This is a genomic window from Robiginitalea sp. SC105, assembly GCF_014243345.1.
Lineage (GTDB): Bacteria > Bacteroidota > Bacteroidia > Flavobacteriales > Flavobacteriaceae > Robiginitalea.
Genome location: NZ_JACLZF010000002.1, coordinates 1,316,243 through 1,431,265, shown reverse-complemented (window position 1 = coordinate 1,431,265; position 115,023 = coordinate 1,316,243). Strand labels below are relative to the sequence as shown.

The window sequence follows — 115,023 nt, the reverse complement described above, 5'->3', positions numbered from 1 at the left end:
CTTTGATGAAATTATTGCCGAGGGGGAGGAACTCACTGAATTGCACGAGCAGATCGTCGTCAAGGTGCCCATGATCCGCGATGGCGTAAAGGCGTTAAAATATTTTTCTGACAAGGGGATCCGGACCAACTGCACGCTTGTCTTTTCGGCAGGCCAGGCCCTTCTGGCTGCCAAAGCCGGGGCCACTTATGTTTCCCCCTTTATCGGGCGGCTGGACGACATTTCCACAGACGGGTTGCACCTCATCGCGGAAATCCGCGAAATCTATGACAACTACGGGTATAGTACGGAAATCCTGGCGGCCTCCATCCGGCATACCATGCATGTCATCGATTGTGCCAAGATCGGTGCGGATGTAATGACCGGCCCGCTTTCTGCAATCGAAGGCCTGCTCAAGCACCCGCTGACCGATATCGGCCTGGAAAAATTCCTTGCCGATTACCGCAAGGGCAACTCATAAAGGGGAAGGCTACTAATGAAGCGGAAGGGTACTAAAACCGAATAGCACCTAAAGAACTCCTGAACAGATTCTTTGAAGTTGGGGTTCAGAGGATCCCCTGTATCCCCCCAAGAAATCCTTTGAATAGGTACTTTAGAAGGAGGTATTCAGGTTGGCGAAACCATCAATGATGATACCATCTTTGGCTATAACGCTCTTATACGGGTTGTAGACGACCAGAGCGTGCGCAAATTGTTCGTAATCCGGCGCCAGGAACTGGTCGCCTGGATCCAGACTGTAGGAGGCCATCAGGCTTTTCCACTGATCCATGTCCGTGCGCATGCAGATTCCCACGTAGCGGTATTCGGGGTGGTGTTCCTGCAATTGACGAACCCTTTGGGTAATATTTTTTAAATGACGCTGCTCGGGCCCTGACCAGAAATAAAAGACGATTTGCTGACCTTCCCTGGGGATGTCCCGCAACCAGTGCTGTTCGCCTTGTACATCCACAACCTGCAGCGGGGGCAGGGGGTTGTTGGGTCTCAGGTTCCGGATATCCTGGCCCAGGCGGGCTATTTCCGGCAGGTGTCGGTTGTTGGCGGAACGCTGGTGGAAATCCTCCATAAAGACCTCAAAATTCTCCTCTGAATCATGCTTGAGCAGGTATTCGATGGCAACTGTTCGGAAAAGGTTGTCCCTGAGGGTTTCCTGATGCACCAGGCTGTCTATCAGCTGCAGCTGGTGCCGGTTGAAGTGCAACTGGTTGGTGACCCTGGTGACTTTTTCCCCGCAAGCCTCCTTGCACCCCATAAAGGCCAGGTTCCCGATATGGAATTTCATAAAATCGTAATAGGGGCGCAGGTAGGTCAACTGCGGGTCGCTGTAGGAAACCTGGTCCCGGTACGCATAAAAATCATCGGGGAGACTGTGGAGGGTTTTATCGTCAGAAGCCCGGCGGTGCCAGAATGGGTATCCCTCCTTGAAGGTCCAGTATTTGTAGCGGATACTGGCATAGGCCAGATCGTAGGCTGCTTTTGAAAAACCTTCTTCCTCCTGCAACTCGTTGAGCTGTGCTACCTTCCGGTCGCTGAGGGAATCCAGTTTGGCACTGAATGACTGGGGTTCCAATTGAAAAAAGGCCTCGCGGATCACCTGTTCCTCTTTTTCAGTATCCAGGAAAACCTCCAATTGGAAGTTGTTGATCACCTCGCCCCGGCCCGAAAAGATCAGGGACTCGTCAAACGCCACCGTGTTGAGCCGGATTTGCAGGCTGTCGCCCTGCTCCAGGTAAACGTATTGCATTTCCGGTTTGTGCAGGAAATAATACAGGCCATCCTCCAGCGAATCCACGCGGATTTCAAAACGGTTATTTTCGTCGAGAAAGGCCGAATCCACCGCCGTTTCCCCTTTGAAAAGCACCACGTTGTTGGCCGTTGGGTTGACAATTTCACCCCCAATAAAAACGGCTGAAGATTGCGGATCTGAATCCCCACAGGAACACACCAGTACGAGAAGAAAGACAAAAATGTATTTTTTCAGCATAGATCGCATCTGCAAATTCCTAAACAAAACTACTGAAACACCCATGGTCCGCCTGTTAATGGCTAGTTAAAAATGGAGTATCAGGCATTTGCGGGTCCTGATTTTAACAAGTTGTTTTCATGGGTGTTCGGTGGATTATTGATTACTTTTGCCAAAATTTTAAACAGCAGCCTATGCTATCGGTTTCGAACTTGTCGGTCCAATTTGGGAAACGCGTGCTCTTCGATGAGGTAAACGCCACCTTCAACCCTGGGAATTGCTACGGTGTTATCGGGGCTAACGGGGCCGGTAAGTCCACTTTCCTACGGATCCTTTCCGGCGATGTGGACCCCACGTCGGGACACGTCCACCTGGAACCGGGAAAACGCATGTCCGTGCTGGAGCAGAACCACAATGCCCATGACGGGCACGGCGTCCTGGAAACGGTCCTCATGGGGAACAAACCCCTTTTTGAGATCAAGACCGAAATGGATGCACTCTACGCGGATTACGACGATGCCAATGCAGAGCGGATCGGGGAGTTGCAGGTGGCCTTTGAGGAGATGAACGGATGGAACGCCGAAAGCGATGCAGCGGCCCTGCTCTCCAACCTCGGGATCCGGGAAGACCTGCATTATTCCACCATGTCAGAAATGGAGGCAAAGCTCAAGGTGCGTGTGCTGCTGGCCCAGGCACTTTTTGGCAACCCGGATGTGCTGGTGATGGATGAGCCTACAAACGACCTGGATTACGATACCATCCAATGGCTGGAGAACTTCCTGGCCGATTACGAGAACCTGGTGATCGTGGTTTCCCACGACCGTCATTTCCTGGATGCGGTCTGTACGCATATTGCGGATATCGACTTTGGGAAAATGAACCTGTATAGCGGAAATTACACCTTCTGGTATGAAAGCAGTCAGTTGGCTGCCCGTCAGCGGGCCCAGCAAAACCGCAAGGCAGAGGAAAAAGCCAAGGAACTGCAGGAATTTATCCAGCGGTTCAGTGCCAACGTGGCCAAGAGCAAACAGGCCACCTCCCGGAAAAAAATGCTCGAAAAACTTCGCGTGGAGGATATCCGGCCTTCGAGCCGGAGGTATCCCGCCATTATTTTTGAACGCGAACGGGAGGCCGGGGACCAGATTCTCCATGTCGAAAACCTAGGCGCCCGCAGCGAGGAGGGAGAATGGCTTTTCCAGAAGGGCGAATTAAACCTGGCTAAGGGTGACAAGGTAGCCCTCATCTCCAGGGATTCCAGGGCAACCACCGCTTTCTATGAAATTATTGCCGGAAATCGCAAACCGGATACGGGTACGTTTTCCTGGGGGGTGACAACGTCCACCTCGTACCTGCCGGCCGATAACAGCGCCTTTTTCGACCAGGACCTCAACCTGGTAGACTGGTTGCGCCAATGGGCCAAGACCCAGGAGGAAAAAGAAGAGGTCTTCCTGCGGGGTTTCCTGGGCAAAATGCTTTTCAGCGGGGAGGAAGCACTGAAAAAATGCACCGTCCTTTCAGGGGGCGAAAAAGTGCGTTGCATGCTCAGCCGGATGATGATGCAGCGGGCGAACGTACTCCTGCTGGACGAACCGACCAACCACCTGGACCTTGAGAGTATCACGGCTTTTAACAACTCCCTGAAGCAATTCAAGGGCACAGTGTTGTTCACCACCCATGACCACCAGTTTGCGCAGACCGTTGCCAATCGGATTGTGGAACTCACCCCTACGTATACTATTGACCGCTATTTGACGTTTGATGATTATATGTCGGACACTGCGATTCGGGAACAACGCCAGAAGTTATACGGCGTCCCGGCCTGAAACGGCCCCGTCATATTAATTCAATGACAAATGAAAGCCTACCTGCCGTTACTACTGGCGGGACTATGGCTGGTGGGGAGCTGTACAACGCCTGATTCATCCGGGGGAGAGACGCCTGAAAGCGTTTTGCGTCCTGCCGATTACACCGTTCTGACTGGTTCCGGGGGAACGCTCGGAACCGCTCTTCTCAGTTCGGATTCCGAAGGAATTGAACTTTCAGGGGGCAGTGAAGTCTATTCGGGGGAATCGCTTCCCGAATTGTTTTACCGAAACCCCGGGGGACTGAGTTTTGTTACCGGGCAGTCACCCTGCGATGGCCGTGCCGGCCTTTACCGGTACCCGGAACAAATCCTCCTCACCGGGGAAGTGCTCGCCGGATTCGATCCGTGCAAATCCGATTTGTTGTCCATTGCGCATGCGGGCACCACACTTTTCCTGGCCATCCGCAATACAGAGAATGGCGAAAAACCCCCTGCCTACATCTTGCGTAAATTCCCCCTGGAAGGGGGTGCGCCCGCCGACCTGATCCTTGAAGGACAGCCTGTAGACCTTGAAACGGACGGAAATCGTATTTACGTACTGGTCACGAACGAACTGACAGAAGGTAATTCCAGCAGGCTGGTGGTTGTGCATGCCGGGAACATGGAAATCCTGGAGGACCTGGCCCTGGAACCCGGGGCGCGGTCACTGACCCGTGTCGGACAAAGCAGCCTGCTCATCGGTTACCCCGACCTGCACCAGCTCCTGGACATGGATTCCCTGACCAATCTGGAAAAGATTCGCTACCAGGATTCCTTCCGGCCCGGGTTCTGTAACCAGAATCCGTTTTCAGATGCAACTGGCGAACGCCTGTTCTATACCTACCCGGTTACTGAAGGTCCCTGGGCAGGAGTCTCGGCGGCAGCCGTATATGACTTCCCGGGGCGTACCCTGAGGATTTATTATTTCGACAACTTCCTGACCCCCGGACAACTGGGGAATGAACTCGATATTGGTACGGCCAGCGCTGTGGGCTACGACCGCCTCAACGGACTGCTGCTGGTGGGTTACCGCAGGGCCTCGGACCCCGGAAGGGGCGGAATGCTCCGCCTCCAAATCGACGGGGAATTCCGGTATCTGGACCACATTGAATTACCCGCTGCACCGTTTGTCATCCTCGGGCAGTGATTCCTGTATTCAGGCGTTGAAATATTTACTGTTCCAGATGGCCGGATTAAAGTTTTTTCCCAGTGCAAAACCGTAAAAAATAACCACTGCAGCCAGGGATTTGAACATAAAGAAGAAAATTATCCAGAATTCCGCCGCGCTGTCGTTTTTTGAAAACAACCCGCCGGGCACCATCAGAGAGAGCAGGTAACTGGCCAACAGGACCACCAGGGTCAGATTGACGATATTCCGGAAGGGCCAAACCAGTAAACGCCGCAGTGGATGCAGGTCGTCCCCCCATTTGTGCACCAGGTAAAAGTAATCGTTGCCAAGGGGAACAAAGAGCAACGGGTCGTCCCGGTCCTCCAGCTTGAACAGGCGCGAAGGAGCGATGATCTTTAGCCCTTCCAGGCGCGTATCGTGGTGTGCTTCAAGTGCCGTTATGGCCACTTTGGCACTTTGGGGAAGCCGGGGTTTGAAATATTTCAAATCCAGGAACCGCAACCTGTAATCGATACATATGGAACGTATCTGGTCCAGGCGGTAGATCCGGCCGGACTCCAACAGGTCAAAGTCAAAGGAATTTGCAGCCCGGATTTCCGGGCTACCTGTACCCGCCTCCTGAGAGGGGATAGGGGGTGCCTCTATTTGCAGGGCTTCCAGTAAGTTGGTCAGCTGGGAATCACGCAGATCCCGTTCCCGGAGCGCCTGCAGCTGGGTCTCGATATTAGTCCGCTTCAACATGAATTTTCTTTTAGCAATCTCTCAAAAATACATAATGGGACCGTGGGAGTCAAATGCGCCGGTACCCGGTTAAAGGTTAAAGAAATGTTAAATGCAGATTGGAGGGGAACGGGTATTGGGCCAAACCATCAATTTATGTATATTGTCGAAGAAACCCTACCGTTCATCGAGAAGGCGTTTCAACCCCGAAATCTAGCTTTGCATGTTTAACCGCTTTGGACTTTTGCTGCTGGCAGCATCACTCTCCTTCGCCCCAATGGGATGGTCCCAGGAGCCCCCGCCGGAACCGGTGGTTCGGGCATCCTTACCGGGACTTGCGTCCGAGCAGTTTCCCACCCTGCTGGCCGCCGTGGAAGCGGCTGACCTGATGGAAGTGCTCAAGGCCGGGGGGTTCACCATTTTCGCACCTTCTGACGAGGCATTTCACAAACTGGACCCTTCCCGCGTCCGGGAGTGGCTGGACCCTGAAAACAAACGAGATCTTAAGGCTTTGGTGGCGTATCATATCGTAGCAGGGGAACTGACAGCCTCCAGGATACTAAAGGCATTGAGCCGGGGCAAGGGGACCACGCGGTTCACAACGGTTCAGGGCGAAGAATTGATTGCTACCCTGGAAGGATCCGACATTTACCTCACAGATTGTTCCGGGAACCGGGCACGTATTGTATGTGCGGACAATATCAATACCCGCCTGGTCTTCCACGAAATTGACACGGTCGTGCTTCCCAGGCCGCTGTGAGCCTACCCGCGCAATTCCGCGCCCAGTTCCTTTTCAAAAACCCGCTGAAGGCCGTTCATCACCGAATCGATTTGCTTGTCCGCCAGCGTTTTTTTCGGGTCCTGCAACACAAAGCTGAGGGCATAGGACTTCTTGCCTTCCGGCAATTTATCCCCGGTATACACATCGAATAACTGGACGTCCCTGAGGAGCTTCTTGCCGTTTTTAAAGGCTAATTCGTGCAACTGCCGGAAGGACACTGAGGCATCCAGCAACAGGGCAAGGTCGCGGCGGACTTCCGGAAATTTCGGAATTTCCTCATAGGCAATATCCACCTGGGGCACATGGCTTACCAGTGTTTCCCAGTCGAGATCCGCATAGAGCACCTCCTGACGGATTTCAAAGGCCTTCAGCAAACCCGGATGTACCGTGCCGAGACGGGCGATGGTTTTACCCCCCGATGTTATCTCCAGACATTCCGTGAAACGCGGATCGGCAACGGGTAGCTCCTGCCGAGAGGCTACCCCCAGGCTCTCGGTAATATGGGCCACCACTGCTTTCAGGTCAAAGAAGCCCTGCGGGCGTCCGGGGGCCCCCCAGTGATCCCGGTGGGTATCGCCTGTAAGCAATACGGAGAGGCGTTCATTTTCCTGCCAATGGCCATCCGACCGGTGGTAGGTATTCCCAAATTCAAAAAGCCTCAGGTCCTGCTGGCGGCGGTTGAGGTTATGGGCAATTGCGCTGAGCCCCGTAAAGAGCATGTCCTGCCTCAGGGCAGACAATTCCTTGCTCAGGGGGTTCAACAGGGTTATTTCGGAAGTCGGGGGGAGTCCCAGGAGGGCGTTGCTGGAGGGGTTGCAAAGGCTGTTCCCCAGGATTTCGTCAAAACCAAGCGCCGCCAGGCGCCCGCTGATCCGATCCTGCAGCCGATGGGGAGCGCGTGGTGGCTGGGGCAGGATGGAGGCCGTAAACTTTGTTTTGTCCGGGACATTGTTATAACCGTATACCCGGAGGATCTCCTCGATCACATCCACTTCCCTCCGCACATCCACCCGGTAAAACGGGATTACCAGTCCCAGTCCGGATTCCGTCACGCTCTTGACCTGTATATCCAGGGATGCCAGGATGGAAATCACTGTATCCCTCGGGATTTCAGTTCCCACGAGTTGATGGATTTTCTCATAGGTGAGAAAGACGTTGTGGTCCGGCATCTTTTTGGGGTAGAGGTCCACCGCATCGGAACTGATTTCCCCCCCGGCAATATCGCGGATCAATATGGCCGCCCGTAGTAGCGCGTATTCCACGTTGTTGATATCGATACCCCTTTCAAAACGGAAGGATGCATCGGTATTCAACGCATGCCTTTTTGCCGTTTTACGGATCGATACCGGGTCAAAATAGGCGCTCTCCAGGAAGATGTTCCGGGTGTCCGCAGTAACCCCTGTATTGATGCCCCCGAAAACCCCGGCAATACACATGGGTTTTTCCGCATCACAGATCATCAGGTCCTCCTCGTGCAGGATCCGCTCTTCCCCGTCCAGTGTCATAAACCGCGTCCCTGCCTCGGTGGTTTTCACCACGATTTTTTTACCGTAGATGCGGTCGGCATCGAAGGCGTGAAGGGGTTGTCCCAGTTCGTGCAACACGTAGTTGGTGACATCCACCACATTGTTGATCGGGCTCAGGCCAATGGAGCGAAGCCGGTTGCGGAGCCAGTCAGGGGATTCCTGTACTATCAGGTTGCTGATGGTTACCCCGCAGTAGCGCGGGGCGAGGTCCGGGTTTTCGACCTGAACCTCAATCCGGCGGGAACGGTTGTCTACATGGAAATTGCTCACCGATGGGGTGATCAGTTCCCGGGAGAGCTTTTGCTGCTTGAGCCCGGCCCTGAGGTCGCGGGCCACCCCGTAATGGCTCATCGCATCTGCACGGTTCGGCGTCAGCCCGATTTCCAGGACCTGGTCCGATTCCATCTCAAAGAGTTCGCTGCATGGGGTGCCGGCTGGCGTATCGGTATCGAGCACCAGGATGCCGTCATGGCTGTCGCCCAGGCCAATCTCGTCTTCGGCGCAGATCATGCCATGGCTTTCTTCCCCGCGTATTTTCCCCTTTTTTATTTTCCAGGGATTCCCGTCTGCATCCAGCAGGGTGGTGCCAATGGTGGCCACCGGCACTTTTTGCCCTTTTGCCACATTGGGTGCCCCGCAAACGATCTGTACGGGCTTCTCGCCGCCGACATCCACCTGGCAGAGCGACAGCTTATCGGCATTGGGGTGCTTCTTGCAGCTGAGTACATCCCCCACCACAATGCCCTTTAATCCGCCCGGGATGGACTCGAAAGGGGTAATGCCCTCCACCTCCAACCCCAGATCGGTCAGGAGTTCTGCGGTTTTTTCGACCGGCCAGTCAATTTCGATAAACTGCCGCAACCAGTTGTAGGAGATTTTCATTCCGCTGCTTTAAGCCACCAAAGATAAAACAATGTCGCAATATTCCACCTTGCGCCGGGGCATGCGCAAAAAGAAAACCCCCTCAGCCGTGTACGGTGGGGGGGTGGTTTTTACAGGTAGGCAGCCGTCAGATGATCGTGGATTTGCCCAGGCCGATATTCTCCTGGTTCAGTCCCTTGAAATCGTCCGAATCGCTGATGTGCCCTGCGATAAAATGACCTACATCGTCTGTTCCGTATTTGCTCTGCGGGTCCAGGTCCGGGGTTACCATCCCTTTTTTCAGGGCTTTGTTTACCGAACTTACCACCGCTGCAGCTTCCTCGTCGAGGCCAAAATGATCCAACAGCATGGCAGCAGAGAGGATGGAAGCGATCGGGTTGGCAATGTTCTTCCCGGTGGCCTGCGGGTAGGAACCGTGGATGGGCTCAAACATGGCGCTGGTTTCCCCTACGGATGCAGACGGCAGGAGTCCGATGGAACCGCCAATCACACTGCCTTCATCCGAAAGGATATCCCCGAACATATTTTCTGTCAGGATCACGTCAAACTGGCTGGGGTTCAAGATCATCTGCATGGCCGCATTGTCCACGAAGAGGTAGTGCAGTTCCACTTCCGGGTAGCTCTCGCCGATGCGGGTTACCACGCGCCTCCACAAACGGGAGGATTCCAGCACGTTGGCTTTGTCCACCAGGGTGAGTTTGTTGCGGCGGGTTTTGGCCGCCTTGAAGGCCAGGTGGGCAATCCGGCTGATTTCCTCTTCACTGTAGATACACAGGTCGGAGGCCGTGTTGCCGTCCTCGCTCAGGAATTTTTCCCCGAAGTAGATCCCCCCGGTAAGTTCCCGGTAGATCACAAAATCCGTATTGGCAATCCGCTCTTTCCGAAGGGGCGACTTATCGATCAGCGTGGGGAAGACCTTTACCGGGCGGATGTTGCTGAAGAGCCCGAGTTCCTTCCTGAGGCGCAGCAGTCCCTGTTCAGGGCGGACCTTGGCTGCCGGGTCGTTGTCGTATTTCGGGTCTCCGATGGCCCCGAACAGCACGGCGTCCGAAGCCTTGCACAGGTCCAGGGTAGCTTCCGGCAGGGGGTCCCCTGTTTGGTCGATGGCAATGGCCCCGACCGGCGCCTCGGTAAATTCAAACTGATGCCCGAAGGTTTCTTCGACTGCCTGCAGGCAGGCTACTGCCTGCGCGGCTACCTCGGGACCGATCCCGTCACCCGGGAGCAATGCGATTTTCAATTTCATCAAGCGATACTTTCAATATTAACACCGGATGCCTCCACGATCTTGTGGATGTCGGCATCTTCGATTTCTTTCTTGCGGTCGGCAAATTCCAGGAATTGTTCGTAGACCTTGTCCAGCTGGACCTTGGTGAGTTCATAACCCACTTTTTTGGCCCGGTAGGCCAGGGCGGCCCGCCCGCTCCGCGCGGTCAGCACGATGGAGGATTCGGTTACCCCCACATCCACCGGGTCGATGATCTCATAGGTCTCCCGTTTCTTGATCACCCCGTCCTGGTGGATACCGGAACTGTGTGCAAAGGCGTTGGAGCCCACAATGGCCTTGTTGGGCTGTACGGGCATTCCCATTTTCTGGGATACCATTTGGCTGGTATCGTAAAGCAGTTTGCTGTTGATACCGGTGTCCAGGTTCAGGTGGGGATGCTGGCGTAGGATCATCACGACCTCTTCCAGGGAGGTGTTCCCCGCGCGTTCCCCAATCCCGTTGATGGTGCACTCGATCTGCCGGGCCCCGTTGATCACCCCGGCGATGGAATTGGCGGTGGCCAGGCCCAGGTCGTTGTGGCAGTGGCAGGAAAGGATCGCTTTGTCGATCCCCTTGACGTTTTCCTTCAGGTATTTCATTTTGGCCCCGTATTCCTCCGGCAGGCAGTAACCCGTGGTATCCGGAATATTCAGTACCGTGGCCCCGGCTTCAATGACCGCCTCGCAAATGCGTGCGAGGTATTCATTGTCCGTGCGCCCGGCGTCCTCGGCATAGAATTCCACATCCTCCACAAAGGTTTTTGCGTACCGCACGGCTTCGACGGCGCGGCGCATCACTTCATCCTGGGTGGAATTGAATTTAAATTTGATATGTGACTCGGAGGTGCCGATCCCGGTATGGATCCGTGGCCTGCGGGCATGCTTGATGGCTTCAGCAGCCACCTCGATATCTTTTTTAACTGCCCGGGTAAGACCGCAAACAGTGGCATTTTTAACCAGGCGGGAAATTTCGGATACCGATTTAAAGTCGCCGGGGCTCGAGATAGGGAACCCCGCCTCAATCACATCTACCCCCAGTTGGTCCAGGCGTTCGGCGATTATCAGTTTCTGCTCCGTATCCAGTTTGCAACCCGGGACCTGTTCGCCATCCCGAAGGGTTGTGTCAAAAATCTGTACTCTATCTTTGCTCATTATATTTACATACATTTAATCACCAAACAACGAATATAGTGGGACCGGGGCGGAAAATCGGGAATCCGGGTGCCCATTTACAACGTTAAGGACCAATTGGACTATTGTATTACGCTCTATTTCAATTGGTTAATATATATTTTTTACGATGACGAATGCCCATAAAGATGCCCTGTTCGTTTTGGTCAAATCCCTGTCCAAATCGGAAAAGCGCCAGTTCAAGCTGTACGTGGGGCGGCTGGGGGTGAATGCGGATGCAAAATTCCTTGCCCTGTTCAACCTGCTGGACAAGCTGAAGGCATATGATGAAGACGCCATCCTGGACAGCGGGATTGTCAAGAAATCCCAGCTTTCGAACCTGAAGGCGCACCTCTACAAACAGATACTGATCAGCCTGCGGCTGAACCCGGTCAACCAGAGCATCCGGGTCCAGATCCGGGAGCAACTCGATTTTGCCACCATCCTATACCAGAAGGGCCTCTACAAGCAAAGCCTCAAAATCCTCGAAAAAGTAAAGTCCACCGCGATTGAGCACGAGGAGAAGAACATCGCCTTCGAAATCGTGGAACTGGAGAAAATCATAGAAACCCAGTACATTACCCGGAGCATCCCGGACCGGGCCAGGGAACTCACCTCGGAAGCGGAACACCTCGCGGAACTGAACAATATCACCAGCAAGTTGTCCAACCTTTCCCTGCAACTCTACGGAATGATGCTGCAGGTAGGCTATGTGCGCAACGATGAAGACTACCGGAAGGTAACGGAATACTTTGACCAGCACCTGCCGGAATACCGGCTGGACCAGCTCGGTTTTCGGGAAAAGCTGTGGCTTTACAAGGCACACCTTTGGTACAGTTTCCTGATACAGGATTTCCTCTCGGCCTATCGCTATGCCAATAAGTGGGTGACCCTATTCAACGATAACCCGGAACAAATCTGCCTGAACCCCGTTTTTTACCTCAAGGGCAACAATTACCTGCTGGAATCCCTCTTCTTTGTCCGTTACAGCAGCCAGTTCCGAAGCACCCTGGAACATATGGAGGCCGTGATCTCCGGCAAGGATTTTCCCAGGAACGACAACGTCGCTTCATTGAGTTTCCTCTATGTGAACGCCAACAAACTGAACCTGCATTTCCTCGAAGGGACTTTTAAGAAGGGGTTGCAGTTGGTTCGGATCGTGGAGTACGGCATCGCCAAGCACCGCCAGCGACTGGACCAACACCATGTCATGCTGTTTTACTACAAGATCGCCTGCCTGTATTTTGGCAATGGGGACAACAAATCCTGTATCCAGTACCTCAAGCGGATCATCCAGAACAAGAGCATGAAAGTCCGGGAGGACCTGATGTGTTTTGCGCGTGTCCTAAGCCTGGTGGCACATTACGAGGCCGGTATGGACTACCACCTGGAGGTGCAGCTGAAGAGCACCTACAAGTTCCTGCTCAAAATGAACGAGTTGCATGAGGTGCAGCGGGAAATGATCAAGTTCCTCCGGAAAATGGGGTCCATTTACCCTCATGAGCTGAAAGATGCCTTCCAGGAACTCCACGACCGCCTCAAAGTATATGAGGACCACCCCTACGAAAAGCGCGCTTTCCTGTACCTGGATATCCTCTCCTGGCTGGAGAGCCATCTGCAGGGAAGGCCGGTGGCCGACATCATCCGGGAGAAGGCGCTGGCCATGGCGCGTTAAAGGGTATTCCGGGTCAGGCGCCCTTACAGGCATCCCACAGGGGGTCCCCGGTGGGATCGCAGACGATCGTCACGAGTTCCTTCCGGACCGGGTGGATGAATTCCAGGCGGCGCGCGTGCAGGTGGATCCCCCCATCCGGGTTGCTCCTGGGAAAACCGTATTTCAGGTCGCCTTTGATGGGGCAGCCGATGGCTGCCAGTTGTGCCCGGATCTGGTGGTGACGTCCGGTTTCAAGGTCGATCTCCAACAGGTAATACCTATCCAGGCTGCGCAGTATCCGGTAGTTTAGCACCGCTTTTTTGGCCTCGGGCGTTGCCTGTTCCCGGGCATAGGATTTATTCTGTTTGCGGTTGCGCACCAGCCAGTGTTCCAGGCGGCCTGTGGCTTCCGGTGGCGGGTTGGCAACAAGGGCCCAATAGGTTTTGTGTGTTTCCCGGGATGCGAACAGGCGGTTCATCCGGCTGAGCGCCTTGGAGGTACGGGCAAAGACTACGATACCCGTGGTTGGCCGGTCCAGGCGGTGGATAACGCCCAGGAAAACTGCCCCGGGCTTTTCGTATTTTTCCCTGAGGTATTCCTTGATTACTTCGGGCAGGGGGGTGTCTCCTGTTTTGTCACCCTGGACAATATCCCCCACGCGTTTGTCAACGGCGATCAGGTGGTTGTCTTCGAAAAGGACACGCAGGTTCCCGGGCTCGGTGGCTGGGCCGTTCATGCTTTCAGTACTGTTCTTCCGGATTCGGAAAACTCCGGGATTTCACATCGCCCACATACTGGCCGATGGCTTTGCCCATCTCGTCGTAGAGGTTCATGTACCGCCTCAGGAACCGCGGGTTGAACTCATGGGTCATCCCGAGCAGATCGTGGATGACCAGTACCTGGCCGTCCGCATGTACCCCGGCGCCTATGCCGATGGTGGGGATGGTCAGTTTCTCGGAGACCTTTTTGGTCAGGGCAGCCGGTATTTTTTCGAGGACCACTGCAAAACAACCCAGGCGCTCCAGCAGTTTGGCGTCTTCCACCAGTTTCCGGGCCTCGGCCTCCTCCTTGGCCCGCACGGTATACGTCCCGAATTTATAAATGCTCTGGGGGGTGAGCCCCAGGTGGCCCATCACCGGGATACCGGCATTGAGGATGCGCTTGACGGAATCCTTGATTTCCTCCCCGCCTTCCACTTTGACCGCGTGCGCCCCGCTCTCCTTCATGATCCGGATGGCCGAGCGCAGGGCTTCCTTGGGGTCGCTCTGATAGGAACCAAAGGGGATGTCCACAACCACCAGCGCCCTTTTTACGGCGCGAATCACCGAACTGGCGTGGTAGATCATCTGGTCCAGGGTAATGGGGAGGGTGGTTTCGTGCCCGGCCATGACATTGCTGGCCGAGTCGCCCACCAGGATCACATCCACATTGGCAGCATCCACGATTTTGGCCATGGAATAATCGTAGGCCGTGAGCATGGAAATCTTTTCGCCCTGTTGTTTCATCTCCACCAGGGAGCGGACGGTTACCCTTTTGTATTCTTTTTTGGAAACGGACATAGTTTGGCGGTTTTGCGGCTTAAAAGTACGCATTTTTAGCGTCCCGCCTCAGGCGTGCCAAACGGGTGCATTTTCCGAAATAGCTTACATTTGACCCTTAAACCCGCGTTTATGAAAAGGCTCCTTTGCTTTGGATTTTTGATTTTTCAGGTCGCCCTTCCGGCCCAGCAAGACAGGGAAGGGGAGATCCGTTCCAGTATCGACCGTTTTTTTGAGGGGTTCCATGCCCGGGACACCAACAGGATCAAAACGGTGCTATTCGATACCGTACTGCTTCAAACCATCGGCAGGGGCCCGGACGGAAAAGCAGCCCTCAGGACCGAGCCCATGGGCAATTTCCTGAAATCCATAGCTGGCATCCCGGATTCCGTGGCTATAGAGGAACGCCTGCTCGACTACAAGATCCGTATTGATGGGAATATGGCGCATGCATGGACGCCTTACGAGTTCTACCTCCGGGGGGAATTCAGCCATTGCGGGGTGAATTCCTTCCAGCTGTTCCGGGGTGAATCGGGTTGGAAGATCATCTACATCGTCGATACCAGGCGGCGGGAAGGCTGTAACTAAGCGTTCCGGGGACGCTTCAGCAATCGCTGAGGTTTACCCCCACTGCCAGGCCGCCCTCCGAGGTTTCCTTGTATTTGGAATTCATATCCCTCGCCGTTTCCCACATGGTCTGCACCACCTTGTCAAACGGGACTTTGGCGCTGGCCGCATCCGAATCAAAGGCAAGTTCCGCCGCGTTGATGGCCTTAATGGCCCCCATGGAATTGCGTTCGATGCAGGGGATTTGCACCAACCCCCCGATCGGGTCGCAGGTCAGCCCCAGGTGGTGTTCCATGGCGATTTCGGCTGCCATCAGAACCTGGGCAGGACTCCCGCCGAGTAGTTCGGTGAGCGCCCCGGCCGCCATGGCCGAGGAAACCCCGATCTCCGCCTGGCATCCCCCCATGGCTGCCGAAATGGTGGCCCCCTTTTTGAACAGGCTGCCGATTTCCCCGGCCACGAGGAGGAAACGTTTGATCTCCGGGAAGCCCGCCCGGTGGTTTTCAATTACCAGATAGTACATGAGGACGGCCGGAATAACCCCGGCGCTCCCGTTGGTGGGAGCCGTCACAATCCGGCCCAGGCTCGCATTCACCTCGTTGACGCTGAGGGCAAAACAACTTACCCATTTGAGGATCTGCCGGAACTGTACCCGGGTATTCCGGATGGCCTCCGGCCAGTTGGCCGGGCCGTCATAGGGGTAATCCCCCCTGAGGTTTTTGTAGATCTCGGCAGCGCGCCGTTTTACATTCAAACCGCCCGGCAGTTCCCCGGGGGTATGGCATCCTTCGTACATGGACGCCAGCATGGTTTCCCAAATCCGCCGGAGCCCGGCATCGATTTCCTCATCTGAACGGAGGGAGCGCTCGTTTTCGAGGACGATTTCAGAAATGCTGGTACCTGCACTATGGCAGTGTTCCAGTAATTCAGCCCCGGTGCTGGAGGGAAAGGGAAACTGGTTGAACGCCTCCTTTTTCCTCCTGGCATTCTCCTGTTCTCTTTTGACGACGAAGCCGCCCCCGATGGAGTAGTAGGTCTCCGACCATTTTTTGCCGTTGCGCAGGCTCGCTTCGTAGGTCAGGCCATTGGCGTGGAAGGGCAGGAATTTCTTTTGGAAGGTAATATCTGAATCCGGATCGAAAGGGATGGAGTGGCTGCCGCCCAGGTTTAATTCGCCCCGCTCGCGAATGCCGGCGATGGTGGGTTGTACGGAATCGATGGGAACGGTCTCGGGCTGGGCCCCGGTAAGCCCCATTTGTACGGCCACATCGGTGGCGTGGCCCCGACCTGTCAGGGACAGGGAACCGTACAGCATGACCCGCACCCGGGTCACCTGTGCCAGTTTTTCGGTCCGCCGCAATTCTTCCAGGAACCGAAGGCCGGCCTTCCAGGGGCCCAGGGTATGGGAACTCGACGGTCCGATGCCTACCTTCAGCATATCAAAGACACTGATGCACTCCACTTTAATTGGTTTTCGGGTTACCTGCGAAAATACGAAGCCCGGGAAGAGTTCCCCCGGATTATTCAGGAAAAATATACAGGTGGCCCCTAGACCCTGGCACCCCGGCAAAACGGCCTTCCGGCGCCACGAGTGACAGTATGTCAGTTTTTGAGCAATGGCATATTGTTTGACACCTGGTAAACGACCGGAAAGCAATACATTAATTATAAAATTATAGGAATGAGCAAGATTATCGGAATAGATTTAGGTACCACAAACTCCTGCGTCTCCGTTATGGAGGGAAATGAGCCGGTGGTAATCCCGAACGCCGAGGGCAAGCGCACAACGCCTTCTGTTATCGCATTTGTCGAAGGCGGCGAGATCAAGGTAGGGGACCCGGCCAAACGGCAGGCGGTTACCAACCCGAACAAAACGATATACTCCATCAAGCGCTTTATGGGGAACAAGTACTCGGAATCCCAGAAGGAGGCAGAACGGGTACCTTATAAAGTGGTCAAGGGAGACAACAATACCCCAAGGGTGGATGTGGACGGACGCCTGTATACCCCCCAGGAGCTCTCCGCCATGATCCTCCAGAAAATGAAAAAGACAGCCGAGGATTACCTCGGGCAAACCGTCAACCGTGCAGTGATCACCGTCCCGGCCTATTTCAACGACTCCCAGCGCCAGGCGACCAAGGAAGCCGGGGAAATTGCCGGCCTGAAAGTGGAGCGGATCATCAACGAGCCGACCGCGGCCTCCCTCGCTTACGGACTGGATAAAAAAGACCAGGACCAGAAAATCGTGGTTTTTGACTTTGGCGGCGGTACCCATGACGTTTCCATCCTCGAACTTGGGGACGGCGTGTTTGAGGTGCTTTCCACAGACGGGGACACCCACCTGGGCGGGGACGACGTGGACCAGAAAATTATCGACTGGCTGGCCGATGAGTTCAAAAAAGAGGAAAGCATGGACCTGCGGGAGGACGCCATGGCGTTGCAGCGCCTTCGGGAAGCAGCCGAAAAGGCCAAGATCGAATTGTCATCGTCTTCCCAGACTGAAATCAACCTGCCGTATATCACCGCGACCTCTTCCGGGCCCAAACACCTGGTGCGTACGCTGTCCCGCGCAAAATTCGAGCAGTTGATCGAAGACCTGGTAAAGCGCACCATCGCGCCCTGTGAATCGGCACTGAAGACTGCCGGACTGTCCAAGAGCGATATCGACGAGATCATCCTCGTGGGAGGTTCCACCCGGATCCCCGCCGTACAGGAGGCTGTCGAGAAATTTTTCGGCAAAAAGCCCTCCAAGGGAGTAAACCCGGATGAGGTGGTTGCCATTGGTGCTGCCATCCAGGGAGGCGTGCTGACCGGGGATGTAAAGGATGTACTGCTTTTGGATGTAACCCCCCTGTCCCTCGGAATCGAGACCATGGGCGGCGTGAATACGAAACTGATCGAGGCGAACACCACCATCCCGACCAAGAAGTCACAGGTGTTCTCCACGGCCGCAGACAACCAGCCGTCTGTGGAAATCCACGTGCTGCAGGGAGAGCGTCCGATGGCCAAGGACAACAAGACCATCGGGCGGTTCCACCTGGATGGGATCCCGCCTGCACCCCGGGGCACACCCCAGATCGAGGTGACCTTTGACATCGATGCCAACGGGATTATCAAGGTGTCTGCGACGGATAAGGCAACCGGGAAATCCCAGGATATCCGAATCGAAGCTTCTTCCGGACTGACCGAAGAGGAAATCCAAAGGATGAAGTCAGAGGCGGAAGCCAATGCCGAAGCGGATAAGAAAGCCAAGGAGAAAGTAGACAAGCTCAACGAGGCGGACCAGATGATTTTCCAGACTGAGAAACAGCTCAGCGAATTCGGTGATAAATTGTCTGCCGACAAGAAGCAGGAGATCGAATCTGCCCTTGAAGCGCTCAAGAAGGCCTACGAAAGCAAGGACACGGATGTCATCCAGCCCGCCCTTGACAAGATCAACGAAGCCTGGAAGGCAGCTTCCGAAGAAATGTATAAGGCGCAGGCCGACGCCCAGCAGACAGGTGCAGACGCCGGAGCGGATACCGCTTCTTCCGCGGAGGATGCCAAGGAAGGCGACAATGTGGAAGACGTGGATTTCGAGGAAGTGAAATAAGAAACGCGGTTTTAAGGCGTTAGCATAAAGGGCGGAAAAATTTCCGCCCTTTTTTATTTTTGGGTCCGGGAGTCCGCCTTTGACCCGGAAGCAGTAATTTTACCCTATGATTCCAAACTACGCTTCAAAATTCGCACTGATCACCACCCTGTTCTCCCTGCTGGCACAGGCCCAGGTACCCGAGACCTTCACCCGAGCCGATTTTAGTTTGGTGGGCCCGGTTAAATCCTGTGTGGTCAAAGCGAATTACGGGGAGGAAACCTTCGAATTTGACAGGGTTGGAAAACTGATCAAATCGGAGACGCGCTACAGCGACACGGACTACGACATCACATATTACCGCTACCGGGACAGCCTGCTCAAAGAGCGCAGGGACGAGGTATACCGGGACCGGGTGTTTGATGAGCAGACCTCCATTGCCCACTTTTACCAGCGGGATACCACCGGACCACCCAGGCTGATGGAACGCATCGTTTCCTACGACCGGACGTTCCAGGAGCAGGTGGTTTATTACTTTGGGGATGCCGGTCGGTTGTCGCGGATCGTCCGCAGCGATGCGGAGGGGGTGGACGAGACCACAGTGGAATACACGGTTTTCAAGGAGGAGGAAACGGCCAGTTATTATCAGAACGGAGACCTGAAAAAATCAGTGCGGACCTCCCGGCGGCAGGGACCCGCAGGCGTGCAGACCACGGAACTGACCAAGGAATTTGTGCAGGGTGAACCTGTAAAGGCGGTAGAGCGGACAATGGATGCCGGAAACCGGCTCATCCGGGAGGTCACCTTTGCCTTTGACCGGGACAAGGGCTCCTTTGTGCCATCCAGGACCATTGATTTTACCTATAACCCGCAGAATTTCACCGAATCCGAGACCATTGTAACGCATTCGGCGAACAAAGGGGATGCTGCCACTGCCAAAAAGGAAACCCGGAACTTTGTTTACCAGATGGATGGCCACAAACCGGGCAACTGGATCCGGCAGATCATCACGCCCCAGAATACCATGGTCGTCCGGCAGATCGAGTACTACCAACCCCAGCCGGAAAAGGCGGCAAAGGACAGCCTGCCCGATTAACCCGTTTTAGCCTGCCCGGTTACCCAAACTGGCCTGTTCGGCTGTCTGCCCATTCCTCCCGGAGCAGCCCGTACACGCAGGTATTCCTCTTAAATCCATCGGACAAATAAACATTGGAGCGAAGGATGCCTTCGAGGCGGGCACCCAGTTTTTCAACTGCTTTCCTGGAGCGCAGGTTGCGTTCATCGATCCGGAATTCCACCCGTTCATACCCCATCTGGCCGAAGGCTTCCGCAAGCAGCAACTCCTTGACCGCCCCGTTCAGGCCGGTCCCCCAAAAGGATTTGGCGATCCAAGTGGCACCGATTTCGAGTACCTGGTTGGCCGGGTCCATCCGCATGAAGCGGGTGGAACCCGCATATTGGCCGGTTTTGCGGTCGAGGATCAGGAATACAAGGCTTATTCCCTGTCGCATCTCCGCCAGGGCTTTCCCGAAATACGCCTCAAAACCTTCCTGGGTATGGAGGATACCCGGGGAATAGCGGATAAGTTCCGGATCCCGCGCAACTTCCCGTAAAAGCCGGTAATTGGCTCCCGCGAGCGGGACCAGGTGTGCCCGGGCATTCTGCAGCTCTTTTATTCCCGAATCCATTGCCGTTGCAATTCGTGTCCCCCCGCATAGGAAATCGGTTTAAGGCGGGACCCGAAGACATCCCGTGCATGGCCTATCAACCGGGAGCGATCCCATTTATCGGCAAGGGGATCGGAATCCCCGTATAGCAATTCTACCCGGCAGGTATCCGGCAGGTGGTCAAAATCCCGGGGGGAAACATCGTCCGGGACTTTTCCGGCATACAAGACGATGCGGTCACAGCTGATTTTACGCTGCGCCACCCACCGGCATACGATGGACACCCCCTGAGAGTATCCAAAAAACACCAGGCGCCCGGCAGTGGACAGGGCTTCACTTTCAGCTATTTGGTCCAGGTACCCCAACAGGTTCTCCATCTGCATGGCCGTATGCTTCCGCGTCAGCCAGCAGGCGCCTACGCGGTCGTAGGATTCCGTCTGGTAATAGAGGGAGGGGGCCTGGGGTGCCACGAGGTAATGGCGATCGGGGTCCAGATGCTCAAAGTGCTTCAGGAAATGGGGGGCAAGGTACCCGATCCCATGGAAAACCATCCAGGTGGATTGCGTGTCGGCCGAACGCCTGCCCCTGGTAAAATAGGGCTGGCTGGCGGTATAGGAAACCGCTTTCTGGGTGCTGGAAGGCGTATCGGGCTCGGACATCTTTCTTACGGGAATGTTTACCTTTGCAAAAATGTAAAATGCATGGAGCAATACAAAGAAAAAATCCTCGGGGTTTGCAACGGAATCTGCAAAAATACGCTGATGGAGACCCTTGGCATTGAATTTACGGATGTGGGTGAAAACTACCTGACCGCCCGCATGCCGGTTACCCCCCGGGTACACCAGCCGGATGGCATCCTGCACGGAGGTGCGACCGTGGCCCTGGCCGAAAGCGTTGCAAGTGCTGCTTCCTATGTATTCCTGGATGCCCAGAAGTTTTTTGTCCGGGGGATTGAAATTTCCGCAAACCACCTGCGGAGCATCTCCGAGGGCTTTGTTTATGCACGTGCCTCCATGCTGCACCACGGCAGGACCACCCAGTTGTGGGAGATCCGGGTTACCGGTCCCGAAGATGAGCTGATTTCCCTTTGTAAACTTACCACCATTGCCCTCCCCAAAGAAAATTAAGTTATCCCGCCTCCAGCCTTTGTTGGAGGAGCAATTGCAGGCGTCGCTTCCGCTGGTCGTCTACCGGGAACCCGGTGGGCGCGAACTCCTTACCCTGTTACAGGACGACTCCCGCCTGTCTATAATGGAGGGGATGGACCGCCCCGGTTTCGTATTTGCCCCTTTCCATTTTATTTCACGGCAGGCAGTGCTTTTGCAGGCCGATACCTATTATCGAACCCCTTACAAACCGGGACCCCCTTGTGAGCAAACCGTTTCACCGCGGCCGGACCCCGAGGGTCGCGAAATCCACAAGGAACTTGTTGCAGAAGCGATCCGGGCCATCCGGGGCAGTGAACTCGAAAAAGTAGTCCTGGCGAGGCGGTTTTCCGTCCCCTTTTCCGGTTCTGCCACGGAGCTGTTTTTCCACTTGTGCGATACCTACCCGGAGGCCCTTTGCTACCTGTGGCACCATCCGGAAACCGGTACCTGGCTGGGGGCCAGCCCGGAACAATTGATGGCCTTTGACGGGGAGAAGGGCTGTACGGATGCCCTGGCCGGGACCCTGCCGGCAAAAGGAACCGCAGCACCGGACTGGACTGGGAAGGAATACCGGGAGCAGCAAATGGTTGCGCAGTACATCCGGGAAAAACTCCGGGAGGCCGGGCTGGAGGCCGAGGTAGGCCCCACCAGGAACGAACGGGCCGGTTCCCTCTGGCACCTCAAGACCCGGATTGGTTTCCGGGCAGGGACGGCACAGGCTGCAAAATTGGTCACCTCCCTGCATCCCACCCCTGCCGTTTGCGGCCTCCCGGCCGGACCGGCCAGGGAATACATCCTGAAACATGAAAACTTCGACCGGGAATTCTATGCCGGTTACCTCGGGGAAGTAGGGCTTCAGGCACCGGGTTCCTTCCGCCTGTACGTCAACCTGAGGTGCATGCAGCTTCGCTCCGGTAACGCCCATGTTTATGTGGGCGGGGGCATTACAGCCGAATCGGATCCCGGACTGGAATGGGAGGAAATTCAGCACAAGAGCCTGACGGTGCTCCGGGTACTCGAGAATTCGTCCCAAAGGCTGGGATAGCAGGGGGGCGCTTCGTATTTTTGCAGCGTTTATGAGATATACCGACATCCCTGCCGCCCATACCCTGGTAACCTACTGCAAAGCCTGGGGAATCCGACAAGTGGTTTTGTCTCCCGGGTCGCGTAACGCCCCGTTGGTCCTGGGGTTTACTTCGGACCCCTTCTTTGAGTGCTTCAGCGTGGTAGACGAGCGGAGCGCGGCCTTTTTTGCATTGGGACTCAGCCAGCAGTCCGGTATCCCCACCGCCCTGGTATGTACATCGGGAAGCGCCATGCTGAATTACTATCCGGCCGTGGCCGAGGCCTATTACAGCAGGGTCCCCCTCCTGGTCCTCTCGGCAGACCGCCCGGCATACAAGATAGACATCGGCGACGGGCAGACGATCCGACAGGAAGGCGTTTACGACAAACATATCGGGTTCCAGGCCAGCCTCCTACAGGATGTGACCCATGCAACCGGCAGAATCCGTTGGATGAACGGGACAGCACCCGGGTCGGAAGAGGCCCTCACCCGGATGCAGGCGGGCATTCAGCGGGAAAACGAAGGGATGATTCAAACGGCCTTGAGTCTGGCCCTGGAGGAGCACCTGCCTGTACACCTGAACATCCCCCTGGAGGAACCCCTCTACGGAACACGCTCGTATCCGCCGCTTCCCCTGGAGCCGCGGAAGCTGCCAAAGAACAGGAATGTGGAGCCGGAAGGGGAGGGGTTGCTTACAGACTGGCAGGCCCTTGGGCGAAAGATGGTCCTGGTCGGGAGCCTGCCCCCTGGCGGCCTTTCCCCGGAAGTCCAGCAACAACTGGCTTCCGATCCATCCATCCTGGTATTTACGGAGACCACTTCCAACCTGCACCATAAGGACTTTTTCCCAAGCATCGACAGCATCCTGGCCCCGATCGAACAATCCGATAATGCAGCTGCCTCTTTTGCCGCCCTGCGCCCCGACCTGCTCCTGACCATCGGGGGGATGGTGGTTTCCAAAAAAATCAAGCAGTTCCTCAGGACCTATCCGCCTGCGCGGCACTGGCACCTGGGCCCCTATAATGCCTATGATACATTTTTTGCGCTTACTGGCCATATCCGTTCGGATGCGGATGGCTTCCTGGCCAGCTTCCTCGGGCGGACCGGCAATTCAGCGGCCAAAGTGACCTACCGGCAGCCCTGGGCCCGCATCCGCGAATCCTATGAAAAGCGCCGGGGTACCTACCTGGATCAAATTCCTTACTGTGACTTTGCCGCCTTTGGTCGGATCCTCGCGGACATTCCCCCGGGCTACCAGGTTCAGCTGGCTAACAGTTCCACGGTCCGCTATGCCCAGTTGTTCGACATGGCTCCGGAGAACCCGGTTTTTTGCAACCGGGGGACTTCCGGGATTGAAGGCAGCACCTCAACGGCTATAGGGGCCGCCCATAATTATACCGGGCCCACCCTTTTGCTCAGCGGGGACCTCAGTTTCCTGTACGATGTCAATGGCCTCTGGAACAACAGCCTGCGCAACGATTTCAGGGTTATCGTGATCAACAACGGAGGAGGGGGCATTTTCAGGATCCTGCCGGGGAAGGAGGACAGCCCGGCCTTTGCATCCTTCTTTGAAACCGTCCATCACCGGCAGATCGCGCCAATTTGTGACGCCTACGGCCTGGATCACCTGCAGGCCGAAAACCGCGCGGAACTATCCGCTGCGCTGTCCGAATTCTGGAAGCCTTCGGAGCGCCCCCGATTACTGGAGGTGAGCACCCCACGGGAAGTAAACGACCGGGTTTTGCTCGACTATTTTGAATTCCTAACTTAGGCGCCGGTTTATGGAACCTGCGCAGATACAATAACCTTCGTTGCCACAACATGAGCAGAAGAGACGAACTCATACCGCTGTATGCGGCCGATATTCGGGATAAGTTCCAGCAGGAGCCCGATATGGACTTACTGAAGGCCGTTACCATAGGCCTCGGTCCTTCCATCTACAACCACGATTCGGCCCGAGTATCGGGTACGGACCCCAGGGAGTTGGAAACCGTCCGACAGAATTTTTTGGTGGGCAAGCTCGGCCTGGCAGACAGCGATTCCCTGATGGACGCCATCCGGGAGGTACTGTCGATCTACGGCAAATCGCAGCGGAACAAGTACCGCGCCGTGGTTTATTACATGCTGGTTCGCCATTTCGGCAGGGAATCTGTTTACCTTTGAAGGCCGGGAGCCGGCAGCTATTCGATTAAAATGGAGGATCGGGCATGATTGAGCTGGGGAATTACAATACACTGACCATCAAACGAAGCACCAGGGTGGGCCTCTTCCTGGGGGATGAGGACGTCGACGACCTCCTGCTGCCCAACAAATACGTCCCCGAGGATTTCGAAATCGGAGGGACCATCCGGGTGTTCTGCTACCTGGACCACGAGGAGCGGCCTGTGGCGACTACCCTGGAGCCCCTGATTACCCGGGACTCCTTCGGGTTCCTGGAGGTGGCCGAGGTGAACCAGTTCGGCGCCTTTCTGAACTGGGGTCTTGAAAAACACCTGCTGGTGCCCTACCGGGAACAAACGGAACGGATGGAGAAGGGCAGGAGTTATGTGGTCTATTGCCACCTGGATCCTAAATCCTTCCGGTTGGTGGCATCGGCCAGGATTGTACGTCACCTGGATAATACGGAAGTCTCCCTGTCTGCAGGCGATGAGGTCCGTATCCTCCCGTACCGGGTCACCGACCTGGGTACGGAAGTCATTGTCAACCAACGCCACCATGGCCTGGTTTTCGCTGACCAGATTTTCAAGAACCTGGAAATCGGAAAACCGGCCACCGGCTATATAAAGACGGTCCGTGCAGACAACAAACTGGACGTGGTGCTGGAACCCCTGGGGATCCGAAAACTCGAGCCGACGGCCGAACGGATATTCACGGAACTCAAAGCGGCAGGGGGGATGCTTCCCCTCCACGACAAATCGGCCCCGGAAGCGATCAGCAATCGATTGCAGATGAGCAAAAAGCTTTTCAAAAAGGGTATCGGGATCCTCTACCGGGAACGCCGGATCGACATCCGGGACGATGGCATCCACCTCCTCTGAGGGCCGGCAATATACGGGGGGAGCCAAGACAGGTAACTACCTGGACCACCGGGGGAAGAATCCCGGAAGAGGTTTGCCGGAACCACCCATTTTAATTACTTTTATCCCTGTATCCATCTAATATTTCCTGAGTATGCCTTTTATCGAAGAAAGCGATCTGCTGGAGTTGCACAAGGACATCGACAAGGCGCAGATCATCAACGAGCGCCTTCTAGACCAGATAAAGTTCAAGAACAAGGAGCTGAAGCGCTCGAAGATTCAACGCAATATTTTTGCCGGGATCACAGCTGTTTTTTTGATAGGCGCGCTGGCTGCAGCCTCGTTTACAGTGGGGTTGACTTCCAGCGTCCAACAACAATCCCGGGACTTCGTCACCTATCCCCTGGACAGCCTCGAAGTCATCAAGGGCCGCCTGGACAACCTCAAGCAGCAGAACGAGGAACTGAGTCTGGTGCGCGAATTCTACCTGGCAAAAAAGTTCATCGAAAAGGAAACCATCTACTCCGTGCAGGTCAAGGCCTTTGTGGATAAAAACCTGAGCCTTGCCTCCGAATCCCTTACCAATTCCCTTTTTGTCAAGGCGAATCCATTCTATGCGTATTCCGTGGGCAACTTCGAAACCCTTGAGGAAGCGCAAAAGTTCCGTCGGGAGCTTGTGGCGATGGGTTTCAATGATGCCTTTGTTGCCTCCTACAAGGACGGGAAACGAATTGCAATCGAAGACGCACAATAGACTTGCAAAAATTTAAGATCTGGCTGAATGCGGCCAGAATCCGCACATTACCACTGTCCCTTGCGGGCGTTCTGGCGGGCACTGCAATTGCGCGGTGGTCCGGATACCAGGATACCGCCTTATTTCTGCTCACCTTGTGTACTACTCTGGCTTACCAGGTGACCTCTAATTTTGCCAATGATTATGGCGATGGTGTAAAAGGCACGGATAATGATTCGCGGATCGGCCCTGCCAGGGTCCTGCAGAGCGGAGCGCTTGCCGGCCCCGAACTCAAAAGGGGTGTCCTGGTGGCTGCCGGCATCAGCGGCCTTTTCACCCTTGCAACCCTCTACCGGGCTTTTGGAGGGAGCCAATGGGGCTACCTGCTGGTGTTCCTCCTGCTGGGCGGGCTGGCTATCTGGGCCTCCATCCGGTATACGGTTGGGGAAAGGGCCTACGGCTACCGGGGCCTGGGGGACCTGTTCGTATTCCTGTTTTTTGGCCTGGTAAGCGTACAGGGCACGCAGTTCCTCTATACCCGTGAAGTACTGGCCGATGCCTGGCTGCCGGCACTGGCTATCGGATTACTTTCCGTAGGGGTACTCAACCTGAACAACCTCCGGGACCGGGAGCCGGACCGTGCCTCGGGCAAACGGACGCTGGTGGTGATCATCGGATATGAGAACGGCAGGCGGTACCACTACCTGCTATGTACGCTTTCTTTCCTGGCCATGGGTTTTTTTGTTTTGCTCGAGCCCGGTAGCCTTGCGCGGGGTTTGTGCCTCCTTCCCTACACAATCATCTTCCGGCACCTGGTGCGGATGGCGAAGATCCGGCGGCCAGCCGACCTGGACCCGGAATTAAAAAAGGTGGCCCTGAGTACGTTTTTTATCGGGTTGCTGCTTTACATTGCAAGTCATAATTTTTTGTAAATTTGATGGTATAACCATCATAAACCAAGCTGCTTTGGAACAACCCATTAAAATTCTCATCGTGGAGGACAACGTGATCATTGCCGATGACATGCAGTCCATGCTGGAGGAGATCGGATACGAGATCGTGGACAACGTGATCGTATATGAGCAGGCGGAGGAAGTGTTGAGGACCAAGCAGGTAGACCTGGTACTGATCGATATCATCCTGGCGTCGGACAAGACGGGAATCGATCTTGGGAAACACATTCGGGAGAATTACGATATCCCATTCATATTTGTCACCTCCAACTCGGACCGGGCTACGGTAGAGAACGCCAAGACCGTGCAGCCGAACGGGTACCTGGTAAAGCCTTTTGAACAACAGGACCTGTATACCTCCATCGAAATTGCCCTTTCCAATTTTATCTACGGGACCAAAAACCGGTCTGCATCTGAGGCCGGGGAGGAAGCCGATGAGGTGACCTCAAATTCCGTGCTCAAGGACAGCATCTTTGTCAAAAAGCAGCATCTCTACTACCGGATCCAATTTGAGGACATCCTCTTTATCAAGGCAGACAACGTGTACCTGGAAGTGAACACCCGGGACAAAAAATTCCTGGTGCGTTCCCCCCTGAAGGATTACCTCGAAAAATTGCCCAGGAACAAATTTTACCGGGCGCATAAGTCCTATATCGTCAATGTGGACCATATCGATGCGATAAACTCCAAGGATATCATGATCAACAATACCCCGATCCCGATCTCCAAGGATTTCAAGGAGTTTATCATCTCCGCCATGAATTCCTGATCCCTGCTGGCGCTTTCCCCAGAGGTAAATATCCGCCCAGTGCATTTTCACAACAGGTTATTGCCCTTTGACAACAATTAGTTGCCCGGGTGCAAGTTCAGGGGCTATATTGCCGTTGTAATAGTGGATTAATTTTTTCATTTTCATATAGTGTTCTCGTAAAAGAGTCTCGTCGGAAGCGGCGGGGCTCTTTTTAGTTTCCGGGGTGCTGAGGGGCTTTTTGCCGACAAAGCGCAAATAAAATCGGCCAAACGCACTTAACCACCCTTCAGGCGATTTTCACAACAGAAATAGTCCCTTTCACAACATTTGGCAGGAACGAATGGCAGATCCGCTTATTTTTGAATTGTCTGACCGTAATGAGCCCCACATCTTACTGTTTGGATAAATAGGCTGTGTATCCGTACACAGCCTTTTTCCATTATCCACCCGAAGGAGTGATTTCGCTGGCTACCCTCCGGGAGGCGCTAACCACACGTTGGCCGGGATATACAACAATTCCTGTGGCGAACGTTTAAAAAAAGCTATGTTTGGGGTGCTTCGTCCTCAGGCGGGGCAACCCTTTTCAAAAAGGGGATAGGGCGCAAATTATGATTGCAAGAATCGCAATAGGCTTGTTGGTTTTAATGGCGGTATCCGTTCAGGATATCCGGGCACAGGATTTGTCGATGCCCGATTCCGGGGCACTGCAAACCTTCAAGGAACTCCTGCAGCCGGAAGACAAATACGATTTCTTTTTTGCCACCCCCAACCGGTACGAGGAACAATCGGCCTATGACTGGCTCGATTCGGTCACCTCCGAGCTCAATGCCGCCAAACGCGCGGGTGATTCCACGGCCATGCGCACCTATCAACTGCTCCAGGCCCACCTCTATTTTGACCTCGGCGACTATAACAAAAGCGTGGCCATTGCCAACGACCTCTACCTGGACATCCCCGAATCCGACCGGGAAACCATGCAGGCCCTGCTGGAACTCATCGACAAAACCTACGGCCAACTGCAGCTCTACGACAAGCAGATTGAAATCCGGAAGGAAAAGCGCGAGCGGGGCTTTACCGAAAATATAGCCTTCTACGATATCTATTCCAACCTGGGCATGCACCGGAAAGCCCTCAAGGATTATATCATGGAGATGAAGAAGAACGTCGACCAGACGAATCTCTACCAGCTTGCGGAGTACGATAATACGGTGGGTGGGTTTCTCCTGAAGGACAATACGGCGGCAGCGGCCCTCTCCTACTTCAAAAAGGCACAGGGATATATTGTGGTCTACCTGAACGACATACAGAATGTCAAGACCGACAAGGAGGTAGCCCAGGCGGAATTGCTCAAAGCGCTGATCGAAGGGAATATCGGCAAATCCAATGTACAGCTCACCCAGTTCCGCGAGGCGCTGCCCCACCTGGAAAACAGCATCGCCGTCCTGGAAGACCAGCACCGGGATATCTACACCCGGGCCATAGCGGAGAATACCCTCGCACTGGCGGAAGCCCACCTCGAACTGGATAATATGGAAAAAGCCCGGGAATACCTGGACATGGACCTGACAGGTGTCCCGGTGGAACTGGTGCTGCAGCGCAACCGCCTGCTGGCGTATTATTACGACCGCTTAGAGGACTACGCAAGCGAAGTGCGCTACCTGCGCCGCAATGCCCGGTTGCAGGATTCCATCGACCGGGCGGAATCCTCGCGCCGCAAGCAGCAGCTGCTGGCTATCGTGGCCAATGAGGAACTGGAGAATTCCAAGATCATGATCAATGCGCAGAAGCAGGAACTCGAACGGGGCCGGCAGGAACTTCAGGAACAGGATATGCGGATCAATCTGGTGTTTATCTCCCTCGTATTTACCCTTTTGGGGTTTGCCGGACTGGTGTACGCCTACCTGAAAAGTATCAAGAATCAACGACTGATCGCCGAACAGAAACACATCATCGAGAATTCCCTGGTCGAAAAGGATTCCCTGCTCAAGGAAATACACCACCGGGTAAAGAACAACCTGCAGATGGTATCCAGCCTGCTGAGCCTGCAAACCAAGAACACGCGCAGCCGGGCGGCCATCGAGGCCCTGGAGGAAGGGAAGACGCGGGTCAAGGCCATGGCGCTCATCCACCAGAAACTCTACCAGAATGACGACCTGTCCGTCATCGAGATGCAGGGCTATATCGAAAGCCTGATCAACAGCGTCCAATCCGTGTTCAAAAAGGGGGGGCACAACATCAATATTGCCATTGATGCAGAGGGCGTGGAGCTCGATATCGACCGGGCCATCCCTTTCGGGCTCATCCTCAACGAACTGGTTTCGAACTCCTTCAAATACGCCTTCCCGGATGATGACATGGAAGGGAAAATCTACATCCACATCCGCAAAAATGGTGAAGGGGGCTTCTTTGAATATACCGACAACGGGGTGGGCCTGTCGGAGGAATCCGAGGAACGCGCGAACAATTCGATGGGTATCCGGCTGATCCAGCGACTGGTCAACCAGTTACAGTCTACCCTGAACATCGACAAAACCGGCGAGGGGGTTCGGTTTTGGTTCAATTTTAAATAAATTTGGAAGAAAGCCTTCTTCCATGAAAATCACCTTCCTCGGGCACGCAGCCCTCAAGATTGATACCGGGTCCCATACCCTGGTGGTGGACCCGTTTATCACCGCCAATGACCTGGCCAGGGATCTCATTGACCTGTCGGGCCTTCAGCCCGATTTTATCCTCCTGACCCACGCGCACCAGGACCACGTGCTGGACACCGAAGCCCTGGCAGGGGATGGGGCCACCATCATCAGCAACTACGAAATCGTAAGCCATTACCAGAAAAAAGGGTTTGACGGCCACCCAATGAACCACGGGGGTGCCAGGGAATTTGAATTCGGATGGCTGAAATATGTGAATGCCGTCCATACCTCTTCCTTTGCGGATGGGTCGTACGGGGGGCAACCCGGCGGTTTCCTCCTGAGGGCAGGGGGCAAACAGATCTATATTGCCGGTGACACTGCCCTGCATATGGACATGAAACTAATCCCCGAATACGGGAAACCGGACCTGGCTGTCCTCCCCATCGGGGATAATTTCACCATGGGGGTGGAAGATGCCGTCAGGGCCAGCGATTTTGTCGGTTGCAATCGGGTGATGGGCGTGCACTACGATACATTCGGTTACATCGTAATCGATAAGGAGCGGGCCCGGACCGCCTTTGAAGCTTCGGGCAAAACCCTATTGCTGCCGGGGATTGGAGAAGAAATCACCGTCTGATCAGACCACCCTGCTGCGGGCCACCGTCCGGTGGAGGAGTTTCTGGGACAACCGTTTAAGATAGACCCCCAGGACCTCTCTCCCGCCGACATAGGCTTCCCATTTATCCTTTTCAACTGCACGCCACATGCGCCTGGCACAGGCCTCAGGGGATATCCCTTCCTGCGTGGCCTGGTCGTCCCGGCCCTGGGGGCTTCCGTCCCCCGTTAGCGCGTTCCTGGCAATTTGGGTGCGCACAAAGCCCGGGCAGATCATGGTAACCCCGATCCCCTGGTTTTCGTGTTCCATGCGCAGGACGTCGAAAAAACCATGGAGCGCATGTTTGGCCCCGCAATACCCGGAGCGCAGGGGGGAACCGAATTTCCCCATCAGGCTGGTTACCGTCACAAACCGGCCGCCCCCCCTTTGCACGAATTCCGGCAGGATCGCCTTGCTGAGACCCACGGTTCCCAGGTAGTTGATTTCCATCAGGTCCCGGTACACCTCCAGGGCCGTATCTGCAATCAGGGACCGCTGGCTGACGCCTGCATTGTTGACAAGGATGTCCGGCAGGCCAAAAAAAGCGGTCGCTTCCCGCACCTTTTCCCCGAATGTTTCCGGTCGGGCGAGGTCCAGGGGCAGGATGCCTGCCTTCTCAGGATTGGCACAGCGCTCCCGGACGGCAGCAAGCGCTTCCTCCCGCCGTGCGGAAAGGACCAGCCGGTGTCCCTTTTCGCTGAGATGGAGGGCGAGCGCTTCCCCGATCCCGGAAGAAGCCCCGGTGATCCATACCACCTGGTTTTTTAATGACATAAACAGGATATTTAACCCCCAAAATATACGTAAATTTGATCCATACGCATGGAGGCTTCCCATATCAAATACACCCTGGATTTTATCCGGCCCGGCGGTACTTCCCGCGGGGTGCTCACCCAAAAGGAAACCCATTTCCTCTGCCTGGCGGACGGGGAAAACTGGGGGATCGGGGAGTGTGCCCTTTTCAGGGGCCTGAGCTGGGATGACCGGCCCGGCTATCAACAACAGCTCGATTGGGCCTGCGGGAACATCCACCGGGGCCTGGAGGCCCTGAGAGAGGAGTTGTGCCGGTGGCCCAGCCTGGTGTTCGGCCTGGAACAGGCCTTCCGGTCCCTGCAGGGGGATTCGCCCATGCAGCTGTTTGATTCGGGCTTTACCAGCGGGACCCCCATCCCCATCAACGGGCTCATTTGGATGGGGGATGCTGGCTTTATGCGGGAGCAGATCCGCCGGAAGATTGCCGAGGGATACCGCTGCCTGAAACTGAAAATCGGGTCCCTGGATTTTGAAACGGAGCTGGCCCTGATCCGGCAGGTGAGGCAGGAATTCCCTGAAGGGGAACTGGAGATCCGCGTAGATGCCAACGGGGCCTTTACGCCAGGGCAGGCGCCGGAGCGGTTGCATGCTCTGGCTGCACTGGGGCTGCATTCCATCGAACAGCCGATCCGGCAGGGCCAGTGGGAGGAGATGGCCGCGCTTTGCCGGGAAAACATCCTGCCCATTGCCCTGGACGAGGAACTTATCGGCATATGCGACCCGGAAGAAAAAATACAGCTCCTGGAGGCAATCCGGCCACAGTATATTATTTTAAAGCCCAGCCTGATTGGCGGGTTTGCCGCCGGGGAGGAATGGATCCGCCTCGCCGGCGAAAGGAATATCGGCTGGTGGGTTACCAGTGCCCTGGAGAGCAACGTCGGGCTCAACGCCATTGCCCAGTGGACTGCCGGGCTGGAAACCGATATGCCCCAGGGGCTGGGTACCGGTTCCCTTTTTTCGAATAACTTTGACAGCCCGCTTGAAACTGACGGGGGCCACTTGTGGTACCGTGCGGACCGGGACTGGAATATTCCCTTATTGAAGTCATTATGTACATAGAACAAGGTTACCGCGGCAACCTGGGTCGCTGGAAGTACTTTTTTATCCCTGCCGGATTTGTGGGGCTCATGGTGGTCAATTTTCTGACCATCCTCAACTCGGACATCAGTGTGGAGGACGCCACCCGGCAGATGATCGAGGTAATGGGCAAGAATACGTTTCTGGCCCTGAACCTGGCCTTTATGGCCTTCGGGCTGGTTCTGGTCCTCTTGTGGACCCGTTTTGTCCATCCCCAGTCCATCCGGTCCCTGACCACCTCCCGCAGGCGGGTGGACTGGAAGCGCGTTTTTTTCGCCTTCCTCCTGTGGGGCGGGATTACCGTTGGGGTCACCCTGCTGGACGTGGCGCTTTCCCCGGATGACTATCAGTGGAATTTCCAATGGGAAGCCTTCTGGAAACTGGCGGTAATCGCGATCCTCCTGATCCCCCTGCAGACCAGCTTTGAAGAGTACCTCTTCCGGGGCCATATGATGCAGGGGCTGGGGATCATTGCCGGTAACCGCTGGGTCCCCCTGTTAGTCACTTCCCTGCTGTTCGGCATACTCCATATTGCCAATCCCGAGGTGGAAAAACTGGGTTACAGCAGTCTGGTGTACTATATTGGGACCGGTTTTTTCCTGGGGATTATCACCCTGATGGACGAAGGGCTCGAACTCGCCCTGGGTTTCCACGCCGCGAACAACCTGGTAACAGCACTTCTGGTAACCTCCACATGGACTGCTTTCCAGACGGATTCCATTTACCTGGATGTTTCGGATCCTTCCCTGGGATGGGAGGCATATGTCCCCGTATTTGTGGTTTTCCCACTGCTGTTGTGGATATTTGCACGAAAATACGGCTGGCGGAACTGGAAAGACCGGTTAACCGGGCCAGTACGGAGCGAGGCCGAAGCCCGTAAAGAATTTGAAAACACTGCCTTATGAAGGAAGTATACCATCCCGGATTCCGCCTCGAAGGCCAGTCCTTTGATTATGAAGACCTGAGGGAAGTTGCCTACAGCCTGGTCAAGGAAGGGCTGCCCTATGAGCGCGACCTGGGGGACTTTATGATGGATTGGCTTTCCAGTACCCCCTATATCGTCCAGCATACGTCGGGCTCCACCGGCAAACCAAAGCCGGTGCGCCTCGATAAATGGACCCTGGTAGCGGGTGCCCGGCAAACCGGGGAATACCTCGGCCTGGGTCGCGGGACCCGTGCCCTGTGCTGCCTGCCATTTTCAACCATAGCCGGCAAGATGATGTTGATCCGTGCAATGGTCCTGGGCTGGGACCTTGTCCCGTCGGCTCCGTCTTCGGATCCATTAAGCGCCGTACCGGGCAAATTTGATTTTGCGGCAATGGTCCCCCTCCAGCTCCGGTCTTCTCTGAACCGGCTGGAGCGCATCTCCAAAATTATTGTGGGCGGGGCACCCGTACCGGCTTCCCTGCTTGAAGCCCTCCCTCGCAAGGGGACAGAGATATGGGAAACCTACGGCATGACCGAAACGGGCAGCCACGTGGCCCTGCGGAAACTCAAACCCATCCCGCCGGGCTCCGACCCGGAAGAGGAATTGCCCCCCTATACCGGCCTGGAAGGCATTACTTTCAGTGTCGACAAGCGCGGCTGCCTGGTCATCGAATCCCCGGAACGCTTTAGCGAGCCGGTCCGGACCAATGACCTGGTCACCCTGGAACCGGGTGGCGGATTCCGCTGGAACGGGCGCTGGGACCACGTGATCAACTCCGGGGGCGTAAAGCTGATCGCCGAACAACTGGAGACCAGGCTGGCCGCCCTGTTGAGTTGCCGGTATTTCGTGTCTGGCGAGCCGGACGACCGCCTGGGGGAACGCCTGGTGCTGTTTGTGGAAGGGCAGCACGATATCGGGGAGCTCTCCGACCGCATCGCGGCTTCAGGCCGCTTTACGGAATACGAAATCCCCAAACAGATCTACGCCATGGAGCACTTTGCCCAGACCGCCAGCGGCAAGATCGACCGGAAGGGTACAGTGGCCCTGCTAAACCCCGATAATTGAAACCTCGTCAACCGAAACTTTGTTATTCGAAACCTTCTTAACCGAAACCAAAAGAACATAAATTGAATACCTTGAAAAACTTCTTCCTTTCCCTCGTATTTCTCATGGCCGGTACTTCTGCCGCCTTTTCCCAATATATCCTGCCGGAAGCCGAAAGGGCTGCGTTGGTGGACCAGTTGCTGGAGCGGCGGCTCGATTCCCTGCTTCCCATGCTGATGGAGCGCAGCGGCATTGACATGTGGGTCCTGATTTCCCGTGAATACAATGAGGACCCCGTACTGAAAACCTTCCTGCCCGCCACCTGGCTCAGTGCGCGTCGCCGGACCATCCTGCTTTTTTACCGGGACCCCGCAACCGGGAACACGGAACGCCTGGCGGTGGCCCGCTATAATATCGGGAAGAGCATCCGGTCTGCCTGGGACAAGGAACAGGAGCCGGACCAATGGAAGCGGTTGATGGAACTGATTGCCGAGCGGGACCCGAAAACCATCGGCCTGAATTATTCGGAGGACCACAACATCGCCGATGGGCTGGATAAAACGGATTACGACGCCTTTATGGCCTACCTGCCCCGGAAATTCCAGAGCAGGGTGGTCTCCGCAGAGGACCTGGCGGTCAGCTGGATCGAGACCCGTATCCCGGAGGAAATGCCTATCTACAGTCACCTGGTACGCGTGACACACAACATTATTGCCGAGGCGTTTTCCGACCAGGTGATCATGCCTGGCAGGACCACCACCTCCGACGTGGAATGGTGGATGCGTCAAAAGGTTACCGACCTGGGGTTGGACACCTGGTTTCACCCCACCGTGGATATACAGCGCTCGGCGAGCCCGTTGCAGGGTCACCTGTATTCCTTTTCCGACCGTCCGGAACAACAAGTGATACAGCCGGGGGACCTGTTGCATTGCGACTTTGGGATCACCTACCTCCGCCTCAATACGGATTGCCAGCAACTCGCCTATGTGCTGCGGCCGGGGGAAACCCAGGCCCCTGAATTCCTCAGCAGCGCCCTCGCCGACGGCAACCGCGTGCAGGATATCCTGGTATCCCAAATGCAGGCCGGCCGGACAGGGAACGAGATCCTGGCGGCCTCCCTGGCCATTGGCAGGGGGGAAGGCCTCCGTCCCTCCATCTATACCCATCCACTGGGGACGTATGGCCATTCGGCCGGGACGACCATTGGGATGTGGGATTCCCAGGACGGCGTGAACAGGGCAGACGGCACCCGTTATGTGTTGCACCGGAATACCGCCTATGCCATAGAACTCAACACCACGGTAACCCTGCCCGAATGGGACCGGGATATCCGGGTCATGCTGGAAGAACCGGGCTATTTTGGCAGTGATGGATTCGTCTACCCGGATGGTCGGCAGACCCGACTCCACCTGATCGGCAACCACCGGGCCGCCCTGGGGAATTAACGGTGGAGCGCTGCCTGTGATCCGTTAGCCCTTAAAGGGACGCAGGTTCCCTGCGACCTCAATAGCCCCCAGGGTCCGGCAAAGGCCCTAGCAAAGGCCCTGCAAACCCCCTGAGGATACGCTGCGGGACTTTCACATAATTTTGTAACTTTAGGAAGGTCCCGGTCAGAAACGGCCGGGTTTTAAAAATTGCTAAAGGAAAAAGTTATGAGATTATTGATTGTATTACTCTGCCTGCCTGCCCTCATGGCAGCCCAGGAGAGCCGGCTGATCAAGGGCAAGATCACGGACGGCAGCGAACCCCTCCCGGACGTAACCATCACCATCGAGGGGGAGGAGACTTCCGCCTATACCAATTCGGAAGGGCGGTATGAGATTGAAGCGGAAACCGGGGATATCCTCCATTACAACTATACCGGGATGAAGGAGATCCGCCTGAAGGTGGAGGATGTCACGCGCTTTTTGAACCTGGTCATGGTTCCGGAATATACCGAACTGGAGGAGGTCACCATGACGCGCCGGCTGAAATCCCAACAGGAGCTGCAGCAGGAATATCCCGAAAACGAACGGATTATCCGGACCTCCTTCGGGTTTTTGGACCCGGATGCGACTCCCGGCCGGGTGATCAGCCTTACCGGTGACCAGATAAACCCCATTGGCATATGCCTGCTGGATTACCTGCGGAACCGGTTTGCAAACCTCATCGTTCAGGGATCCTGTTCCAACCCGGAAACGGGCCGGGTATTCCTGAGGACCCAGGGTTCCATCCTGAACCAGGTCCCCGCTATTTTTGACGTGGACGGCATGATCTACACAACGGCGGCTGCCTGGTTGGATATCAACCAGATCGAGCGGATGGCGATCATCTACAACCGGTCCATGGCCGTCCGGTATGGAAGCCTGGCTGCCGGTGGCGTGATCGTGATCAACACGGTGAATTCCCGGTATGCCGCAGCGAAACAGGCGCCTGGCATTACCACTGCCACTACCAAAAAGTCCCTTTCCAGGGAACAGTTGGCCGAGAACGCCCCCACATACCTGAAGGAAATGCGGATGGCCGGCTCAAACACGGAGGCCCAGCAGGTGTACCAGCAATACGCGGAGAAATATTCGGCCTCCCCCTTCTTTTTCCTGGATGCTTATGAGCACTTTTATTCCAGTCGTTCCGACCGGGAATTTGCCGACCTGATAATCGCCGACAACCAATTCCGTTTTGCCGGAAATGCGGTGATCCTCAAGGCGCTGGGCTACCTATACCAGGAACAGGGCAGGGAGGAAAAGGCCCGCGATATCTACAAGGAGGTATTTATACTCCGGCCGGAGTACAGCCAGTCCTACCTGGACATGGCCAATGCCTACCGGGATACCCGTCAATATGCCAAGGCGGCCGCCCTCCTGGGCCGGTACCAGTACCTGCTTACCGAGGGCTATCTGATTGGCTCTGACGATTTCTGGCTCATCCAGCAGCACGACAGCGACAACCTTTTTGCGATGGAAGGGGAGAACCTGGGCACGGATATGCGGCAGGTGACCACCGACCCCTATCTGGATGGCGCAACCCGCCTGGTTTTTGAATGGAACGACAGCGAAGCGGAGTTCGAGCTCCAGTTTATCAACCCCAACGGGGCCACTTACGACTGGAAGCACACCTACGCGGATAACTCAGAACGGATCGAGGACGAGAAAATAAGTGGGTATGGGACGGCGGAGTATGTCATTGACCCCTCCACCCCCGGGCCCTGGCAGGTGAACGTCACCTACCTCGGAAACAAAAGCCTGACGCCCAGTTACCTGAAGGTGACCACCTATACCAATTTCGGGACTTCCAGGCAACAAAAGCAGGTGGAGACCTTTAAGTTGTTCCTGAAGGGGGCCAGCCAGGAACTCATGACCCTGAACAACCCGTTGCGGTAGCGGTTAGCAGCGAAAAGCCCTTTCAAACCTGCAGTACCCCCATGTTGAAGTCCCGCTCAATGGGAGCGTGATTGGCAGCTTCTATGCCCGTACTGATCCATTTGCGGGTGTCGGCAGGGTCGATGATGGCATCGGTCCACAGGCGGGCCGCGGCATAATAGGGGGATATCTGCTCATCGTACCGCTGCTTGATTTTTTCGTACAATTCCTTTTCCTTCTCCGGGGTGATGGTTTCCCCTTTTTTCTTGAGGGCGGCCGTTTCGATTTGCAGCAGCACCTTGGCAGCGCTGTTCCCGCTCATTACGGCCAGTTCGGCTCCGGGCCAGGAAACGATCAGCCTCGGGTCGTAGGCCTTGCCGCACATGGCGTAGTTACCCGCCCCATAGCTGTTCCCGATAATCACGGTAAATTTAGGCACCACGGAGTTGCTCACGGCGTTGACCATTTTTGCCCCGTCCTTGATGATCCCCCCATGTTCGCTTTTGCTGCCCACCATAAACCCGGTCACGTCCTGCAGGAACACCAGCGGGATGCGCTTCTGATTGCAATTGGCGATGAACCGGGTGGCCTTGTCGGCCGAGTCCGAGTAGATGACCCCGCCGATGCGCATTTCACCCTTGGCGGTCTTGGTGACCTTTCGTTGGTTGGCCACGATCCCCACGGCCCAGCCGTCGATCCGCGCATAACCGCATAGCAGCGATTTTCCGAAGCCTTCCTTATATTGTTCAAATTCCGAACCGTCCGTAAGCCGACGGATCACTTCCAGCATGTCGTAGGGTTCCGAACGGGAGGCAGGCACGATCCCGTGGACGGTTTCCGGTTTTTCCATTGGGGGATTTGGTTGGGCCCGGTCGAATCCGGCCCGGTCGCGCGCGCCCATTTTATCGAAGATCTTACGGATCCTGTCCAGGGCATCCTTGTCGTCCTTTGCCTTGTAGTCGGTAACTCCACTGATTTCGCAGTGCGTGGTGGCCCCGCCCAGGGTCTCGTTATCCACGGTTTCCCCAATGGCCGCCTTGACCAGGTAGCTCCCTGCCAGGAAGATGCTCCCGGTTTTCTCCACGATCAGGGCCTCGTCACTCATGATGGGCAGGTAGGCACCCCCGGCGACGCAACTGCCCATTACGGCGGCTACCTGCGGAATCCCCAGGCTGCTCATCACGGCATTGTTCCGGAAGATACGCCCGAAGTGTTCCTTATCCGGGAAGATTTCGTCCTGCATGGGCAGGAAGACGCCGGCGCTGTCCACGAGATAGATGATCGGCAGGCGGTTCTCAATCGCGATTTCCTGGGCCCTCAGGTTCTTTTTCCCGGTGATCGGGAACCAGGCGCCGGCCTTCACGGTGGCGTCGTTGGCCACCACCACGCACAGCCTGCCGGAGACCTTCCCGATTTTTACGACCACGCCCCCACTGGGACAGCCCCCGTATTCCTCATACATGCCATAACCTGCAAATGCACCTATTTCCAGGGCATCCCCAGGTTCGTCCAGCAGGTATTCGATCCGTTCCCGGGCCGTCATCTTCCCCTCGGCATGCAGCTTTTCGATCCTTTTATCCCCCCCGCCTTTGGCAACCCGGGCATAGCGCTTCCGCAATTCGGAAAGCAGGAGTCGGTTCTGGTCTTCGTTTTTGTTGAATTTCACATCCATGTCGGTTCTGGGCTTCTAGAGTGGCGGCCCTAAAGATACGCATGATTTTATCATTACATTTGGGGGTAACCAAAATCAGATACCGTGGTAGAACCGATCCGATGGGGCATCCTGGGCCCCGGCAAAATTGCAGCCAGCTTTGCACGTGACCTTGCGCTGGTCCCCGGGGGGCAATTGGCAGCCGTGGCCTCCCGCAGCGCGGACCGTGCGGCCGGTTTTGCCCGTGAATTCGGTGCAAAGCGCTCTTACGGCACGTATGAGGAACTCGCAGCCGACCCGGAGGTGGATGTGGTATATATCGCAACGCCGCATACCTTCCACATGGAACACAGCCTGGATATGGTGCGTGCCGGGAAAAACGTGCTCTGCGAAAAGCCCATGGGGATCAATGCCGGGGAGGTACGCCGCCTGGTGGATGCAGCCCGGTCGCAAAAGGTGTTCCTGATGGAAGCCCTCTGGAGCCGGTTCAACCCAGCCCTCAATGAGGTGGCAAAGCGCATACAAGGCGGAGGACTGGGCCGGCCCGCTTACCTCAAGGCCGATTTTGCCTTCGCAGCCCTGGACCGGGACCCGGAAGGCCGCCTGCTCAACCCGGACCTGGCCGGGGGTTCCCTGCTCGACATCGGAATATACCCCGTTTTCCTGGCTTACTGGATGCTGGGGCTCCCTTCGGACTTCAAGGCCGTCGCCCATTTTCACGAGACGGGCGTGGAGAAACAGATCGGCCTGGTGTTCGAATACCCGGAGGCCATTGCCCTGTTGTACAGCGGCCTGACCTCCCGGTCGGAAATGCGTGCCGAGATATCCTGCGAAAAAGGGACGGTGTATATCCATCCGAGGTGGCACGAGACCAACGGTTTTGACATCGATATGGAAGGGGAACTGACCACTGTTGAAAAGCCGACGCTGGGCAAAGGGTACACCCACGAAATTGAGGAGGTGCACCGCTGCCTGCTTGCCGGCGAAAAGGAAAGCTCCCGCTGGTCCCTGCAGAACAGCCTGGAACTCCACGGCCTGCTGGATGCGATCCGCGAGGAATGCGGGATACGGTTTCCCGGCGAATGAGCACCTCCCCAGGACCTAAAAGCGGGATTTTGGTCAAAAAATCCGATATTTGAGGTCTCACCAAACTAGCAAAAAAATGGGTATGAAGGATAAAAACACCGTACTGGCATGGGCAACCATCATCATGATAATAGTCGGCCTGGGGCTTATTGGCCTGGGGGCTTTCCGGTATGATGAAATTGCCGGTTGGGGCTTTGCCTCGGTGGGTATCGGCTTTTTTGCCGTTGCCTGGGTTTTCAATGCGCTTAAGGGGCGGGTTTAACCAGAACGCGCCAGACTTCTAATTTAACGTACAGTCAGCTATGTCGGACGACAAAAAGGTCATTTTCTCCATGTCCGGAGTATCCAAGACCTATAAGAATGCGAACACCCCGGTTCTCAAGAACATCTACCTGAGTTTCTTCTACGGGGCCAAAATCGGTATCCTCGGGCTTAATGGCTCCGGGAAATCCACCCTCTTGCGAATCATTGCCGGGGAGGATACGAACCACCAGGGGGATGTCGTTTTTTCCCCGGGTTACACGGTGGGTTACCTGGAGCAGGAACCCAAACTGGACGACGAGAAGACGGTCCTGGAGGTAGTGCGCGAAGGCGCCGCCGAAACGGTTCGCATCCTGGATGAATACAACAAGATCAACGATATGTTCGGCCTGCCGGAGGTCTATGAGGATGCCGACAAGATGCAGCAGCTCATGGACAAGCAGGCCCGGTTGCAGGACGAGATCGATGCCGCCGGCGCATGGGAGCTCGACTCCAAGCTGGAACTGGCCATGGATGCGCTCCGGACGCCGGAACCCGACAAGAAAATCGGGGTCCTCTCCGGCGGGGAGCGGCGGCGGGTGGCCTTGTGCCGGTTATTGCTGCAGGAGCCTGACATCCTGTTACTGGACGAGCCAACGAACCACCTGGATGCCGAATCCGTGCATTGGCTGGAGCACCACCTCGCCCAATACAAAGGCACGGTGATCGCCGTAACCCACGACCGGTATTTCCTGGATAATGTGGCGGGCTGGATTCTGGAACTGGACCGAGGGGAAGGCATTCCCTGGAAGGGCAATTATTCGAGCTGGCTGGAACAGAAAGCCAAACGGCTGGCCCAGGAGCAAAAACAGGCCAGCAAACGGCAGAAAACGCTGGAGCGGGAGCTGGAATGGGTCCGCCAGAGCCCGAAAGGCCGGCAGGCAAAGCAAAAAGCCCGATTGAACAACTACGACAAATTGCTCAGCCAGGACCAGAAGCAACTGGATGAGAAGCTAGAGATCTACATCCCTAACGGCCCCAGGCTGGGTACCAATGTGATCGAGGCCAGGGGCGTCAGCAAGGCCTATGGGGACAAACTACTTTACGAGGATCTGAATTTCAGGTTGCCCCAGGCGGGCATTGTTGGCGTAATCGGCCCCAATGGCGCCGGGAAAACGACTATTTTCCGGATGATCATGGGGGAGGAAACCCCGGACAAGGGCAGTTTTGAGGTAGGGGATACCGTAAAGATCGCCTATGTGGACCAGAGCCACTCGGACATCGATCCTGAGAAAACCATCTGGCAGAATTTCAGCGATTCCCAGGAGCTGATCAACATGGGCGGGCGGCAGGTCAACTCGCGGGCCTACCTGAGCCGGTTCAATTTTTCGGGCAGCGAGCAGAACAAAAAAGTGAGCATGCTCTCCGGGGGGGAACGCAACCGGCTGCACCTGGCGATGACCCTGAAGGAAGAAGGCAACGTCCTGCTGCTGGACGAGCCCACCAACGACCTGGACGTGAATACGCTCCGGGCGCTGGAGGAAGGCCTGGACAATTTTGCAGGGTGTGCCGTGGTCATTTCCCACGACCGGTGGTTCCTGGACAGGGTCTGTACCCACATCCTGGCCTTTGAAGGCGATTCCCAGGTGTATTTCTTCGAAGGGTCCTTCTCGGACTATGAGGAGAACCGGAAAAAACGCCTTGGGGCAGACAGCATCCCCAAGAGGCTCAAATACAAGAAGCTGGTCCGGAACTGATTGCCGCCGGAACGCAAAAAAAGCCCGCCATTACGGCGGGCTTTTTGTTTAATGACCGGAGAACGGCCGATCCGGGGCAGGGGATGTCCGGCGCTGTTTAATGGACGATCAAATATTGGGATTGTTACAAAACTGTGCTTTTAGTAGGCTTCCCCCGGATACCAGTCCAGTTGGACCACCTCTATGTCCGGGTTCCCCGCCCGGACCATTTCGCCGAATCTGTTGACGTCGCTTACATCCGGACGCCCGCGGTAATGATAGGGGTACACCTGCCGGGGTGCAAAATCCAGTACGGCATCCGCCGCGCTCTCTACCGTCATTGTGAAGGGCAAATTCATGCAGACAAAAGCCATATCGATGGCCTCGAGGTTCCGCATTTCCGGGATGTCTTCCGTATCCCCTGAAAAATAGACCCGTGTGCCGTCCTTTTCCAGGACATACCCGTTGCCGCGACCCTTGGCATGGAAGTCCAGTGCCTCTTCCCGCAGGTTGTACATGGGGATGGCGGTAACTGTTAATCCGAATGCTTCCGTTTCAGAACCGTTGGGGAGGATTTCCGCCTTCTCCGCCAGCGGGTTCCTCATTTGTTTGGCTACTGCCTCGGGCACGATTAACCGCGCACTCCCGGTGTCCAGGGCCGAGAGGGTTTCCGGGCTGAAATGGTCGCCGTGGATGTCCGTTACCAGGATGAGGTCGGGGGCGGGGTAGGCATCGAAAGCGGAAGCCTCGCCAACCGGGTCAATGTAAATAGTGGTGCCATCCCACTCGAGGACTGCGGTAGCGTGGGATATCGGGTGCACGGTGGGGAGGGCTGCCGGTTTTTCAATGGTCGTGGCCGGCTCGGTTGCCGCGGTTTCGGTTTTCTTTTCTTCTTTGCAGCTACTGATGCAAAGGGTCAGGGCAAGCATGGGAATTACAGGCTTCAAAAGGCGTACATGGGAGAAAATTCTCTTCATTTTGAATTTTTTTTAAGAAAATTAAGAGGCCTAAAGATACGGTATTCAGGGGGCTGAACGAAATTGAGTGCGTATTTTTTGGCTTTGGGTAATCTAAGGTCCGCCCTATTGACGTATATAGAGTGGTACAAACAAAAACCAAATAGAAGAAATTAATTTTTAAGACTATGTCAGAAACTAAGAACAATAATGGTTTAAAGGTAATAGCCGGTCTGTTGGGTGTCATCCTTTTGGGGACGATCATCTATACCGTTACGCTTTACCAGGAGAAGAAAAAGAATGAAGCGGTACTCACCCAGGAGAAAGAACTGGTAGTCGAGGACCTGAACAGCCTGAAGTCGGAATACGACAAGGCCATTCTGGAAAGCAACGCTACCAACGAAGAACTGGTGGCCGCCCGCGACAACATCGCCAAATACATTGACAGTGTGAAAGCCATGAAGGCTGACCTGTCCACGCTTTCCCGCTACCGCCGCCAGGTTTCCATCCTGAAAGAGGAGCGCGAAGAACTGCTGCGCCAGGTCGATTCCCTCAGGGAATCCAATACCCTGATCGCCATGCAGCGCGACAGCACCTTCACAGAGCTGGAGAAGCAGACCATCTTCAACGACTCCCTGGTTGTTCAGAACACCCAGCTGGCTGATGCCGTTGAGCGCGGATCTGCCCTGAACCTCACCAAATTCTCTGTTGACGCCGTTCGCGAACGCAACAACGGCAACCTTGCCTCCACTACCCGTGCCCGTCGTACGGACAAGATCAAGGTGTGCTTTACCGTTGCCGACAACGTGATCGCCGAGGCCGGTGACCGGGAATTCTATATCGAAGTACTGGACCCGCAGGGGAATGTACTGGGCGGTGGCAACACCACTTCCGTGGAGGAAGGCCCTACCATTACCTACACGAAGGCGACCAACTTCTACTATGAAAACAGCACCCTGGATGTGTGCGACTTCGTCAGCAACTACTCCGGTGAGTTTGCAGAAGGAAACTACATGGTGAATGTATATGATGATCGCTTAACCTTACTCGGAACGAATAAATTCGAACTGAAGTAATAAACACTATCACTTAAGCGAAAAAGGCCGCCCAATCGGGCGGCCTTTTTATTTTATGAGGGGGCAGACTATTTCTTCAGGCTCCCGACCATGTCCTCCGGCCGCACCCAGGCATCATATTCCGACTCGGTCACATACCCCAGGCGCACAGCTTCCTCCTTCAGGGTGGTACCGTTCTCATGGGCTGCATTTGCAATTTCTGCAGCCTTGTAATACCCGATTTTGGTATTGAGTGCCGTAACCAGCATCAGGGAATTGTTGACGAGTTTTTCAATGGTTTTGAGGTTCGGTTCGATCCCTGAAGCGCAGTGTTCATCGAAGCTCTTACAGGCATCCCCCAACAAACGGGCAGATTGCAGGACATTAGCCGCCATTACCGGCTTGAATACATTCAGTTCGTAGTGCCCCTGGGTACCGCCAACGGAAATGGCTACGTCATTGCCCATCACCTGGGCGCAAACCATGGTAAGCGCCTCGCACTGAGTAGGATTGACCTTGCCCGGCATGATGGAACTGCCCGGTTCATTGGCTGGGATCAGGATTTCCCCGATTCCCGATCTCGGCCCGGAAGCCATCATCCGGATGTCGTTGGCTATTTTATTCAGGGATACTGCGAGTTGTTTCAGGGCGCCATGGGTTTCCACCAGGGCATCATGGGCAGCCAGCGCCTCAAATTTATTGCGGGCTGTCACGAAGGGCAGGCCCGTGAACTCGGCGATATAACCGGCTACCTTTTCCGCATACCCATCTGGAGTATTCAGGCCGGTCCCGACTGCAGTACCTCCCAATGCCAGCTCCGACAGGTGCTCCAGGGTGTTTTCCAAAGCGCGGAGGCCGTGGTCCAGTTGGGAAACATAGCCCGAAAATTCCTGTCCAAGGGTGAGGGGGGTGGCATCCATCAGGTGGGTCCGGCCTATCTTGACCACGTCCATATACTCCGTGGCCTTGGCATGCAGGGTATCCCGCAATGCCCGGACCCCGGGCAGGGTCACGTCGTGTATTTTCTTGTAGGCGGCAATGTGCATGCCCGTGGGGAACGTATCATTTGAAGACTGGGACTTATTGACATCGTCATTGGGCTGAAGGGTTTTTTCCCTCTCGCCGATTTTATGGCCGGCCAGTTCATGGGCCCGGTTGGCGATCACCTCGTTGACGTTCATGTTGCTCTGGGTACCGGAACCGGTTTGCCAGATGACCAGCGGGAACTGGTCATCGTGTTTCCCCTCCAGGATCTCATCGCATACCTGCGCGATCAGGTCCCGTTTTTCCTGCTTCAGCACCCCCAGGTCGCAATTGGCGTAAGCCGCGGCCTTCTTCAGGTAGGCAAAGCCATAAACGATTTCCAGGGGCATGGATGCGGGCGGCCCGATTTTGAAGTTGTTGCGCGAGCGCTCCGTCTGGGCCCCCCATAATTTGTCTGCCGGCACCTTTACCGTGCCCATGGTGTCTTTTTCTATGCGGTATTCCATCTTGGGATCTTTTGACCAAAGGTACGGATTCGTCCCAATTATTCCGATGCGGGAGCGGGTGGGGCCGGGGCGCTTTTTTAAAATTTGATTTGCACGTTTGGCGCGATTCCCACTATCTTTGTGCTATAAAGTAAAAGATATGTTCGAGTTTGATCAATACCTCGGTTTTCTGGCCTTCCTGACGATTGTAACCATCGGCTTCTGGCTGATGATTTTCCTGTTGGCCTTTGTCGTGCCTTACTGGCTCGGGGGAAACCTGATCGAACTCTGGAAGGAACGCCGCGAAGCCAAAAAGGCCCGCCGTCGCGAAGCCTAGGCCGGCCGGGGATTCCCCAGGCGTTACAGGCCTTCAAGGTTTAAGTATACAGGCACAAAAAAAGAGCGGGATAATTTCCCGCTCTTTTTTTGTGCACCCCCCCAGGGACCGGGAGCCCTGTCAGGAACCTCCTTCGAACTCCCCGTCGTCGTCATAGTTGCCATCCCCGCGGCCCCCGTTCCGTTTTTTCTGCTCGTTGAAGCGATAGATAAACGAAAGGGTTACCGTACGTTGCCGCCACTGGAACTCGCTGTCGGAGGTAAAGAATTCGGTTTCGGTAAAGGAACGGCGTTTCCGGGAATTGAAAAAGTCGTTCACGTTGAGGGTGAGCGTCCCGTTTTCTTTGATAATATCCTTGCTGAACGCCAGGTTCAGGGAGAAAATCCCCTTGGTATCCGTGATGGCATTCTGGCGTGGTCCAAAGTAAAAGGCATTCGTCTGCCATTCAATTTTGGCCGGGAGGGTGATCTTCGATCCCAGGCGCGCAAACCAGCTGGTATTTTCGGCCCCGTAGTCTACCCCGTTAAAGAATCCCTCGTTCACAAACCGGAATATGTTGAAGCTCGAATTGATCCGGAATTTCCGCGAGGGGTTGAAGAGGATGCTGGCCTCGCCCCCGTATCGCTGGTTGGTCGAGAGGTTGATCGGGATGGAACGGATGATGTCGATCCCGTCCGTGGTGCTTTGCCCGGTGGATTCCTGTACCCGTTCGAAGGAATCGGTTTCCCGCTGGTAGTAGATGGACGTATTGAAGGTTAATTTATCCCACCGTTTGAGGTACCCCAGATCGAAGGTATTTGAAAATGCGGGGTTCAGGTCCGGGTTCCCCTGGAAGATATTCGTCCGCGAATTCCGGGAGGGGAAGGGGTTGATAAACCACCCCCTGGGCCTGTTGATCCGGCGGTTGTACCCCAGGGAAATATTCTCGTTTTCCCCGATCTCGTAAATCAAATTGACGGTCGGGAAGAGCCCGAGGTAATTCTTGTCGAAATTCACGTCCACGTCCACCCCGAGTTCGTCTTCCAGGGCCGTGGGGTCAAATTCCGATTCCAGTTTCCCCCTCAGGCGGGTATTTTCAAGACGCAGCCCGAGCAGGAAGGAAAACTTCCCGAATTTGCTCCCGTATTGGGTATAGGCTGCATACACATCCTCATTATAGGTAAAGGTGTTGGTCAGCAGTTCGTTGACCCTGAACTGTCCGCTGGCCCTGTCGAGGGAATCCAGGCGAAAATCCGAGATTTCCTCCTCCAGGTCAAACCGGAATCCGGCCTCGAACTGGGATTCGCCCATGGGCAGCACATAATCTGCCTGGATCAGGTATTCATTGGAATTCTCCTTCTCCGCTACATTTTCCAGGGCAACCAGCCCGTCCTGCGGGAAGGTGGTTCGCTCCTCAATGGTGGTAGCCTTATCTTCCCGGTCGCGCCCTATCTGGACGTCGGCGGTCAGTTTGTGCCCGTCTTCATTGAAATTATTCGTGTAGTTCAGGGCCCACTGGTAGCTGCGGTCGTCTTCGGACTCCTGTTCCTGCCGCAGGGTGCGGCTGTCTATGCCACTGCCCACAAAGCGGGTGGTATTGTTATCCGTCTGGTCATCATCGTTCCCCAGCCTGTAGAAGAAACTACCTGTGAGGCTGGATTGGTCGTTCAGGAAATATTCCATCCCTACATTGAGGTTCAGGCCGCGGTCCAGCCTGTTGATGTCGCGGTCCTCGATGACCCGGTCAAAGGACCCCGAGGTATAGGTGTTGTCAAAGTAGCCGTTTCCGGGGGCATCCCGGTACCGGTATCCGATGGTGCTGAAGAGGTTGAAGGCATCCGTACGGATATTCCCGTTTGCCGTAATCCCGGAATTGACCGGGACGCCAATATAGGTGTTGACGGAGCCGTTGAATCCCAGGGTTTTTTCTTTCCTCAGGACGATATTCAGGATCCCTGCGGTCCCTTCGGCATCGTACCGGGCAGAGGGGCTGGTAATCACTTCCACCCTTTCGATCGCATCGGCCGGCAACTGCTGAAGCGCTTCGGTAGAACCGAATCCGGCCAGTGCCGAGGGTTTGCCGTTGATCAGGATACGCACGTTTTCATTGCCCCTGAGACTGATGGCCCCTTCCACATCCACCGTCACGGAAGGCACGTTGTTCAGGGCATCTGAAATCGTAGCCCCGCTGTTGGTGAGGTCTTTCCCGATATTGTAAATCTTTTTGTCCAGGCGCACTTCTACGGTAGTGCGCTCCCCAACCACTTCAACTGCCTCAAGTTCCGTAGCATTCACAGACATGCGGATGACCCCGAGGTCGCGGGATTCGTTGAGGAGCTGGTTTTCGAGCGTATAGGGCCTGTAGGATATGTATTCTACCCGGATATTGTAGCGGCCGGGCTCCGCAGACACGTTGAATTTGCCGTCGATATCGGTTATACCGCCGGATAGGCTTGTGGGGTCGCCAACCTTCTCTAAAACGAGGGTGGCGTATTCGAGAGGCCTTCCCGAGTCCTGATCCAGTACCGTACCGGTCAGTGTGATGCTTTTTTCTCCCGGACCCTGGGGGGGCTGTGCCTGCAGGTTCAGGGAAATTGCTGCGATGAGCAGGACTAGGAATTGTCTCATGTGTGTCTAGGTTTTCTTTTTCTGTTTTTTCTTTTTCTTTTTGAACTTTTTCGTATTGTACCGGCTTTCCTCCAGTTCAATCATCGCCTGGTATTTATCCTCCGGCAGGCCTTCTTCCAGTTCCCTGCGCTGATCGATCCCCAGGCGTTCCAGGGCTTCCTGGGTCGCTTCCGGGGTCAGTTCCAGGATCTGCAACTCCATACGCTTCTGCACGTATTTCGTCAGGATCGAAGAAACCACGGCTGCCTCGAATTCGTTGAGTCCCACTGCCTGGATGATCCCGGGCATTTCCTCGGATACCAATTCCTCGGCGGTTTTGGGCTCTACTTTCTTGGGGGGGGCTTCCGCCTGGGGCACCACGTTCCGGCGGCGACCGCCGTAATAAGGATTGTTGCCATACCCGTACTGGGCTTCGGCTGCAAACAGCCCTCCTATAAGCATTAATGTCAGTACTACACGTGTTCTCATGTGTCGTCTATTTAGATTGTTATATGCGGGCAGGGTTTAACCGCCCTTGGTTAAATGTTTGTTAAAGACCCCAAAATGGTTAAACAACTTGATTTTCAGCCTTTCAGGAATTCCTGTATACGCTCCGGCGGGCGGCCCAGGACGGCGGCCGTATCGCTGGTCACCACGGGGCGCTCCAGGAGTTTGGGGTGATCGGCCAGTGCTTGGATGAGTTCGGCCTCGCTGAACTCCTGACTGCGGAACTTTTCCTTCCAGATGGATTCCCCGGTACGCACCAGTGATTTGGCAGGCATGCCGAGTTTGTCCAAAATTTCCCGGATTTTTTCCCGGGAAAGTGGGGTATCCAGGTATTTTACAACCGTAAAGGGCTTCCCCGAGGCTTCCAGGATGGCCAGGCCTTCCCTGGATTTCCGGCAACGGGGATTGTGATAGATGGTCAGCATGTCAAAAGGGATTATTCGGGTTTATCAGGCAGAATTCTCCTGTCCGGTCATCATCAGGAAGGCTTTCAGGAAGTCGTCGATTTCCCCGTCCATCACGGCGTCCACGTTTCCCGTTTCCTCCCCGGTCCGCACATCCTTTACGAGTTTGTAGGGGTGCATGACATAGTTTCGGATCTGGGAACCCCATTCGATCTTCATCTTGGAGGATTCAATGGCTTCCCGGGCCTCCTGCTTTTTGCGAAGCTCAATTTCGTAGAGCTGGGACTTCAGCATTTTCAGGGCGGTAGCCCGGTTGTCGTGCTGGGAACGCGAATCCGAACAGGAAATCTGGATGCCTGTGGGTTTATGGACCAACTGCACCTTGGTTTCCACCTTATTCACATTCTGGCCCCCGGCCCCGCTGGAGCGGGCCGTGGTAATCTCGATATCGGCCGGGTTGATCTCGATCTCGATGCTGTCATCGACCAGCGGGTATACGTAGACCGAAGCAAAGGAAGTGTGTCGTTTGGCGTTGCTGTCGAAGGGGGAAATCCGCACGAGCCGGTGTACCCCGTTCTCGCCTTTGAGCCATCCGAAGGCGTAGGCCCCCTCAATCTCGAGGGTAACTGTCTTGATGCCGGCCACGTCCCCTTCCTGGTAATTGAGCTCCCGGACTTTATACCGGTTTTTCTCGGCCCACATCATATACATGCGCATCAGCATGGAAGCCCAGTCGCAACTTTCCGTGCCCCCTGCACCTGCCGTTATCTGGAGTACGGCCGTCAGGTCGTCCCCCTCGTCCGAGAGCATGTTCCGGAATTCGAGTTTTTCGACGGCCTCGGTGGCCAGGCGCAGCTGCCTGGCTACTTCTTTTTCTTCCGCCTCGTCGGCTTCATAGAATTCCACCAGCACTTCCAGGTCCCCGAGGAGCCGTTCGGCCTCCTCAAATTCCTCTACCCAGCCCTTCCGGGCATTCAGGCTTTTCATAAACTCCTGGGCGGTCACCGGGTCATCCCAGAAACCGGGCTCCAGGGTCTTTTCTTCCTCATTCTGAACTTCGATGCGTTTGGCATCTATGTCAAAGATACCTCCTTAACGCGCCGAGGCGTTCCATAAGAGACTTGAATTTCTCTATCATTAGTACTGTATTTGGAGTGTAAAAGTAAGGCGTTTTTATGAATCGGACCCCAGGATATTCCGCTTCGGATCATTGCTGGCTGGTTACCTGTACCTGGTGGTTGCTGCGGTTGTCCCCCTTCCCGAAAACCACGCCCTTTATAGGCGCACAATCCGCATAATCGCGGCCATGGGCCACCTTAATGTGGTCGGAGGCAGCCATCAGGTTGTTGGTGGGGTCAAACCCGCACCAACCGAGACCGGGGACCAGGGCTTCCGCCCAGGCGTGCATTTGCGCATCCCCCGCGTAACCCATGCCCTGGTGCAGGTATCCTGAGACGTAGCGGGCCGGGATGCCATGGGCCCGTGCAATACCGATGAAAAGGTGTGAAAAGTCCTGGCAAACGCCCTGTCGGATCTCCAGCACTTCGGTCAGGGGGGTGTCCACCCCGGTCAGTCCGGGGGTATATTTCAGGGCCTTGTACACCCAGGTATTCAGATCCGCCAGATTTTCAAGGCAATTCCGCCCGTGGTCAAACCGGAAGCAACCGGTGTCCTCCGGGAGCCGGGTTAGGGGCGTGGGCTTCAGGAACATCTGGTGTTCCAGGCGAAACCCCATATCCTGCAGGTTTTCCGGGTTATAGGGCGGCACCTCGGACAGGTCAAAAGCAAACGGGTTTACCTCCTCCTTGATCAGCTCAAAGGCGGCTTCAAAGGAAATATCGGACAACTCGTGGCGGTTGCGGACGCGTATGGTGATAAAGCCGAAGCCGTTTTGCGAGAATTCCCAGCGGGCGTTCCGGCTGTTGGAGAAATCGATGCGCACCAGCGATTGGGTCTCGTTTTCCTGCGGTACGATCAGGAATTGCCAGCTGGCTTCCACCACCGGGTGGTCGTAGTGGTTTTCGGCAGTATAGCGGATGGTGTATAATTGGGCCATCAAACAATTGGGGTCTGGGGTGAAGGTATTTCAAAAACGGGAATCTCAATAGTGGAAAAACTCTTTTTCCATCTGGATCCCGATCTCGGATAGTTCATTTAGGATGTGCTCGATGAAGGCCTGCACATCCCCTTCAATATCCTCGATACGTTTAAACTGGTATTCCGCCCGCACCTTCCCCACCTTAAAGGCGGTGGAATCCTTGTCGTGGATTTTCAGCGGGTCCAGGGTTCGCACGTGCCGGTACACCTGGTTCAGGCTGTTCATCACCGAGCGGGGGCACCTGGGGTTCAGGATCAGGAATTCCAGGGTACACAGGCTGTTGGGGGTTTTTTTGTAGTGGCGGCGCATCATGTCGTAGGATTCCGCGCATTTGAGGAGGGTCGTCCACTCAAAGCTGTTCCGGAACCGGTCCCCGTAACTCCCGGGCGATTTCTTGGCGTCGTTGTATTTTGCATTGATGATCCGGGTGATCTGCAGGGCGCGTTCCAGGTTGACCCCCATCATGATGATGGCGTAGATTGAATCGTGCAGCAGCGTTCCCCGGATCTTGCCCCGGAGCACCGCGGTCATTTCCGTGACCTGAGAAGTAAATTCGTAGAGGCCGGTTTTGACGAATTTCTTGGTAGGGTAGGAGTCCGCAAAGTGGTAAAACTTATTGATGGATTCGTACAGTTCCGTGGATATCAGGTCACGGGCAGAGAGCGCATTTTCACGCGCATATGAAATCGAGTTGATGATGGAGGGGGAGAAGCCCCGGTCCATGCCAATGCGGTACAACACCTTGTCTTCATCCAGCTTCTCGGACTTCTCGGCAGGCTCCCCCACCAAAAAAAGCATGGAACGCAACACAAAATCGCGGGACTGCGAGGTGGTATTGGGTGCGTCCAGGGAGGAAAAATAATTGACGTTTAAATAACGCGCCGTATGTTCGGCCCGCTCGATATAACGTCCCATCCAGAAAAGATTGTCAGCGACTCTCGCCAGCATGTGGTTATTTTTTTAGTACCCAGGTGTCCTTGGAGCCTCCGCCCTGGGATGAATTAACAATAAGGTTGCCTTTTCTCAGCGCCACGCGCGTCAGGCCGCCCTTGAGCACGAAGCTCTTTTCCGGGCCCATTACGGTAAAGGTGCGCAGGTCGATGTGCCGCTGCTCGAACGACTGGGATTCCTCGATATAGGTGGGATGCACCGAAAGGGAGAGGATGGGCTGGGCCACGTATTTCCTGGGCGACGCCCGCAGGTCCTTCCTGACTTGCTCCACCTGTTCATCTGTCAGGGTATTCCCGATGGAAATGCCATACCCCCCTGCCTCGTCCACCGGTTTGACGACCAGTTCCCGGATATGCTCCAGTACGTATTCCAACTCGTCCTTCCGGCTGCAGTGGTAGGTCTTTACATTGTTCAGGATGGGCTCCTCGTCCAGGTAGTACCGGATGATATCCGGCATGTAGGTATAGACTGCCTTATCATCGGCCACCCCGGTACCCGGGGCATTGGCGATGGTGACGTTCCCCTTTTTATAGGCGGCGAACAAGCCGGGTACCCCAAGAGAGGAATCTTTCCTGAATTCCAGCGGGTCCAGGAAGGCATCGTCGATGCGGCGGTAGATGATATCCACCTTTTCCGGCCCCGCGATGGTCTTCATGTAGACAAAATCATTTTCCACGAAAAGGTCCCGCCCTTCCACCAGTTCCACCCCCATCGTCTTGGCCAGGTAGCTGTGCTCGTAAAAGGCCGAATTGTACATCCCCGGTGTCAGTACCACGGTGGTGGGGATATCCACACCGGCCGGCTTGACCGTCTCCAGCAATTCCAGCAGGTTTTCGGCATAGTTGGTAACCGTATGGGCATTGTAGTGGTTGAAGACGCCGAACAGGGCCCGTTTGAGGGCCGTCCGGTTGCTCAGCACGTAACTCACCCCGGAGGGGCAACGGATGTTATCTTCCAGCACATAGAATTTTCCGTCGTTGTGGCGTATGATGTCCGTTCCGGATATGTGTGTATAGATCCCGCCCGGCGGGTCCACACCGATCATCTGGTCCAGGTAATTCTCGGAAGTGGTCACCAATTCCAGGGGGACGACCCCATCCCGGAGGATCTCCCGGTCGTGGTAGAGGTCCCACAGGAATTTGTTCAGCGCAAGGCAGCGCTGTTTGACCCCCGATTCGATGTGTTCCCATTCTGCTGCGCCGATGATGCGGGGGAAAAGGTCGAAGGGGAATATCTTTTCATTGGTCTTTTCCTCGCTGTACACCCGGAAGGTGATGCCCTGGTTAAAGAAGGACGCCTTGGCTTTGTTGTTGAGCTCGTAATAATCCGCTATGGAGTGTTTGCCATATAACTTGAACAGCTTTTTGTAGACTTTGGTCACTTTCCCGTCGGGGTCGTATAACTCATCGTAGAGTTTCGGATTTCGGTCGTAGGAGGTGAAGATGGTGGTGTTGTCACCTGACATTTCGGAAGATTTTTCAAAATATACCAACTTTTTTGGTCAACGCCCCCCCGAACGCCATCTTTTTTGATTGTAACCAATTTATGGCCGCCACAGGGACCTTCCAAGGAATTTTACCCCTGTATTTTTACGTGATCCTTATTTTGATTCCCTCGTTTTTTGGCTACTTTTAGCCGCAAATCACACCTCATGAAAAACCGGTTAGCACTCCTCCTGCTACTGCTTTGTCCCTTGCTGGTACCTGGGCAGTTTCAGGAAAAAAGCAAGGACTATCAGAAATTCGAAGGCTTCTTCGATTTTTATTACGACGACTCCGAGGGAAAGGTCTACCTCGACGTGGATAAGCTCGATACGGAGTTCCTCTACGTATATTCCCTGAGCAGCGGCATAGGCAGCAACGATATCGGCCTGGACCGCGGGCAGTTGGGCAACGAGCAAGTCGTGTTTTTTCGGAAAGCAGGCAACAAGCTCCTGCTCATCCAGCCGAACCTGGAATACCGGGCCATTACCGAAAATGACCTGGAACGCAAATCCGTGGAACAGGCCTTTGCGCGGTCCATCCTTTTCGGCTTTCCAATTGTCGAGACCATCGGGGAGCGGCACATTGTCGAATTGACCCCTTTCCTGATGCAGGACATGCACGGTGTCTCCGACAGACTGCAGCAGACCGGCCAGGGGACCTACAGCCTGGACAGCAGCAAAAGCGCTGTCAACCTGGAACGCAGCAGGGCCTTCCCGAAGAATATTGAACTCGATGTGCTGCTCACCTTCAAGGGGGATCCCAAGGGTCAATACATCCGCTCCGTCGCGCCAAATGCCAAACTGGTGACGGTAGCCCAGCATCATTCCCTGATCGAACTGCCCGGCCCCGGTTTTGAGAAGCGCGCATTCGACGCGCGAAGCGGGGCCTATCCCTTCAGCTATTACGACTATGCAACCCCGGTGCAGGAACCCATCGTAAAGCGCTTTATCCCCAGGCACCGCCTCGAAAAAAAGGATCCGGCAGCCGCACAAAGTGAAGCGGTGGAACCGATTGTGTACTACCTGGACAACGGGACGCCCGAACCGGTGCGTTCCGCCCTACTGGAAGGGGGGCGATGGTGGAACCAGGCATTTGAAGCCATCGGCTATACCAATGCTTTCCAGGTCAAAATGCTCCCGGACGACGCCGATCCCCTGGATGTGCGCTACAACGTGATCCAGTGGGTACACCGGTCCACAAGGGGCTGGAGCTATGGCAGCAGCGTGGCCGACCCGAGGACAGGGGAAATCATCAAGGGCCATGTTAGCCTGGGGAGCCTGCGGATCCGACAGGACTTCATGATCGCCCAGGCACTGGCCGGTGCCCCTTTTGCCTCCTCCGGCGAAACCACATCCCCCATGCTCGACATGGCCCTGGCCCGGATCCGCCAACTATCTGCCCACGAAATCGGGCATACCCTGGGCTTTGCACACAATTTTGCCGCCAGCACCAATGGCCGCGCCTCGGTCATGGATTACCCGCACCCGTACATCGGCCTGGAGGAAGGCCGGATCGATTTTTCGGATGCCTATGATACCGGTATCGGGGAGTGGGATAAGGTGATCGTGGCCTACGCCTATTCTGATTTTCCGGAAGGCACGGACGAAGGGGCGGCACTCGCAGCCATCCTCCGGAAAGCAGAGGCAGGCGGGTTGCGCTATATTTCGGACCGGGATGCCCGACCGGCTGGCGGCGCCCATGCCTACGGCCACCTCTGGGACAACGGGGCGGCACCGGCCGATGAACTCGACCGGGTACTGGAGGTACGCCGGCGCGCCATGGAGCAGTTTTCCCCTGCCAACATCCGGGAAGGCGAACCCTTCAGTGTGCTTGAAGACGTTTTTGTGCCCCTGTATTTCTTCCACCGCTATCAGACCGAGGCGGTCAGCAAACTGATCGGGGGGCTCGATTACAACTATGCGGTTCGCGGTCAGGAGGCGGACCCGTGGATGCCGGTGCCTGCCCGCGAGCAGGAAAAGGCGCTGGAAAGCATTTTGCATACCCTTGAGGCGCCCCAATTGGCAATCCCTGAAAAAACCCTGCAGTGGTTCCCACCGCGGGCCATGGGGTACCAGGCCGGGAGGGAATCCTTCAAGGGAAGGACCGGCCCTTCCTTTGACGCTCTCGGGGCCGCCGAGACATCTGCCGATATGACCCTGGGGTTCCTGCTGCACCCCGAGCGCGCCTCGCGCCTGGTACACCAGCATGCCCTTGACCCTTCCCTGCCGGGCCTGGATGATTTGCTCGGGCCTCTGGTGGAAACGGCCTTTGAATCCCGGGCAAGCGGCTCCTATGAAGAAAAGATTACAGAAGTGGTGGGCTTCAGGACGCTGGAGCACCTGATGGTCTTGGCCAAGGACACTTCCGTCCACCCGCAGGTCAATGCCATTGCCCAGGGGACCCTGGACGGGATCCGCGGAAAAATGCTGCGGAACGGCGATTCGGACATTGCCCGGGAAATGGTCCGGAGGATTGACCGGTTCCGGGAGCATCCCGAACTGTTCAAGGTACCCGATGCGCCAAAAATACCGGACGGATCACCCATTGGTTCGGGTTGCTTCGACGAAACGCCCATGCCGTGGAGATAAACCTGATCAGCGATACGGTTACCCGGCCGACGCCCGGGATGCTCAAGGCCATGATGCAGGCGCGGGTAGGGGATGACGTATTCAAGGAAGACCCAACGGTTACCGCCCTTGAGGAGAAGGTCGCGGCCTATTTCGGCATGGAATCCGCCCTCTTTTTCCCCAGTGGCACCATGGCCAACCAGACGGGGATAAAATACCATACGCGGCCGGGAGACCAGCTCATCTGCGATAAATACGCCCATGTGTACAATTACGAGGGGGGCGGGGTGAGCTTCAACAGCGGGGTATCCTGTAAACTGGTGGACGGGGAGCGCGGGATGATGCGCGCCGAACAGGTGGAAGATGCGATCAACCCCCCCGATTTCTACCACAGCCCGAGAACCCGTTTGGTGTGTATTGAAAATACCACCAACAAAGGGGGCGGCGCCTGCTGGGACACGGAGGAGCTCCGAAAGATCCGTGCGGTTTGCGACAAGCACGGGCTCGCCCTGCACCTGGACGGGGCCCGGATCTGGAATGCCCTGGCCAACGGGGCGGGTACCCCGGCTTTTTTCGGGGAAACCTTCGATACGATCAGTGTCTGCCTGAGCAAGGGCCTGGGATGCCCGGTAGGGTCGCTGCTGGTGGGTTCCCGGGAAGCCATGGATGAAGCGCTTCGAATCCGGAAAGTCCTCGGGGGAGGCATGCGGCAGGCCGGTTACCTCGCGGCAGCCGGCATCTACGCACTGGACCACCATATAGACCGGCTCGGGGAAGACCACCAAAAAGCCCGGGAAATAGGCGAACTGCTAAGCTCCCTTGACTTTGTCCGCTATGTGGCCCCGGTGGAGACCAACATCGTGATCTTTGAACTGGATACGCCCCGCGCATCGGATTCGGACCTGGTGGAAAAACTCGGTCAACAGGGAATCCGCCTGATAGGGATGGGTCAGGGAAAACTGCGGATGGTTACCCACCTGGATTATACGGACAGGATGCACGAGCGCGTTCTGGAAATCCTTTCCGGTATCTCCCTGTAAGTGCTTTCAGGGGTCCAGGTCGGCCAGGCGCCTCCGGATATTGGTGATGCCGTTTTCCATCCCGGCTTCGGACCGGTAGAACTGGCTGTGGCCCACCACCCGGCCACCCTGCGTCCGCAGGGTAAACTGGAAACGTCCCCTGTGGTCGGTACGGCGTTCAAAACTCACGGGGTCCAGTGCGGCAGGCTTTAACTGCCGCACCTGGTCCCGGGCATCCTCCCGGTTCGGGAAGGAAACGCTTTCCAGGAGCGGGTGGCCCTGTTCGCTTTTTACCACGAAACGGTAGCCTCCGCCGGGATCTTTCCGGTATTCTAACATAGCAAGGCGATAGGTATTCCCAAGTTACAGAATTCCACGGATTTCTACTTCAGGAAATTATCGAGCCCCGGGATGTCGGGCATACCCTCCCTGGCGGCAGCTGCAAGCTCCGTATCGTGAATGTCGCCGGCTTTTTTGAGGGCCTTGTTCAATACGGTAACCAGGTAATCCGCCAGCTGCTCCTTGTCCTGCAGCAGCTCATCGGCGATGCGGATATCCCTTATTTCCCGGGAAGCAGATACGGTTACGCCCAGGAGGCCGTCCGAACTGGATTCCTCCAGGGTTACCGTGGCGAGGCGCTCCCGGGTTGCCTTTACTTTTTCCTGGGACTCCTTGAGTTTGCCCATCATTCCCATCAAATCTCCGAACATGCGTCTTAAATTTTAGTTCCATGTCAAAAATACGCCAATTTTCGGGCAGCTGTACCCACGGGCCCGGCCACCGTTCCAATTTTATGAGAAACACTATTTTTGCAATCGCATATAAACGATGAGCCTCCCATGCCGACCCCCAAGCCACCGATAGCAGCAAAAAAACCACGCATACTGGCGTTTCACGGCGATGAACGCACCGATGAATACTACTGGTTGCGGGAAAGGGAGAATCCGGAGGTCATCCGGTATCTGGAAGCTGAAAACTCCTATTACCGGGAGATGACCTCCCATACCAAGGAGTTCCAGGAGGTGCTGTTCCAGGAAATGAAGTCCCGTATCCGGGAAGACGATACCTCGGTACCCTATAAGCTCAGTGGATACTGGTACATCACCCGCTTCGAGACCGGCAGGGAGTATCCCGTCTATGCCCGCAAAAGGGAATCCATGGAGGCCGAAGAGGAGATCCTCTTTGACGCCAACCTCCTGGCCGCCGGCCATGATTATTTTGACCTTCGCGGGATTTCCGTTAGCCCGGACAACCGCCTGGCAGCTTTCGGCACGGACGTTGTATCCCGCAGGCTCTATGAAATCAGGATCAAGGACCTGGAAACCGGCGAGGTTTTCGAAGACCTGCTTGAACATACCACGGGGAGCTCAGTCTGGGCCACGGACAACCGGACGTTGTTTTATACCCGCAAGGACCCGGAAACCCTCCGGGCGGATTCGGTATATAAACACCGGCTGGGGACCCCGGCGTCCGAAGATGAGCTCGTTTACCGGGAAACGGACGACACCTTCAACACCTACGTCTATAAATCCAAGTCGCGAAAGTTCATCATTATCGGGTCCTTCAGTACCCTGACTTCGGAATACCGCATACTGCCGGCAGACCAGCCGGACGGCGATTTCCGGGTTTTTTCGGCCCGGGAACGGGGCGTCGAATACTCCATCTACCACTATGGGGACTGGTTCTACGTGCTGACCAACCGGGACGGCGCGATTAATTTCAAGGTGATGCGGACCCGGGAAGACAGCACCGATAGCCGGCATTGGGAACCCTTCATCCCGCACCGCGAGACCGTCCTGATCGAGGACCTCGATATTTTCAGCGACTATTACGTGGTGTCGGAAAGGGACAATGGCCTGAGTAAAATGCGCATAGTCCGCTGGGATGGGAGGGAGGACTATTACCTCCCCTTCGACAATGAAACTTACGTGGCCTATCCGTACATCAACCTGGATTTCGACACGGAAAACCTCCGATATGTCTACAATGCGATGACATCTCCCTACAGCATTGTCGAGTTCAATATGGCCACCCGCCAGAAGACCATCCTGAAGGAGCAGGAAGTACTGGGCGGGAACTTCCGGAAGGAAAACTACAGGTCCCTGCGCATGTGGGCAACTGCCCGTGACGGGGTCAGGGTACCCATATCCCTCGTCTACCACAGGGAAACGCCCCTGGATGGTACGAGCCCCCTCTTGCTTTACGGGTACGGCTCATACGGCAGCACCACGGACCCCTACTTTTCCACAGTTCGCCTGAGCCTCCTGGACCGGGGTTTTATCTACGCCATTGCGCATATCCGGGGCGGGGAATACCTGGGGCGGCCCTGGTACGAAGAGGGCAAACTGCTCAAAAAGTGGAATACGTTCACGGATTTCGTGGACTGTGCCCGCTATCTGATCGCCGAAAAGTTTACCAGCCCCGAGCACATCTACGCCTATGGGGGATCGGCCGGTGGGCTGCTCATGGGGGCTGTCGTGAATGAAGCCCCCGAACTCTTCCGGGGGGTGATTGCCGCCGTACCCTTCGTGGATGTGGTCACGACCATGCTGGATGAAAGCATCCCGCTGACAACAGGCGAATACGATGAATGGGGGAATCCGGCAGACCCGGAGTTCTACGATTACATGAAATCCTATTCCCCCTATGACAATGTACGGGAACAGACCTACCCGCATCTGCTGGTTACCACCGGCCTGCACGACTCCCAGGTACAATACTGGGAACCCGCAAAGTGGGTGGCCAGGCTCAGGTGCATGAAAAAAGGCAATAACCTGTTGTTTTTACACACCAACATGGAGGCGGGTCATGGCGGGGCTTCCGGGCGTTTTGAGGCCCTGAGGGAAACCGCTATGGAATACGCCTTCCTCCTGGATCTGGAAGGAAAAGTGCCGTAATCAAAAAAAAATAGTAATTTTGCCCCTAAATCCGAACCGTTCCTGACGGTTTATGAGCCTAACCTTACTGTATGGAACAAGAGATCAAGGCGTTCAATAACATCCTGGAACTTATTGGCAAAACCCCCCTGGTCCGTTTGAACAAACTGACGACGGGTTTCCCCGGCGAATACTTTGCCAAACTTGAGGCCTTCAATCCGGGCCACTCCTCCAAAGACCGAATTGCCCACTTCATTATTGAGGAAGCCGAGCGCAGCGGGTTGTTGAAACCCGGGAGCACGGTGATAGAAACCACCTCGGGCAACACAGGATTCAGCCTGGCCATGGTCAGTATCATCAAGGGGTACGACTGCATCCTGGCCGTCAGTTCCAAATCTTCCAGGGATAAAATCGACATGCTGCGTTCAATGGGTGCCAAGGTCTATATCTGCCCGGCCCATGTCAGCGCGGACGACCCGCGCTCCTATTACCAGGTGGCGCGGCGGCTGCACGAAGAGACCCAGAATTCCATCTATATCAACCAGTACTTCAACGATTTCAATATCAAGGCTCATTACGCCACCACGGGTCCGGAGATCTGGGAGCAAACCGGCGGCCAAATTACCCACCTGCTCGCATGCAGCGGCACGGGGGGGACCATTTCCGGTACGGCCCGCTTCCTGAAGGAGCAAAATCCGGGAATCCGGATTATCGGGGTGGATGCCTACGGTTCCGTACTCAAAAAATATCACGAAACCGGCGAATTCGATACGGAGGAAATCTACCCGTACCGCATCGAGGGTCTTGGGAAGAACCTGATCCCGGATGCCACGGACTTTACGGTCATCGACCAGTTCGTAAAGGTGACGGATGAGGAAAGTGCCCACACGGCCCGCGAACTGTGCCGCAGCGAAGGGATTTTTGCCGGTTACACGAGTGGCGCCGCCATGCAGGCCCTCAAACAGTTGCAACAGGACGGTGAATTTGATGAAAACAGCCGGGTGGTTGTCATATTCCCGGACCACGGCAGCCGCTACATGAGCAAGATCTACAGCGATAAATGGATGGAGGACCAGGGGTTCTTCGACAGCAAGCACGTAGGGGAAGTGCAGCAAATCCAGGTAATCAAGTAGGTAGGGGAACACAGCCCCCGGGTCCGAAGGGATGCAAAAATTCCGGCAATTGCCATCCGGCATTGCTATGATTTCGTCGTAAATTTCTGTACTTTTGCCCCGGATCGGGACCGGAACGACCAGTAGTTCGTTCGGGTTTTGATCCTTCTCACAATGTGTGAAACCAAGCTAAACTACATGAAAGATTTATTCGATCGCATCATTGAAAATAAAGGTCCGCTCGGTCGTTGGGCATCCCAGGCAGAAGGATACTTCGTGTTCCCCAAACTGGAAGGCCCGATCTCCAACCGGATGAAATTCCAGGGAAAGGAAGTCATCACCTGGAGCATCAACGACTACCTGGGGCTGGCCAACCTGCCCGAAATAAAGAGGGTGGACGGCGAAGCCGCCCTGGAACACGGTGCGGCCTACCCCATGGGCGCACGGATGATGAGCGGCCATACGGATTTCCACGAGCAACTGGAGGAGGAGCTTGCGGCATTCGTGAACAAACAGGCTTCCTACCTGCTGAATTTCGGGTATCAGGGGATCATGTCGGCCATCGACGCCCTGGTTTCCAAGGATGACATCATCGTCTACGATGTGGATTCCCACGCCTGTATCATTGATGGGGTGCGGCTGCACGTCGGAAAACGGTTTACCTTCAAGCACAACGATATCGAGTCCCTCGAAAAAAACCTGGAGCGGGCCACCAAACTGGCAGAGCAGACCGGTGGGGGTATCCTGGTTATCTCGGAAGGCGTTTTCGGTATGCGGGGCGAACAGGGTAAGCTGAAGGAAATTGTCGCCCTTAAAAGTAAATACAATTTCCGCCTGCTGGTAGACGATGCCCATGGTTTCGGCACGCTCGGGAAGACCGGGGCCGGGGCCGGGGAGGAGCAGGGGGTACAGGATGAGATCGACGTCTATTTTGCAACCTTTGCGAAATCCATGGCGGGAATCGGGGCCTTCCTCGCTGCCGACAAGGAAATCATCGATTACCTGAAGTACAACCTCCGTTCCCAGATGTTTGCCAAATCCCTTCCCATGGTCTATGTGAAAGGGGCCCTGAAGCGCCTGGAGATGCTACGGACCATGCCGGAACTCAAGGAAAAGCTCTGGGAGAATGTAAACATGCTGCAGAACGGGCTCAAGGAGCGCGGTTTCGATATAGGCACCACCAGTAGTTGTGTCACACCCGTGTACCTGAACGGGAGTATCCCTGAGGCGATGGCCCTGGTAAAAGACCTGCGCGAAAATTACGGTATCTTCTGTTCCATCGTGGTGTACCCGGTGATCCCGAAGGGGTTGATCCTGCTTCGTATGATCCCCACAGCCACCCACACCGCCGAAGATATCGAAGAAACCCTGGAGGCGTTTTCCGCCATCCGGGAGCGGTTGCAAAACGGCACGTATAAACGGCTCTCCGCAGCTGTTGCCGCCGCCATGGGCGAATAACCCATTGAAAACGAAGACCCAACAGGGCCCGGGTTCCCCGGCTCCCTCACAAAACCCGGCAATGCGACCGGGTTTTTTTATGTCAGCGATTTGCGGTAGGTACGGCGGCGCTTGTATACCTCAGGGGAAAAGTGTTTCCACATTTGCTGGATCGCCTTGTTCTCGGCGAGCTCCGGGGTGCGGTAGCACATTTCGATCCCCTTTTCCTTGAAGACTTTGTAGTATTCGTTGAAGATGATGGAGGTCACCCCCTTGTTCTGGTATTCGGGGTCGATGCCGATCAGGTAAAATACCGCATCCTTGTTGTGTTTCCTGGCGTGCAGCAGGTGGCGGAAACCCAGGGGAAACAACCTGCCCCTGGCTTTTTGCAGTGCTTTTGAAAAAGCCGGCATCACGATGGCAAAGGCGATGATCCGATCCTCCTTGTCGACAATAAATTTGATGTATTCCGGGTTGATGAACCCGATATATTTCTTTTTGAAGTAGGCTTTCTGCGCTTCGGAGATGGGAACAAAGGACGACAGGCTGGAATAGGAAGCATTGAACAGGTCGAACATCTGATCGGTCCAGGGCATGATGTCGGACGTCTTGTTAAAATTCAGCGCACGCAGGCCATAGCGCTCCCGGATCATGGCCTCGACCCGCGTAAAGAGTGCCGGGTCCGCATTGGAGGCCGGAAACTTGCTTTCCAGGTATTCTTTTTCGGGGGTAAACCCGAGGTCCTCCAGGTGTTTGGCGTAATAGGGGTAATTGTACCAGGTAACCATGGTGCCGATATGGTCAAACCCCTCCGTAAGGACGCCCACCTTATCCATATTGGAAAACCCCATGGGGCCTTCCATGTATTCCAGTTCCCGGGAGATCCCGATTTCGGCTACCTTTTCAATCAGGGCACGGCTCACCTGGGGGTCATCCACAAAATCGAACCAGCCAAAACGCATCTTTTTCAACCCCTGGGATTCCACCTCCGTCCGGTTGACGATGGCAGCCACGCGGCCCACGACCTCCCGCCCCCGGTACGCCAGGAAGAATTGGGCATCTGCCTGCCGGAATACCGGGTTGACGGCCGGATCAAAAGATGCCAGCTCCTCGCTGATGATCGGCGGGACCCAGTAAGGGGAATTGCGGTAAAGCTTGAAGGGGAAGCGCACAAAGGACTTCAAATCCTTCCTGGACCGGGCTTCTTCTATTCGGATCATAGGCTGCGTTTGCAAGCAGCAATATTAGGAAACTTTGGCCATAGTGTAAAGCCCCTGAAGGAATTCAGCGGCTAAAGGCCATCCATGTCCCACTCGTCGCCCCCGCCATCGCCGTCATCCTGTCCTTTCTGCCGCTTTTTATTGCGGCGTTCCGCACGCCGCTGGCTGCGCCTCTCGGCTTTGGAAAGCTTCCTGCCACCTTTGCGCATGGAATTCCGGCCAATCCGCTCCTGATCTTCGATTGGGACCAGTTCGTCCTTGTGGAAATCCAGGCGGTAGGAGACCCCGGTGCTGATAAAGATCCGGCTCGGGGTATTCTTAAATCCCGCTCCCAGGTTCAGGTCGGCCTGGAAATTGGAACTGAAGAGGTAGGCCACGCCGCTTCTGAGCAGCACGTCCGAGTAGCGGTCGCTCTGGATGCCCTGGTTTTCCACAAAAACGCTCCACCTGGGGTTCCGGAAGGCATGGGAGAGGGAAATGAGGTAACTCCATTCGGGAAAGTCCGTCCCGATCCGGTCGTAGGCGATGTTCGTGACCAGTACAAAACGCGGCGACAGACGGCTCTGGGTCGCAACCATTGCCCGGGGCGAGATTGTGGGTTCCGCCGGGTAAAAAGGATTTTCACCCAGTATAAAATTCGCCCCGCCGTAAAGCGCGACGGAGGGAATCAGGTTTTTGAGCTGGAATACGTTATTGGCCCGCCAGCTTCGGATATTTGGCTTGTTCCGCTCCGGGTCCTTGTACCGGTCGTAGATCAGGTATTTCACGCCCAGGCGGTTTGTATAGAAATCCGTAAATGAGGCTTCCGTGCCCAGGCTGGAATAGGTGATGTCCTGGTTCTGGTAGGTGCCTTCATACTGCAATTCCAGCGCCTCAAAAAACAGGCCGTACCGCAGTGCCACATCCAGGCCATAGATCCCCGACTCCGTATTGAGCAGGGCGTGGTCCTGCTGTTCGTAAAAAAGACCGGATTCCAGTTGAACGACCCCTTTGCCGACCGCATAGGCGCCATTGGCTTTTCCCGGCCGGTTGGAGTTGATCACATCCGTATACTGGGCTATCGCGACGGGGCAGGAGAGCAGCAGTGCGCCCAGAAGCCCGTATTTACCGGTTTTATTAAGGATTCCACGGGATTTCACTGCCATATTTAGTATTATTTTAGGACTTTTGTACAGTTAATACAACGTCGGAATCGTACTTTTGATATACAGAGCGTTCAGAATATGGGTATTTTAAAGGTCCTTCTCTTCCTGCTTCTCGGCTATTATTTCCTGATGATCCTTGGCCGGCTCCTCGGGCCATGGCTGCGATCCTATGCCAGCCGAAAGACCGAGGAATACTTCCGGGAGGCATTTAATCAGGCACCACCGGCAGGACGGGATGTAAACCGGACCGGGGAAGTCACCATAGACCGGAAACCCCAAAAAGAGCAACGCTCCGGGGAACCGGTAGGCGAGTATATCGAGTATGAGGAAATCGATTAACCCGTAATACCGTACCGACCAACCCATGAACCGCAATTTCAGGCAATTTTTTACACATTTTTTTGTGCTGGTGTTTTTTGCACTGGCCTCACTGGCCTATTTTGCCCCGGTACTCCAGGGCAAGGTTATCTACCAGTCCGATATTGTACAATACCGGGGGATGGCCCAGGAACAGGAGGAGTTCCGGAAGGAAACCGGAGAGGAACCTTACTGGACCAACAGCGCCTTCGGGGGGATGCCCACCTACCAGCTCGGTGCCCGGTACCCCAACGATTACCTTAAGAACCTCGACCGTGCCATCCGCTTTCTGCCGCGCCCGGCGGATTACCTCTTCCTCTACATGCTGGGCTTTTATATCCTGATGTGCTGCATGAAAGTGGAATTCCGGCTGGCGGTGCTCGGCGCCCTGGCCTATGGCTTTTCTACCTACCTGATCATCATCCTCGGGGTTGGCCACAACGCAAAGGCCCATGCCCTGGGGTACCTGCCCATGGTGCTGGGGGGCATCATTCTCGTTTACAGGAGGCGCTATCTTTGGGGGTTTGTCCTGACAGCCCTTGCCATGGCCCTGGAGATACAGGCGAACCACTACCAGATGACCTATTACTTTATGATGCTGGTCCTGGTCCTGGGGCTCGTTTACGCCATTGACGCCGTTCGCAGGGGGGCTTTAAAGCATTTTGCGCTGGGCACGGGACTGCTGGTCCTGGCAGTACTCCTGGGAATCCTTCCCAACGCCACTTCCCTGATGGCAACCCGGGAATATGCCCAGTGGAGCACCCGGGGGCCATCAGCCCTTACCCTGGACCCCGACGGGAATCCCAAGACAGAGACGGACGGACTGGACCGCAGCTATATCACCCAGTACAGCTACGGCATTGCCGAATCCCTGAATTTATTCGTGCCCCGATTATTCGGGGGCGCCTCGGTGGAATCCCTTGGGGAGGATTCAAAGACCTATGAATTCCTGATAGACCAGGGGGTGCCGCGCTCGCAAGCCCTGGAATTCAGCAACAACCTGCAACTGTACTGGGGAGAGCAGCCCGGCGTATCCGCCCCGGCCTATGTCGGCGCCCTGATCGTCTTCCTGTTCCTGCTGGGCCTCTTGCTGGTACACGGCCGTGCCAAATGGTGGTTGCTGGGGGGTGCCCTCCTGTCCCTCCTGCTTTCCTGGGGGAAGAATTTCCCCCTGCTGACGGATTTCATGATCGAATACTTCCCGCTTTACGACAAATTCCGGGCGGTATCCTCTGCCCAGGTCATCCTGGAGCTCTGTTTCCCGATACTTGGCGTGCTTGCGCTCCGACGGTTTTTTGATCCCGAGCTGGAAGCGACGCGAAAACTCCGGGCTTTGGGGACAGCAGCCATTGCCCTGGCCGGGCTGGGGGTGGCTTTATTCCTGGCGATGCCCCTGTTCGATTTTACGTCCGGCAGCGACCCGATGCTCACGCGGTATTTCGGGGAGGAAGTGGTTGCCCTGATCCGCAGGGACCGGGAAACCGTTTACATCAACGATACGATCCGTTCCCTGGTCATCGTCCTCCTTGCGGCCGGTGTCCTCTGGCTATTTCTGAAGGGGCGGCTTCGGAAGAACCTCGTTATTGCTGGGTTGGGTATTCTGCTGCTTGTGGACCTGGTTGGCGTGGACAAACGCTATGTGGACGCGGATGATTTTGTGCCCGAACGGCGCATGAATGCCCCCATTGTCATGTCCCAGGCAGATCAGGCGATCCTCAGGGACACGGCGGTGTTCCGCGTCCTCAACCTGAGCGAGGGCATCAACGGCGCCCGTACCTCCTATTTCCACCATTCCCTGGGAGGGTACCACGCGGCCAAGCCCAAACGTCTGCAGGATCTTTTTGAATACCATATCTACCGCGATAACCGGAAGGTCCTCAATATGCTGAATACCAAGTACCTGATTCAGCCCAATGAAGAGGGTGCCCCATCGGTTTCCCTCAATCCGGGGGCCCTGGGCAATGCCTGGTTTGTTGAAAACCTCTATGCGGTACCTTCCGCCGATGATGCGATCCGCTCCCTGGATACCCTGGAGGTAGGAAGGGCAGCCGTGGTGAACACCTCGGATTTCCCCGGAATGGGGAATCGCACGCTACCCCTTGATTCGTCGTCGGTTGCCTCACTGGTCAGCTACCGGCCCAATTATCTGAAATACAGGACTTACAATCCGGAGGTAGGCGTACTCGTTTTTTCGGAAATGTACTACCCCAATGGCTGGCAAGCATCTATCGATGGCAGCCCGGCAGCCCATTTCCGGGTAAACTATTCACTCCGGGCCATGGAAGTGCCTGCGGGCGAACATGTGGTCGAATTCCGTTTTGACCCGGAAGTGGTCCGGAAGGGAAGCCGGATTTCCCTGGCAGGCTCCATTGGCTTGCTGGCGGTTGTGCTGGGCGCCCTGCTTTTCAGCATTTTAAGGCGCCAACCTAAGGCCCCGGATTGATGCGGAAACTGCTTATCGTCACATATTACTGGCCCCCGGCAGGGGGGCCCGGGGTGCAACGGTGGCTCTACTTCGTAAAATACCTTCGAACTTTCGGGATGGAACCCGTCCTGTATATCCCGGAGAAACCCCATTACCCGATGGCCGATCCGGGGCTCGAAGCCCAGGTCCCGGAAGGCCTCAAGGTGTTTCGCAGCCGCTTCTGGGAACCTTACGCCCTGGCCCGGCTGTTCGGGCGCAAACAAACTACCCGCATCAGTTCCGGGATCATCCGCCGCCACAACCCGGGGCTCCTGGAGCGGCTGATGCTATGGGTAAGGGGCAACCTATTCATACCCGATGCACGTAAAAACTGGGTCAAAAAGGCCGCAAAAGAGCTCCCGGGGATCCTGGAGCAGGAGGGGATTGACCTGATGGTTACCACCGGGCCTCCCCACAGCCTCCACCTGATCGGACTGGAAATGGCCGGCAGGCGGCCCGGGCTCAGGTGGGTGGCCGATTTCAGGGACCCCTGGACGGAAATCGGCTACCATTCCGCCCTGTACCTGGGGCCGCGGGCCAAAAGGAAACACAGGGAACTGGAAAGCCGTGTCCTGGGTGGCGCAGACGCAATTCTGACCACCAGCCGGTTTACCGCCGGGTCGCTGGCGTCCCGTACTGCCCGCCCGGTACACGTGATCACCAACGGGTTTGACAGGGATCCCGCCACGGGCACGCAACCCGAAGGGCCTTTTGTGTTGGCGCATATCGGCTCCCTGCTCAGTGGCCGGAACCCCAATGCGCTTTGGGAGGCCCTGGCCGAGATGGTAGCGGATACCCCCGGGTTCCGGGAGAACCTGAGGTTGGAACTGACCGGACTGGTCAGCCCGGAGGTCACGGACAGCCTCCGCCACTGTGGATTGGAGCCCTTTACCGTCCGGACCCCTTATGTACCGCACCAGGAAGCCCTGCACCGCCAGCGGAAATCACAGGTCCTGCTGCTACTTGAAATCGACAGCCCGGAAACCCGGGGGATTGTCCCCGGCAAACTCTTTGAGTATATGGCAGCTGCCCGCCCGGTACTCGCAATCGGGCCTTCAGGCTGGGAAGCAGCCGAACGCGTGGCGGAAAGCCAATGTGGTGCGGGATTCCATTATGGACAAAAAGCCGAAATCCTTGCGCAACTTCGCCAATGGTACGATCTTTATTGCAGAGGCGACCTGCAGGTCCGGCCCGAGGGGGTGTCGCAATACCATCGCAGGGCACTTACGGAACGCCTTGTAAAGGATATACTATGGGAATTATCCTCCGACAATCCATTGTAAATACCGTTCTGACCTATATCGGATTCGGGCTGGGAGCAATCAACACCCTCTTCCTCTATACCCGGTTTATGTCCGACACCTATTTCGGACTTGTAGGGGTAATCCTGTCTACAGGGGCCCTGCTAATGCCCATCATGGCCTTTGGGATACCCAATACGCTGATAAAATTCTTTGCAGCCAACCGAACGGGGGCCCAAAAGGACCCTTTCCTGACCCGGATGCTTTTGCTGCCGCTGGTCTTTGTCGTCCCTTTGGCTATTTTCAGCTGGCTGGCGAACTCGGCGATAGGGAGTTTCCTGGCCCGCGAAAATGCCGTGGTTGGGGATTATGTCTGGCATATCTTTATCATCGGGCTGGCCATGGCCTACTTCGAGATCTTTTTTTCCTGGAGCAAGGTGTGCCTCCGGTCGGCCTTCGGGACCTTTATAAAGGAGGTTTTCGTCCGGCTCGGGATCACGCTGCTTTTGCTGATGTTTTATCTGGAACTGCTTACCATTACCGGATTCCTCCGGTGGCTGGTATTCCTGTATGTCCTTCGCTGCCTGGTGATGGCCCTGTATGCCCTGAGGCTGATGCCGTTCCGGATCCGGTGGCAGATGCCACGGCAATCCAGGGAAATTACGGTTTACAGCGCCCTGATCCTCCTAGGGGGCTCCGTTTCCGTCCTCCTGCTGGAGGTGGACCGCTTTATGATCAACCAGTATATTGAGATCGAGAACGTGGCCTATTACACTGTGGCCGTGTTTATCGCCACAGTGATCATTGTCCCCCTGCGGGCGATGCACCAGATCACCTACCCGATAACCGCCGAGCTGCTGCACAGCGATGACCGGGAAGGCCTGGGCAGCCTGTATCGCAGGTCTTCCCTGGCACTGCTGGTCGTGGCGGGCCTGATTTATCTGCTGATCCTGCTCAACCTGGACGAGTTGTACCAGCTCCTGCCCGCGAGTTACCGGGGGGGCTTTGCCATCGTGGTGTTGATCGGGGCGGCCAGGGTCTTCGATTCCTTCCTGGGGATCAACGCGGCGATCCTATACAATTCCCGTTATTATCGGACGCTGCTGGCTTTTGGTATCGGCCTGGTGGCGGTGACGGTGGGCCTGAATATGTGGATGATCCCCGAATACGGCCTCATCGGTGCGGCCTGGGCGACGCTGATTTCCATTTCCGCCTACAACCTGGTCAAGCTGGTATTTGTCCGGATTAAATTCGGCCTGGTGCCCTGGAGTGCCAAAACCTTCCGGTTACTCGGGGTGGGGATACTTACCGGCATTCTCTTTTACTGGTTGTCCTTTCCCTTCCACCCCCTGGTCAATATCACCCTGAAATCCCTGCTTACCGCCCTGTTTTACCTGGGGCTGGTCCATCGGTTGGGCATCTCCGGGGACGCCCTGTCACTGCTTGGCAATTCCTTCAAAAAAACGGACCCCGGGAAGAAAAATCCTCCACGGGGTCCTGACAACTAACCAACCTAAAAACTATCTTCTATTCCGAGCCGCGGCTGTTTCCTCTTCCGCGGGAACTGCTCCTGGCGGAAGATTCGCTGCGTCGGTTGCTTTTAACGGCCGACTTGCGAATCGTACGGGCCGGGGCACTTTTCTGGGCCTGCGCCGTGCGGGTGTTGCCTCCAGAGCGTGCCTGGGGGGCTTTCCGGGCCGGGGCATCCCGCTTGACGCTTTGTGTCCGCTGAGTGGACACTGAGCTCCGTGAGGCTCGCTGGGGGACAGGCCTGCGGGCTTCTGCCTTCCGGGTGGTCACGGTACGGCTCGTCTGTACGGATTTACCGCGGGGGGTACTGCGTACTTCGCGGCTGGTACGGGTTACCGTGCGTTGTGCCGGGGCACTGCGACGGGCTTCGGCGGATTTGCCCCGTCCCGGGGCCGCTGCCTGACTCCTGCGGGCAGGGGCCTGCTTGCGATAGGTATCCACCTTCCGGTTCTGGTTGGAACGAACACCCGAGCGCTCATTTCCGGCAATCCGGCTGGTACTGCGTACCCGGTCGTTGCGCACACTTACCCGGCTATCGTTCCGGTATATGCGGGTCCGCTCGGCTCTCGGGGCGTGGCGGTAGGTCCTGCCGACGGATGCATAGGCGCGTCGTTGGTTATACCGGTAGGGGCGGTAATACGTATAGCGCACCGGGGAGTAATACCTCCTGTAGGGACGGTTGTACACCATGCAGAAACCGAGGGCTGGGCGGGCAAAATACCGGTGCCACGGGCGGAATACATATACCCGGTTGTACACATTGATATAGCCGGTGTGATAGTCGTAGAAACCGCGGCTGTTATAAAAGATCCGCATGCCTCCGATCCGGTAGGCCAGGCCGTTGCGGTACATGATGTCCACCCCGCCGATCCGGTTCACACGTCCGTAGTAATCGTAAAACACGGGGATGTTTTCCACCTGGATGATGGCACCGTAATCGTCGTACTGGACAAAGGGGTTGTAATCAAAACCGGAGTTGAAGGTCACCCCGACCGGTCCCACGCCCACACTGGCGCTCACATTCACGCGGTCATCGATATAAAAGTCAAATTCGCCATCCGGATATACCGAAAACGTAATGCCATTCTCGACAAAGATGAAGGAATTGCCATAGTTGAAAGCATTGCGTAACGCAACCTTATCATCTGTGCTGGCGGCGGAGGAACTAACCGTTCCCGCTAAAAGGGCCGCTAAAAGGAAAACAAACTTTTTCATCGTATAAGGTTTAAAGGTTCCGGATGTAACTATTTACATTCCGCCCTTATACATTCAATTAGCGTGCCAAAAATCAGAAAACGAATATAAAATGTTGAATATCAATGATATACAACATTACATTTCTTCCGGGAGGCAAAGGCAAGAGTGCCGATCCCCGGATTCAGGAGGTTCCCAGTTTCTCACGGAGGTACCTTCCCGTCAGTGAATCGGGATGCCCGGCAATCTCCTCCGGGGTGCCTGTAGCCATGACCTTCCCGCCTTTGTCCCCGCCTTCAGGCCCGAGGTCGATTACGTGGTCCGCACACTTGACCAGGTCGATGTTGTGCTCGATGACCACGATGGAATGGCCCTTGTCTATCAGCGCATTGAAGGAAGTCAGCAACTTGTGGATGTCGTGGAAGTGGAGCCCGGTGGTAGGTTCGTCAAAGATGAATAGCCCCTTGTCGCGGCTTTGCCCCTTGCCGAGGAAAGAGGCGAGCTTGATCCGCTGGGCTTCGCCCCCTGAGAGGGTGGAGGAGGGCTGCCCGAGGGTCACATACCCCAACCCCACATCCTGCAGGGGCTGGAGGCGGGAGACGATCTTATCCTGATTGTGCCTGGCGAAAAAGTCGATGGCGTCCGTGATGGTCATCTCCAGGATGTCCGCAATGGACGCGTCCTGGAAGGTGGCTTCCAGCACCTCTTTCCGGAATCGCTTCCCTCCGCACTGGTCGCATTCCAGGTGGACATCGGCCATAAATTGCATTTCCACCGTGATTTCCCCGTCCCCCTTGCATTTATCGCATCGGCCGCCATCCACATTAAAAGAGAAGTGTTTGGACTTGTAGCCCCGTAACTTGCTCAGCTTCTGTGCCGCAAAGAGGCTGCGGATCTCGTCGTAGGCCTTTATATAGGTTACCGGGTTGGAGCGGGAAGACCTCCCGATGGGGTTCTGATCCACGAGCTCCACGTATTTCACAAATTTAAATTCCCCTTCAAAGGCAGAATGCTGCCCGGCCTTCTCCCCGTAGCCCCCCAGTTCCTTCTGCAGCATGGGATAGAGGATTTTGCGAACCAGGGTACTCTTTCCACTGCCCGAAACCCCGGTTACGACCGTGAGTACCTGCAGCGGGAACCGGACATCGATATTCCTTAAATTGTGTTCACGGGCCCCTCGGATATCGATATGTCCCCGTGACTGCCTCCGTTTGGCCGGAACCGGGATTTCAAGCGTCCCATTCAGGTAGCGGGCCGTATAGGAATCCGACTGGAGGATTTCCCCAAGGGTGCCCGACGCGACTACACTACCCCCAAGCGTCCCGGCTTCGGGGCCAATATCGATGATCTGGTCGGCAGCGCGCATCATGTCCTCGTCGTGTTCCACCACGATTACCGTATTGCCCAGATCACGCAGCGATTTCAGCACCCCAATCAGGTTCTCCGTGTCCCGCGGGTGCAGGCCAATGCTCGGTTCGTCCAGGATGTACATGGAACCCACCAGGCTGCTCCCCAGGGACGTTGCCAGGTTGATCCGCTGGCTCTCGCCCCCCGAAAGGGAATTGGATTTGCGGTTCAGCGTCAGGTACCCCAGGCCCACTTTAAGCAGGTAGGAAAGCCTGTTCCGGATTTCGGTCAGCAGGCGTCTCGCGATATCCGCATCGTGCTGGCTGAGTTCCAGGTCATTGAAAAAGGACTCCAGCTGGTAGAGGGGCAATTCCACCAGGTCCGATATGGATTTGCCGTAGATGCGGACATACTCGGCCTCTTTGCGAAGTCGGCGCCCCTTGCAGCGGGTACACCGGGTTTTGCCCCGGTATCGGGACAGCATCACCCGGTTTTGGATCTTGTAGCTCTTCTCCTCGAGTTTGGCAAAGAAATCATTCAACCCGGTAAAATGTTCGTTCCCATCCCATACGAGGGCCCGCTGTTCCTCGGTGAGTTCAAACCAGGGCTTGTGGATGGGGAAATCAAATTTATAGGCCGAGTTGACCAGTTGGTCGCGGTACCAGCCCATACTTTCCCCCCTCCAGGGATAAATGGCGTTGTCATATACCGAAAAAGCCGTATTCGGGATCACCAGGTCCTCGTCTATCCCGATCACATCCCCGTACCCCTCACACTTCGGACAGGCGCCATATGGGTTGTTGAAACTGAAAAGGTGGACGTTCGGCTCCGGGAACTGCATGCCGTCCCTTTCGAATTTGTTGCTGAATTCGGTTTGGGAACCGTTGGCCAGTGCCTCGATCCTGCATACTCCCTTGCCTTCGAAAAATGCCGTGTCCACGGCACCCGCCAGCCGATTTTGGAAATCTTCCCCTTCCCGCACCACGATGCGGTCGACCACCAGGTCAAATTCCCTGCCCACATCTTCTATTTCCGGGGATATCCGGACAACTTCCCCCTTGTATTTGATCCGTGCGTATCCCTGTTTGGAAAGGAGTTCGAGCGATTTGCCAACCTCCCGGTCCTCCGGGATCCGCATGGGTGCCAGCAGGAGCAGCCGGCTGCCGGATTCAAAGTTCCTCACAAAATCCACTACATTGGAAACCCGGTCCTTTTTTACTTCTTCCCCGGATACAGGGGAATACGTCTTCCCAATCCGGGCATACAGCAGCTTCAGGTAATCGTAGATTTCGGTGGTGGTACCTACGGTGCTGCGGGGATTGGTGGAATTCACCTTTTGCTCGATGGCGATAGCCGGCGCGATACCCCGTATATAATCTACCTTGGGTTTGTCGAGCTTCCCCAGGAACTGGCGGGCATAGGAGGAGAGGCTCTCCACATACCTTCGCTGCCCCTCGGCATAGAGGGTGTCAAAGGCCAACGTGGACTTACCGGACCCGGACATCCCGGTAATCACCACCAGCCGGTTCCTCGGGATAACCACGTCGATATTCTTGAGGTTATGCAGGCTGGCGCCCTTGATCAGTATGTTGTGTTTCGGATCGGCTTCTACGGGTGCGGACATGGATGGATAAACGGGTTGAAAATAGGTTGCAAAGATACGACAAGCGCTACGCAAACGGAAGCGTACAAAAGGGAGTGCCCTAAAAATACAAGGGGGTACATTTTTTTGCCTGAGATATTTTTTTCTATATTTGGTAGGTAAATCACCACAAAACGCTGCCTATACAACACCATTACTTTTTTGAAAATGTAACCCAAATCCCGACTGTTGCGGCCTCCGCCGCCAGACGGAATGACCAAAAAAGTAAGTTGTATGGAACTACAGGCAGAAGATTCTACCCTGATTCGCAATTATCTGAGCGGTGATGAGCGCTCCCTCGAAATTTTAATCAACCGCCACAACCAGCGGATTTCATCCTTTATATATTCCAAAGTCTACGATCGGGAAATTACCGAGGACCTTTTCCAGGATACCTTTATCAAGGTCATCCGGACCCTGAAACTTGGCAAGTATAACGAGGAGGGTAAATTCCTGCCCTGGGTGATGCGCATAGCGCACAACCTGGTCATAGACCACTACCGCAAGAGCAACAGGATGCCGCGTTATGAAGGCAGCCCGGAATTCAGCATCTTTTCCATCATGCAGGACGACCGCCTCAATGCGGAGAAACAATTGATACAGGATCAGATCCAATCGGACATTTCGGACCTGATCGCGGAATTGCCCGAAGATCAGCAGGTAGTGCTCCAGATGCGGATGTACCAGGACATGAGTTTCAAGGAAATAGCTGAGAATACCGGTGTGAGTATCAATACAGCCCTGGGCCGGATGCGCTATGCGCTGATCAATCTGAGAAAGCTGATCGAGCAGAACAACATTGTTTTAACGAATTAATGGGCCTTAGGTCGAGTTGAAACCATTGTCTTGTGGATGTTTGCGTTAATTAGAGCAAACATTGAAATATATGGATCAACTCTACCCTGCCAAACAAAACTGCAAACTCGTATCCTCCTCGGAAGAAACCGTGCGTTTTCTGCTGGATTATTCCAAATCGCTGTCCATCGTTTCTTCGCGGGGGATGGAATTTGAGAATAACCTGAACTAGATTCGCAACATAGCACATATAAATGGGCCCCTATCCGGGGCCTTTTTATTTATAGGTATATTCCTACAGGAACCTTCCCAACCACTTCCAGCGGGGCACATTTTGGGGCTAAATCGGCAAATCCCGCCTTTTACATCAAGAATCCGCCCTTTTACAACATAGTTTTTCCACAGGCAGGGTCTTTGGCTACTTTTAAAATGTGTTTGAGAGACAGACACCCAAACCCAATCGGTAACCAACTTTCAGATGTCCTGCAAAAGGCCCTGTAAATAAACCAAATGTACGCTCTATGGAACTACAGATCGACGACTCAGCCCTGGTGAGGGATTATATCAGCGGTGATGAGCGCTCCCTCGAAATCCTGATAAACAGGCACAACCAACGCATCACCAGCTTTATCTATTCCAAGGTGCTGGATCGGGATGTCACCGAAGATATCTTCCAGGATACCTTTATTAAGGTGATCAAAACCCTCAAGCGTGGCAACTACAGCGAGGAAGGCAAATTCCTGCCCTGGGTAATGCGGATTGCCCACAACCTGATCATCGACCATTTCCGGAAGAACAAACGCATGCCCAAGTTTGAAGGCGGCGAGGATTTCAACATCTTTTCAGTGATCGGGGACGACAAGCCGAATATCGAAAAACAACTGATCAAGGACCAGATCGACAGCGACCTGAGCCTGCTGATCGATGAGCTGCCGGACGACCAGCGGGAGGTGCTCATCATGCGTATCTACAAGGATATGAGTTTCAAGGAAATCTCCGAGTGCACAGGGGTAAGCATCAACACGGCCCTTGGCCGGATGCGCTATGCACTGATCAATCTCCGCAAGATCATTCAGAAAAACAAGATAGTACTGACCAACTAGGATCCCACACTTTTACGGGCGAGCAATATTTCCATAAGGGTTGCGTTATTACAGTGTAACGAACTCTAAGCATATGGAAAAAATTTACACAAAACAGGCCGATGCATGTAAGCTCGTTCGGGTAAAAAAGGATACGATTTCCTTTCTGATGCATTATTCCCGATCGCTGCATGTGATGGGTTACCAAGGGTTCAAATTCGAATCGAATTTGAATTAAAAATTTCAGGACCCGCTTCGGCGGGTCTTTTTTTTGCCTTCCTGGGAGCGGAGCACCGATTTGCGCCCGATCCTTTTTGTAATAGGGTCCCGTTCCAGGTCCCAGCCCCTTGCCGGGCAGTATTCCCTCCCGTACCAGATAATCTGCAGGTGCAATTTGTTCCATAACTCTTTGGGGAACAGCCGCTTGGCATCCTTCTCGGTTTGTACGACATTTTTGCCGGTGGACAGGCCCCAGCGGTACATCAGCCGGTGGATATGGGTGTCTACCGGGAATGCCGGGATCCCGAATGCCTGGGACACCACCACGCTGGCCGTTTTATGGCCCACGCCGGGCAGGCGTTCCAGGGCCTCGATGTCCTTGGGCACCCTCCCGCCGTGTTCGCTGAGGAGGATTTCCGACAACCGTCGGATGGCCTTTGCCTTGGTAGGGGACAAGCCAACGGGACGGATGATTTCCCGGATCTCATCCACTTCCAGTTTTACCATATCCCCGGGATTGTCGGCCCGGCCGAAGAGCAGGGGGGTGGTCTGGTTGACCCGGACATCCGTACTCTGGGCCGAGAGCAGCACCGCAATCAGCAGGGTGTACGGATCCTGGTGCTCCAGGGGGACGGGCACTTCCGGGTAGATCGATTCCAGCGTTTCGACGACAAAGGCCGCCTTTTCTTTTCTGGTCATTTATGTTTAACTTTGATACAAAATAAATAAACATACAAAGATACAATATGAAAACCTTACAAGCCGGGGACAAAGTACCGGAATTTGAAGCTGTGGATCAGGACGGAAACCCGATTTCCACATCCGACTACAAGGGGCAGAAATGGGTAGTCTTCTTTTACCCGAAGGCGAATACACCCGGGTGCACGGCCGAGGCCTGCAACCTACGTGACCACTATGCCGAACTCCAGGAGGCGGGATATGCCCTGGTGGGGGTGAGCGCGGATTCTCCCAAAAAGCAGGCGAGTTTCCGGGATAAATACGATTTCCCCTTTCCCCTGATAGCGGACGAGGACCATACCGTGATCAAGGCATTCGGGGTATGGGGACCAAAAAAATTCATGGGCCGCGAATACGACGGGATCCACCGGAAAACCTTTGTCATCTCCGAAGACGGCAGGGTAGACCGGGTGATTGACAAGGTCAAAACCAAGGACCACGCAGCGCAGATCCTTGAATAACAAATCGATAAGAACAGGATATTAATCCGGAAGAAGGGCTGGTCGAAAGACCGGCCTTTTTTATTTTGCTTTCTCCGCCGACTGTTTTTGCGGCAGGAACAGTTGCTTTTCCTTGATCGTTTCGGCAATCCCTTCAGGCAGCATTTCCTCCCAACCCTCTTCATCATTCACAATCCGCTTGAATACCTCCCTGGAGAAGATATGCAGGATGTCCGGGTCGTAATCGATGATGTCCATGACCTTCCCGTTGTACTTGAAGAACTTATAGAGTTCCTTCATCCGCGGGTGCACTTTGATGTTGTTGCTGGTCATGATCTGCCCGGTATCCGGGTTTTTCATCGGGTAGAGGTAGACCTTCAGGTCCTTGAAGAACAATTTGCCGAATGCCTCGAGGATTCCCCCGCTCAGGTGGCGGTAGTATTTCTCGTCGAAGATGTCGATCAGGTTGTTGACCCCCATGGTCAGCCCGATCCGGTTCTTGGTGTAGTTGTTGAAATACTCCACCAGTTTGTAGTACTCGGAAAATTTTGAAATCATCACCATATGGCCCAGGGAACACAGGAGTTCTGCCCGGTCCATGAAATCCTGCTCGTCGATTTCTCCCGAGGACCTCAGGTTGGACAGGGTGATCTCGAAGATGACAATGGCGTTTTCCTGCTCCACGGTCTGCTCCCGGATAAAGATGTCGTAGGATTTCTGGAACATATCCATATTCACCTTGGTCACGGGCCGGAAGCTTCCGCGCAGCGCCAGGATATTTTTCTTGTAGAGTACGGCAGCCGGCAGCAGGTTGTTCCCATCCGCCCCGAACATCACCGCGTCGGTCATGTCGTTCTTGATCAGCTGCAGGCTCATGAGCCGGTTGTCCACATGGTTGAAGCTGGGCCCGCTGAAATTGACCATATCGATTTCGAGGGTGTCCTTGTCGATGTGGTCGTAGAGGTACTTTAGCAGTTTGCGCGGCTTGTGGTGTTTGTAAAAGGCCCCGTATATGAGGTTTACCCCGACGATCCCCAGGGTTTCCTGCTGCAGCCGTGCCTCGTTCTGCTTAAAGCGGATATGCAGGATGATCTCGTCGAATTCCTTCTGCTTGGGGTCCAGCTGGAAGCGAATCCCCACCCAGCCATGGCCTTTGTAGCGCTTTGAAAAATCGATGGTCGCCACGGTGTTGGCATAGGAAAAAAAGAGGCGGTCGGGGTGGCGGTCCCGGCTGATGCGCTCCTCCATGAGCTTCATTTCATGGGAGAGCATTTTTTTAAGGCGGCTCTGCGTCACATACCGGCCGTCTTCCTCCAGCCCGTAGATCGCATCGCTGAATGCCTTGTCATAAGCGCTCATCGCCTTGGCGATGGTGCCGGAGGCACCTCCTGCGCGGAAAAAGTGGCGCGCGGTTTCCTGACCTGCACCGATCTCGGCAAAAGTTCCGTAAATGTCCGGGTTGAGATTGATCCGAAGCGTTTTGGCTTTGATGGAGGGGATATTCTCAAATGCGAATTCATTCTTCTCAACAGTGGCCATAGGGGTCGCTTTCGACAAACAAAGATAAAAAGATGGCGCATTCCAAGTAATAAATTAGTTATAAATTTGAAGCAAACAACAGCTCGGTTGAAGATTACCTTTTTAGGCACCGGAACTTCCCAGGGAATCCCCGTTATCGGGAGTACTGACCCGGTTTGCCTGAGTGAGGACCCCAGGGATAAGCGCCTGAGGGTTTCTGTAATGGTCACCTATGACGACGGCTACAACTGCGTGGTGGACTGCGGCCCGGATTTCCGTCAGCAGATGCTCACCCACAATGTAAACCGGCTCGACGCCATCGTATTCACGCACGAACACGCCGACCATACGGCCGGGATGGACGATATCCGCCCGTTTTTCTTCCGGCAGGGGGACATCCCCATCCATGCGCACCCCCGGGTGGTTGCCTCCCTCCAGCGCCGGTTTGACTACATCTTTACCGATGAAAACCGGTATCCCGGAGCACCATCCGTGGCCGTCAACACGGTGGAGAAGGGCCGTGCCTTCCGGTTGGGATCCCATTGGGTAACCCCGGTGGATGCCCTGCATAACCGCCTGCAGGTTTTCGGGTACCGGTTCGGGGATTTTGCCTACCTCACCGACGTCAAATCGATCGAGAAGGAAGAGGCAAACCGTCTTGAGGGCGTACGGGTCTTGGTGGTCAACGCGCTGCGGGAAGAGGCGCACCACTCCCATTTCAACCTTGAGGAAGCCCTGGAATTTATCAACCGGGTAGGCCCGGAAACTGCTTACCTGACACATATCAGCCACCGGCTCGGCTTTCACGCCGAAGTGGAGTCCCGCCTGCCCGAAAATGTTTTCCTGGCATACGACAACCTTACCCTTAACCTCTGACTCATGCAAAAGAAGATCTACCTCTACCTGTTCCTGTTTGCCGCACTGATAGCGCTGTACCTGGCCTTCAGCGGGAATCGGAGGCTGGCGAGCAGCGTGGCCGAAAACCGTTCCCTGGAAACACGGGTAACCCAATTGGAGGATTCCCTTGAAGCCTCCCGCCTGGAGGTACTGGACATGCAGTATTTCAGCCTGGAGAACAACGACGATGCCCTGGCCTATTACGACCACCTGGAGCTCTCCGACCCGGCGCGGTATATTGCGGATAAATTACTGGAAACCAATGAACCCAGGGGGGACAATCCGTTGGTTCCCTACGAGGGGATGGAAAATGATTTCAAAATCAATAAGATCAAGGTGCTCAACCACCGCTGGATCCTGGCCGATTTTTCGGATGGGAAATTCTGGGGGGAACTCCTTATCGAATACTACCTGAAGGACGACCTGGGGATCGATTTTACGGTCCTCGACCACTTTTTGTATACCCGCAGCGATCAGTAGCGCCCGGTGAGCCACTTGCGGAAGGACCGGAAATTATCCGGACTAACGCCGTGGCCCACGGGAAATTCCTCGAAGGTGTTGTCAATTTGCAGGGCATCCAGGAATCCGGGAACCTGTTGGGCCCATGCCGGCGGGATGACCATGTCCAGCTGGCCGTGTGAGGCGTATACCTGCAGGTGGCTGTGATCCTTGTCTTTGTAGTCCGGCACCAGCATCTCCGGGACGATGTAGCCGCTCAGACCGACCACATTTTTAAAGTTTGCGGGGTAGGAGAGGGCCAGGGCGTAGCTGAGGATGGTGCCCTGGCTAAAGCCCAACAGATTGACACGACCCGCATCCAGGCCGTAGGCAGGGATGGCTGAGGCGATGAATTTCATGACAGCCTCCCGGGACTTTACAGCCTGCTCGATATCGTTCCATTTTCCCCGCTCCGCGGAAAAGTCGATGGCATACCAGGCGTGGCCGAATGGTTCCAGGTCATAAGGTGCCTGGAGGGAGAGAATGCAGAGGTCTTCGGGCAGGTCATTTGCAAACGAAAACAGGTCTTCCTCGTTGCTGCCGTATCCATGCAACATGAACAGGGCCGGGGCAGGCTTGTCGGAGGAGGCCGCAGGCCGCACAAGGTGTTCCAGGTTCAGGGATTTTGTTTTCATGGTATCAGGAAATAAATGTAAACCAGCGCTGGAAAGCCGATCCTACCAAAGGTACGAGTCGCTGCCTTCCCTGCAAGGCCCCGGTGAAACCATAAATCCAGAGCACGAAATACCCGGCGTAGAGCCCCAGCCAGACAGAGTAAAAAATCAAAAAGGGCATTCCGGCAAAAAGTTCAAAAACCAGGCTCACGACCAGCGCACTCAGGATAAATGCCACATGTAGTCCAAAAGCCTGACGTGCGTGGAAGCGCCCGAAGGCATATTTCGGTTCGGCATTCATGGTGATGGCAATCAGGGCACCCACCAGGGTAAGGTAGGCGATTACCGCGATGGTCTTCGCAGGGGCAGGGGGATTTTGCATCTACAGGTTGGTTTTGCCTCCGACAACCACCCCATAGGCTTTCCCAAGCAATTTCGCGCCCAGGAACATGGAGTTTTTGGAAGTCGATTGGAGGTCCGATTCGTCCAGGCGGTATTCCAGGTCCGGGTCAAACAGGGTAAGCAGGGCCCGTTCCCCTTCCCGCAGCCCGGGTTGCGGGATACCGAAGCGGCCCCGGCCCTTGGTGAGCAGGGCCACGGCCTGGTCCGTCCCGAACAGGCGGTTCAGGATGCCAAAGGCGGATTCCAGCCCCAGGGTCCCAAAGGCAGCCCGATCGAATTCCAGCCGTTTTTCCTCAATGTCTATCGGGCTGTGGTCCGTGGTCACAAAATCGATGGTTCCGTCCTGAAGCGCCTTTTGAAGGGCCTTGGTGTCTCGCGGCGTTCGAAGGGGCGGCAGCACCTTGTACACACTGTCAAAAGACTCCAGTTCCCTGTCGGTATAGTAGAGGTTGTGAACCGCGACGCTGCAGGTGACATCCAGGCCTTTTTTCTTGGCATCTGCGATCAGGGCCACGGATCGGGCCGAAGAAACCAGCGGTATGTGCAGGCTTCCGCCTGTATATTGCAGGATGGCCAGGTCCCGAACTACCTGTAATTCTTCCGCGAGGTCCGGGATACCCCTCAGGCCAAGCCGTACGGAAACCTCCCCTTCGTGCATCTGTCCGTTACGGCCCAGGTGCCCATCCAGCGGGAAGGAGTGGACCAGGCCGTTGAATCCCTGGGCATACAGGAGGGCGAGTTTGAGCAGGTTTGGGTTGGAAATGGCGTGTTTGTAATCGCTGAAGGCAACGGCACCGGCCCCGTGCATATCGAAGAGTTCTGCCAGGTCTTCACCTCCGGCACCCATGCTGAGCGCCCCCATCGGGAAAAGCTCGGTGACCGAGTTCCTGGAGGCTTCCCGCAAAAACACAATGTCCCCACTGGTATCCGGTACCGGCCGGGTGTTTGAATTCAGTACGATCCCCGTAAATCCGGAAGCAGCCGCAACGGCCAATCCATTTGAGATGGTCTCACGCTCTTCAAAACCGGGTTCCCCAAAACTCACGCTTGTGTCAAACCAGCCCCGGGATACATGTAGGTTGGGCAGGGAAATCGAACGGCATTTGGCAGGGGGGTCGATCCGGGAGGCAATCTTGCTGATCCGGCCATTCTCAATGAGGATATCCCTTTTTTTCCGGTTTAGGCCGGGTTGGCTTGCATCCAGGAGGATAGCCGATTTTAGGAGTAGGGTCATCGAATGGTTTTTTGGAGAATCGCTTCTGCCAGGACGAATAACAGCGCTAAAATAACAAACCATTTCCAAAGTGCCGTTATACGGGTATCATTTTGGTAACGGGCAACCAGCGCCTCTGAGTCCTCATGCACGGTTACGAAATCGGGAAACTCCGGCGGAGGGTAGAGTCCCTGGCTTTCAGTCCTCGGGTAATTGAAACTCACCATGGGTCCGGGGTTGTCGTCCTGGAATACGGTAAAATTCCCGTCCACCCTGGGCTCGTCCCCGAAAAGCAACCTTGTTTTGCGGGCAAACGCCTGTTGGCGCGGGATGAATTCATAGTCGGGGCCCCTGAGTGTAAAAATTCGGTCTTCATCCAGGCGCTGGTCCAGTTCCATCTCAGAAGGCGTGCCGATGGTATAATACAAATCCGGATAGGGCAGGCTGCTTTTTCCAATTGCGTAAAGTGTGGGGACGATCAGGGGGGATTGACGGAAATTGCTGTTCCCCGGGTTCAGTGCCGCCGTAAACAGGTAGCAGCTTGCATTGGCCGACAGGAAGGGGGCCCCATTCTGGAATCCGAGCACCGGGGCACCTGCTTCCAAAAGGGTATAATAGCTGCCGACGGAAGGATATTCGAAATTGGTGATTTCCCCTTCAAAGACATCCTGGTACAGGGGGTGCCCAAAGGAGATATCCGTGATGAGATTCCGGTTGCTTTCCCGGGACTGGATCCCCATGCCCAGCGGCCTGAGCAGCACATTGTAGTTGGCGGGCGACAGTTCCTCTGCGGGGATTACCAACAGGTTCCCGCCTTCCCGAACAAAGGTTACCAGCAATCGCGCAAGGGGTTGGGGGATATCCGCAACCTCGTTGAGTATGATCAGGTGCTGGGACTCCAGCACGGCGTAGTCTGCTTCCTGCATCCGGCTCCACTGGAATTCAAACTCATCTTCCGTGTAAATCCGTCGCAGGTAGTCCCAGGGGCCCGGACCCAGGCTGAACACACGGATCTTCGGGGGGCGGTCCAGGTTGAAATACAGGTTGTTGTCGTATTCCAGGCCTTCGTCCAGCACCCGGATGGATCCCTGGACAGATTGTTCAACCGGGAGGCTGAATACCGCGGTGGCCCGGCCATCCTCCCCGATTTCTGGTGCGCTTTTTGCCAGCAGGGTATCCCCGTTAAACAGGGACAGGGGTTTGTTACGCGTCGTGTCATCAAGAGAAACCCCGACCTCCAGCTCTACAATTTCAGCACTCCGGCTTCGGACAAATGCAGTATCTACAGACAGGTTGTAGCGGTTTTCAGGTCTCACGGGAAGCACGTGGATACGTGGCATCCCGGTGGTATCGGAGATTGCGAGACCGGGATCCTGGAAGTCCGAGATCATCCACAATTCGCGGATGGGATTTTCATCCCGTGAAAACAGGTCCCTGGCCTGGAGCAAAATCGAGGTGGCATCCACCTGCTGGTAGGTAAAGGAGAGGCCCAGCAGGGATTCCCTCAGCGATCCCAGGCTGCGCCTGCTGAACTGCTCGGTGTTTGTCAGCAAAGCGCACTCAAAATCGGCAGGCAGCTGCTGCAGCAGGTCCTGCACCGCGTTTTGAAGCAGGCTGGCCCGTTCTTCCGGGGCCTGCATGCTGAAGGAATTATCAATATAGAGGGTGATTTCCCTTTCCTCTCCGGCATCTTCCCGGGCAAAAAAGGGTTGGGCAAAGGCCAGAACCAGGGCCCCCACCAGGCCGAGCCGGCAAATCAGGAGCAGCCATTTTTTGATCTCGCTGCTGCGGTTGGCCTCCACAACCAGGCGCTGGAGGAGGCGGACATTGGTAAAGGCGGTTTTGCGGTAACGGCGGAGTCGCAGCAGGTGTATCAGGATCGGGATGATCAGCAGGAGCAGACCCCATAGCATTTCCGGATACTTCAGCAGCATAGTGGTAATTGATTGCCCAAATATAGCCAATTCGCGTGGTCCCCCGCCCCGGGGGATCCCTAAACTATTGATAAAAACCCATAGCCTGTGGGGAGGGCATTCAGCAGAAAAAGAAGGTGCTTTCCCCCGGAGTTTTCAGGTGATCCTGCAGGTAGGCACGGATTTCCTTCTGCGCCAGTTGGTTGGCAACGGTAATGATGCTCTGTGGGTTTTTGATGCCCGGCAGGACCCGGTAATCCTCGAGTCGTATCCCGTAAATGCGTTTTCCAATCTTCCTGGGGTTGTCGCACACCCAGCGAAAGGGTTGTCCCGCCCTTTTGAGGAGGCGGGCCACTTTTTTTCCTTTGAATCCAGCCCCCCAAACGATTAACGGGCGGTCAGCGTCCCGGTCCAGGGAGAGGAAATAGTGGGTTTTGATCTCCAGGAAATAGTTCTGGGCGTAGTGCTCGGAGTTCCTGGAAGTTCGCTCGTTGTAGTCCCTCCAGAACAACAGGACATCGGAAACCGGCAGGCAGGTGAGCCCCTCCCTGTAAAATCGAAAAGCCAGGTCGTAATCCTCCGGGTAGCGGTCCGGGCGGAAGGCGCCGCACCGTTCCAGGTCATCCCGCCAGACCATCCAGCAGGGGGAAGGGATCACGCATTCTTTATAGATCTCTGAAAAATTCGCCCCTTCCCGCGTCAGGCCGTTGAGCCAGGACTCATAGCGCGCATATCCGTCCGAAATGCCCCGGTTTGAAAAATAGCGCACCAGCCCCAGGGCCAGGTGGCCGGGTCCGGACTGTTGCAGCTGTCCGGCCATGGTACTGAGCCGGTTTACGGCCATCCGGTCGTCCGAGTCCATCCGGGTTACAAGGGCGCCTGAGCTCGCTGCATAGGCCTGCCTGAGCGCTGGTATGATGCCGGATCCCGGGTTGTCCGTGACCCGTACCCTGCCGTCTTCCCCAGCTACTTTTTCCAGGATTTGCCGGCTGGTATCCGTGGAGTGGTCATCTACCGCCAGGAGTTCCCAGTTGCCGTAGTCCTGCGCGCGGATGGAGGCCAGGCATTCCTCCAGGAATCGGGCCGTGTTCTTGAATGGCATCAGAATACTGACCAGGGGTCGTTCCATGCGATGGTTTCTTCCGGTGGGCCCGCACGGGCCTTTCTGTTATTGCCTTGGCTGGTGTTGGATCGGCTTCGGCCTAGCGGCCGGCCCTTCTGGCCAGGGCCTTGTCGATGGCGGCTTCCACCAGGGGTCCCATGATCTGGTAGCCCTTGACGGTGGGATGGACCTCGTCGGTTGCCAGGGTTTTGTCCAGTCCGTTCCGCGAATCTGCCATTACCGAGAAATAATCCAGGTAGACGATTCCGGACAGGTCGGCGTAGTTCTTGATCATGGCATTGAGCCTGGGGATTTTCACGTTGGGCTCCAAACCGGGCCTCCAGGGGTAATCGTAAGCCGGAAGCACGGACGAAAGTACGGGTTCCACCCCGTTGGCCAGGGCCAGTTCGGCCATGGATTTGAGGTTGTCCAGTATCTGCTGCAACGTCATGGGTCCGGTATTCCCCGCAATGTCATTCGTTCCCGCAAGGATCACGACTACTTTGGGGTTCAGGTCCAGTACGTCCTGCCGGAAACGCAGCAGCATCTGGGGGGTGGTCTGGCCACTGATTCCCCGGTTCACATAGGGTTTGTTCTCGAAAAACTCGGGCACGGCATGCAGCCAGCCAATGGTGATCGAATTCCCCATAAAGACCACCCGGTCTTCATCCGGACCAGGGGGCGGCAGGGCCTCATTGGCCTCCCTGAAATGTTCCAGGTCTGGCCAGTCCTGGGCGAGCCCATTCTGGAGCCCCAGGATAGTCAGAAGGGAAAAAAACAATCGGCGGGTCGGATAATGGATATGCATTTTAACTGGATTAGGTTTCGGGTATCCGATGGGCTCACCGGGTCCCCATTAGCGTTTCATGCCCGTGTATGCCTGTGTTGGCAGTACCAGGGATTATTCGTTTTTCGGGGGGGTGATCATGATATGGGCGCGGTGCGTTCCCGGGTCCATCAGCCAGGCGTGGCCTGGCGGGGTAGGGGTTGTGGGCAACCCGGTAGACGCCCCGGTGGCATAAGGCATGTAAAAGACATAACGCACATAGCCATCCTGGATTTCCCCGGACCCTTCAGCCACCGTACCGGTAAAGACACAAAGTGTGGCCTTGTCCGGCATGGGCAGTGTCCCGGCCTTTACCTCCGCTTCGCGGATGTCAAAAATTTCCTTTCCGTCCTTTCCCTGCTGGCGCAGTTCCCTGCCCCGGGCCATAAACGGGTCCAGGTCTTTGTGGTAGGCGGCTGTTGAAAACCGGTCATCCCCGGGGTCATCGGCCAGGGCGATATAATCGTTACTTCCCTGCCGGAGGGTCACCAGTGCCCCGGCCGGGTCGTACCCGTACACCGTCGCACCTTCTTTGTAATCCGATGGGACCGCCATCAGGGCGGTCTCGATTTGCCATTCCGCCGGGGGAATTTCCTGGGCGAAGCCCTGGGCAAGGCCGAAACCCGCCAGCAGGCAATACATCAATGTTTTCATGGACTGTTTATTTTACTGGTTACCGTGGGTTATTATCAGGCTGTGCGTTGCTTGCTGCCCGCAGGCTGTGCGTTGCTTGCCACCTGGATTAAACGGTCATTTTTGATGGCAGGATCAATATTTCGCACTTTTCCCATTGGCCTGTGTCCTTTGGATAAAGGCCCTTAGGTCGTCATTGGCCTGTTTGAGGTCTTCCCTCCGCAGATACATCATATGGCCGCTGCGGTATCCCTTGAATTCGAACCTGTCCTTCATCCGGCCGCTGGGGTCTACCTGCCACATGGTGTATTTCGCATTGAAATAGGTGGTGGCCCCGTCGTAATAGCCCGATTGCACCAATACGTTCAGGTAGGGGTTCTGTGCCATGGCCTGCCTGAGATCGTCCCGCGTGTTGTCATCCTCGTTGTTCCAGGGATGGACCGGGCCAAACATGTTGTACTTGATATCCGTTTTAAAGTTCAGCTCTTCCTGAAGGTAGTAATTGATGGCCGGCGTAAAGCTGTGGAGCCATGATGTGAGCTCGGAATTGTAATCCGGCCGCATCCCGGCCAGCATCTTGTCCATCCCCAGGTAGCGGCTGTCGAGCCTCCCCACCGTATAGCCGCCCTGTTCCCGGAGCAGCGCTTTCCAGAAAAAGGAGGTGGGGACATCCAGGTTCATGTCCAGGATGTCCTTTTTGTCCAGGCCGGAGTAATAGGACATCCGCTCGGCGATGGCCTCACGCTCCGAAGGGTTGATAAACCCGCCCTTTGCGATTGCCGGGATCAGCTTGTCAATGGTGAATGCCTCGGATTCCGGCAGGATTTCCAGCAGGTCTTTTTGCTGCAGGGCTGGCGGCAGGGCCTTGTGGTGCCAGGCCGCAGCAGTATAATACGGGAGGTTCAGGGCACTGCTGACCGGACCGCCCACACGGATTACCTTGTAATCGGCCGGAGAAACCATGATCACCCCGTTCAGGTACATCCATTGCTGGTTTTGCAGGGCCAGTGAAAGCCCCATTACCCGGGTCCCCCCGTAACTCTCCCCGATAATGTATTTGGGGGATCGCCAGCGGTTGTGACGGGTTACGAAGGTATTGAGCCATTCCGCCAGGTAGGTGATGTCGGCATTGATGCCAAAGAACATGTCCCGGTCCACTTCCTTGCCTTCCTCCGGGATCGTACGGGAATAGCCGGTATTGGCCGGGTTGACATAGACGATATCGGTGACATCCAGGACGGAGTTCGGGTTCGAATCCACGCCATAGGGCTGCACGGGATATCCCTCGTCATCGATTTTCAGGACCCTCGGGCCCGTGTAGGCCAGGTGCATCCAGACCGAACCGGATCCTGGACCTCCGTTGAAGGAGATCAGCAGGGGCCGGGATGCCCGGTCGCGGACGTTGTTGCGTGTATAATAGGTATAGTGGAGGGAAGCCACGGGTTCGCCGGTTTTGTTCCAGACTGGCTGGGTGCCTGTTTCGGCGGTGTATGAAATGTTTTCCCCGTTGATGGTCACGCTGTGCTGGGTGACCACCGTGGTATCGATGGGCAGCTTGCGTTGCTGTGCCTGTGCGGAAAGGCCCGGAAGGAGGAGTAATAGGAGGAGGCAGTAGTTTTTGATCATGTCGTCTTTGAATTAGCGAACTAAAAATAAGGCTTTTTGGAAAAGTCCCGGGCAAATACCGGGTATATTTCCGGGTTTGCAAATACCGGGTGGATTCGCCGGTTGTTTCTTACCTTTAGGAAAAATGTCACCAATGGAAAAAATGAGCCGCCGATCCTTCAGCAATAAGGTCTCCCAGGGCGTAGCCGGAACCGTCTTTTTGGGAAGCCTGCCCCTTAACTGTGCCATGGGCCCCGCAGCCAGAAGCCAGCAAAGCCTCGGGATTGCCCTGGTGGGGTTGGGAAGCTACAGCACCAACCAGCTGGCACCCGCCCTGGAACAAACGCAGCATTGCCACCTGGCGGGCATCGTGACGGGTACCCCTTCCAAGGCCAGGACCTGGATGCAGAAATACGATATTGAAGAGTCACACGTCTATAACTACGAGACTTTTGACCAGATCGCCAACGATGCCTCCGTGGATGCCGTTTATGTGGTCCTGCCCAATAGTATGCATGCGGAGTATGCCATCCGGGCTGCCCAGGCCGGGAAACATGTAATCTGTGAAAAGCCGATGGGCATCAGTGTGGCGGAATGCGATGCGATTATCGAGGCCTGCAGGAAGGCAGGTGTGAAACTGGGCATGGGATACCGGTTGCATTCAGAGCCCTATACACAGGAAATCAAACGCCTGGTGCGGGAAAAGACTTTCGGGGACGTTCGTTACGTCATGGGGGAGGCCGCCTATATTTCCAGGGGGAACCCCGACCAGTGGCGACTGAACAAAGCGCTTTCCGGTGGGGGCGCCCTCATGAACATGGGGGTCTACGCCGTCCAGAGCTGTATCTACGGCTGCGGGAAGAACCCGGTTGCAGTCAGCGCCCAGGAATTCAGCACCCGCCCCGATTATTTCAAGGATACCGATGAGACGATCCTGGCACAGCTGACATTCCCCGGGGGAATTGTAGGCTCGGTAATGACCTCCCACAACGCCAACGCCAACCGGTTATACGCCTCCTGCGACTCGGGCTGGTTTGAATTGAACCCCGCAAACAACTACGGCCCGCTGAGTGGTCGGACGTCCTCCGGGCCCATCCAGTTCCCGCACGAATCCCAGCAAAAGCTGCAGATGGACGATTTTGCGCTCCATGTACTGGAAGGAGCCCCCAACCGGGCCCCGGGAGAAATGGGGAAACGCGATATGATCATTGTGGAGGCCATCTACCGCTCCATCCGTGAAGGGGGGCGTACCATCCCGCTGGACATCCCCCAGGACTATGGGTTCGGGGGATAAACCGGTCATTTCTGCAAGCCCTTCCAGGTTGCAGTGATTTTGTCCTTTAAGGAGTGCCTGCTGCGGGTCACAGCTATCGGTCCGGGTCTTTGCGGGTTGACGGGAAGCCTTCGAATACCCCCAGGCCAAAAAGGGCAAAGTCGTATTTAACAGGGTCCGCCGGGTCCAGCTTCCGCAGGGAACGATCCAGTTCCGCTACGGCTTTTGCGTCGTTCTGCTTCCGCTTGAGCAACCCCAGCGCGCGGGCCACCTTGCCGCTGTGGACGTCCAGGGGGCAGGAGAGGAGGGAAGGGCTGATGGAATCCCAGAGGCCAAAATCCACACCGGCTTCCGGGGGGCGCACCATCCAGCGCAGGAACATGTTCAGCCGTTTGGCAGCCGATCCGCGCCCGGGGTCCGAGAAATGCTTCCGGGTACGCGCTGCATGGGGGATCTCAAAAAAATGTTCCCGGACCTTTCCGATGGCAGGCTGCATGCCCAGAGAGGCATACCGGGTAAACAGGCTTTCCAGCCCCCCATGGTTTTGGTAAACATGCCTGAGGCAAAGGATAAAGGTTTTCAGGTCGGCGGCATTGAAAGTCCGGTGCACGAACCCCTGCAGGTTCCTGAAGTCCGCTTCCTTAGCCTGAAGCACAAAATCCAGGGGGGAATTCCCCATCAGCTCCATGAGGAGGCCGCCGCTGCGAATGATGCTCTTGCGGTTTCCCCAGGCAATGGTGGCTGCCAGGAACCCCGAGATTTCTATGTCTTCCTTCCGGTCGAATGCATGGGGGATCTGGATGGGGTCGGATTCCAGGAATTCCGGCCGTTGGTAATAGCGGACCTTGGCATCCAGGAATTCGCGTTTCTCGTTCAGGGTCATTGTCCCAGTGCTTTCGGATTAGACAGGATTGCCAGGGCGGCTATGTTTCGATTTGCCCGTCCACCATGGTCAGCATACGGTCTGCCATGCCGGCCAGTTCTTCATTATGCGTGACAATGACAAATGTCTGCCCGTAGGTATCCCGCAGCTCAAAGAACAATTGGTGCAGCCGGTCGGCGCTGGCCGAATCCAGATTGCCGCTCGGTTCGTCGGCCAGGACCACGGCCGGTTTGTTGATAAGCGCCCGGGCTACGGCTACCCGTTGCTGCTCCCCGCCCGAAAGCTGGGAAGGTTTGTGCCCGACCCGGTGAGACAATCCCAGGAAATCCATCAGTTCCCTGGCCTGAGCCTCAGCCTCCTTTCGGTCGGTGTTGCGGATAAATGCGGGGATGCAGACATTTTCCAAAGCTGTAAATTCCGGCAGCAGCTGGTGAAACTGGAAAATAAAACCGATTTGCTCATTGCGGAAACGGGCCATTTGCTTTTCGCCAAGGCCGGTGATGTCCTGGCCCGCTATGGAAATCCGGGTGTCGTACCCGGAAGCCGGAAGATCCAGGGTCCCGAGCAGCTGCAGCAGCGTGGTTTTTCCGGCTCCGGATGGCCCCACAACCGAAACGATCTCCGCCTTTTCGATTTCAAGGTCAACCCCTTTGAGGACCTCCAGGTTGCCGTAAAATTTGTGGATGTTCCTTGCGCTGATCATACTGTATACTTCCGGGGGCTGAAAGTAACCATTCGGGGAGAATCCACAAAATCCCGGAAGCTCGTCGCAACGGTCGAATGGACCAAAAACCGGTTTTTTTTTACCATCTTTAAAAAAAATTCACGCGATGCCCTACCGCCACCTGGAAGAATACAATATCGAAGTCACCCGCGAAGTGATGGACCACTATCGGCGAATCCTCACCGAAATCGGGGAGGAACCGGATCGGGAAGGCCTTGTAAAGACCCCGGAACGCGCCGCCAAGGCCATGTTGTTCCTCACGCAAGGGTACCGGCAGGATGCCGTCGAAATCCTGAAAGGCGCCATGTTCCGGGAATCCTACAGTGAAATGGTGCTCATCAAGGATATTGAGGTGTATTCCCTGTGCGAACACCACATGCTCCCGTTTTTTGGCAAGGCCCATGTCGCCTATATCCCGGATGGTCATATTGTGGGATTGAGCAAGATCCCGCGGGTAGTTGATGTGTTTGCCCGCAGGTTGCAGGTGCAGGAACGCCTTACGGACGATATCCTGGAGTGCATCAACACCACCCTGAAGCCAAAAGGGGTTGCCGTGGTAATCGAAGCCGCCCATATGTGCATGATGATGCGCGGGGTACAGAAGCAAAACTCTGTCACCACCACCTCGGGTTTCCGGGGGCAATTCGAGAAAATCGAAACCCGGAACGAGTTCCTTAAGCTCATCAGCTCGGAACTACACTGAATCCCCTCCGCTTATGAAAACGCTCATGGAAGGAAAAAGGAACAAACTCCTGCTGGGGCTGCTCTTCGACGGAATCGGCATGCTTTCCTACCTGTTGCCCGGGCTGGGCCCGGCGCTGGACCTCATCTGGGCACCCGTGGCCGGCTGGCTGATGACCCGATTGTATGCGGGTGTTGCCGGCCGGGCCGCAGGGTTTATCGCTTTTGCCGAAGAATTGTTGCCCGGCACGGATATCATCCCGTCCTTTACGCTGATGTGGATTTATACCTACCTGATCCGACGGGGCAAATCGTAAAATGCTGTAGGGGGGTACCTATTCTACAGTTACGGCAAAGGTTTGCGCCACATCGGTTTCCCCTCCTGCACCTGCAAGCGTTCCGTCGTTGGGTTTCAATGGCTCATGGCGCAGGGTAACCGATAAGGTGCCATTCCCCGCCACACCCGTTGCCAGTTCGAATAAAATCCCTACGGGGTTTCCGTTTTCGTCCTGGTCCGCATAGGAAACGGATGCAATACTTCCGGAGGTGCCGAAGATAAACTGGTGCTCAGCGGCTTCTGCCGCTACTTCGGTGGTGATGTTTTCAGCAGGTGTTTCGGTTTCATTGAGCAAAACGATGGAACCGTCGTAAACCGCATTTGCCGCCAGGTTTCCGGATGCGGTAACCTCGGGCGCATTGGGCCCGTCACCATCGAGATCCCTGGATTCAAGAACAATTGTACTGCCCCCTCCCTGCGGGACAAGAGTAACCGTTACCGTAGTGATGATCTCTTCTTCATTGACGGGTTCCGGAGCACCATCATCATTTGAACAAGAAGAAAGGAACAAGGAGATCGCTAGTAACAAAACAATGGATTGAATCTTTTTCATGATTAAAAGGGATTAAAAATTTGCGTTAATAATTCAATTTGACCTGGAGCATAATATTCCGGCCGACATTGTCGGCAAAAAATCGTTGGCGATTCAGGTAATCGCGGTACCGGCTGTTAAAAATATTGCTGGCGGACAATGAGGTCGTTAGCAGGGAGGCATTTCCAAGGTCAAACTCCATCTGTGTCCGAAACCCAAAAATCAGGTAGCCCCGGGGAGGCGTATTGATTTCAAGAAGCACCTCCTGCTGTTGCTCCGGAGAAAACACGAAGATGTTGGGGGGGAATTCGTTTTGCCGCAGGACCCAGTCGCCCCGCACCGAAAATTCAAACCCATTCCAGTCGTCCCTGAAGAAATTCAGCCGGTGCCAGAAATTAGCAGGGGGGATATTGATCAGGGCCTGGTCCCTTGAAGTGTCCTTTCCCTTGACCATGGCAAATCCGAGGTCGCTCCGGAAGGAGTCAGACCAGTTCACGTAGCCCGATCCGTCCATCCCCAGGAGGTATGCGTTGGTGGACCGGTATTCCCAAACGGGAAAGGCACCACGGATGGTGAATTCCACCCCGGTGGGTTCCAGCAGGATAAAATCGTTGATAAAATTGGCATAGGGCTCGAGGAGGAGCCCCCAGTCATCCTTACGGTATTCAAAGGAAGCAGCAAATTTATGCGAACTTTCGCTCCCGATCCGGAGGTCGCCCAGTTCGATACGGGCCGCCGAATGGTGCAGTCCGTCGCTGAAAAGTTCGGACGGGTTCGGTGCCCGCTGGGAAAGTGCATAATTGATTCGCAGCGAATGACGCAGGTCCCAGTCGTATTTCGTTCCCACGGAAAGGGAGATGTTGTGGTAATCAAACACGGGGTTTGTCAGCAATTGCGTCCCAAGGTCCTCTTTTACGAATTGCTGGAAATCCTCATCATAACCCCTTTCTTCCCAACGGGAGTTCTGATAGAATTTTTGTGCATCGATCCTCGAAAAATCGTATCGGACCCCACTGTCCAGGATCCATTTGCTGTTTAGCCGCAATTCGCCAATCAGAAACCCACCCAGGTCGTACTTTTCATAATCCGGAATAAGCCGGCGCACCCCGGTGGCGGGATTCGCAAAGTTGTCCTGGTAGCGCATCACCAGACCTGTGTGCAGCTCATACCGCGTGCTGGCATCCCATTTGAAATCCGTTGAGAAGGTATGGGTTGTCAGGTTCAGGTCGATGGATGGCGTGCCCCGGTCATCACCTACACGTACGTCGTATTCAAACCTGCGGTTGTCCTGAAAATCGTATTGCAGCTGCCATTTGCCAACCCCTTCGAACCTCCGGTAAAATTCGACTTTGCCCAGGTGGTGGGTGACTTCCTGCCGGGGCGAATCAAGATCATAGGTAAAGGGCCTGATTATCAATGGCTGCCCGCTGTTGATACTGCGGATCAGGTCGTCCACATTACCGATGTGGGAGGCCCTGAGAATGGCGATATCCGATTGGTAAATGGAATAACGCGCATTGAACCCCCACTCCAACTGCTGATTCCCGAATTGAAAATAGCCTGCCCGTTCCCGCATCCCGGTATTTGACAGCACATAGTCAGGGGCCTCCTGGTCCCCGAGGATTTTCAACGACCCCTGCCCGCGCACGAACCAGCCACTTTCGAAACTCCGCGTCAGGGAAGAGGCCAGGGTGCCCCCCCTGCCATTGGTTACCCCGCTGAGTAGGGTTTGGCCGTACAGGCTATCGGTGGCACGGACGCGTTCGGGTTCCATCACCACGACGCCCCCGATGGCATCGCCACCAAACTGCAGGGCCGACGCACCCTTAATGACAGAGACGGACCCTGCAGCATTAATGTCTACGTTCGGGGCGTGTTCGTCCCCCCATTCCATGTCCTGCATCCGTACCCCGTCGTTCAGGATAAGCACACGGCTGCCATTTAACCCGTGAATAACCGGTTTAACAATATTGGCACCGGTATTCAGGGAGGATACCCCATTTAATTCCTTGAGGGCGTCGCCCAAGGAAGCGGAACTGAAGCGTTCCAGCACATTCTTTTCCAGGGTGACCTCCTGGGCGGAATTTGTTTTATCCATGATCGCATCCCCGATCACATCTACCTCTTCCAGGAGTTCTACGTGGTGCTCGAGTTTGAAATCGAAGTTGGTGTCTGACGACAAGGTCAGCGGGTAGAGGGTGGTGCGGCATTCCGGATGGGAAATTTCTATCTCGTAGTCACCGGGGCAAAGCCCTGTGAAACGGTAAGTGCCGTCGATATCGGATACCGTGGCCTTATCCGTGTTGAGTAGCACCAGGGTAGCACCAACAAGCGGGCTTTTATCGTGAAAATCGATAACGGAACCCTGCAGCGCCAAACGACAATCCTGGGAGGACACACCCGTCGGAAGTCCCAAAGCAAGAATCAGGAAGACTAAAAATATATTTCTCATAAATCATTGTGAACTAGGTCATTGCTGCAATTATTACAGCATAAAAAAGACGATCTAGCACATTGATGGGGGAGGCCTCGAGAAAAAGGAGAATTGAAGGAACTGCAGGACGCCTGAGTCATTTACCCCAGTCAGTTCATTTCCCTGGAAGGGGATGGGAACGAAGGGCTGAAGCACTTGTTCCTCCGGGCCGTCGAATGCAACCTGTTGGCCCAACACGATCATTTTACACCATGAACATTCCTGAACTGAGGTTGCATTTGCGTCCTCGTGGGAGAAAACATGAACGGCCGAAATCTGGGCAACCACCAGAATCCCCAGAAATAGTAACGAAATGGAATATCTAAGCCTGTTCATTGTGCAGCAAATTTAACTAAGTAGCGGGAATCCATCCTGTTAATGAATTCATAATTTCCTGATCCGGGGGTTCCCGCCTGGAAGGATCGCGACCTGCTCCCTGTCCGAAATTTTCGTGCCGGAAGACTGCGCGCTTTTCAGGATATCAGAAATCCCAGGCCGAGGCGGGTAAGCATCTTTTTCTCGAAATTCCAGAAAAACCGGAACTGGCCGAAAAGCCAGCCGAAAGCAACCAGCAATACCTGGTAGAAGGGAAAAATCAGCAGCAGCCGCAATATCCAGTATGCCACGGGTTGCCAGGCCCCGCTGCCATCCCTTAGGGCATCCAGGCCAATCCAGTGAAGAAAAGGTTTTGCCACCCAGACCGATGCCGACCCGGTAATTGCGAAAACGAATAAAATCACTGCCAACTGAAAGTTGGATGCAATTCCCCAACGCTGCTTTAATTTTTTCATGCCCAATGGAAATGGCCGCAAAGATAATTATTATATCCTGGGCAACCATGGGCCCAGCCGCTGTTTGTACTTCCGCTGGAAGTAGATAAAGTAGTTGAATAGTTTATAATTCACCTCATAGCCATAGTCTACCTGCGGGTCGTAGTCTATCGGGAAAATATACAGGTCACCCCCTCCAAAGTCTGCAGGCTGCAGGGCCCTTTGGTTCCAGTTGGTGACATAGAGTTGGTTGCGGTTTTCGAGATATGTCTGGGAATAATAGCCCTCCGGTTTTGCAATGCTGACCAGCCAGTTGTAAAACCCCGGCTCGATAATGATGATCTCGTATTTGGATTCGGTATCCGCGATCCGGACGCTGTCTGGTTCGGTTTGGGAGAAGACCTCCCTTTCTTCAGGCTTAAGAGAAATTCCATCCTGAGCGGAACAGCTGGCAATCAATACAATGAACAGGCCAATCGCAAGTGATTGTATAATCAATTTCATATGGGCGTTTTAGTAGAAGATAACAAAAAACCGCCGGAGGTATTCCGGCGGTCCCGTTAAAATTTCCTAAAGGCAGGGCTATTTTCCAAAAAGACCCCCGAGCAGGCCGCCCAGTCCTCCTTTTTTCGATTGTTTACTGCCCAGTACCATGTCGGCCACGTCATCCAGAACACTGCCATCCCCGTCCGTATCGATCAGGCTTTCGATCAGGCTCTGGTTCCGGTGGGGCTGTCCCCCCAGCATGCTGCCGAGCAGCGTGTTGAGCCCTCCGGCATCTGAGACGTTGCTTTGCGCTTTTTGTCGCCCCAGAAAGCCCAGGATGATGGGAGCAGCCATCTGCAGGATGCTGGCAATGGCAGCGGGGTCCATGCCAGATTTTTGACTGAGTGCGCTTTCCACTGCCGGCTGTTTCCCTCCCAGTACATGCCGGAGGATACCGGCACCGTCCTGTTTCACGCTGGTGTCCAGGCCACCGCCGAATAGTCCGCCCAGATCCTCCAGGATCCCCCCTGTGTGCTTCGAGGACAGGGCATCCATGAGCCCTTTGGCACCTTCCGGCGAGGAGGCATTCTTTTTCATGGCCCCCAACAGCAAAGGCATGGCCATGCTGAGCACATCGGCAGTATCCTCCTCGGGTTCCCCCGACTCCTGGGATATGCCTTCGATCAGTTGTTTGCCCATTGGGCTGTTGAGTAATTCCAGAATTCCGGACATTGGTCTTGTATTTAAATAAAGTAAGGGGGGAAGATACGAAAAGTACCCAACTGATCCTCCAGGCTCAGTTAACTTTTTTCAGCAGGGAAGCTACCTGTTTGGCCAGGGACATGCCGATTCGCTCCTGTGCTTCCAGGGTGGACCCGCCAATGTGCGGGCTCAGGGAAACGTCCGGGTTCATGAGCAGGCGGATCCCGGGTTGGGGCTCCGATTCAAACACATCCAGGCCGGCAAACCGGAGGTGGCCTGAATCGAGGGCTTCCAACAGGGCCTGCTCATCGACCACGCCCCCCCTGGAGGTATTGATCAGGGCCGAACCCCTGGGCATCAGGCCGATTTCCCTTTTGCCGATCACCGGTTTTTCCTGGGCGGGGACATGCAGGGTTACAAAGTCGGACCGAGACAGGAGTTCCTCCAAACCGTACCCGCTGATCTCCAGGTCGTATTCCGCTCCCCCTGCAAACTCCAGGGTGAGGGTGGCCCGGTCCCGGTGCGTATCGTGGAAGCAAACCTCCATGCCAAGCCCGAGGCCGATCCGCGCCACCGCTTCGCCTATGCCGCCAAACCCGATGATGCCCAGTATTTTACCGCGGAGTTCCCTGCCTGAACTAAAGGATTTCTTCAATGAGCGAAAATTCGTGTCGCCTTCCAGGGGCATGTTCCGGTTGGATTCGTGCAGGTGCCGGGTCCCCCCAAGCAGGTGAGCAAAAACCAATTCCGCTACCGAATTGGCGGAGGCATTCGGGGTGTTGATCACGTGCAGGCCTTTCTTTCGGGCGTGGGCCACATCGATGTTATCCATGCCCACACCGGCCCTGCCGATCAGCAGTAAATCCGGGCAGGCATCGATCAGCTCCCTGCCTACCTGTGTGGCCGAACGCACCAGCAGTGCCCGGATTTTTTCCCTTTTCAGGAAAGGGGCCAGTTGCTCGGCGGCAACCCGGGTGGTAAGCACCTCGAATCCTGCCTGTTCCAGGTAGGCGACGGCTGGTCCGGCCAGGCCGTCATTGGCCAGTACACGCATCATATAATATGGGATTTTTGATATTTCGGACCGGGGCGCCTCACGCTTTCCGTTCCAGGTCGCTCATTACATCCACCAGGACGCCCACGCTTTCCAGGGGCAGCGCATTGTACATGGAGGCCCGGTACCCCCCTACGGAGCGGTGGCCATTGAGGCCATTTATCCCGGCTTCCTTCCACATCTTTTCAAACGTCTCCTTTAGCTTCGGTTCCGTAAGGTTGAAGGTGGCATTCATTGCAGAACGGTCCTCTTTGGCCGCATACCCCTCGAACAAAGGATTCAGGTCGATCTCCGAGTACAGGAGTTTCGCCTTTTTTGCGTTGATCTCATCGATGGCGGCAATTCCACCGAGGTCCCGCAGCCATTCCAGGGTCAGCAGGGAAGTGTAGACCGCGAACACCGGGGGCGTATTGAACATGCTTTCCTTTGAAATATGCACCTGGTAATCGAGCATGGAGGGGATCTTCCGGCTGACCTTTCCCAGGATATCGGACTTTACTACGACCAGGGTGGTCCCAGCCGGGCCCATGTTCTTTTGGGCTCCGGCATAAATCAGGTCAAAGCGGGAATAATCGAGTTTGCGGGAGAAGATATCTGAACTCATATCGGCAACCAGGGGGGCATCCGTTTCCGGAAATGCCTGGAACTGCGTGCCGAAGATCGTATTGTTGGTGGTCAGGTGCAGATAATCCAGCCCTTTGGGTATATTGTAACCCTTGGGGATGTTTTTAAACCCTGTTTCCTTGGAGGAGGCAAGTTCCAGCACTTCCCCGAACAACCGGGCTTCCTTGATGGCCTTGTCGCTCCAGGTACCCGTGTTGACATATCCCGCCCGTTTCTCCAGCAGGTTCATGGCCACCATCAGGAATTCCAGGCTGGCGCCCCCCTGCAGGAAGAGGGCCTCATAGCCTTTGCCGGAAAGCCCCATCAATTCGAGGACCAGGTTCCGGGCCTTTTCCATGATTTCGACAAAAGCAGCACTCCTATGGGATATTTCGATCAGGGAGAGGCCGGAGCCGTCGAGTTCCACAACCGATGCGGCAGCTTTCTTTAATACAACTTCCGGCAGGATGCACGGGCCGGCACTGAAATTATGTTTTTTCATCAAAAAGGATTTTCCGGTAGGGGAATTATGTTCCCGGCAAAAATAAACAATTAAGGGACTGATTGATCAGCGGTGACGGATTGCAGGAAAGCTACTGTATCCACATTGTCGGCATAGGCATCCAGGGCGGGTTGCTGGGATGCGCCAAATGGGATGGCCCCGGGGATATCCTTTGGCCCCACGATGCATTGCAGGTCTTCGGACAGGCCGGCAAGGTGCTCCCGCAAAGCCTCCGGGGAGCTGTAGGTTTCGTAAAACAGCGTGCCGATGGGCGAACCCAGCCCGCCGTCCTCCTTGACGAGGAGGAAGCCATTGTCGAGCATGGGTGCGCCGCTCATAAGGTATACCGCTTTGTTGTAATCGTAGTTGTTGGCGTATTTGTGGTGGTCAATCCGGTGTTTGTGCCTGAAGAAGGCATTGAAGAGCCCGTCAAAGTCATAACCCTCAGGGACATAGATTTTGGAAACGCTGCGGCATCCCATCCCGAAATACCGGAAGATGTCGTCTGCCAGCCCCTCGAGTTCAGCAACCCCCTCATTGCCGGTGAGGATCCCCACGCTGTTGCGGTTTTTCCGGATGATATGGGGGTGGCCCCCAAAATAATAGTCAAAATACCGGCTCGTATTGTTGCTCCCTGTGGCTATAACGGCATCAAACCCGCTGAGCGTCCCGGTCTCAAAGGCAATCCGACCGGACAGCCCGGGGTCGAAAGACACCAGTACATCCCGCATGGCTGGGAGGAGGACCGAATCGGAAGAGGCTGTCTTAACCAGGGCCCGGTGGCCGGTCATCAAAACGGAGACCAGGTCGTGGAAGCCCACCAGGGGGACATTCCCCGCCATGATCAGGGCGACGGTAGCTGATTTTCCCGGGTTCCCGGGATAGGCTGAGAACCATTGTAACAGGGATTCCTCCTGCAACACCTTTCCCCAGTGCCTGAGCGCGTGCAGGACCTCTTCCCGGGTAAACCAGGGGTTCTGGACCCGCGCCCTTTCTACCGCAACGCCCAGGTCCACGAAAACCTTGCCAGGCGTGGGTGCGGGCCCCTCATCGGCAGTAAAATCCCGAAGTATGCCCCCCAGCTTTGCAAGGGCCCGGTAACTTGTATCAGGCTGTCCCATACTATTTGTCTCCTATCTGTTTAGCAATTACCTTTGTGCAAAAGTAGAGATACCGCAGCCGCCTGCCAAAGGGAGCCGGTACAATGTAGAAGATTCGAAAAAGAAATCACATGGCAATCATCATAACAGACGAATGTATTAACTGCGGGGCCTGCGAGCCGGAATGCCCGAATACGGCAATTTATGAAGGCGCCGATGAATGGCGCTACAGCGATGGCACTTCCCTGGAAGGCAAGGTAGTTTTACCCAATGGGAAGGAAGTGGATGCCGATGCGGTTCAGGAACCGATCAGCGACGAGGTCTATTATATCGCACCGGATAAATGCACGGAATGCATGGGTTTCCACGAGGAACCCCAATGCGCCGCGGTGTGTCCGGTGGATTGCTGTGTCCCGGATGAGGACCACGAGGAAACGGAGGAAGAGCTGCTTGGGAAGCAGCGTTTCATGCACCCTGAAGGCTGAATCAATCCCCGCGTACCCGGAAATTTTTCATTTCTTCCAGGGGTTCGATGATCTGTGTATCTTCCCAGATGGTCGGTTCATACCGGTCAATCTCCTGTATGAGGATCTTTTTGGGTTCCCGGTAAGCGGCCAGTTCGCGGGCCGCATCTGGTGCCAGCGGGCTGAGCAGGACGGATTCCCGCTGTCGCACTCCGCCTTCCATCAGGAAATCAAAGCGCACTTTTTTCTTTTGCGGACTGTTTTCAATAAACTTCAAGCTACGGTGCAGGTAAATATAATTACCGTATTCACTTTGAATAAAATAAGGATCATAAGTATTTAGATCATTACGCCTGAAGATCACCGTCCCCCGACTGAGGTTTTCAACGTATTTGATTCCCAGCAGCAGCTTGAGGTTGACCTTGTCCCCGCGCCGCCCCTTTCCATAGGCATAGTCGGCCTTCAATACGGCAAAGGAAGCGGCATCCACATACAAGGTGCCTGCATAGCTCGCTTTCCGCTTCCTGGGTTCAAAACCAATGGCATACACATAATTGCCGTCAAAATACGTGGCTTTCAGAAAGCTGTGGCGGTACATATCCGGATCGATCAGTTCCCGCAGCAAGGTCCCGTCCTTCCAGCTTGCGGTTTTCGCCAGGTTTTTGCTTTTTCCTTTCAGGTAGCTGAAGTCCGTGCTGTCGTTTTCCCTTTCCGCCTCATCGGCAAATTCCTTGCCGGGCGAGATGCTGTCCTCGATCTTGAAGATGCCGGTTTTCACTTTGTAGGTTCGGCTGCTGTCCAGGTGGGAGAGGATGATTTCCTGGGCGCGTTCCTGTATCTCGTCCATGGAGTAGCCCTGTTTGTGGTCGGTGAGTTCCGTGGCCCGGTCTACCCGAAGGACCAGGGCGGTATCATTGACCGCGGTGAAGCCGCCCTTGAAGTCGAGGAACTTGCGGGCGTCGCTCCGGGCAATGTCCTGGCCCAGCTTCCTCAGGCGGGCGTCGGCGGCTGCCAGTGCCCTGCGGTTCAGGTCGGAGGCCTTTTCCAGTTCCAGCTGCAGGTCATCGAATTGCATGTACTCCGATTCCCGGTAGAATATCCCGTAGGCCTTCCCGATGTTGGCATAGTTTTGTTCCAGTCGCTGGCGCACTTCGCGCAGTATTTCCTCCACCCCGGGAACCCTGTTGGTCAGCCGGACTTCATTCAGGTTGATTGCCGCGGGCTCCAAACGGATGGGACCCGACTGGGCCAGGAGGGCATCCCGGTTCAATTCCAGGGTACGATACCCCATGCACGAGATTCGGAGTTCTGCCCCGGCCAGGGCTCCGGTACTGACTGTAAAAAAGCCCTCCTCGTTGCTGATGGTGCCTTTCCCCGGGCCGGTGGCCACGGTGGCGTAGGGTACAGGTTCGCCGGTCTGGCTGTCCAGCAGGCGGAGGGTTTTATTTTGGGCAAGGGCTGTCCCGGTAAAAGCCAGGAGCAACAGCAATGGGATAAGTCTCATAAGGGTCGGATTCCCCCTTAGGACGCAAAACCCGTTAAATTGTTACCGGCAGGTCGGAATTTTAACGGCTAATTGGCTGCGACTACCTGCTGCAAAACCGGATATTGGCCTATATTTGCAGCCGTAAATCGGGGGCCGCGGGTTCCCATAATTGCTTGCCCAAATGAAAGCCGGAATCGTAGGATTGCCCAATGTAGGCAAATCGACCCTTTTCAACTGCCTCTCCAACGCCAAGGCACAGAGCGCGAATTTCCCCTTTTGCACCATTGAACCGAATATCGGGGTGGTCAATGTGCCGGACCCGCGCCTGCAGAAACTCGAATCCCTGGTCAGGCCCCAGAGGGTTCTGCCAGCCACGGTGGAGATCGTGGACATTGCAGGCCTCGTAAAGGGCGCAAGCAAGGGAGAGGGCCTGGGTAACCAGTTTTTGGGGAATATCCGGGAAACGGACGCCATCCTGCATGTGCTGCGCTGCTTTGACAACGACAATGTGGTCCACGTGGACGGCTCCATCGACCCGATCAGGGACAAGGAGACCATCGACATGGAACTCCAGCTGAAAGACCTGGAAACGGTTGAAAAGCGGCTGGAAAAAGCCTCTCGGGCCGCGCGAACCGGCAACAAGGAAGCGCAGAAGGAAGCTGCTGCCCTCCAGGCCCTGAAAGCAGGGCTGGAATCCGGGACATCGGTGCGGGCCATTGCCATGGAGGATGAAGCGTACCGGGAATTCGTCATGCCCCTACAGCTGATCACCGACAAACCCGTCCTCTATGTCTGCAATGTGGACGAACAGGCAGCGATCTCGGGGAACGATTATGTGGAACGGGTCCGGCAGGCCGTTTCCGGGGAGAATGCCGATGTGCTGGTGCTGGCTGTGGCCACGGAGGCCGATATCAACGAATTGGAAACCTACGAGGAACGCCAGCTGTTCCTGGAGGATTTGGGCCTGGAGGAACCCGGTTCCTCGAAACTCATCCGCTCCGCTTACGGACTGCTCGACCTGCAGACCTATTTCACGGCCGGGGAAAAGGAAGTGCGCGCCTGGACCATCCCCGTGGGCGCTACGGCCCCCCAGGCCGCCGGAGTCATCCACACGGATTTTGAGAAGGGTTTTATCCGGGCCGAAGTGATCTCATATGAGGATTACGTGCATTTTGGCAGCGAGGCCAAGGTGCGGGAAGCGGGCAAGATGCGCGTGGAAGGAAAGGAATACGTTGTCCGGGACGGGGACGTGATGCACTTCCGGTTCAATGTATGAGGGGAAACCCAGCCACGGAAGACCAATTGAGTAATCAACAACCGGCCCTCCTATTGTTAATTACTTAGGGAGGCCCTGATTTTGTTTTGTTTTCCTATATTTTATATTAGCGGGTTAAACCCCCTTGTCTATGGCCCAGTCACAATATACCGAAGAGAATATCCGCTCCCTGGACTGGAAAGAGCATATCCGGATGCGTCCCGGGATGTATATCGGGAAGCTCGGGGATGGCTCTTCGGCTGACGACGGCATCTATATCCTGCTCAAAGAGGTCATCGATAACTGCATTGACGAATTTGTCATGGGGGCGGGCAAGACCATCGAGATTTCCATCCGGGACGACAAGGTCACCGTACGGGATTTCGGCCGCGGTATCCCGCTGGGAAAAGTGGTGGAGGTGGTCTCCAAGATGAACACGGGCGGGAAGTACGATACGCGGGCTTTCAAGAAAGCTGTGGGACTCAACGGGGTAGGGACCAAGGCGGTCAACGCCCTTTCCACCTATTTCCGGGTGGAGTCCAACCGGGATGGCAAGTCCATGGCAGCCGAATTCGAAACGGGCGACCTGAAAAACGAGGAATTCCTGGAGGAGTCTTCCCGGCGTCGCGGCACCAAGGTAACTTTCACCCCGGACGAGAGCATCTTTAAGAAATACAAGTACCGCAACGAATATGTGGAGCGCATGCTCCGGAACTATGTGTACCTGAACCCCGGGCTGACCATCTTGTTCAACGGGGAAAAATTCTTTTCCGAGAACGGGCTCAAGGACCTGTTGCAGGACAACAACAGCCCCGACGACCTCCTGTACCCGATCATCCACCTGCGGGGGGAGGACATCGAAGTGGCCCTGACCCACAGCAAGACCCAGTACAGCGAGGAATACCACTCTTTTGTCAACGGGCAGCACACCACCCAGGGGGGGACGCATCAAAGCGCCTTCCGGGAAGCCCTGGTCAAGACGCTCCGGGATTTTTACGGCAAGAATTACGACCCGTCCGATGTGCGCAAGTCGGTGATTTCGGCCATTTCCATCAAGGTGATGGAACCGGTGTTCGAAAGTCAGACCAAGACCAAGCTCGGTTCCACGGACATGGGCGGCAAATTGCCAACCGTGCGAACCTACATCAACGATTTTGTGGGACGGGAACTGGATAATTACCTGCACAAAAACCCCCAGACGGCGGAGGCCATCCAACGGAAGATCCAGCAGGCCGAACGGGAGCGGAAAGAACTTTCGGGCATCCGGAAACTTGCGAGGGAACGGGCCAAAAAGGCAAGCCTGCACAACAAGAAGCTCCGCGACTGCCGGGTACACCTGGACGATATGAAAAGCGACCGCCGCCTGGAGACCACCCTCTTTATCACCGAGGGGGATTCCGCTTCGGGGTCCATCACCAAATCCCGGGACGTCAATACCCAGGCCGTATTCAGCCTGAGGGGGAAACCCCTGAATTCCTATGGGATGAGCAAGAAAATCGTTTACGAGAACGAGGAATTCAACCTCCTGCAGGCCGCCCTGAACATCGAGGAATCCCTGGAGGACCTCCGCTACAACAACATTGTGATCGCCACGGATGCCGATGTGGACGGCATGCACATCCGCCTGCTGCTCATCACCTTTTTCCTGCAGTTCTTCCCCGAGGTCATCAAAGAGGGGCACCTGTATATCCTGCAGACCCCGCTTTTCCGGGTGCGGAACAAGAAGGAAACCATCTATTGCTACAGCGAGGAGGAAAAGCGGGAGGCAGTGCACAAACTCAAAGGCAAACCCGAGATTACCCGGTTCAAGGGGCTGGGCGAAATATCCCCGGACGAATTCCAGCATTTTATCGGGGACGACATCCGCCTGGAGCCCGTCATGCTCGACAAGGCGATGTCCATCGAGGAATTGCTGAAATTCTATATGGGCAAGAACACCCCGGACCGGCAGGAATTCATCATTGAGAACCTGAAAGTTGAAGTAGACCTGGTAGAAGAAAACCAATTGTAAGCGGCACGGCCGGATGGAAGAGAACGAACTCCTGGACAACCAGAACGAACACGAAGAGGAACAGGACGCGCTGACCCGGGTAACCGGCATGTACAAGGACTGGTTCCTGGACTACGCATCCTACGTGATCCTGGAACGCGCCGTCCCGGCCATCGAGGATGGCTTCAAGCCCGTACAGCGCCGGATCATGCACGCCCTCAAGGAAATGGACGATGGCCGCTACAACAAGGTGGCCAACGTGGTCGGGCAGACCATGCAGTACCATCCCCACGGGGACGCGAGTATTGCCGACGCCATGGTGCAGATCGGCCAGAAAGACCTGCTGATTGACACACAGGGGAACTGGGGGAACATCCTGACAGGCGACGGGGCAGCCGCATCCCGTTACATCGAGGCCCGCCTTTCCAAATTTGCCCTGGAGGTCGTATTCAGCCCGAAAATCACCGATTGGCAACTGAGTTATGACGGCCGGAAGAAGGAGCCGGTCCACCTGCCTGTCAAATTCCCGCTTTTGCTGGCCCAGGGTGCCGAGGGGATTGCCGTGGGGTTGTCCACGAAGGTCCTGCCGCACAACTTCAATGAACTCATCGACGCCAGCATCCGGCACCTGGAAGGGAAGCGCTTCAAGCTCTACCCGGATTTCCCGACGGCGGGCATCATCGATATTGGCAATTACAACGACGGAGAACGCGGCGGGAAGGTCCGCGTCAGAGCACGCATTGCCCAGCACGACAAGAATACGCTGGTAATCAACGAAATACCATACGGCACCAATACCTCTTCCCTGATCGATTCCATCCTGAAGGCGAATGACAAGGGGAAAATCAAGATCAAGAAGATCGAGGACAACACGGCCGCCGAGGTGGAAATCCTCGTGCACCTGCCCGCGGGGATCTCACCGGACAAGACCATCGACGCGCTCTACGCATTCACTGCCTGCGAATCCTCCATTTCCCCCCTGGGGTGCATCATCGAGGACAACAAACCAGTTTTTATGGGCGTCAGCGAAATGCTGCGCCGCTCCACGGACCACACCGTGGAATTGCTCCAGGCCGAGCTGGAGATCCTGCTGGCCGAACTGGAGGAGCAATGGCATGCCGCTTCCCTGGAGCGGATCTTTATCGAGAACCGGATCTACCGGGATATCGAGGAACAGAAAACCTGGGAAGGCGTCCTGAAAGCTATTGCCAAAGGGCTCAAACCGCATACGGAACACCTCAAGCGGGAGGTGACCGAGGAGGATATCGTCCGGCTGACAGAGATACGCATCAAGCGGATATCCCGTTTTGACCTTGACAAGGCCCAGCAAAACCTTGACAACCTGGAAGAACGCATTGCAGAAACCAAACACCACCTGGGCCACCTTACGGAATATGCCATCAATTACTTCCGGGAGCTCAAAAAGAATTTCGGGGGCGGGCGGGAACGCAAATCGGAAATCCGGGTCTTTGACGAGATCGAAGCAACCAAGGTGGTGATCCGTAACACGAAACTCTACGTCAACCGGGAGGAGGGATTTGTAGGTACCTCCCTGCGCAAGGACGAATACGTGACGGATTGCAGCGACATCGACGACATCATTGTCTTTACGAAATCCGGGCAGATGATGATTACGCGCGTGGATACCAAGACTTTCATAGGGAAGAACATCATCCATGTGGCCGTTTACAAGAAGAAGGACAAGCGCACCACCTACAACATGATCTACAAGGATGGCCGCGGGGGCCCAAGCTATGTGAAGCGCTTCAACGTCACCGCATTTACCCGCGACAAACTCTATGACCTGACTACCGGGAAGGCCCAGTCGGAAGTGCTTTATTTCACCGCCAACCCAAATGGTGAGGCGGAGATCGTCACCATCAACCTCAGGCAGTCCGGCAGTATCAAAAAACTGAAATGGGACCTGGATTTCGCCGATGTCATGATCAAGGGCCGCAATGCCAAGGGGAATATCGTCACCAAGTATGCGGTCAAGCGCATCGAGCTCAAGGAGAAGGGGTTGTCCACCCTCAAACCGCGGAAGATATGGTTTGACGAAACCGTCCAGCGCCTGAACGTGGACGGGCGGGGGGAATTGCTCGGGCAGTTCACCCCCGAGGACCGTTTGTTGATTGTCGACCAGAAAGGGAATGTGAAAACCGTGATCCCGGAACTGACCATGCATTTTGACCCCGATATGATCGTCCTGGAAAAATGGAACCCGGAAAAGCCCCTGTCCGCCATTTACTGGGAAGGGGAGAAGGAACTGTTTTACGTGAAGCGTTTCCTGATCGAAAACCCGGACAAGGAGGAAAACATCCTCACAGACCACTCCGGTTCCTACCTGGAAAAACTATTCACGGACTACCGGCCCGTTGCGGAAGTGGTTTTCGCCAAAAAGCGCGGGCAGGAACGCAAACCCAATATGGAGGTCAGCCTGGAGGATTTCATTGCCGTCAAGGGGATCACTGCCATGGGTAACCAGTTGACCCGGGACAAGGTCCTGGAGATCAATGCACTTTCCCCTTTACCCCATGAGGAACCCGAGAAGAAAGAAGCCCGGGACATCGAAGTGGTGGATGAGCAGGATGTGGACGGAGCGGATGCCGGGGAGCCGGGGGAAGGAAAAACGGATAAGAAAAATGGGAAAAAGGACTCGGATGAAACCCAGGGCTCCCTTTTTTAAATGACCAGACCAATGAGGGGATTCATACGCGAATTCAAGGATTTTGCCATCAGAGGAAACATGTTCGACATGGCAATCGGTATTATCATCGGAACCGCCTTTAACAATGTTGTCAACGCCCTTGTCAAACAAATTCTGACCCCGCCTTTGGCGCTATTCACCAGCGGAGTCAATTTTTCCAATTTGCGATGGGTGCTCCGGGAAGCAACTGAAAACTCGGAGGAAATTTCAATGGGATATGGGATGCTCCTGGAAACGCTCATTGACTTTGGCATCATCGCCCTGACGATCTTTTTGTTTATCAAGGGGTTGAACCGCATTCGTAACCGGGCTGACGACCCCAACGATAAAGCCGAAGTTACGCCCAAGGAGATAGAATTGCTGGCACGTATCGAGGCGCTGATGCAGGAACAAAACCAATGGCTGAAAAATAAGAAAGAGTAATTACACGTGATTTTAACCTCAAATTATTACAAACTCCCCCATATTTTTAGTATTATGTGCCCATCTGATTCTAATTCAAACTACATGCTGAACATTCTGTTATGGAGTTAACCAGCCCCCTGGTTTATGGAGTCCCCTGCTTCATCGCCTTTATCATCCTGGAGCTCGCCTACAGCAAAACACACGGAGATCATCATATTTACAAGTGGAAAGACCTCTTTGCCAGTGGTTTCATGGGGGTGGGTTCTGCCATTCTCGGCTCCCTGCTCAAGGTGGTTTTTTCAATCGTTCTTTTTGAGGCGGTTTACCAGTTGTTCAACCCCCTGGTGGACGGTGTGCGGACCAACATACTGGGATACGAGGCCTTTGGCTATGTATGGTATATCTGGCTCCTATGTATGCTGGCCGACGATTTCACCTATTACTGGTTCCACCGGGCCAACCACGAAATCCGCGTCCTTTGGGCCGCCCACATCGTGCACCATTCCTCCGATAACTTCAACCTGGGGACCGCAATCCGCAATGGCTGGTTTACCCTGGTGTACAAACCGTTGTTCTACGCATGGATGCCGGCCATCGGTTTCCCCCCGGAAATGGTCCTGGTCTGTCTGGGGATAGAAGCCCTTTGGCAATTCCAGCTGCACACCCAGTATGTGCCCAAGCTGGGGCCCCTTGAATCCATTATCAATTCGCACACCATGCACCAGGTGCATCACGCCCAGAATATTGAATACCTGGATAAAAACCACGGGGGGATCCTGAACATCTTCGACCGGCTGTTCGGCACCTGGAAGCCCCTGGACGAGTCCGTGGACATCCGTTACGGAGTGATCCATGCGCCCAACTCCTATAACCCCATCGTTATACTCACACACGAATTCAAAGACATCTGGAAGGATGTCAGGGGGGCGCGGAAATTTTCACACGTTCTGATGTATATCTTCGGCCCACCCGGCTGGAGCCCGGACGGAAGCACCCTTACCGTCAAACAGCAACAAAGGGCGTACCGGAAACAGTTGAAAAAGGAAAGGGAGCACAAGGCAGCGGCGCTGGCTCAAGCACAGGCAAAGGCAAAGCCAGAGCGGTTGCTCACCAAGCCTGTTGCCTAACCTTCCGGTTCCTCAGTTTCTTCTGTCCTGTTTTTAAGCCTTCTCAGGTCCAGGAATTCCACGCCAAGGGAAAAGGCAATCGCAAAATAGAGATATCCTTTCGGGATGCTTCCAACGGGGTTGTCGAAGACGACCAGGTGGGACAGGTGGGCTGCTTCGGCGATCAGCATAAAGCCGATCAGGATCAGGAAGGACAGGCCAAGGATCTGTATGGAGGGATGCCGGTTGACAAACGCCCCTACCGGGTTGGCAAAAAGCATCATGATCACCACCGAGATCACCACCGCAACGATCATCAGAATCAGTGCATCCACCGGATTCGGTGAAATACCGTTCGTCATCCCGATGGCCGTAAGGATGGAATCAAAAGAAAACACGATGTTGATAACGGTGATCTGAACGATCGCATTCATCATGGATTTTGATTGTGCCCTTTTGATTTCCCGTTCATCATGCCCCCTGTCTTCGACTTTTTCGTGGATTTCCTTGGTGCTTTTATAGAGCAGGAACAACCCGCCGCCGAAAAGAATCAGCGCCTGTCCGCTGATGGACCCGTGGATCCAGGAGCTGTCGAGGATGAAAAGGGGTTTCTTCAACTGAGTCAGCCAGGTAATCCCGAAAAGCAGCACGATCCGCATGGCCATGGCCAGGACCAGCCCGATATTCGTGGCTTTCTTGCGTTGGGCAGTAGGCAGTTTATCGGCGGCAATGGAGATGAAGATGATATTGTCAATCCCAAGCACAATCTCCAAAAACGTGAGGGTCAGGAGGGCTACCCATGCGTCCGGGCTGGCAAAGATCTCAAACATAATCAGTCGGTTTTAATGGCCGTTCCCCGTGAGGTCCGGGAAGTCCCGACCAATTTGTATTCAAAAGTATACGAATTCTCCGTGGTGGACAATATCTTCACGTGGACGGGCTTTTCCTCGGCACGGGTGCGCGGGTTCAGGTTGGACAGGATGTATTCGCAGTCATTGATCCAGCGGACACCAGCCGAATCCGTTTTCCCGGCGTATTCGGATACCTCCAGATCCTCGCCCCGGGTAAAAAGGGTCGTCTGTTCCTCTCCCTCCACTTCGGCAGTAAACCGGAAGGAACCCGTCCGGAAATTCTGGCATTCGCGTGTGGGTTGGTAGCAGGCCATCGGCAACAGTGCAAGAAAAAACAAGGAAAAACGCTTCATAGGGGTAAAGATAAGAACTTAGCCCCGACCCCGCCCCTGAAAAGGTCATCCTTCCGGATGAAAAATCCCGAAGGTGCCATCCGAATAGAAAATCACAATTTTGTCGATCCGGCGTTCGGTTGCCTCCCGGGAAGCCGGAGTTGATCGATCCGGTTCGGACGGACCGGGTACCTCAACAGGGGAGGCCGGGAAGGAACCCTTGCCGTTGAGCAGCCAGTAGAGGTTTACTTCCGGAAAGCGCTGGATCACCTTCATCACAAAATCAAGGCTGGGTTTATTCCTGCCGCTGAGCAAGTGGGAAATACTCGATCGGGGCACTCCTATTTCATCGGCAAAACCGGAGGCGGTTTGCTCGTAATAGGAGAGGATTTGCTCGAGCCGTTTGATGAAGGATTCTGTATTTACCATTGTGAATATTTGACGCCGGGTCTGACCTTAACGGGCTGTCACCAGGGAATAAAAAACATATTATTAATGCAATTAAAAGATTAGATAAAAATTTATAAATATCTGATAAATAGTTTTATAAACACTTGATGAATCTACTTGTTTACATTTGTAAAGCATCTTCGTGATACTGCGGAATTACATCCCAGAAAGCTACTCATATAATTTACAAATGTAAAATCTAAGAAGGTTAAATTTGCAGGGCAACCCATTTTCGATATGGACCTTTCTCACTATGAATCCTTCCGATCCAAATCGGTTTCCGGGCGGTACCTGTCCCCGGAACACCTGAGTCTGGCCCTGCAAAACCCGGACAGGAATATCCAGATGGACCAGCCCGGGGAATCCGTAAACGGCCTGCCGGTAATCAGGCTGCGATGGGGCAACGGACCGGTCCGGGTACTGATGTGGTCTCAGATGCACGGCAACGAATCCACCACCACCAAAGCCGTCCTGGACCTCCTGAATTTCCTGTGTCAGACTGCCGGCCAAAAGGATGCACTGGAGGAGCAGCTAACCCTGGAGATCCTCCCCATGCTGAATCCGGATGGAGCCAGGTCGTATACAAGGGAGAATGCCAGTGGCGTGGACCTGAACCGGGACGCCCGGGTGCTTTCCCAGCCGGAGAGCCGCATCCTCAGGTCCTGTTATGAATCCTTTCGGCCGGATTATTGCTTTAACCTGCACGACCAGCGGACCATCTACAGCCTCGGGGCCTCGCCCATACCCGCCACCCTTTCCTTCCTCGCTCCTTCGGCAGACAGCAGTCGCAGCCTTCCCGTAAACCGGATCCGGGCCATGCAGCTCATTGCCGCCACGGCAGAAGACCTCGGGGAGATCCTGCCGGGGGGTATCGGCAGGTACGATGACAGTTTCAATGAGAATTGCGTGGGTGACCAGTTCCAGATGGCCGGTACACCAACCCTCCTGTTCGAGGCCGGCCATTTTCCGGGGGACTATGAGCGGGAGCACACGAGGTATTTTGTATTCAACGCGTTGCTCAGTGCCCTGAAGCGAGTGGCGTCCAGTTCCTTTGACGGCTTTCTGCCAGCCCAATACCAGGCGCTTCCCGAAAATGGAAAACAGCTGGTGGATATACGCATCAGAAATGCCGGGCACCTTTCGGACCGCTATGCGCCGGACCAGGTGCTCGCCATCCAGTACCGGGAAGTGCTTAGGGAGGGCCGGATCCACTGGGTACCC

At 55.3% G+C, this 115,023-nt stretch carries 104 protein-coding genes (2 of these 104 only partly in view); 53 read left to right on the top strand and 51 right to left on the bottom strand.

All coding sequences use genetic code 11. The features are described 5' to 3' along the window. A protein-coding gene (gene fsa / locus H7F20_RS15410; RefSeq protein ID WP_185787055.1) for a fructose-6-phosphate aldolase crosses the window boundary here: on the top strand, nt 1-460 show its 3' portion. Its footprint begins 200 nt before the window's first position; 460 of the gene's 660 nt are visible here — the last part of the coding sequence; its start codon lies off the left edge, out of view; it ends in the stop codon at nt 458-460. Between the two features lie 132 nt (nt 461-592). Here fsa and H7F20_RS15405 read toward each other — a convergent pair whose 3' ends face one another. Continuing rightward, complete coding sequence (locus H7F20_RS15405; RefSeq protein WP_185787054.1) at nt 593-1,981, bottom strand: transaldolase; 1,389 nt, start codon at nt 1,979-1,981, stop codon at nt 593-595. 173 nt (nt 1,982-2,154) lie between these two features. Between H7F20_RS15405 and H7F20_RS15400 the strand changes: the two genes are divergently transcribed. Continuing rightward, complete coding sequence (locus H7F20_RS15400; RefSeq protein ID WP_185787053.1) at nt 2,155-3,783, top strand: ABC-F family ATP-binding cassette domain-containing protein; 1,629 nt, start codon at nt 2,155-2,157, stop codon at nt 3,781-3,783. Nucleotides 3,784-3,813: 30 nt separating this feature from the next. Beyond that, nucleotides 3,814-4,950, top strand: coding sequence for a hypothetical protein (locus tag H7F20_RS15395; protein WP_185787052.1), 1,137 nt, complete (start codon nt 3,814-3,816; stop codon nt 4,948-4,950). Between the two features lie 9 nt (nt 4,951-4,959). Here H7F20_RS15395 and H7F20_RS15390 read toward each other — a convergent pair whose 3' ends face one another. Then, on the bottom strand, nt 4,960-5,673 hold the full coding sequence (locus H7F20_RS15390) for a hypothetical protein (protein WP_185787051.1): 714 nt from the start codon (nt 5,671-5,673) through the stop codon (nt 4,960-4,962). 202 nt (nt 5,674-5,875) lie between these two features. Between H7F20_RS15390 and H7F20_RS15385 the strand changes: the two genes are divergently transcribed. Then, a complete protein-coding gene (locus H7F20_RS15385) occupies nt 5,876-6,412 on the top strand; it encodes a fasciclin domain-containing protein (protein ID WP_255444123.1) in 537 nt (178 codons plus the stop codon). A gap of 2 nt (nt 6,413-6,414) precedes the next feature. On the opposite strand, the gene pheT is transcribed toward H7F20_RS15385, so the two are convergent. The 3 genes from pheT to H7F20_RS15370 form a co-directional block, all read right to left on the bottom strand. After that, nucleotides 6,415-8,841 carry a phenylalanine--tRNA ligase subunit beta gene (gene pheT, locus H7F20_RS15380; RefSeq protein ID WP_185787050.1) on the bottom strand — a complete coding sequence of 809 codons (2,427 nt, stop codon included), beginning with the start codon at nt 8,839-8,841 and terminating at the stop codon, nt 6,415-6,417. A 127-nt stretch (nt 8,842-8,968) separates the two neighbouring features. Continuing rightward, nucleotides 8,969-10,087 carry a 3-isopropylmalate dehydrogenase gene (gene leuB, locus H7F20_RS15375; RefSeq protein WP_185787049.1) on the bottom strand — a complete coding sequence of 373 codons (1,119 nt, stop codon included), beginning with the start codon at nt 10,085-10,087 and terminating at the stop codon, nt 8,969-8,971. Then, nucleotides 10,087-11,259 (bottom strand): 2-isopropylmalate synthase, encoded by a 1,173-nt coding sequence (locus tag H7F20_RS15370; protein ID WP_185787048.1) that lies wholly within the window; start codon nt 11,257-11,259, stop codon nt 10,087-10,089. Before H7F20_RS15370 ends, leuB begins: the two co-directional genes overlap by 1 nt. Nucleotides 11,260-11,407: 148 nt before the next feature. On the opposite strand from H7F20_RS15370, the gene H7F20_RS15365 reads away from it, so the two are divergent. After that, on the top strand, nt 11,408-12,952 hold the full coding sequence (locus H7F20_RS15365) for a hypothetical protein (RefSeq protein WP_185787047.1): 1,545 nt from the start codon (nt 11,408-11,410) through the stop codon (nt 12,950-12,952). A gap of 13 nt (nt 12,953-12,965) precedes the next feature. On the opposite strand, the gene H7F20_RS15360 is transcribed toward H7F20_RS15365, so the two are convergent. Together H7F20_RS15360 and panB are read right to left on the bottom strand one after the other, a co-directional pair. Beyond that, nucleotides 12,966-13,667 (bottom strand): RluA family pseudouridine synthase, encoded by a 702-nt coding sequence (locus tag H7F20_RS15360; RefSeq protein WP_185787046.1) that lies wholly within the window; start codon nt 13,665-13,667, stop codon nt 12,966-12,968. A 4-nt stretch (nt 13,668-13,671) separates the two neighbouring features. Further along, a complete protein-coding gene (panB, locus tag H7F20_RS15355) occupies nt 13,672-14,490 on the bottom strand; it encodes a 3-methyl-2-oxobutanoate hydroxymethyltransferase (RefSeq protein ID WP_185787045.1) in 819 nt (272 codons plus the stop codon). Between the two features lie 111 nt (nt 14,491-14,601). On the opposite strand from panB, the gene H7F20_RS15350 reads away from it, so the two are divergent. After that, complete coding sequence (locus H7F20_RS15350; protein WP_185787044.1) at nt 14,602-15,057, top strand: nuclear transport factor 2 family protein; 456 nt, start codon at nt 14,602-14,604, stop codon at nt 15,055-15,057. 16 nt (nt 15,058-15,073) lie between these two features. Here H7F20_RS15350 and H7F20_RS15345 read toward each other — a convergent pair whose 3' ends face one another. Further along, nucleotides 15,074-16,498, bottom strand: a complete 1,425-nt coding sequence (locus tag H7F20_RS15345) for an L-serine ammonia-lyase (protein ID WP_185787043.1) — start codon at nt 16,496-16,498, stop codon at nt 15,074-15,076. A 219-nt stretch (nt 16,499-16,717) separates the two neighbouring features. On the opposite strand from H7F20_RS15345, the gene dnaK reads away from it, so the two are divergent. Next, nucleotides 16,718-18,628 (top strand): molecular chaperone DnaK, encoded by a 1,911-nt coding sequence (gene dnaK, locus H7F20_RS15340; RefSeq protein WP_185787042.1) that lies wholly within the window; start codon nt 16,718-16,720, stop codon nt 18,626-18,628. Nucleotides 18,629-18,734: 106 nt separating this feature from the next. Then, nucleotides 18,735-19,703 carry a hypothetical protein gene (locus H7F20_RS15335; protein ID WP_185787041.1) on the top strand — a complete coding sequence of 323 codons (969 nt, stop codon included), beginning with the start codon at nt 18,735-18,737 and terminating at the stop codon, nt 19,701-19,703. Between the two features lie 19 nt (nt 19,704-19,722). On the opposite strand, the gene H7F20_RS15330 is transcribed toward H7F20_RS15335, so the two are convergent. Continuing rightward, nucleotides 19,723-20,295: a GNAT family N-acetyltransferase gene (locus H7F20_RS15330; protein ID WP_185787040.1), complete on the bottom strand. Its 573-nt coding sequence runs from the start codon at nt 20,293-20,295 to the stop codon at nt 19,723-19,725. Further along, on the bottom strand, nt 20,280-20,933 hold the full coding sequence (locus H7F20_RS15325; RefSeq protein WP_185787039.1) for an alpha/beta hydrolase: 654 nt from the start codon (nt 20,931-20,933) through the stop codon (nt 20,280-20,282). The genes H7F20_RS15330 and H7F20_RS15325 overlap by 16 nt, the downstream gene beginning before the upstream one ends. Nucleotides 20,934-20,975: 42 nt before the next feature. Between H7F20_RS15325 and H7F20_RS15320 the strand changes: the two genes are divergently transcribed. From H7F20_RS15320 to H7F20_RS15275, 10 genes are all read left to right on the top strand, one after another. Next, nucleotides 20,976-21,401: a PaaI family thioesterase gene (locus H7F20_RS15320; RefSeq protein WP_185787038.1), complete on the top strand. Its 426-nt coding sequence runs from the start codon at nt 20,976-20,978 to the stop codon at nt 21,399-21,401. Continuing rightward, entirely contained in the window at nt 21,379-22,467 is a 1,089-nt protein-coding gene (locus H7F20_RS15315) for a chorismate-binding protein (protein ID WP_185787037.1), read from the top strand. Before H7F20_RS15320 ends, H7F20_RS15315 begins: the two co-directional genes overlap by 23 nt. A 31-nt stretch (nt 22,468-22,498) precedes the next feature. Further along, nucleotides 22,499-24,259, top strand: a complete 1,761-nt coding sequence (gene menD, locus H7F20_RS15310; protein WP_185787036.1) for a 2-succinyl-5-enolpyruvyl-6-hydroxy-3-cyclohexene-1-carboxylic-acid synthase — start codon at nt 22,499-22,501, stop codon at nt 24,257-24,259. Between the two features lie 50 nt (nt 24,260-24,309). Continuing rightward, the gene (locus H7F20_RS15305; protein ID WP_185787035.1) at nt 24,310-24,651 is read left to right on the top strand and encodes a DUF2853 family protein; all 342 of its coding nucleotides are present in this window, start codon (nt 24,310-24,312) and stop codon (nt 24,649-24,651) included. 44 nt (nt 24,652-24,695) lie between these two features. Then, nucleotides 24,696-25,526, top strand: a complete 831-nt coding sequence (locus H7F20_RS15300) for a S1 RNA-binding domain-containing protein (RefSeq protein ID WP_185787034.1) — start codon at nt 24,696-24,698, stop codon at nt 25,524-25,526. Nucleotides 25,527-25,659: 133 nt separating this feature from the next. Continuing rightward, nucleotides 25,660-26,259, top strand: a complete 600-nt coding sequence (locus tag H7F20_RS15295; protein WP_185787033.1) for an SPOR domain-containing protein — start codon at nt 25,660-25,662, stop codon at nt 26,257-26,259. A 2-nt stretch (nt 26,260-26,261) separates the two neighbouring features. Next, nucleotides 26,262-27,170, top strand: a complete 909-nt coding sequence (gene menA, locus H7F20_RS15290; protein ID WP_185787032.1) for a 1,4-dihydroxy-2-naphthoate octaprenyltransferase — start codon at nt 26,262-26,264, stop codon at nt 27,168-27,170. A 34-nt stretch (nt 27,171-27,204) separates the two neighbouring features. Then, on the top strand, nt 27,205-27,960 hold the full coding sequence (locus H7F20_RS15285) for a LytTR family DNA-binding domain-containing protein (RefSeq protein ID WP_185787031.1): 756 nt from the start codon (nt 27,205-27,207) through the stop codon (nt 27,958-27,960). A 590-nt stretch (nt 27,961-28,550) separates the two neighbouring features. Then, nucleotides 28,551-30,512: a sensor histidine kinase gene (locus H7F20_RS15280; RefSeq protein ID WP_255444121.1), complete on the top strand. Its 1,962-nt coding sequence runs from the start codon at nt 28,551-28,553 to the stop codon at nt 30,510-30,512. Between the two features lie 22 nt (nt 30,513-30,534). Continuing rightward, nucleotides 30,535-31,212, top strand: coding sequence for a metal-dependent hydrolase (locus tag H7F20_RS15275; protein ID WP_185787030.1), 678 nt, complete (start codon nt 30,535-30,537; stop codon nt 31,210-31,212). On the opposite strand, the gene H7F20_RS15270 is transcribed toward H7F20_RS15275, so the two are convergent. Then, on the bottom strand, nt 31,213-32,004 hold the full coding sequence (locus tag H7F20_RS15270) for an SDR family oxidoreductase (protein ID WP_185787029.1): 792 nt from the start codon (nt 32,002-32,004) through the stop codon (nt 31,213-31,215). It lies immediately after the preceding gene. A 48-nt stretch (nt 32,005-32,052) separates the two neighbouring features. Here H7F20_RS15270 and H7F20_RS15265 point away from each other — a divergent pair, with 48 nt between their 5' ends. The 5 genes from H7F20_RS15265 (at nt 32,053) to H7F20_RS15245 (ending at nt 38,451) form a co-directional block, all read left to right on the top strand. Further along, a complete protein-coding gene (locus tag H7F20_RS15265) occupies nt 32,053-33,102 on the top strand; it encodes an o-succinylbenzoate synthase (protein ID WP_185787028.1) in 1,050 nt (349 codons plus the stop codon). After that, nucleotides 33,093-34,025, top strand: coding sequence for a CPBP family intramembrane glutamic endopeptidase (locus H7F20_RS15260; RefSeq protein ID WP_185787027.1), 933 nt, complete (start codon nt 33,093-33,095; stop codon nt 34,023-34,025). Before H7F20_RS15265 ends, H7F20_RS15260 begins: the two co-directional genes overlap by 10 nt. Next, nucleotides 34,022-35,113, top strand: coding sequence for an AMP-binding protein (locus H7F20_RS15255; protein ID WP_185787026.1), 1,092 nt, complete (start codon nt 34,022-34,024; stop codon nt 35,111-35,113). Before H7F20_RS15260 ends, H7F20_RS15255 begins: the two co-directional genes overlap by 4 nt. A gap of 104 nt (nt 35,114-35,217) precedes the next feature. Continuing rightward, complete coding sequence (locus H7F20_RS15250) at nt 35,218-36,537, top strand: M24 family metallopeptidase (RefSeq protein ID WP_185787184.1); 1,320 nt, start codon at nt 35,218-35,220, stop codon at nt 36,535-36,537. A gap of 207 nt (nt 36,538-36,744) precedes the next feature. Further along, the gene (locus tag H7F20_RS15245; RefSeq protein ID WP_185787025.1) at nt 36,745-38,451 is read left to right on the top strand and encodes a carboxypeptidase-like regulatory domain-containing protein; all 1,707 of its coding nucleotides are present in this window, start codon (nt 36,745-36,747) and stop codon (nt 38,449-38,451) included. 22 nt (nt 38,452-38,473) lie between these two features. On the opposite strand, the gene H7F20_RS15240 is transcribed toward H7F20_RS15245, so the two are convergent. Next, entirely contained in the window at nt 38,474-40,102 is a 1,629-nt protein-coding gene (locus H7F20_RS15240; protein ID WP_185787024.1) for an acyl-CoA carboxylase subunit beta, read from the bottom strand. An 84-nt stretch (nt 40,103-40,186) separates the two neighbouring features. Here H7F20_RS15240 and H7F20_RS15235 point away from each other — a divergent pair, with 84 nt between their 5' ends. The 3 genes from H7F20_RS15235 (at nt 40,187) to ettA (ending at nt 43,164) form a co-directional block, all read left to right on the top strand. Next, nucleotides 40,187-41,167: a Gfo/Idh/MocA family protein gene (locus H7F20_RS15235; RefSeq protein WP_185787023.1), complete on the top strand. Its 981-nt coding sequence runs from the start codon at nt 40,187-40,189 to the stop codon at nt 41,165-41,167. Between the two features lie 76 nt (nt 41,168-41,243). Continuing rightward, complete coding sequence (locus tag H7F20_RS15230) at nt 41,244-41,429, top strand: CAL67264 family membrane protein (protein WP_185787022.1); 186 nt, start codon at nt 41,244-41,246, stop codon at nt 41,427-41,429. 40 nt (nt 41,430-41,469) lie between these two features. Next, nucleotides 41,470-43,164: an energy-dependent translational throttle protein EttA gene (ettA, locus tag H7F20_RS15225; protein WP_185787021.1), complete on the top strand. Its 1,695-nt coding sequence runs from the start codon at nt 41,470-41,472 to the stop codon at nt 43,162-43,164. A gap of 140 nt (nt 43,165-43,304) precedes the next feature. Here ettA and H7F20_RS15220 read toward each other — a convergent pair whose 3' ends face one another. Further along, nucleotides 43,305-44,120, bottom strand: a complete 816-nt coding sequence (locus H7F20_RS15220) for an MBL fold metallo-hydrolase (RefSeq protein WP_185787020.1) — start codon at nt 44,118-44,120, stop codon at nt 43,305-43,307. A 167-nt stretch (nt 44,121-44,287) separates the two neighbouring features. On the opposite strand from H7F20_RS15220, the gene H7F20_RS15215 reads away from it, so the two are divergent. Beyond that, nucleotides 44,288-45,175, top strand: a complete 888-nt coding sequence (locus tag H7F20_RS15215; RefSeq protein ID WP_185787019.1) for a hypothetical protein — start codon at nt 44,288-44,290, stop codon at nt 45,173-45,175. Between the two features lie 68 nt (nt 45,176-45,243). Here H7F20_RS15215 and fumC read toward each other — a convergent pair whose 3' ends face one another. Next, the gene (gene fumC, locus H7F20_RS15210) at nt 45,244-46,644 is read right to left on the bottom strand and encodes a class II fumarate hydratase (protein ID WP_185787018.1); all 1,401 of its coding nucleotides are present in this window, start codon (nt 46,642-46,644) and stop codon (nt 45,244-45,246) included. Nucleotides 46,645-46,783: 139 nt separating this feature from the next. Here fumC and H7F20_RS15205 point away from each other — a divergent pair, with 139 nt between their 5' ends. Further along, nucleotides 46,784-46,960: a hypothetical protein gene (locus H7F20_RS15205; RefSeq protein ID WP_185787017.1), complete on the top strand. Its 177-nt coding sequence runs from the start codon at nt 46,784-46,786 to the stop codon at nt 46,958-46,960. A 120-nt stretch (nt 46,961-47,080) separates the two neighbouring features. On the opposite strand, the gene H7F20_RS15200 is transcribed toward H7F20_RS15205, so the two are convergent. From H7F20_RS15200 to H7F20_RS15170, 7 genes are all read right to left on the bottom strand, one after another. Further along, on the bottom strand, nt 47,081-49,567 hold the full coding sequence (locus H7F20_RS15200; RefSeq protein WP_185787016.1) for a TonB-dependent receptor domain-containing protein: 2,487 nt from the start codon (nt 49,565-49,567) through the stop codon (nt 47,081-47,083). A gap of 6 nt (nt 49,568-49,573) precedes the next feature. Next, complete coding sequence (locus H7F20_RS15195; RefSeq protein ID WP_185787015.1) at nt 49,574-50,035, bottom strand: hypothetical protein; 462 nt, start codon at nt 50,033-50,035, stop codon at nt 49,574-49,576. Nucleotides 50,036-50,130: 95 nt separating this feature from the next. After that, nucleotides 50,131-50,478: an arsenate reductase (glutaredoxin) gene (arsC, locus tag H7F20_RS15190; protein WP_185787014.1), complete on the bottom strand. Its 348-nt coding sequence runs from the start codon at nt 50,476-50,478 to the stop codon at nt 50,131-50,133. Nucleotides 50,479-50,502: 24 nt separating this feature from the next. Further along, nucleotides 50,503-51,595 (bottom strand): peptide chain release factor 2 gene (gene prfB, locus H7F20_RS15185; protein WP_185787013.1). Its coding sequence is split into 2 segments (ribosomal slippage): nt 50,503-51,537 and nt 51,539-51,595, totalling 1,092 coding nucleotides; the frame shifts between segments, so codons are not numbered across the junction. A 69-nt stretch (nt 51,596-51,664) separates the two neighbouring features. After that, a complete protein-coding gene (locus tag H7F20_RS15180) occupies nt 51,665-52,513 on the bottom strand; it encodes a transglutaminase family protein (protein WP_185787012.1) in 849 nt (282 codons plus the stop codon). 45 nt (nt 52,514-52,558) lie between these two features. Next, entirely contained in the window at nt 52,559-53,503 is a 945-nt protein-coding gene (locus tag H7F20_RS15175) for an alpha-E domain-containing protein (protein WP_185787011.1), read from the bottom strand. A gap of 4 nt (nt 53,504-53,507) precedes the next feature. Further along, nucleotides 53,508-54,971: a circularly permuted type 2 ATP-grasp protein gene (locus H7F20_RS15170; RefSeq protein ID WP_185787010.1), complete on the bottom strand. Its 1,464-nt coding sequence runs from the start codon at nt 54,969-54,971 to the stop codon at nt 53,508-53,510. A 186-nt stretch (nt 54,972-55,157) separates the two neighbouring features. Here H7F20_RS15170 and H7F20_RS15165 point away from each other — a divergent pair, with 186 nt between their 5' ends. Continuing rightward, nucleotides 55,158-57,578 carry a zinc-dependent metalloprotease gene (locus H7F20_RS15165; RefSeq protein WP_185787009.1) on the top strand — a complete coding sequence of 807 codons (2,421 nt, stop codon included), beginning with the start codon at nt 55,158-55,160 and terminating at the stop codon, nt 57,576-57,578. Beyond that, the gene (locus H7F20_RS15160; protein ID WP_185787008.1) at nt 57,569-58,597 is read left to right on the top strand and encodes a GntG family PLP-dependent aldolase; all 1,029 of its coding nucleotides are present in this window, start codon (nt 57,569-57,571) and stop codon (nt 58,595-58,597) included. Before H7F20_RS15165 ends, H7F20_RS15160 begins: the two co-directional genes overlap by 10 nt. Nucleotides 58,598-58,603: 6 nt before the next feature. Here the strand turns inward: H7F20_RS15160 and H7F20_RS15155 are convergent, their stop codons facing one another. Both H7F20_RS15155 and H7F20_RS15150 read right to left on the bottom strand, forming a co-directional pair. After that, on the bottom strand, nt 58,604-58,915 hold the full coding sequence (locus H7F20_RS15155; protein WP_185787007.1) for a YegP family protein: 312 nt from the start codon (nt 58,913-58,915) through the stop codon (nt 58,604-58,606). Between the two features lie 44 nt (nt 58,916-58,959). After that, on the bottom strand, nt 58,960-59,286 hold the full coding sequence (locus tag H7F20_RS15150; protein ID WP_185787006.1) for a YbaB/EbfC family nucleoid-associated protein: 327 nt from the start codon (nt 59,284-59,286) through the stop codon (nt 58,960-58,962). A gap of 129 nt (nt 59,287-59,415) precedes the next feature. Between H7F20_RS15150 and H7F20_RS15145 the strand changes: the two genes are divergently transcribed. The 3 genes from H7F20_RS15145 to H7F20_RS15135 all read left to right on the top strand — a co-directional run bounded on the left by H7F20_RS15145 (nt 59,416) and on the right by H7F20_RS15135 (nt 64,022). Continuing rightward, entirely contained in the window at nt 59,416-61,473 is a 2,058-nt protein-coding gene (locus H7F20_RS15145) for a S9 family peptidase (RefSeq protein ID WP_185787005.1), read from the top strand. A 71-nt stretch (nt 61,474-61,544) separates the two neighbouring features. Further along, nucleotides 61,545-62,585 (top strand): PLP-dependent cysteine synthase family protein, encoded by a 1,041-nt coding sequence (locus H7F20_RS15140; RefSeq protein WP_185787004.1) that lies wholly within the window; start codon nt 61,545-61,547, stop codon nt 62,583-62,585. A 177-nt stretch (nt 62,586-62,762) separates the two neighbouring features. Further along, nucleotides 62,763-64,022, top strand: a complete 1,260-nt coding sequence (locus H7F20_RS15135; protein WP_185787003.1) for an aminotransferase class I/II-fold pyridoxal phosphate-dependent enzyme — start codon at nt 62,763-62,765, stop codon at nt 64,020-64,022. Between the two features lie 77 nt (nt 64,023-64,099). Here the strand turns inward: H7F20_RS15135 and H7F20_RS15130 are convergent, their stop codons facing one another. Together H7F20_RS15130 and H7F20_RS15125 are read right to left on the bottom strand one after the other, a co-directional pair. After that, on the bottom strand, nt 64,100-65,221 hold the full coding sequence (locus tag H7F20_RS15130; protein ID WP_185787002.1) for a GNAT family N-acetyltransferase: 1,122 nt from the start codon (nt 65,219-65,221) through the stop codon (nt 64,100-64,102). Nucleotides 65,222-65,292: 71 nt separating this feature from the next. Next, nucleotides 65,293-66,366, bottom strand: coding sequence for a transporter (locus tag H7F20_RS15125; protein ID WP_185787001.1), 1,074 nt, complete (start codon nt 66,364-66,366; stop codon nt 65,293-65,295). A 78-nt stretch (nt 66,367-66,444) separates the two neighbouring features. On the opposite strand from H7F20_RS15125, the gene H7F20_RS15120 reads away from it, so the two are divergent. The 4 genes from H7F20_RS15120 to H7F20_RS15105 are packed head-to-tail and all read left to right on the top strand — an operon-like array spanning nt 66,445 to nt 71,936. After that, the gene (locus H7F20_RS15120) at nt 66,445-66,705 is read left to right on the top strand and encodes a DUF4834 domain-containing protein (protein ID WP_185787000.1); all 261 of its coding nucleotides are present in this window, start codon (nt 66,445-66,447) and stop codon (nt 66,703-66,705) included. Nucleotides 66,706-66,730: 25 nt separating this feature from the next. Further along, nucleotides 66,731-69,166: a hypothetical protein gene (locus H7F20_RS15115; protein ID WP_185786999.1), complete on the top strand. Its 2,436-nt coding sequence runs from the start codon at nt 66,731-66,733 to the stop codon at nt 69,164-69,166. Beyond that, nucleotides 69,166-70,470, top strand: coding sequence for a glycosyltransferase (locus H7F20_RS15110; protein ID WP_185786998.1), 1,305 nt, complete (start codon nt 69,166-69,168; stop codon nt 70,468-70,470). The genes H7F20_RS15115 and H7F20_RS15110 overlap by 1 nt, the downstream gene beginning before the upstream one ends. Then, nucleotides 70,440-71,936, top strand: a complete 1,497-nt coding sequence (locus H7F20_RS15105; RefSeq protein WP_185786997.1) for a polysaccharide biosynthesis C-terminal domain-containing protein — start codon at nt 70,440-70,442, stop codon at nt 71,934-71,936. The genes H7F20_RS15110 and H7F20_RS15105 overlap by 31 nt, the downstream gene beginning before the upstream one ends. Nucleotides 71,937-71,955: 19 nt before the next feature. On the opposite strand, the gene H7F20_RS15100 is transcribed toward H7F20_RS15105, so the two are convergent. Both H7F20_RS15100 and uvrA read right to left on the bottom strand, forming a co-directional pair. Further along, nucleotides 71,956-73,173, bottom strand: coding sequence for a hypothetical protein (locus tag H7F20_RS15100; protein ID WP_185786996.1), 1,218 nt, complete (start codon nt 73,171-73,173; stop codon nt 71,956-71,958). A gap of 163 nt (nt 73,174-73,336) precedes the next feature. After that, nucleotides 73,337-76,123, bottom strand: a complete 2,787-nt coding sequence (gene uvrA / locus H7F20_RS15095; protein ID WP_185786995.1) for an excinuclease ABC subunit UvrA — start codon at nt 76,121-76,123, stop codon at nt 73,337-73,339. A 252-nt stretch (nt 76,124-76,375) separates the two neighbouring features. On the opposite strand from uvrA, the gene H7F20_RS15090 reads away from it, so the two are divergent. The 3 genes from H7F20_RS15090 (at nt 76,376) to H7F20_RS15080 (ending at nt 78,039) form a co-directional block, all read left to right on the top strand. Then, nucleotides 76,376-76,957, top strand: coding sequence for an RNA polymerase sigma factor (locus tag H7F20_RS15090; protein ID WP_185786994.1), 582 nt, complete (start codon nt 76,376-76,378; stop codon nt 76,955-76,957). 70 nt (nt 76,958-77,027) lie between these two features. Next, nucleotides 77,028-77,168, top strand: coding sequence for a hypothetical protein (locus H7F20_RS15085; protein ID WP_185786993.1), 141 nt, complete (start codon nt 77,028-77,030; stop codon nt 77,166-77,168). Between the two features lie 289 nt (nt 77,169-77,457). After that, nucleotides 77,458-78,039 carry a sigma-70 family RNA polymerase sigma factor gene (locus tag H7F20_RS15080; RefSeq protein ID WP_185786992.1) on the top strand — a complete coding sequence of 194 codons (582 nt, stop codon included), beginning with the start codon at nt 77,458-77,460 and terminating at the stop codon, nt 78,037-78,039. 222 nt (nt 78,040-78,261) lie between these two features. Here H7F20_RS15080 and nth read toward each other — a convergent pair whose 3' ends face one another. Next, a complete protein-coding gene (gene nth / locus H7F20_RS15075; protein WP_185786991.1) occupies nt 78,262-78,936 on the bottom strand; it encodes an endonuclease III in 675 nt (224 codons plus the stop codon). A 47-nt stretch (nt 78,937-78,983) separates the two neighbouring features. On the opposite strand from nth, the gene bcp reads away from it, so the two are divergent. Further along, complete coding sequence (bcp, locus tag H7F20_RS15070; RefSeq protein ID WP_185786990.1) at nt 78,984-79,436, top strand: thioredoxin-dependent thiol peroxidase; 453 nt, start codon at nt 78,984-78,986, stop codon at nt 79,434-79,436. 60 nt (nt 79,437-79,496) lie between these two features. Here the strand turns inward: bcp and H7F20_RS15065 are convergent, their stop codons facing one another. Next, nucleotides 79,497-80,954, bottom strand: coding sequence for a TonB-dependent receptor (locus tag H7F20_RS15065; RefSeq protein WP_185786989.1), 1,458 nt, complete (start codon nt 80,952-80,954; stop codon nt 79,497-79,499). 87 nt (nt 80,955-81,041) lie between these two features. Here H7F20_RS15065 and H7F20_RS15060 point away from each other — a divergent pair, with 87 nt between their 5' ends. Beyond that, nucleotides 81,042-81,809 carry an MBL fold metallo-hydrolase gene (locus H7F20_RS15060; RefSeq protein ID WP_185786988.1) on the top strand — a complete coding sequence of 256 codons (768 nt, stop codon included), beginning with the start codon at nt 81,042-81,044 and terminating at the stop codon, nt 81,807-81,809. A gap of 3 nt (nt 81,810-81,812) precedes the next feature. Next, nucleotides 81,813-82,310, top strand: a complete 498-nt coding sequence (locus tag H7F20_RS15055) for a hydrolase (RefSeq protein WP_185786987.1) — start codon at nt 81,813-81,815, stop codon at nt 82,308-82,310. Here the strand turns inward: H7F20_RS15055 and H7F20_RS15050 are convergent. From H7F20_RS15050 to H7F20_RS15015, 8 genes are all read right to left on the bottom strand, one after another. Next, complete coding sequence (locus H7F20_RS15050; protein WP_185786986.1) at nt 82,304-82,963, bottom strand: alpha/beta hydrolase; 660 nt, start codon at nt 82,961-82,963, stop codon at nt 82,304-82,306. The two genes, H7F20_RS15055 and H7F20_RS15050, sit on opposite strands and share 7 nt — an antisense overlap. A gap of 4 nt (nt 82,964-82,967) precedes the next feature. Beyond that, the gene (locus tag H7F20_RS15045; protein ID WP_185786985.1) at nt 82,968-83,324 is read right to left on the bottom strand and encodes a hypothetical protein; all 357 of its coding nucleotides are present in this window, start codon (nt 83,322-83,324) and stop codon (nt 82,968-82,970) included. After that, complete coding sequence (locus tag H7F20_RS15040; protein ID WP_185786984.1) at nt 83,325-84,578, bottom strand: dihydroorotase family protein; 1,254 nt, start codon at nt 84,576-84,578, stop codon at nt 83,325-83,327. Then, on the bottom strand, nt 84,575-86,491 hold the full coding sequence (locus H7F20_RS15035; RefSeq protein ID WP_185786983.1) for a BatA domain-containing protein: 1,917 nt from the start codon (nt 86,489-86,491) through the stop codon (nt 84,575-84,577). The genes H7F20_RS15040 and H7F20_RS15035 overlap by 4 nt, the downstream gene beginning before the upstream one ends. Before the next feature lie 100 nt (nt 86,492-86,591). After that, entirely contained in the window at nt 86,592-87,599 is a 1,008-nt protein-coding gene (locus tag H7F20_RS15030; protein WP_185786982.1) for a glycosyltransferase family 2 protein, read from the bottom strand. A gap of 73 nt (nt 87,600-87,672) precedes the next feature. After that, nucleotides 87,673-88,380, bottom strand: a complete 708-nt coding sequence (locus tag H7F20_RS15025; protein WP_185786981.1) for an SGNH/GDSL hydrolase family protein — start codon at nt 88,378-88,380, stop codon at nt 87,673-87,675. 93 nt (nt 88,381-88,473) lie between these two features. Next, nucleotides 88,474-89,052: a hypothetical protein gene (locus H7F20_RS15020; RefSeq protein WP_185786980.1), complete on the bottom strand. Its 579-nt coding sequence runs from the start codon at nt 89,050-89,052 to the stop codon at nt 88,474-88,476. Nucleotides 89,053-89,166: 114 nt separating this feature from the next. After that, complete coding sequence (locus H7F20_RS15015) at nt 89,167-90,657, bottom strand: S10 family peptidase (RefSeq protein WP_185786979.1); 1,491 nt, start codon at nt 90,655-90,657, stop codon at nt 89,167-89,169. Between the two features lie 133 nt (nt 90,658-90,790). On the opposite strand from H7F20_RS15015, the gene H7F20_RS15010 reads away from it, so the two are divergent. Further along, nucleotides 90,791-91,930, top strand: coding sequence for a Gfo/Idh/MocA family protein (locus H7F20_RS15010; RefSeq protein WP_185786978.1), 1,140 nt, complete (start codon nt 90,791-90,793; stop codon nt 91,928-91,930). Between the two features lie 73 nt (nt 91,931-92,003). On the opposite strand, the gene H7F20_RS15005 is transcribed toward H7F20_RS15010, so the two are convergent. Next, nucleotides 92,004-92,792 carry a TIGR02757 family protein gene (locus H7F20_RS15005; RefSeq protein ID WP_185786977.1) on the bottom strand — a complete coding sequence of 263 codons (789 nt, stop codon included), beginning with the start codon at nt 92,790-92,792 and terminating at the stop codon, nt 92,004-92,006. A gap of 40 nt (nt 92,793-92,832) precedes the next feature. After that, entirely contained in the window at nt 92,833-93,495 is a 663-nt protein-coding gene (locus tag H7F20_RS15000; RefSeq protein WP_185786976.1) for an ABC transporter ATP-binding protein, read from the bottom strand. Nucleotides 93,496-93,622: 127 nt separating this feature from the next. On the opposite strand from H7F20_RS15000, the gene folE reads away from it, so the two are divergent. Continuing rightward, nucleotides 93,623-94,219 carry a GTP cyclohydrolase I FolE gene (gene folE, locus H7F20_RS14995; RefSeq protein ID WP_185786975.1) on the top strand — a complete coding sequence of 199 codons (597 nt, stop codon included), beginning with the start codon at nt 93,623-93,625 and terminating at the stop codon, nt 94,217-94,219. Between the two features lie 13 nt (nt 94,220-94,232). Beyond that, the gene (locus tag H7F20_RS14990; RefSeq protein WP_185786974.1) at nt 94,233-94,514 is read left to right on the top strand and encodes a hypothetical protein; all 282 of its coding nucleotides are present in this window, start codon (nt 94,233-94,235) and stop codon (nt 94,512-94,514) included. A gap of 18 nt (nt 94,515-94,532) precedes the next feature. Here H7F20_RS14990 and H7F20_RS14985 read toward each other — a convergent pair whose 3' ends face one another. From H7F20_RS14985 to H7F20_RS14950, 8 genes are all read right to left on the bottom strand, one after another. Next, a complete protein-coding gene (locus tag H7F20_RS14985) occupies nt 94,533-95,087 on the bottom strand; it encodes a type 1 periplasmic binding fold superfamily protein (RefSeq protein ID WP_185786973.1) in 555 nt (184 codons plus the stop codon). Between the two features lie 25 nt (nt 95,088-95,112). Continuing rightward, on the bottom strand, nt 95,113-97,518 hold the full coding sequence (locus H7F20_RS14980) for a TonB-dependent receptor domain-containing protein (protein WP_185786972.1): 2,406 nt from the start codon (nt 97,516-97,518) through the stop codon (nt 95,113-95,115). A gap of 494 nt (nt 97,519-98,012) precedes the next feature. Beyond that, nucleotides 98,013-98,330, bottom strand: a complete 318-nt coding sequence (locus H7F20_RS14975; RefSeq protein WP_185786971.1) for a DUF6787 family protein — start codon at nt 98,328-98,330, stop codon at nt 98,013-98,015. 30 nt (nt 98,331-98,360) lie between these two features. Further along, entirely contained in the window at nt 98,361-98,813 is a 453-nt protein-coding gene (locus H7F20_RS14970; RefSeq protein ID WP_185786970.1) for a DUF6146 family protein, read from the bottom strand. 78 nt (nt 98,814-98,891) lie between these two features. Next, nucleotides 98,892-99,527 (bottom strand): DUF937 domain-containing protein, encoded by a 636-nt coding sequence (locus tag H7F20_RS14965; RefSeq protein WP_185786969.1) that lies wholly within the window; start codon nt 99,525-99,527, stop codon nt 98,892-98,894. Nucleotides 99,528-99,591: 64 nt separating this feature from the next. Beyond that, complete coding sequence (locus H7F20_RS14960; RefSeq protein WP_185787183.1) at nt 99,592-100,551, bottom strand: NAD(P)-dependent oxidoreductase; 960 nt, start codon at nt 100,549-100,551, stop codon at nt 99,592-99,594. Between the two features lie 40 nt (nt 100,552-100,591). Beyond that, on the bottom strand, nt 100,592-101,656 hold the full coding sequence (serC, locus tag H7F20_RS14955; protein WP_185786968.1) for a 3-phosphoserine/phosphohydroxythreonine transaminase: 1,065 nt from the start codon (nt 101,654-101,656) through the stop codon (nt 100,592-100,594). Nucleotides 101,657-101,706: 50 nt separating this feature from the next. Then, complete coding sequence (locus H7F20_RS14950; RefSeq protein ID WP_185786967.1) at nt 101,707-102,777, bottom strand: acyl-CoA reductase; 1,071 nt, start codon at nt 102,775-102,777, stop codon at nt 101,707-101,709. 110 nt (nt 102,778-102,887) lie between these two features. On the opposite strand from H7F20_RS14950, the gene H7F20_RS14945 reads away from it, so the two are divergent. Then, nucleotides 102,888-103,241, top strand: a complete 354-nt coding sequence (locus H7F20_RS14945; RefSeq protein ID WP_185786966.1) for a 4Fe-4S dicluster domain-containing protein — start codon at nt 102,888-102,890, stop codon at nt 103,239-103,241. 1 nt (nt 103,242) lies between these two features. Here the strand turns inward: H7F20_RS14945 and H7F20_RS14940 are convergent, their stop codons facing one another. After that, nucleotides 103,243-104,724 carry a carboxypeptidase-like regulatory domain-containing protein gene (locus H7F20_RS14940; RefSeq protein WP_185786965.1) on the bottom strand — a complete coding sequence of 494 codons (1,482 nt, stop codon included), beginning with the start codon at nt 104,722-104,724 and terminating at the stop codon, nt 103,243-103,245. Nucleotides 104,725-104,887: 163 nt separating this feature from the next. Here H7F20_RS14940 and ychF point away from each other — a divergent pair, with 163 nt between their 5' ends. The 5 genes from ychF to H7F20_RS14915 all read left to right on the top strand — a co-directional run bounded on the left by ychF (nt 104,888) and on the right by H7F20_RS14915 (nt 112,190). Continuing rightward, nucleotides 104,888-105,982: a redox-regulated ATPase YchF gene (ychF, locus tag H7F20_RS14935; RefSeq protein WP_185786964.1), complete on the top strand. Its 1,095-nt coding sequence runs from the start codon at nt 104,888-104,890 to the stop codon at nt 105,980-105,982. Between the two features lie 130 nt (nt 105,983-106,112). Continuing rightward, entirely contained in the window at nt 106,113-107,972 is a 1,860-nt protein-coding gene (locus H7F20_RS14930) for a DNA topoisomerase IV subunit B (protein ID WP_185786963.1), read from the top strand. Between the two features lie 13 nt (nt 107,973-107,985). Then, the gene (locus H7F20_RS14925) at nt 107,986-110,637 is read left to right on the top strand and encodes a DNA gyrase/topoisomerase IV subunit A (RefSeq protein WP_185786962.1); all 2,652 of its coding nucleotides are present in this window, start codon (nt 107,986-107,988) and stop codon (nt 110,635-110,637) included. Between the two features lie 12 nt (nt 110,638-110,649). Next, nucleotides 110,650-111,081, top strand: a complete 432-nt coding sequence (mscL, locus tag H7F20_RS14920) for a large-conductance mechanosensitive channel protein MscL (RefSeq protein WP_185786961.1) — start codon at nt 110,650-110,652, stop codon at nt 111,079-111,081. 101 nt (nt 111,082-111,182) lie between these two features. Beyond that, entirely contained in the window at nt 111,183-112,190 is a 1,008-nt protein-coding gene (locus tag H7F20_RS14915; RefSeq protein WP_185786960.1) for a sterol desaturase family protein, read from the top strand. Here H7F20_RS14915 and H7F20_RS14910 read toward each other — a convergent pair. The 3 genes from H7F20_RS14910 to H7F20_RS14900 are packed head-to-tail and all read right to left on the bottom strand — an operon-like array spanning nt 112,187 to nt 113,781. Further along, nucleotides 112,187-112,999, bottom strand: a complete 813-nt coding sequence (locus H7F20_RS14910; protein WP_185786959.1) for a TerC family protein — start codon at nt 112,997-112,999, stop codon at nt 112,187-112,189. The genes H7F20_RS14915 and H7F20_RS14910 overlap by 4 nt on opposite strands. Before the next feature lie 2 nt (nt 113,000-113,001). Beyond that, nucleotides 113,002-113,373, bottom strand: coding sequence for a DNA topoisomerase IV (locus H7F20_RS14905; RefSeq protein WP_185786958.1), 372 nt, complete (start codon nt 113,371-113,373; stop codon nt 113,002-113,004). A 45-nt stretch (nt 113,374-113,418) separates the two neighbouring features. Continuing rightward, entirely contained in the window at nt 113,419-113,781 is a 363-nt protein-coding gene (locus H7F20_RS14900; protein ID WP_185786957.1) for a helix-turn-helix transcriptional regulator, read from the bottom strand. 258 nt (nt 113,782-114,039) lie between these two features. Between H7F20_RS14900 and H7F20_RS14895 the strand changes: the two genes are divergently transcribed. Then, a protein-coding gene (locus tag H7F20_RS14895) for a M14 family zinc carboxypeptidase (RefSeq protein ID WP_185786956.1) crosses the window boundary here: on the top strand, nt 114,040-115,023 show its 5' portion. It continues 126 nt past the right edge of the window; only the first 984 of its 1,110 coding nucleotides appear in the window; it begins with the start codon at nt 114,040-114,042; its stop codon lies off the right edge, out of view.

What these genes read in the sequence shown, in the direction of transcription:
- H7F20_RS15405 (WP_185787054.1), bottom strand. Translation starts at nt 1,981, where the DNA reads ATGCTGAAAAAATACATTTTTGTCTTTCTTCTCGTACTGGTGTGTTCC.
- H7F20_RS15400 (WP_185787053.1), top strand. Translation starts at nt 2,155, where the DNA reads ATGCTATCGGTTTCGAACTTGTCGGTCCAATTTGGGAAACGCGTGCTC.
- H7F20_RS15395 (WP_185787052.1), top strand. Translation starts at nt 3,814, where the DNA reads ATGAAAGCCTACCTGCCGTTACTACTGGCGGGACTATGGCTGGTGGGG.
- H7F20_RS15390 (WP_185787051.1), bottom strand. Translation starts at nt 5,673, where the DNA reads ATGTTGAAGCGGACTAATATCGAGACCCAGCTGCAGGCGCTCCGGGAA.
- H7F20_RS15385 (WP_255444123.1), top strand. Translation starts at nt 5,876, where the DNA reads ATGTTTAACCGCTTTGGACTTTTGCTGCTGGCAGCATCACTCTCCTTC.
- pheT (WP_185787050.1), bottom strand. Translation starts at nt 8,841, where the DNA reads ATGAAAATCTCCTACAACTGGTTGCGGCAGTTTATCGAAATTGACTGG.
- leuB (WP_185787049.1), bottom strand. Translation starts at nt 10,087, where the DNA reads ATGAAATTGAAAATCGCATTGCTCCCGGGTGACGGGATCGGTCCCGAG.
- H7F20_RS15370 (WP_185787048.1), bottom strand. Translation starts at nt 11,259, where the DNA reads ATGAGCAAAGATAGAGTACAGATTTTTGACACAACCCTTCGGGATGGC.
- H7F20_RS15365 (WP_185787047.1), top strand. Translation starts at nt 11,408, where the DNA reads ATGACGAATGCCCATAAAGATGCCCTGTTCGTTTTGGTCAAATCCCTG.
- H7F20_RS15360 (WP_185787046.1), bottom strand. Translation starts at nt 13,667, where the DNA reads ATGAACGGCCCAGCCACCGAGCCCGGGAACCTGCGTGTCCTTTTCGAA.
- panB (WP_185787045.1), bottom strand. Translation starts at nt 14,490, where the DNA reads ATGTCCGTTTCCAAAAAAGAATACAAAAGGGTAACCGTCCGCTCCCTG.
- H7F20_RS15350 (WP_185787044.1), top strand. Translation starts at nt 14,602, where the DNA reads ATGAAAAGGCTCCTTTGCTTTGGATTTTTGATTTTTCAGGTCGCCCTT.
- dnaK (WP_185787042.1), top strand. Translation starts at nt 16,718, where the DNA reads ATGAGCAAGATTATCGGAATAGATTTAGGTACCACAAACTCCTGCGTC.
- H7F20_RS15335 (WP_185787041.1), top strand. Translation starts at nt 18,735, where the DNA reads ATGATTCCAAACTACGCTTCAAAATTCGCACTGATCACCACCCTGTTC.
- H7F20_RS15330 (WP_185787040.1), bottom strand. Translation starts at nt 20,295, where the DNA reads ATGGATTCGGGAATAAAAGAGCTGCAGAATGCCCGGGCACACCTGGTC.
- H7F20_RS15325 (WP_185787039.1), bottom strand. Translation starts at nt 20,933, where the DNA reads ATGTCCGAGCCCGATACGCCTTCCAGCACCCAGAAAGCGGTTTCCTAT.
- H7F20_RS15320 (WP_185787038.1), top strand. Translation starts at nt 20,976, where the DNA reads ATGGAGCAATACAAAGAAAAAATCCTCGGGGTTTGCAACGGAATCTGC.
- menD (WP_185787036.1), top strand. Translation starts at nt 22,499, where the DNA reads ATGAGATATACCGACATCCCTGCCGCCCATACCCTGGTAACCTACTGC.
- H7F20_RS15305 (WP_185787035.1), top strand. Translation starts at nt 24,310, where the DNA reads ATGAGCAGAAGAGACGAACTCATACCGCTGTATGCGGCCGATATTCGG.
- H7F20_RS15300 (WP_185787034.1), top strand. Translation starts at nt 24,696, where the DNA reads ATGATTGAGCTGGGGAATTACAATACACTGACCATCAAACGAAGCACC.
- H7F20_RS15295 (WP_185787033.1), top strand. Translation starts at nt 25,660, where the DNA reads ATGCCTTTTATCGAAGAAAGCGATCTGCTGGAGTTGCACAAGGACATC.
- H7F20_RS15280 (WP_255444121.1), top strand. Translation starts at nt 28,551, where the DNA reads ATGATTGCAAGAATCGCAATAGGCTTGTTGGTTTTAATGGCGGTATCC.
- H7F20_RS15275 (WP_185787030.1), top strand. Translation starts at nt 30,535, where the DNA reads ATGAAAATCACCTTCCTCGGGCACGCAGCCCTCAAGATTGATACCGGG.
- H7F20_RS15270 (WP_185787029.1), bottom strand. Translation starts at nt 32,004, where the DNA reads ATGTCATTAAAAAACCAGGTGGTATGGATCACCGGGGCTTCTTCCGGG.
- H7F20_RS15265 (WP_185787028.1), top strand. Translation starts at nt 32,053, where the DNA reads ATGGAGGCTTCCCATATCAAATACACCCTGGATTTTATCCGGCCCGGC.
- H7F20_RS15260 (WP_185787027.1), top strand. Translation starts at nt 33,093, where the DNA reads ATGTACATAGAACAAGGTTACCGCGGCAACCTGGGTCGCTGGAAGTAC.
- H7F20_RS15255 (WP_185787026.1), top strand. Translation starts at nt 34,022, where the DNA reads ATGAAGGAAGTATACCATCCCGGATTCCGCCTCGAAGGCCAGTCCTTT.
- H7F20_RS15250 (WP_185787184.1), top strand. Translation starts at nt 35,218, where the DNA reads ATGGCCGGTACTTCTGCCGCCTTTTCCCAATATATCCTGCCGGAAGCC.
- H7F20_RS15245 (WP_185787025.1), top strand. Translation starts at nt 36,745, where the DNA reads ATGAGATTATTGATTGTATTACTCTGCCTGCCTGCCCTCATGGCAGCC.
- H7F20_RS15240 (WP_185787024.1), bottom strand. Translation starts at nt 40,102, where the DNA reads ATGGATGTGAAATTCAACAAAAACGAAGACCAGAACCGACTCCTGCTT.
- H7F20_RS15230 (WP_185787022.1), top strand. Translation starts at nt 41,244, where the DNA reads ATGGGTATGAAGGATAAAAACACCGTACTGGCATGGGCAACCATCATC.
- ettA (WP_185787021.1), top strand. Translation starts at nt 41,470, where the DNA reads ATGTCGGACGACAAAAAGGTCATTTTCTCCATGTCCGGAGTATCCAAG.
- H7F20_RS15220 (WP_185787020.1), bottom strand. Translation starts at nt 44,120, where the DNA reads ATGAAGAGAATTTTCTCCCATGTACGCCTTTTGAAGCCTGTAATTCCC.
- H7F20_RS15215 (WP_185787019.1), top strand. Translation starts at nt 44,288, where the DNA reads ATGTCAGAAACTAAGAACAATAATGGTTTAAAGGTAATAGCCGGTCTG.
- fumC (WP_185787018.1), bottom strand. Translation starts at nt 46,644, where the DNA reads ATGGAATACCGCATAGAAAAAGACACCATGGGCACGGTAAAGGTGCCG.
- H7F20_RS15205 (WP_185787017.1), top strand. Translation starts at nt 46,784, where the DNA reads ATGTTCGAGTTTGATCAATACCTCGGTTTTCTGGCCTTCCTGACGATT.
- H7F20_RS15200 (WP_185787016.1), bottom strand. Translation starts at nt 49,567, where the DNA reads ATGAGACAATTCCTAGTCCTGCTCATCGCAGCAATTTCCCTGAACCTG.
- H7F20_RS15195 (WP_185787015.1), bottom strand. Translation starts at nt 50,035, where the DNA reads ATGAGAACACGTGTAGTACTGACATTAATGCTTATAGGAGGGCTGTTT.
- arsC (WP_185787014.1), bottom strand. Translation starts at nt 50,478, where the DNA reads ATGCTGACCATCTATCACAATCCCCGTTGCCGGAAATCCAGGGAAGGC.
- H7F20_RS15180 (WP_185787012.1), bottom strand. Translation starts at nt 52,513, where the DNA reads ATGGCCCAATTATACACCATCCGCTATACTGCCGAAAACCACTACGAC.
- H7F20_RS15175 (WP_185787011.1), bottom strand. Translation starts at nt 53,503, where the DNA reads ATGCTGGCGAGAGTCGCTGACAATCTTTTCTGGATGGGACGTTATATC.
- H7F20_RS15170 (WP_185787010.1), bottom strand. Translation starts at nt 54,971, where the DNA reads ATGTCAGGTGACAACACCACCATCTTCACCTCCTACGACCGAAATCCG.
- H7F20_RS15165 (WP_185787009.1), top strand. Translation starts at nt 55,158, where the DNA reads ATGAAAAACCGGTTAGCACTCCTCCTGCTACTGCTTTGTCCCTTGCTG.
- H7F20_RS15155 (WP_185787007.1), bottom strand. Translation starts at nt 58,915, where the DNA reads ATGTTAGAATACCGGAAAGATCCCGGCGGAGGCTACCGTTTCGTGGTA.
- H7F20_RS15150 (WP_185787006.1), bottom strand. Translation starts at nt 59,286, where the DNA reads ATGTTCGGAGATTTGATGGGAATGATGGGCAAACTCAAGGAGTCCCAG.
- H7F20_RS15145 (WP_185787005.1), top strand. Translation starts at nt 59,416, where the DNA reads ATGCCGACCCCCAAGCCACCGATAGCAGCAAAAAAACCACGCATACTG.
- H7F20_RS15140 (WP_185787004.1), top strand. Translation starts at nt 61,545, where the DNA reads ATGGAACAAGAGATCAAGGCGTTCAATAACATCCTGGAACTTATTGGC.
- H7F20_RS15135 (WP_185787003.1), top strand. Translation starts at nt 62,763, where the DNA reads ATGAAAGATTTATTCGATCGCATCATTGAAAATAAAGGTCCGCTCGGT.
- H7F20_RS15130 (WP_185787002.1), bottom strand. Translation starts at nt 65,221, where the DNA reads ATGATCCGAATAGAAGAAGCCCGGTCCAGGAAGGATTTGAAGTCCTTT.
- H7F20_RS15125 (WP_185787001.1), bottom strand. Translation starts at nt 66,366, where the DNA reads ATGGCAGTGAAATCCCGTGGAATCCTTAATAAAACCGGTAAATACGGG.
- H7F20_RS15120 (WP_185787000.1), top strand. Translation starts at nt 66,445, where the DNA reads ATGGGTATTTTAAAGGTCCTTCTCTTCCTGCTTCTCGGCTATTATTTC.
- H7F20_RS15115 (WP_185786999.1), top strand. Translation starts at nt 66,731, where the DNA reads ATGAACCGCAATTTCAGGCAATTTTTTACACATTTTTTTGTGCTGGTG.
- H7F20_RS15110 (WP_185786998.1), top strand. Translation starts at nt 69,166, where the DNA reads ATGCGGAAACTGCTTATCGTCACATATTACTGGCCCCCGGCAGGGGGG.
- H7F20_RS15105 (WP_185786997.1), top strand. Translation starts at nt 70,440, where the DNA reads ATGGGAATTATCCTCCGACAATCCATTGTAAATACCGTTCTGACCTAT.
- H7F20_RS15100 (WP_185786996.1), bottom strand. Translation starts at nt 73,173, where the DNA reads ATGAAAAAGTTTGTTTTCCTTTTAGCGGCCCTTTTAGCGGGAACGGTT.
- uvrA (WP_185786995.1), bottom strand. Translation starts at nt 76,123, where the DNA reads ATGTCCGCACCCGTAGAAGCCGATCCGAAACACAACATACTGATCAAG.
- H7F20_RS15090 (WP_185786994.1), top strand. Translation starts at nt 76,376, where the DNA reads ATGGAACTACAGGCAGAAGATTCTACCCTGATTCGCAATTATCTGAGC.
- H7F20_RS15085 (WP_185786993.1), top strand. Translation starts at nt 77,028, where the DNA reads ATGGATCAACTCTACCCTGCCAAACAAAACTGCAAACTCGTATCCTCC.
- H7F20_RS15080 (WP_185786992.1), top strand. Translation starts at nt 77,458, where the DNA reads ATGGAACTACAGATCGACGACTCAGCCCTGGTGAGGGATTATATCAGC.
- nth (WP_185786991.1), bottom strand. Translation starts at nt 78,936, where the DNA reads ATGACCAGAAAAGAAAAGGCGGCCTTTGTCGTCGAAACGCTGGAATCG.
- bcp (WP_185786990.1), top strand. Translation starts at nt 78,984, where the DNA reads ATGAAAACCTTACAAGCCGGGGACAAAGTACCGGAATTTGAAGCTGTG.
- H7F20_RS15065 (WP_185786989.1), bottom strand. Translation starts at nt 80,954, where the DNA reads ATGGCCACTGTTGAGAAGAATGAATTCGCATTTGAGAATATCCCCTCC.
- H7F20_RS15055 (WP_185786987.1), top strand. Translation starts at nt 81,813, where the DNA reads ATGCAAAAGAAGATCTACCTCTACCTGTTCCTGTTTGCCGCACTGATA.
- H7F20_RS15050 (WP_185786986.1), bottom strand. Translation starts at nt 82,963, where the DNA reads ATGAAAACAAAATCCCTGAACCTGGAACACCTTGTGCGGCCTGCGGCC.
- H7F20_RS15045 (WP_185786985.1), bottom strand. Translation starts at nt 83,324, where the DNA reads ATGCAAAATCCCCCTGCCCCTGCGAAGACCATCGCGGTAATCGCCTAC.
- H7F20_RS15040 (WP_185786984.1), bottom strand. Translation starts at nt 84,578, where the DNA reads ATGACCCTACTCCTAAAATCGGCTATCCTCCTGGATGCAAGCCAACCC.
- H7F20_RS15035 (WP_185786983.1), bottom strand. Translation starts at nt 86,491, where the DNA reads ATGCTGCTGAAGTATCCGGAAATGCTATGGGGTCTGCTCCTGCTGATC.
- H7F20_RS15030 (WP_185786982.1), bottom strand. Translation starts at nt 87,599, where the DNA reads ATGGAACGACCCCTGGTCAGTATTCTGATGCCATTCAAGAACACGGCC.
- H7F20_RS15025 (WP_185786981.1), bottom strand. Translation starts at nt 88,380, where the DNA reads ATGCATATCCATTATCCGACCCGCCGATTGTTTTTTTCCCTTCTGACT.
- H7F20_RS15020 (WP_185786980.1), bottom strand. Translation starts at nt 89,052, where the DNA reads ATGAAAACATTGATGTATTGCCTGCTGGCGGGTTTCGGCCTTGCCCAG.
- H7F20_RS15015 (WP_185786979.1), bottom strand. Translation starts at nt 90,657, where the DNA reads ATGATCAAAAACTACTGCCTCCTCCTATTACTCCTCCTTCCGGGCCTT.
- H7F20_RS15010 (WP_185786978.1), top strand. Translation starts at nt 90,791, where the DNA reads ATGGAAAAAATGAGCCGCCGATCCTTCAGCAATAAGGTCTCCCAGGGC.
- H7F20_RS15005 (WP_185786977.1), bottom strand. Translation starts at nt 92,792, where the DNA reads ATGACCCTGAACGAGAAACGCGAATTCCTGGATGCCAAGGTCCGCTAT.
- H7F20_RS15000 (WP_185786976.1), bottom strand. Translation starts at nt 93,495, where the DNA reads ATGATCAGCGCAAGGAACATCCACAAATTTTACGGCAACCTGGAGGTC.
- folE (WP_185786975.1), top strand. Translation starts at nt 93,623, where the DNA reads ATGCCCTACCGCCACCTGGAAGAATACAATATCGAAGTCACCCGCGAA.
- H7F20_RS14990 (WP_185786974.1), top strand. Translation starts at nt 94,233, where the DNA reads ATGAAAACGCTCATGGAAGGAAAAAGGAACAAACTCCTGCTGGGGCTG.
- H7F20_RS14985 (WP_185786973.1), bottom strand. Translation starts at nt 95,087, where the DNA reads ATGAAAAAGATTCAATCCATTGTTTTGTTACTAGCGATCTCCTTGTTC.
- H7F20_RS14980 (WP_185786972.1), bottom strand. Translation starts at nt 97,518, where the DNA reads ATGAGAAATATATTTTTAGTCTTCCTGATTCTTGCTTTGGGACTTCCG.
- H7F20_RS14975 (WP_185786971.1), bottom strand. Translation starts at nt 98,330, where the DNA reads ATGAAAAAATTAAAGCAGCGTTGGGGAATTGCATCCAACTTTCAGTTG.
- H7F20_RS14970 (WP_185786970.1), bottom strand. Translation starts at nt 98,813, where the DNA reads ATGAAATTGATTATACAATCACTTGCGATTGGCCTGTTCATTGTATTG.
- H7F20_RS14965 (WP_185786969.1), bottom strand. Translation starts at nt 99,527, where the DNA reads ATGTCCGGAATTCTGGAATTACTCAACAGCCCAATGGGCAAACAACTG.
- H7F20_RS14960 (WP_185787183.1), bottom strand. Translation starts at nt 100,551, where the DNA reads ATGCGTGTACTGGCCAATGACGGCCTGGCCGGACCAGCCGTCGCCTAC.
- serC (WP_185786968.1), bottom strand. Translation starts at nt 101,656, where the DNA reads ATGAAAAAACATAATTTCAGTGCCGGCCCGTGCATCCTGCCGGAAGTT.
- H7F20_RS14950 (WP_185786967.1), bottom strand. Translation starts at nt 102,777, where the DNA reads ATGGGACAGCCTGATACAAGTTACCGGGCCCTTGCAAAGCTGGGGGGC.
- H7F20_RS14945 (WP_185786966.1), top strand. Translation starts at nt 102,888, where the DNA reads ATGGCAATCATCATAACAGACGAATGTATTAACTGCGGGGCCTGCGAG.
- H7F20_RS14940 (WP_185786965.1), bottom strand. Translation starts at nt 104,724, where the DNA reads ATGAGACTTATCCCATTGCTGTTGCTCCTGGCTTTTACCGGGACAGCC.
- ychF (WP_185786964.1), top strand. Translation starts at nt 104,888, where the DNA reads ATGAAAGCCGGAATCGTAGGATTGCCCAATGTAGGCAAATCGACCCTT.
- H7F20_RS14930 (WP_185786963.1), top strand. Translation starts at nt 106,113, where the DNA reads ATGGCCCAGTCACAATATACCGAAGAGAATATCCGCTCCCTGGACTGG.
- H7F20_RS14925 (WP_185786962.1), top strand. Translation starts at nt 107,986, where the DNA reads ATGGAAGAGAACGAACTCCTGGACAACCAGAACGAACACGAAGAGGAA.
- mscL (WP_185786961.1), top strand. Translation starts at nt 110,650, where the DNA reads ATGAGGGGATTCATACGCGAATTCAAGGATTTTGCCATCAGAGGAAAC.
- H7F20_RS14915 (WP_185786960.1), top strand. Translation starts at nt 111,183, where the DNA reads ATGGAGTTAACCAGCCCCCTGGTTTATGGAGTCCCCTGCTTCATCGCC.
- H7F20_RS14910 (WP_185786959.1), bottom strand. Translation starts at nt 112,999, where the DNA reads ATGTTTGAGATCTTTGCCAGCCCGGACGCATGGGTAGCCCTCCTGACC.
- H7F20_RS14905 (WP_185786958.1), bottom strand. Translation starts at nt 113,373, where the DNA reads ATGAAGCGTTTTTCCTTGTTTTTTCTTGCACTGTTGCCGATGGCCTGC.
- H7F20_RS14900 (WP_185786957.1), bottom strand. Translation starts at nt 113,781, where the DNA reads ATGGTAAATACAGAATCCTTCATCAAACGGCTCGAGCAAATCCTCTCC.